The organism is Cryobacterium sp. MDB1-18-1 (assembly GCF_004402735.1).
GTDB classification, from domain to species: domain Bacteria; phylum Actinomycetota; class Actinomycetes; order Actinomycetales; family Microbacteriaceae; genus Cryobacterium; species Cryobacterium glucosi.
The window spans coordinates 57,672-157,580 of sequence record NZ_SOFR01000020.1; the positions used below are offsets into that span (position 1 = coordinate 57,672).

Below are 99,909 nucleotides of genomic sequence, written 5' to 3' on the forward strand. Positions count from 1 at the left end.
GCTCAAGACCGTTGCGGACGTCGCCTTCGTCGGCTATCCCTCCGCAGGCAAGTCCAGCCTGATCGCGGCCATGTCCGCCGCGAGGCCCAAGATCGCCGACTACCCCTTCACGACCCTGTTCCCGAACCTGGGCGTCGTCGACGCCGGCGAGGTGCGCTACACGGTGGCAGACGTTCCCGGCCTGATCGAGGGCGCGAGCGAGGGCAAGGGCCTCGGCCTCGAATTCCTGCGCCACGTCGAACGCTGCACAGCTCTCCTGCACATCCTCGACTGCGCGACCCTCGACCCCGACCGCGACCCGCTCAGCGACCTCGACGTGATCCTCGGAGAACTCGGCGCCTACCCGGTTCCCGAAGGCCAGAAACCCCTCCTCGACCGTCCCCAGCTGGTCGCGCTCAACAAGATCGACGTTCCAGAGGCCCGCGAACTCGCGGACTTCGTCAAGGCAGACCTCGAAGCCCGCGGCTACCGCGTCTTCGAGATCTCCACCGTCAGCCACGAGGGCCTCCGCCAGCTGAACTATGCCCTCGCCGAACTCGTCGAAGCAGGCCGCATCGAGTCCGCCGCCGCACTCGCGGCCAAGCCGCGCATCATCATCCGTCCCAAGGCCGTCGACGACAGCGGTTTCGTCGTCAAGGTCGAGGGCGGCTCGTTCGGCAACATCTACCGCATCATCGGCACCAAGCCCGAGCGCTGGGTGCAGCAGACCGACTTCACCAACGACGAGGCCGTCGGCTTCCTCGCCGACCGCCTGGCCAAGCTCGGCATCGAGAACGAACTCTTCAAGGCGGGAGCCGTCGCCGGCTCGACCGTGATCATCGGCGCAGGCAACGGTGTCGTCTTCGACTGGGAGCCCACTCTCACGTCGACGGCGGAGCTCATCACGGCCCCCCGCGGCACCGACACCCGCCTCGACGACTCGAAGCGTCGCACGAGCAGCGAGCGCCGGGAAGAGTACTTCGGCCGGATGGACGCCAAGGCGGCCGCCCGTGCCGAGCTCATCCGCGAGCGCGACGCCGGAATGTGGACCTCTGGCGAGGTCGAGTACAACGGCGAGAGCGCCCCAGCAGGCTCGGAAAGCAGCCAGGAAGACTCCGAGTGAGCGTCCTCGGGCGGGACGACATCAAGACGGCGGCACGCATCGTCGTGAAGGTCGGGTCATCCTCGATCAGCGGAGCGAACGTGTCGCAGATCTCCCCGCTCGTCGACGCCCTCGCCGAGGCGCACGCCCGCGGCGCCGAGATCGTCCTGGTCTCCTCCGGTGCGATCGCGACCGGGATGCCGTACCTCAACCTCGAGGAACGGCCCACCGACCTCGCAACCCAGCAGGCCGCGGCCTCCGTCGGCCAGAACCTCCTGATCTTCCGCTACCAGGACAGTCTCCGTCGCTACTCGATCATCGCCGGGCAGGTGCTGCTCACCGCCGGCGACCTCGAGAACCCGTCACACCGGTCCAATGCGCGCCGCGCGATGAACCGGCTGCTCGGGCTGCGGATCCTCCCGATCGTGAACGAGAACGACACCGTCGCCACCCACGAGATCCGCTTCGGCGACAACGACAGGCTCGCGGCCCTCGTCGCGACCCTGATCGGAGCCGACCTCCTCGTGCTGCTGAGCGACGTCGACGCCCTCTACACCCGCCCGCCGCATCTCCCAGGGGCGGAACGCATCCCGCACATCGCGGCAGGCGACCGGCTTCCCGGCGTGGAATTCGGCGCGAGCTCCTCCGGTGTCGGCACCGGGGGGGCCGGTACGAAGGTGTCAGCGGCCCGGATTGCAGCGGAAGCAGGAACGGCCGTGCTGGTCACCTCGACAGGGCTCGTCGCCCAGGCCCTGCGCGGCGACTACGTCGGCACCTGGTTCGAACCGACTCCCCGGCTGTAACCTGTCCGGTCCTGGCCCCGCGGGGGTGGGAAACGTGCCGTAAACTACCGGCATGCTGCAGTCACCCGTCGACTCCCTCCGGCTCACCCTGACCCTCGATGCGGCGCGCAGGGCCTCGATCGTCCTCGCGTCCACTCCGACCTCGCAGAAGAACAGGGCGCTCACCGCGATCGCGGACTCCCTGCGCAGGAACACGGCAGACATCCTCGTGGCGAACCGTGACGACCTCGCCGCCGGCGCCGCAAACGGACTCAGTACCGGTCTCCTCGACCGGCTCACCCTCGATGAGGCCCGCGTGGCCGGCCTCGCGGACGCTGTGCTCCAGATCGCGCTCCTGACAGACCCCGTCGGCGAGGTCGTCCGAGGCAGCAGCCTGCCCAACGGTGTGAAGATCAGCCAGGTGCGGGTGCCCTTCGGCGTCGTCGGCGTCATCTACGAGGCGCGGCCCAACGTGACCGTCGATATCGCGGCGCTCGCGCTCAAGAGCGGCAACGCCGTCGTCCTCCGCGGCGGATCCGCCGCCGAGAACACCAACCGGGTCCTGGTCGCCCTCCTCCAGTCGGCCATCGACTCCGTCGGCCTGCCGGGGGACGTGGTGCAGACCATCGATCCCTTCGGGCGCGAGGGCGCGACCGAACTCATGCAGGCCCGCGGCCAGGTCGACGTGCTCATTCCGCGCGGAAGCGCCGGCCTGATCAATGCCGTCGTCACCCAGTCGAAGGTCCCGGTCATCGAGACCGGTGCCGGCGTCGTGCACATTTTCCTCGACGAGAGCGCCAACCGGGATTGGGCCGTCGAGATCGTGCACAACTCGAAGGTGCAGCGCCCGAGCGTCTGCAACGCCGTCGAGACCCTCCTCATCCACGAGGGCGCCGCTGACCGTCTCCTGCCTGCCGTCCTCGGTCGTCTCGCCGCCTCCGGGGTCACCATCCACGGCGACGCCCGCGTCCAGGCGCTCTTCCCGGACGCCGTCCCCGCGACCGAATTCGACTGGGAGACGGAATACATGAGCCTCGACCTCGCGGTCGCGGTCGTTCCCGGCCTCGATGGGGCGCTCGCGCACATCCGCCGGTATTCGACGGGCCACACCGAGTCGATCATCACGAACGACATCGTCAACTCCGAACGGTTCCTGAACGAAGTGGATTCCGCGGCCGTCATGGTCAACGCATCGACCCGGTTCACCGACGGCGGCGAATTCGGCTTCGGTGCCGAGGTGGGCATCTCCACCCAGAAACTGCACGCCCGAGGCCCGATGGGACTCCAGGAACTCACGAGCACGAAGTGGATCGTGCGCGGCAGCGGACAGGTGCGGGCCTAGTCCGAACGGCCCCACTAGAATGGTGCGGTACTGCACGTCACGCGTGCCGTCCCGCAGAAAAGGAGTGTATATGCCGACGTTCGTCTACGGCCTGATTGCCCTGGTCACCTTCGGCGCCCTCGGCGGGGTCGTCTGGTCCTACCGCGATGTCGCCAACCGCCACGCCGAAAAGGCGCGCGCATACGCCGCAGCGCACGGCCGCGTCGACGAGCACTAGGGACACCGTCTCCGTGACTGAGCGCCGCCCCCGCATCGGCGTCATGGGCGGCACCTTCGATCCCATCCACCACGGCCACCTCGTCGCCGCGAGTGAGGTGGCGCAGAGCTTCCACCTCGACGAGGTCGTCTTCGTGCCGACCGGGCAGCCGTGGCAGAAGAGCGACGTGACCGAAACCGAACACCGCTACCTGATGACCGTGATCGCGACGGCGTCGAACCCCCGTTTCACCGTGAGCCGCGTCGACATCGACAGGGTCGGCCCGACGTACACGATCGACACCCTGCGCGACCTGCACGCCCAGCGCCCTGATGCCGAACTGTTCTTCATCACCGGTGCCGACGCCATCCGCCAGATCCTGAGCTGGAAAGACGTGCAGGAACTCTGGGACCTCGCCCATTTCGTCGCTGTGAGTCGACCGGGACATGAGCTCACCATTTCGGGATTGCCGAACCAGGACGTAAGCTTGCTGGAAGTTCCGGCATTGTCGATATCGTCCACCGACTGCCGTGCACGCGTGAACCGGGGTTTCCCGGTCTGGTATCTGGTTCCCGACGGGGTCGTCCAGTACATCTCAAAGCATCATCTGTATCGGAGTGTGGCATGACGTTGGGTATCAACCCACCGCCACTGACGCGTCGTCAAGCGCGCGAGTTGGCAAACGGGCACCAGCCCGACGCGCCCTCCGCTGCGCAGAAACACTCCCCGCACCACACGCAGCCCGCGCAACCGGTCACCCCGGCGGCCCCGTCAGCGGATGCCCCCACTGTCGAGCCCGAGTCTCTTCTGGTCCTGCCGTCGACCGGTGGACCCGCGGCCGAATCCGGACCCGTCATCCTCGCTGAGCTCGTTCCCGAAGCCGAAGCTGAAGCCGAAGCTGAAACCCCGGCGGCGCCGGAATCCGGCGCAACGACCGACGCCGTCGAGACTCCCGGTGAAACCAGCGCCGGGACTGCCGCGGACGTTCCGGTCCGCGAGCACACCCTGACCCGGCGCGAACTCCGCGCCTTGCAAGCCGCCGAAGCGCCTCCGGCCGAGGATTCCCTGCTCGCGGCCGTCGCGACGCTCACCGCATCCCGACCCCTCACTACGCCAGCTTCCCCCGCCGAGGAGCAGGACAATGTCCGCCCGCAGGGTCGCCCGGTCGAGCCGGAACCCATCGCCTTCATGGTCGACGTCGCGCCGAGCCCCCTCGGCGAGACCCGTCCCGGCTCCCTGCACCCTCCTGTCGGGCACTGGTCGCTCGACCGCGGCGAAGAGAACGACCTGCTGCCCGGGTTCGAGACGCTCGCCCCGTTCGACCAGCTGGTGAACCAGGGCGTGAGCGCCGGCGGCATCCCGACCACGACGAACGCGCTGATCCTTCCCTCGATCCCGCACCAGGGCAACTCCTCTGGTCCGCTGACGAGTACCGGTGAAATCATGATCACGGGCTCGATCGACCTGCCACGCAGCCTCGGCGAAACCGGGGTGCACCCCAACGTCTACGACTCCTCCGAGATGGACCGCATGCTCGACCAGCTCGACGAGGGCGGCCACCGCAACGGGATCGTCCCGGTGAGCGCCAGTCGCGCCGTCAGCACCCACGCGTCGACCCGAGGCGTCATGGCCCCGCCGAAACAGCGCGGACTCACGCTTCCCACCGTTCTCACCGTCACCGTCGGCGTGCTCGCCGTCGGCGTGCTGGCCCTGTTCGCGGTCGGCTACTTCCTCCACATCTTCTAATGCCATTTCACTCGCTTTCACTAACACAGGGATTCATTCGATGACCGCTTCTGCCCACGCTCTCGAGCTCCTCAAGCTGGCCGCCGCCGCCGCAGACTCGAAAGCGGGGGAGGACCTCGTCGCGATCGACGTTTCCAGCCCTCTCCCACTGACCGACATCTTCCTCATCGTCACCGGCCGCTCCGAGCGCAACGTCGTCGCCATCGCCGGCGAGATCGAAGACCAGCTCACCGCAGCCGGTCACAAGCCGCTGCGCCGCGAAGGCCGCGCTGAGGGTCGCTGGGTTCTCGTCGACTTCGGCGACCTCGTCGTGCACGTCTTCCACGAGGAGGAGCGCGTGTACTATTCCCTCGAGCGACTCTGGAAGGACTGCCCCGTCATCCCGATCGAACTGCCCGTCCACAAGGTCCAGGACTGACAGTGGTCACAACAGGCTTCCGCATGTAGTAGCCTAGAGAAGTTGTTTCGGGGGAAAACCTGAAACACAATCTGGGTCCGTGGCGCAGCTGGTAGCGCACCTGCATGGCATGCAGGGGGTCAGGGGTTCGAATCCCCTCGGATCCACCAAGACAGGAAAAGCCCCGACTTCGGTCGGGGCTTTTCCTGTATCAGAGCTGCTTCCAGCACGATGTCAGCTCGGAATATTCAGTCCCGGATATCCAGCACGGAGTGCGCTGCGGCGTCGGTGTCGATCGGGGCGAACCGGGGAACCGCCTGTCCGTCGATGTTGACGGACTCCAGGAACATCACCAGGGGACGCACCCACAGGCCACGATCGCCGTAAAGCGCCGTGTAGACGACGAGCTCCTCCTCGGTCTCCGAGTGCCGGGCGACGCCGATCACGTCGTACAGATTGCCCTTGTAGTGCCGGTACCGCCCTGGCGTTATTCCTGTCATTTTCGCTCCCGCTTTCCGAACCCAGTATCCGGCATAGGCGCAGCGAGCGAGCGGGCGAACCCACCCGGCCGGGAGCGGGAGTAGGTAAGCCTGCCCTAACTTCAGCTAGGCTGAGGGTGAGCGCTCCGCAGTCGGCGGGGAGACCCGACGACGCCGAGGAGAACGTGAAGTGAGAGTGTCCAGCCGGGTAGACGGATCGCCTGCGGCCACCACACCTCCGCTGTCGAACCCCTGCGGCCTGGAGGCGCTGCCGATCGGAGTGCCTGCCCGCATCATCGATGTGGGAGACCACGGTACGGCCCCGTACGCCGGTCGCCTCGGTGACCTCGGCTTCGTCGCCGGCGCCAGGATCGAGCTCCTCCGCCGGGCGCCGCTCGGAGACCCTGCCGTGTACCGGGTCCGCGGCTACGACATCTGCCTCCGACTCGCGCAGGCCCGCGGCATCCGCGTGACAACGACTCTGTGACGGACGCATCGAGCGGGCCGGACTGCCACGGCGGACCGACCGGCGGCACCGTCGTCACCGGCGCCCCGCGCACGGCGCTCGTCGGCAGCCCGAACGCCGGCAAGACGAGCATCTTCAACGCCCTCACAGGACTCCGGGCGAAGACCGGCAACTATCCCGGCGTCACCGTCGGCCGGTCCGTCGGCGTCTTCCGCTCGGGCGGCCAGGATTTCGTCGTCGAGGACCTGCCAGGCACCTATGGCCTCGAGCCGGTGAGTCCGGACGAGCAGATCGTCACCGACCTGCTCCAGGGCCGGCTCACCGGGGTCGAATCGCCCGACGCCCTGGTCGTCGTGATCGACGCGACGACGCTCTGGCGGTCACTGCGGCTCGTGTCGCAGGTCCTGCGCCTGCACCGGCCGGTGTGCATCGCCGTGACCCTCACCGACGAACTCATCACCCGCGGCGGGCGCCTCGACATCGCCGGGCTCGAACGGGCCCTCGGCGTGCCGGTGGTCCGGGTGATCGGCAACCGGCGCATCGGCATCCCCGAACTCCGCACGAAGATCGCCGGCTGGCGGAACTGGTCGGTGCCCGTGCTCGATCCACCGACAGACCCGGCCGAGCTCGAGGCCTGGACCGAATCCATCCTTTTGGCGAGCGAGTACCGCCCGGCGCAGCCCGACAAGACCACCCAGCGGATCGACGCGGTGCTGCTGCACCCGGTGTGGGGCACCGCGATCTTCATCGCGGTCATGGTCACCTTCTTCCAGATCATCTTCTCCTTCGCAGCACCCCTGCAGGGACTCGTGGAGACGTTCTTCGGCTGGCTCGCCGGACTGGTCGACGTCTTCGTGCCGGTGCCCTGGCTCGCGGGCCTGCTCGGTGACGCGATCATCGGAGGGGTGGGCGCCGTCGTCGTCTTCATCCCGCAGATCATGCTGATGTTCCTGCTGATCTCCCTGCTCGAGGGCGTCGGCTACATGTGCCGGGCCGCGTTCCTGATGGACCGCATCATGTCGCGGGCGGGGCTCGAGGGCCGGGCGTTCGTCGCGCTGATGAGTTCCTTCGCGTGCGCGGTCCCCGGGATCATGGCGACCCGCACGCTGCCGTCGGCCAAGGACCGCATCGCGACGATGATGGGCGCGCCCCTGATGACCTGCTCGGCACGGCTGCCGGTCTACATCCTCCTGATCGGGATGCTCGTCAGCCCGGAGTCCCGCATCGGCCCGCTGCAGACCCAGGGCGTCATCATGTTCTGCCTCTACTTTCTCGGGGCGGTGTCTGCCATGCTCGCGGCCTGGATCGTGAAGACCGTGCAGGACCGGAACGGCCTCCTGATGCCGTTCTACATGGAGATGCCGCCGTATCGCGTCCCGACGCTGCGGTCCATCTGCCTCACGATGTGGGATTCGTCCCGGGCCTTCCTGCGCAAGTGCGGAACGATCGTCATGCTCACGACGATCGTGCTGTGGCTCCTCCTGAACTTCCCGTTGCACTCGACCGCAGAACTGACGGCATCCGGTGTCGACGTCACGGATGAGGGCGCGGTGACGTCCTTCGTGATGGACCACAGTGCGGCGGCCTCGATCGGCCGTGCCGTCGAACCGGTCTTCGCGCCGCTCGGCTTCGACTGGCGCGTCAACATCGGCGTCGTCGCCTCCCTCTCCGCGCGGGAGACCTTCGTGGCAACGCTCGGCCAGATCGCCGCAGCCGACGACCCGGACAACCCGTCCGCTGCCCTCTCCGCCATGACGTACACCGACGGCGCCCATGCCGGCGACCGGGTCTTCACGGCCCCGACGATCGCCGCGCTTCTGGTCTTCTTCGTGTATGCGCTGCAGTGCATGTCCACGGTGAGCGTGATGAAGCGGGAAACCGGCACCTGGAAGTGGCCGGCCATCGCGTTCGGGTACATGTTCGTGCTGGCCTGGAGCTCGGCGTGGATCGTCCACGGCATCGTCGCACTCGCGACCGGGACGGCCTGAGATGATCCCGCTGCACCCGGAAGCCGTGCACGACCGCCCAGAGGCGCTCCGCTGGGTGATGCCGCCCGGTTCGCTCGGATTCACCGGTGCCGTCCGATCGGCACCGGGCGACCTCGGTCGCCTGCTCGACACCGGCGTGCTCACCGGGCTCACGGTCGGTGCCGGCTCCGTCACGACGTGCCTTTCCGCGACCTGCAGCTGGTCCTCGGAGGGCGCGGCGGTGCGGAGCGCGCTGCACGCCGCCCTCGAGAATCCCGCGGAGTGGGTTCCTGCCGTTGCGGGGACTCCCGGCACGCGCGACGCCGACCTCGCCGTGGCGGCCCGCACCGTGCTGTCCGGGCGCGTCGGCGACTTCATCCGCTCCCACGGCGGCGTCGTCGAGCTCGTCTCTGCACACGACGAGGTCGTCACGGTGCGCCTGACCGGCTCCTGCAGCGGATGTCCCGCCGTCGGGTTCACCCTGCACGCCCGCGTCGAGCGCGCCCTGCGCGACCTCCACCCCGGACTTCGCTCGCTCGTGGCGGTCTGAATCGCTCGTCCACCCGGTCGCCGGTGAGACTTTCGGCGATCCGCCACCCCTCCGGGATTCATTCCGACCGCGGAATGAATCGGCTTTCGGCCGTGCCCGTCTCGAACACGCCCTATTGCGATTCGCCGCACCGGACCATGATGGTGAACGATTCTGCAGTCCAGAGGAGGTGGGGGCGATGGTCCTGTTCAGTGACCGGGTGGATGCCGGCCGGCAGCTTGCCGAGCGGCTCGAGTACCTGCGGGGTACCGACACGATCGTGCTCGGCCTGCCCAGGGGAGGGGTGCCCGTCGCTGCGGAGGTCGCGAGGGTTCTCGCCGCGCCGCTCGACGTGATCGTGGTCCGAAAACTCGGCGTTCCCTTCCAGCCGGAACTCGCGATGGGAGCGATCGGCGAGGACGGCGTCAGGGAACTCAACCCGGACATCCTCTCGATGGCCAGCATCAGCGCGGACGAGCTCGCGACGGTCGAACGCCACGAACGGGCCATTCTCGACGCCCGCGTCGCGGAGCTGCGCAAGGGCAGGGAACGGGTCGACGTGCGCGGTCACACCGTCGTCATCGTCGACGACGGGATCGCGACGGGTGCGACGGCGCGCGCCGCCGGGGACGTCGCCCGGCTGCACGGCGCAACGCGGGTGATCCTGGCCGTCCCGGTGGCTTCGGCGGAAGCGCTGCTCGACCTCACGAGCTTCGACGAACTGGTCTGCGTGAACGTGCCGCGCCGCCTGGTGGCCGTCGGCAACCATTACATCGACTTCGCGGCCACAACCGACGACGAAGTGACCGCGCTGCTGGACGCCGCCGCCAGGCGGATCCGTTCCGGACGCCATGCCGGCGGATCCGGGCTCGACCGTGACGTGGAGATCCCGGTCGGCACGGTCGTCCTCGAGGGGCACCTGTACCTTCCCGAGAACGCCCCCGCGGTCGTCGTGTTCGCCCATGGCAGCGGGAGCAGCCGCCACAGCCCGCGCAACCAGTTCGTCGCCGACGTCCTGCACCGCGCCGGCCTCGGCACCCTGCTCCTCGACCTGCTCACGCCGGGGGAAGAATCAGACCGGGCCAACGTCTTCGACGTCGGGCTCCTCGCCGGGCGCCTGGCCGCGGCGACCGAGTGGCTCCTCGGCCGGCCGGACACCCGGTCCTGCCGGATCGGCTACTTCGGTGCGAGCACAGGTGCCGGCGCCGCGCTCTGGGCCGCTGCCGACGCCGACGAACGGCTCGCGGCCATCGTCAGCCGCGGCGGCCGTCCCGACCTCGCGGGGGACCAGCTCCCCGAGGTCACGGCCCCGACGCTCCTGATCGTCGGCGGCGCAGACCCGGGCGTGCTCGACCTCAATCGCCGGGCCAGGACCCGGATGCGCTGTCGCAACCGGCTCGCGGTCGTCGAGGGTGCGACCCACCTCTTCGAGGAACCCGGAGCCCTCGCCACCGCGGCGAACCTCGCGTGCGACTGGTTCGTGTCCTACCTGTTGGCCGGGGCCGAGACCGGAGAATCCGGCGAGGCTGCCGGGCTGGTCGGCGTTGCGGAGGGTGACGACGCCACCGAGGTGCGCGCCCAACCGGAGTCGGACGTCCAGTACTGATCTCCTCGCCCCTGATCCCGTTGCCCGGAATTCGCCCCGGTCTTCCGGCGGCGGCGATAATGGTGCTGTGCCGAACCCCCGTGACCCCCGCGCCGATCCGCACGCGCAACGCCCGGAACACTGCCCGTGCCTGAGCGGCGAGCGCTATTCGGCGTGCTGCGGCCCGCTGCACGCCGGGGTCAGTTCCGCACCGACGGCTGAGCGCCTGATGCGATCGCGCTACTCCGCCTTCGCCGTCGGCGACGTGGACTACCTGCTCGACTCGTGGCATCCGAGCACCCGACCCGCGCACTTCGAACTCGACGACACCCTCCACTGGACACGTCTCGATATCGAACGCACCGAAAAGGGCGGACCATTCGACTCGACCGGTGTGGTCGAATTCACCGCATACTGCCGCCAGGGTGGTGTGCGGAGCGCCCAACACGAGGTGAGCCGCTTCACCCGCGTCGCCCAGCGCTGGTACTACGTCGACGCCGAGGTCTGACCCGACCCGTGCCCCGACCGGGCGCGGGAGGGCCCGGTCACGAGTCGCGCGGAGGGAGCTCCTGGAGCGTCCAGGCGTTTCCGTCCGGATCGGCGAAGGTCACGAAGCGACCCCAGGGCTGCTCATCGACGGGCGTGGCTTCGACACCGTGGTCTCGCAAATGCCGCCAGGCCTCGTCCGCGTCCGGCACGACGACCTGCACCCCACGCTGGGAGCCCGGTGCCATATCGGTGATCCCGGTGCCGAATGCGATCGAGCACGCGGAACCGGGCGGGGTCAGCTGCACGAAACGAAGCGTGTCGCTGACCTGGGAATCGAAGTCGGCATGGAAGCCGACCTGATCGACGTAGAAGGATTTCGCCCGGTCGACGTCGGTCACGGGAACGAAGATGAGCTCGATCTTCCAGTCCATGCTTTCTCCATTCGTGGGGGGCGTGCGACGCGACGTGGCGATGAAAGACGGATGCTGACACGATAATGCGATCCGGGCGGAATACCAGCGTGGTGCCGGAGGTTCGGGTAGTGGATGCATTTGCATAGACATGTGCAGGGATGCGCGGCAGGACCAGACCCGGCAACACCACGACCGGCAACAGAGGAGCATGGCATGGCACAGGAGCTTGAACTCGGACTCGACACCTTCGGAGACGTGACCTGGGATGCCGACGGCGCGCCCCTGCACCAGGCGCAGGTGCTCCGCAACGTCGTGGCTGAAGGGGTCCTCGCCGAGCAGGTCGGCCTCGACTTCTTCGGCATCGGGGAGCACCACCGCACGGACTTCGCGGTCTCGGCGCCCGAGGTCGTGCTCGCGGCGATCGCAGGGCGGACCGAACGCATCCGGCTCGGATCTGCCGTGACGGTGCTGAGTTCCGACGACCCGGTCCGGGTGTTCGAGCGCTTCGCGACCCTGGACGGCGTATCGAACGGCCGCGCGGAGGTCATCCTCGGCCGCGGCTCCTTCACCGAATCCTTCCCGCTCTTCGGTCTCGACCTCGGTGACTACGAACGGCTCTTCGAAGAGAAACTCAACCTCTTCGCCGAACTCCTCAAGGAAGAACCGGTGACCTGGACGGGAACGACCCGCGCGGGGCTCACCGACCAGAGCGTGTACCCGCCGACGGAGTCCGGGTCCATGCGCACCTGGGTCGGCGTCGGCGGCAGCCCGCAGTCCGTTGTCCGCGCCGCCCACTACGGGCTCCCGCTCATGCTCGCGATCATCGGCGGCTCACCCCTCGCCTTCGCACCCCTCGTCGAGCTCTACCACCGCGCCCTCGGCGAATTCAAGCGTCCGACCCAGCCGATCGGTGAACACTCCCCGGGGTACGTCGCCGAAACGGATGCGCAGGCGCGCGAGGAGATGTGGCCGCACTATGCCGCGATGCAGGAGCGCATCGGGCGGGAGCGGGGTTGGGGTCCCGTGAGCCGCGCCCAGTTCGAACACGATGCCGGACCGGAGGGCGCCCTGTTCGTGGGCTCGCCGGAGACCGTGGCGGCCAAGATCGTCACGACGGCGCAGGGCCTCGGCCTGTCGCGTTTCGACCTGAAGTACAGCCTCGGCACCCTCAGCCACGAGAAACTCATGTCGAGCATCGAGCTGTACGGCACCCGGGTGGCTCCGCTGGTGCGGGACGCGCTGGGTTGATCTTCCAGCTGGGGAGGTTCGTGACGCGGTAGCGTACAAGGGGTGCCGCCTGCCCGCTCGGGTGAGCGCATCCACCGGAAATCAGCATAAGGAGTCCCTTGGAAACCTGGCCAGGCACCGCGTACCCCCTCGGAGCGACGTTCGACGGAACCGGAACGAACTTCGCCATCTTCAGCGAGGCGGCGGAACGCGTCGAACTGTGTCTCTTCGACGATGACGGCACCGAGACCCGGGTGGAGGTCATCGAGTCGAGTGCGTTCATCTGGCACTGTTACCTGCCGCTCGTGCAGCCGGGGCAGCGGTACGGCTACCGGGTGCACGGCGACTACAACCCAGCAACGGGACACCGCCTGAACGAGAACAAGCTCCTGCTCGACCCGTACGCCAAGGCCACCTCCGGGACGATCGACTGGGATCCGTCGCTCTTCTCCTACAACTTCGGCGACCCGGATTCCCGGAACGACGACGACTCTGCGTCGCACATGATGCTCGGTGTCGTGGTGAACCCGTTCTTCGACTGGCTCGGCGACCGCCCGCCGCGCACGCCGTACAGCGAATCGTTCATCTACGAGGCCCACGTGAAGGGCCTGACCGAGCTCATGGAGCTCGTCCCTGAGTCGCAGCGCGGCACATACGCGGGGGTCGCGCATCCCGCGGTCATCGACCACCTGCAGAAACTCGGAGTCACGGCCATCGAACTGATGCCGGTGCATCAGTTCGTCAACGACGGGACGCTCGAGGAGAAGGGGCTCCGCAACTACTGGGGCTACAACACGATCGGCTTCTTCGCCCCGCACAACGCGTACTCCTCAACGGGGGATCGCGGCCAGCAGGTGCAGGAGTTCAAAGGAATGGTGCGCAGCCTGCACGATGCCGGCATCGAGGTCATCCTCGACGTCGTGTACAACCACACCGCAGAGGGCAACCACCTCGGCCCGACCATCTCGTTCAAGGGCATCGACAACGAGGCGTACTACCGTCTGATGGACGACGACAAGCGGTACTACATGGACTACACGGGCACGGGAAACACGCTCAACGTGCGCCACCCCCATGTCCTCCAGCTCATCATGGATTCCCTGCGGTACTGGGCGATCGAGATGCACGTCGACGGCTTCCGGTTCGACCTGGCCTCCGCCCTGGCCAGGGACCTCTACGACGTCGACAAGCTCTCCACCTTCTTCGAACTCGTCCAGCAGGATCCGATCGTTTCCCAGGTGAAGCTCATCGCCGAGCCGTGGGACGTCGGCCCCGGCGGTTACCAGGTCGGCAACTTCCCGGCCCAGTGGACGGAATGGAACGGGAAGTACCGGGACACCGTCCGCGACTTCTGGCGGGGTGAGCCGTCGACCCTCGGAGAGTTCGCCTCGCGGATCACGGGCTCCGCGGATCTCTACGAGCACTCCGGGCGGCGTCCGGTGGCCTCGATCAACTTCGTCACGGCGCACGACGGCTTCACCCTCTCCGACCTCGTCTCCTACAACGAGAAGCACAACGACGCCAACGGCGAGGGCAACAACGACGGTGAGTCGCACAACCGGTCCTGGAATTCCGGTGCGGAGGGCCCGACGGACGACGCGGAAGTCCTCGCCCTGCGCGCCAGGCAGCACCGCAACTTCCTGACCACCCTCCTTCTGTCCCAGGGCGTGCCGATGCTCCTGCACGGCGACGAGCTCGGCCGCACCCAGCAGGGCAACAACAACACCTACGCTCAGGACTCCGAGCTCAGCTGGATCCACTGGGACACGGCAGACCAGCCGCTCATCGAATTCACCGCCGCGATCTCCCGGCTGCGCAAGGACCACCCCACCTTCCGCCGCAGCCGCTTCTTCGACGGACATCCCAACGTCCGCGCCGCCGACGGCGACACCCTGAGCGACATCGTCTGGCTGAACAGCGACGGCGAGGAGATGCGCACGGAGGACTGGGACGAGGGCAGGGCAGGCACGGTCGCCATGTACCTCAACGGCGACGGCATCCGGGAACGTGACTATCGCGGCCAGCCCGTCGTCGACGTCAACTTCCTCGTGTGCTTCAACACGGACGCCGAGGACGTCGAATTCCGGCTGCCCCCTGCGATCTACGCCCCGCAGTGGGAGATCGTGGTCGACACGGCCGGCGAAGGCGCCGACGCGATCCCGCGCCCGGCCGGCGCGATCCAGACCGTCAAGTCCCGGTCCGTCGTCGTGCTGCGTGCCTACCAGGCGCCCGAGGTCGCGCCTGACCATTCCGTGGCAGCCTCCCTCGCCGGCCTCGCCGGAACGCCGACGGCGCTCGCGCTCAACCCGGACCACCCGGTCGAACCATGAGGATCCCGCACTCGACCTACCGGTTGCAGATCACCGCGGCCTTCGACCTCGCCGCCGCTGAGAGGGTCCTCGACTACATCGTCGGCCTCGGCGCGGACTGGATCTACCTCTCGCCGCTCCTCACCTCCGCCGACGGCTCCGACCACGGTTACGACGTCGTCGACCACGCGGCCATCGACCCCGCCAGGGGCGGGCCTGAGGGGCTCCGCCTGCTCGCTGCAGCGGTGGCGGATGCCGGGCGCGGCATCCTCGTGGACATCGTGCCCAATCACATGGGCGTCGACGACCCGCACCGCAACGCCTGGTGGTGGGACCTGCTCCGATTCGGGCAGGACTCCCGTTATTCGGAGGCGTTCGACGTCGACTGGGCGGCGGGCGATGGAAAGATCCTGCTTCCGGCCCTCGGCGACGCGGGAGAGGGCAGCGAACTCGACCGGCTCGAGATCGTCGGCGACGAGCTGCACTACTACGACCACCGGTTCCCGATCCTCCCGGGCACGGCCGACGACGGCGCCGATCCCCGGACCGTGCACTCGAGGCAGCACTACACGCTGGTCAACTGGCGCCGTGCCGACCGGGACCTCAACTACCGGCGCTTCTTCGCCGTGAACAGCCTTGCGGGCATCCGCGTCGAGGTTCCCTGGGTCTTCGACGAGTCGCATCGCGAGATCGTTCGCTGGGTGCGGGACGGCCTCGTTCAGGGCATCAGGGTCGACCACCCCGACGGCCTCGCCGACCCGGGCGGTTACCTCGACCGGCTGCGCCTGGCGACCGACGGAACGTACGTGCTCGTCGAGAAGATCCTCGAGGGCGACGAGACCCTGCCGACGAGCTGGTCCACCAGAGGCACGACGGGCTACGACGCCCTCGCCGACGTCGACCGGATCCTCGTCGACCCGGCGGGACGGCCGGCCCTCGACGCGCTCGAGAAACGCCTGCAGGACGATTCCCCGGAACCGGGGGAGAACGGCCGCCCGCAGACCTGGGCCGAGCTCGTCTCCGAGCGGAAACGAGGCATCGCCGACGGCATCCTGGGCTCAGAGGTGCGCAGGATCGCACGCCTCATCCCCGGGATCCCCGGGCCGGAGGCGGTCGACGCCCTCGCAGAGCTGCTCACCGCCATGCCGGTGTACCGCTCCTACCTCCCGCTCGGCTTCGAGCTGCTCGACGAGGCCGCACGGCGCGCGTCCGACCGCAGGCCGGACCTCGCCGGAACGATCGGCCGGCTCCTGGCCGTGCTGGCCGACCCGCGGACCCCCGCTGCCGTCCGGTTCCAGCAGACCTCCGGCATGGTGATGGCCAAAGGCGTCGAGGACACCGCGTACTACCGCTACAGCCGGCTCACCTCGCTCAACGAGGTCGGAGCAGACCCCTCGGAATTCTCCATCGATGCGGATACCTTCCACGCGCGCCAGCAGGCCAGGGCGGCGACCTTCCCTGACTCGATGACGACGCTCTCCACCCACGACACGAAACGGGGAGAGGACGTCCGCGCCCGCATCACCGTCATCGCCGAGATCCCCGCGGAGTGGGAGGCGACCCTGGACACGCTTCGCACGAATGTGCCGCTCGGCGACGGCCCGCTCGAGAACCTGCTCTGGCAGGCGGTCGTCGGGTCCTGGCCGGCCAGCCGCGAACGCCTGGGCGCATACGCGCTCAAGGCCGCCCGCGAATCCGGAACGTCGACGACCTGGAACGCCCCGGACGCCGCCTTCGAGGAGAAGCTCGAGACCCTGGTAGCCGCGGCCTTCGACGACCCCGCCGTCACGGCCGCCCTCACGGACTTCGTGGAACGGGTGCGGCAGGCGGGCTGGAGCAACTCCCTCTCGGCCAAGCTCGTGCAGCTCACCATGCCGGGAGCACCGGACGTCTACCAGGGCAGCGAACTCTGGGAGACCTCCCTCGTCGACCCGGACAACCGGCGCCCCGTCGACTACACCGTCCGCCGCGGCATCCTCGCCCGTATCGACGACGGATGGCTGCCGCCCATCGACGAGACCGGCGCCGCGAAGCTGCTCGTCACGAGCCGCGCGCTGCGCCAGCGCCGCGACGCCCCCGAACGGTTCTTCCGCCACGCGGCCGTTCCGGCATACGGCGCCGCCGTGGCACACCTGCTCGCCTTCGACCGCGGCGACGCCGTCACGGTCGCCACCCGGCTTCCGCTCGGCCTCGCAGCACAGGGAGGCTGGCGGGACACCACGATCGTGCTCGCCGGCATCCCGGTGACCGACGTCCTCACCGGCGAACGGTTCGCCGGCGGCACCCTCCTCGTGCGCGACCTGCTGCGCCGCTACCCGGTCGCCCTCCTCGTGCCGGATCAGGGCACGGGCCAGGGGATCGAATCACCGATCGTCACGGGGGAGGCCGGCAGATGAGCAGAGCAGAGCCCACCAACGAGGCCTGGGATGTCGAGGTCTGGGCGCCGCACGCCCAGGCGGTCGACCTGTTCCTGCGCGACACCGCCCCCGGCTCTGCCGGGGAACCGGTCACCCGGTCCCTGGCCAGGGCGGAGGGCGGCTGGTGGCGCCTGCGGATGTCCGACGGCCGGGCAGAGCCTCGTGACTACGGATTCGTGATCGACGGCGCAGGGCCGTTCCCCGACCCGCGTTCCCGCCGCCAGCCCGACGGCGTGCATGCCCTGTCCCGCACCTTCGACCCCGGCGCGCACGCCTGGCAGGACTCGCGGTGGACCGGCCGCCAGCTCGCGGGCGCCACGATCTATGAGCTGCATCTCGGTACCTTCACCCCGGAGGGCACCCTCGACGCCGCGGCAGCACGCCTCGGCCACCTGGTCTCACTCGGGATCGACTTCGTCGAGCTCCTGCCGGTCAACGCCTTCAACGGAACCCACAACTGGGGCTACGACGGCGTGCTCTGGTACGCCGTCCACGAGGGCTACGGGGGACCCGCCGCCTACCAGCGCTTCGTCGACGCCTGCCACCAGGCCGGCATCGGAGTGATCCAGGACGTCGTCTACAACCATCTCGGGCCGAGTGGGAACTACCTGCCGGAATTCGGGCCGTACCTCAGCGAGGCGGCCGGGAACACCTGGGGTTCCTCGCTGAACCTCGACGGACCGGACTCCGATCCGGTCAGGCGGCACATCATCGACAACGCCCTGATGTGGCTCGACGAATATCACGTCGACGGGCTGCGCCTCGACGCCGTGCACGCCCTCCGCGACGATCGGGCAACCCACCTGCTCGAGGAAATGGCCGGGGAGGTCGCCGCGCTCAGTGCCTTCGCCGGTCGCCCGCTGACCCTGATCGCCGAGTCCGACCTCAACGATCCACGCCTGATCACCCCGGCGGAGGCCGGAGGCTACGGCCTCGACGCACAGTGGAGCGACGACTTCCACCATGCCGTGCACGTCGCACTGACCGGGGAGACCACCGGCTACTACGCCGACTTCGCCCCGCTCAGTGCCCTCGCCAAGGTCCTCACCGACGGCTACTTCCACGACGGAACGTTCTCGAGCTTCCGCGGCCGCAGGCACGGCCGTCCGATCGACAGGCAACGGATGCCGGCCTGGCGTCTCGTCGTCGGCAGCCAGAACCATGACCAGATCGGAAACCGTGCCACCGGCGATCGCCTGACCGGCACGCTCGACGCAGGCCAGCTCGCCATCGCCGCGACCCTGACCCTTCTCGGCCCCTTCACCCCGATGCTCTTCATGGGGGAGGAATGGGGTGCGACCACGCCGTGGCAGTTCTTCACCTCGCACCCGGAGCCGGAACTCGGCGCGGCGACCGCGACCGGGCGGATCAGCGAATTCGCGCGGATGGGCTGGGATCCCGCACTCGTGCCCGACCCGCAGGATCCGGCGACGTTCACGAGGTCCCGGCTCGACTGGGACGAATCCGAGCGTCCAGGACCCGCACGGCTGCTCGGCCTCTACCGACGGCTCGCAGAACTGCGCCGCGAGGTGCCGTCCTTCACGGAACCGCGCCTTGACCGGGTCGGTGTCGAGTACGACGCCGAGGGGTCCTGGCTGCGCCTGGTCCGTGGTTCCGCGGAGATCCTGGTGAACCTCGCAGCGGATGCCCGGCGCATGCCTGCCGGGTCCGGCGCCGTGCTGCTCGACTTCGGGACGGACGGGCCCGCGCTGCTCTCCCGCGCGGACGACGGGTCCGTCGTGCTGGCACCGCACTCCGTGCTCGTCCTCGCCCAGGCGGCCTCGTGAGCGGTCAGCGCGGCTTCCTGTCCGCGGAGACCGGAACGGCCCTTGCCGCACTCGCGGCCCTCGATTCCGCAGCGGACCCGCTCGACCGCGTACGCGGCATCCGCCGGCTGCTGCTCGCCCTCGACGCCGACCCGGCGACCCTCACCGCGGTGCGGGACGCCCTCGCCGCCGGTACCGGCTGGGAGGCCATCGCGGCGGCGGCCGGGCTGAAACCACCGGCGGCCAGGTGGCGGTGGAGCGGTTCGGATTCCGAGATCGCCGCCCGTCTCGAGGCAGGCCGGAAGCGATCGGCCCGTCCGAGTTCCGTGCCGACCGAACTGCCCGGATACTCGGTCGCGGAGGCGGCGACGAGGCTCGGTATCACCGTCCAGGCGGTCTATCTCCGGGTGAGCCGGGGTAAACTGGCCAGCCAGACCATCGAGCTGCCGGACGGCCGCTCGTATAAACGGGTCTTCCTCGACGCAGCGGACGACGTGCCGAGCCCGCCGGACGCGTCCGGCCGGGCCGGCCGGACCACGTGAACCGGATCGGGCGGATGCCCGCAGCTTCAGACCCACACACACGTGCCGAAACCACATACGTGCCGAAACCACAGGGATGACGGAGTACCACCATGACTGATTTTCCGACAGAGAACTTCAACCGCACCACCCCGTACAACACGGGTGACAACACGGCCGTGACCCCGGTCGTTGGAACGGAGACCGGGTCCCGGGCGATCTCGGCCCCGCCGGAGAAGCAGCCTCGGCCGGCATCCGCCGTTTCGGCCAGCGGGAGCGGCGCGTCGCGCACTGCGCTCGTCGTGCTCGCCGCCATCGGGATGCTCGGACTGGCGTTCGTCGTGATGATCCTCGTCGGCGTCTCGAGCGAGAGCATCAACGCCCTCGCCGTCTTCGCGACTCCGATCGCGTCGATGGTCGCGGCGTACTACGGAATCACCCTGAGCATCCAGCAGGTCAAGAACGAGCGCGCCGAGAAGGAGATCGCGATCAAGCGGGCCGACGTCGCGGACGCGTCGAGCCGGGAGACCGAGGTCTGGGCTGCCCAGATGGAATCGGGACTCCGCGTGGCGATGGCCAAGCTCACCGCAGCCCACATCGGCACCGATGAGGTCACCAAGGCGGCGGGCACGCCGGACGGTTTCTTCTAGGCGACGGTTTCCACTAAGCGCTGACGAGGCGCCCTGACCTGGTCGCGGCGACGAAACCGGCGTAGTCCGCCGTGGCCTGCTCCGCGTATGCGACCGCGAAGTCGGCGAACGCCCTGTCGGCCTTGCCGCTCAGGCCCAGGTAGGCGGCGATCGGCACCGGGTCTCCGGAGCGGGCGTGGGCGCGCGCGAGTGTCGTGCCGGTCAGCCGGGCATAGGCGAGCAGCCCTGCCGCGGTGAACGTCGCAGGATCGGGCGACCACTTCATGTCGCGCAGCTGACGCCCGTAGTACTGCCCGCCGAGCGGGGTCGTCGCCCAACCGAGGAACACGTCTCCCGAGGCCTGCATCAGGCGCTGGCCCTCGACGACGCGCTGGCCGGCATGGGCGGGCCCCGCGTGCGACCCCGTCGCCGTGTCACTCCGGTCGATCACCGATCGCTGTGCCTCCTTGAGCTGGAGCACGAGCACGTCTTCCGGTCCGATCCCTTCGAGCAGGACGACCCAGGAGTACAGGCCAACGCTGCCGACCCCGACGACCTTGTGGGCGAAGTCGATGATGTGGAACCGGTCGAGCAGGCGCCTGCGGCTTTCGTTGAGCGATGCGCGATAGGCGGCGAAGGTCGCCTCGACGATTTCGGCCGTCGAGCCGGCGAGCGGGATCCTGGTCAGCAGCGGCGGCTGGTCGAGGAACCGCCGGTGCCCGTCCACCACCCGGGTGAGCTTGCGCACGACGGACCAGGTGTCGCGGGTCTCCGCCTTGGCGACGCTGTCCCTGACCGCGCGGCGACCGGTCTTGCCCGTCGACGCGGAGATGATGGCTTCGACGTGGCTCGATTCCATCCGGTCGTACCAGACGCGCATGATGGGCATACTCGAATAGTCCGCGATCGTGCTGCGATAGCTGTGCGCGGCCTCGAGGGCAGCAGCCCTGCCGATCTCGGCAGGCAGGCCGGCGTCGGCAGCGGCGAGGACGAACGAGGTCGCCAGACGCTTCACGTCCCACTCGAAGGGTCCGCGCCAGGTCTCGTCGAAATCGTTGACGTCGAAGACGACGCGGCGGTCCTCGCTCGCGAACAGGCCGAAATTGGACAGGTGCGCGTCACCGCAGAGCTGGGTGCCGAGCCCCGTGTCCGGAAGCGCGGCGAGGTCCCGCGCCATCACGAGCGCCGTTCCACGGAAGAACGTGAACGGTGACACGCCCATCCGGGCATGCCGCAGCGGGATCAGGGACGGGTCTCTCGTGCTCGCCTGGCCCAGGAGCAGGTCCACCGGATCGGAGCGATTCGCCGGGGCCTCCCAGGCGGCGAGCGACGATCGCGGCAGCCGCATCCGCGCTGCACGGCCCAGCTCTTCATGCTGCGTCGTCGTGGGGCGAACGGTGTCCGTCGTGCTGTCCATGGCGAGAGTGTATCGCCCCGGCAAACGCGGCGTTCCACGGATCAGCGAAACGGATCAGCGAACACGAATCCGTGCGGCTGACGGAGCGGGGGAGCCGAGGTAGTGGTCGCGCGGCCAGTGCCGCACGCGCCTCGGGAGCAGCGGGTAGACGCGGATCGTGAGGCGCAGCATCCGGTCGAAGCGGCGTTGCCGACGAGGAGACCAGCTCAGGTCGAACAGGTCGCGCACGGAGGGTGGCAGCAGTCCGACGGTGACCAGGCGAGCGAGGGGCATGGCCAGGCGCAACAGCAGCGGCCCGCTGCGGGGGTACAGGAGCCGTCTGGCGACCTCCCGGGTGGTGTCATCCGTCCGGAGCCCATCGAGCCTCTCCTGCCAGTAGGTCGCGAAGGCCGCCCGATCGCGCGGCCACAGCGCTTCGGGCACCTGCAGGGCCGTGCCGAGCACCGCGTATTCCCGGTACAGGGACTCGGCGGTGCCTTCGTCGAACGCTCCGAACACCCGTTCGTACATGCCGACGGCCGAGTCGTAGAGCGTCGCGGCCACCCAGAGCTGCAGCTCGGGCGTGAAGGCGTTGTACGCTGGCGCCCCGCCGGCTGCCGCGCCGACGACGGGAACGTGGGCCCGGTTCACCCGCCGGACCGCAGCCCTGGCCTGATCGGGAGTGCCGCAGGTCACGGCGTATGCGTAGCTCAGGGTGCCGGCCAGCCGGTCGAGCGGCCGGTTCTCGAAATCGCTGTGGTGGGCGACCCCGTGCCCGATCGCCGGATCCGCGAGCTGGAGCAGGATGGAGCGACCGCCCGCGAGCAGCATGACGGCTTCGCCCGCGATGTCCCGAAGCTGCAGCATGACCGGCCTCCCCTGTGATGGCCGAGTGTAGTCCGGCAAAAGTATTTCGGGAGTTTCTCCCCGATCCGGAATAAACCCGCTCTCTATGCGCTTGCATGTATCCGAGGGCGGCGATCCATCCGTCACGCAGACTTGAGGAGCATCATGACCGAAACCACCGCGACGACCATCCCGGGCTACAAGGCCGGAACCTGGACCATCGACCCGACCCACTCCGAGGTCGGCTTCAGCATCCGCCATATCATGATCAGCAAGGTCAAGGGCACGTTCGACACCTTCGCAGCGACCTTCGTCACCGGCGAGAACCCCCTCGACTCCGTCGTCACCGCCTCGGCAGACGTCGCTTCGATCAACACCAACGAAGCCAACCGCGACGGCCACCTCCGCACCGGCGACTTCTTCGAGGCCGAGACCTACCCGACGATCGACTTCGTCTCCACCGGTGTCCGTGAAGTCAAGGGCGAGTTCCTCGTCGACGGCAACCTCACGATCAAGGGCGTCACCAAGCCCGTCACCTTCGACTTCGAGTTCGGCGGCTTCGGCACCGACCCGTACGGCAACTACAAGGCCGGTGCAACGGCCAAGACCGAGATCACCCGCGCCGACTTCGGCCTCAACTACAACGCAGCGCTTGAGACCGGCGGCTTCCTCCTCGGTGAAAAGGTCACCATCACGATCGAGCTGCAGGCCGTCCTCAACCAGGCGTAGTCTTCCCGGTTCGTGAAAAGGGGTCCCACTTAGGTGGGGCCCCTTTTTTTGGGCTACTACTCGCCCTTGATCTCTTCGCGGACCCTCCGCAGGTCCTCCATGAGCGATCCGATCAGGATCCAGTGCTGCGGATGCGGCGTCATGATCAGGAGCGGTTCGGTCAGGGCGGGCGGTTCCACCGCGACGGGCAGGTGATCCCGATCGGGATAGTCCGCCTCCGCAGCGAGGAGCCGGAGGTCGTGCGCGGAGCGGCTCAGCTCGACGGTGATCGCGAGCACCGTCGGCTCGAGATGCAGGGAATGGTCGTAGTGGTCCCTGAGCGACCTCGTCATGCCGATCGCACGGGTCACGAGAGAGGTCAGCCGGTTGTAGAACTCCTCGTCGACGTCGAGCAGGCGTCGGTTCGTGGTGTGGCGCGGGTTCAGGGTCAGGCTCTCCTCCGCTGATTTGAGGGCCTTCTCCGCCTTGTTCAGCATCGGCCTGAGCAGCCGCGCCTTGATCATCATCTCCTCGATCTGCGTCTGCGTCTGCGGGAAGCGCAGCGCGTCGACGATGCGGTCCAGGGTGTCCGCGACCTCGCGAGCGAGGCGGATGACCGTCTCGTGCGCGGGCGCGAGCAGCACCGGCGGCACGATGAGCGCATTGACGAGCAGTGCGGCCGCGGCGCCGATCATCGTCTCGATGATGCGATCCCTGGCGTATTCCGGCGTCGTGGCTCCGATGGAGAGCACCATCATGGCGCTGATCGGGATCTGGCTCGCCGAGCTCGGGGCCAGGCGGAGCGCCCAGGCGAGCAGGATGCAGAATACGATCGCGAGCAGCACGATCCAGCTCGACTTGCCGAATGCTACGCCGACGCCGTAGGCGACGAGCACCCCGCCGACGACGCCGAGGCTGCGCTCGATCGCCCGGCCGAGGGTCTGGTTGATGTTCGGCTGCACGACGAGAAGCGCCGCGATCGCGGCGAAGATCGGGAGCTCAGTGTGCAGGAGTCCCTGCGACAGCACCCAGCCGAGCATGACGGCGAGGGAGGTCTTCACAGCCTGGAGCAACGGAATCCGGCTCGAGGATCGAACGCGGGCCGATATTCTCACCCGTTCAGGATATCGTGCCCGCTCGAGCGGAAGGGGCAGTCGGGGGAGTGATCGTCGTGGGAAGTCCGGTGAAGGCGGAATAGTCACGGATCGCCCTGGCGAAGCCGGTGGTTCGCCGTGCGGTGAGGGTGCCGAACGGCGCAGCCTCGACCGCGACGGTCGGTCCGGCCGCCCTGGTGCGCGTGGTTTCTTTCCGCCAGGTGCCGATCACGCGCCCGTCCGCGACGATGAGCGGCAGGAAGATCCCGTTGAGACCGGGAACGACCCGCGGGAAATCGGCGTCGTCCACGACGTACGACCGGTCGCGGTAGCCAAGCAGGTACTCGTCGAAGCCGGGCAGCGCGAGCACGGGCGTGCGCTGTGCCGGTCGCAAGCCGAGGGTGCCGCGTTCCGTGGCCGCGGGGAGGAGCAGGGTCTCGCCGTCCACCTCGAGCTCCTCCAGCCGGTCGCCGGCTTCCGCGAGAGCGACCCGGGCGTCAGCGACCGTGAGCTGGGTCCACGCCGCGAAGTCGCGCAGGGTCGCGGGGCCGTGGCCATCCAGGTAGCGGACGAGGAACTCGGCGAGTCCCTCACTTCGGTCGAGGCGGCGCTGCGCGGGCGCCCACTCGCCGAGCAGGGCGAGCGCAGGCTGGCCGTCCTGGTTGGGACCCCAGACCACGAGCCCCGCGAGCGCGAGCGCGGCGATCAGGTGATAGCCGCGCTGGCCGTCGGGGTTGATCCCCGCGGACCGCAGCCCGGCGAGGAACGGGGTGCGGCTGAGGCGCCTGCCGCCGGAGAGGAGGCCGGTGGCCGCCTCAGCGGCCGCGGCGATGATGGTGTCGTCGAGCCCGAGTTGTCTCTGCCTGGTCGCCATCGATGCGAGCACCCTCGTGGCGGTGAGGTCCAGCATCCACCGGACGTCGGTCGCGGGGACCAGGTGCAGCGTTCCGCGCATCGGATACGAGCGCACGATCGACCCGGCGTCGAGCGCGGACAGGACGTCGGCGGCGACGGTGCCTGGGGAGCGCACCCCGAGCGCCCAGCTCGCCGCGGGAAGGTCCTGGGCCTGCACCGCGAGCATCCGCTCGACCACGGCGAGCGGGCCGTCCGGCCCGCCGGCCTCTCCTGCGGGCCCGGAAAGCCCGTGGCTCACCAGTCGGAGGCGCAGGACATCGGAGCGGGAGGCACGCGTGGGCATGCGGCCAGTATGACGCCGGGCGGGGACACTGTGGAACCGGCCGGGTCAGTCGAAGGTCCGCAGCAGCAACCAGTCGTCGTCTTCCGTCGCATGGCGCACGTCGAAGACGTGCGTTTCGCCGTCCTCCGCCGTCGCCTGGAACCGCCAGCCGGCGATGCACAGCGGCGGATGCCCGACACCGAAGGTGTTCGGTGCGAAGGGGCGCCACCAGTCCGCCGTGCCGACGAGGGCGGTCGGCGTGTCCGTCACCCGGAATCGCCGCGAGCGCCAGAAGATCCGGCGGGGTTCTCCCCGGCTGTTCGTCTGGACCGTGACGGGTTCAGGGTGTTGCCCGTCGATCGGGACCACTGATCACCTCGCCTGTCGTATCGAACGTATGTTCGATAAAACTATAACAACGAGGCTCGCCGAATACCAGCCACGGCGACGAAGTCGGATCGTGGCCGGGCCGGGTCCCCGCCCGCGGAGAACGGAAGCGGGGGGAGGAGGAGGGGGTGAGCGCTCAGGCGAGGTCGTCGTCGGTGCGGGCGCCGAAGACGATTTCGTCCCAGCTCGGCATCGAGGCGCGTCCACGCTTTCCGAGGTTGCCGGTGTTGCGCGGCTGCCCGGTGGCAGCCTGGGAGGCCCAGGCGTTGCGGGTCGGGTCCGTACGCGGGGCCTCGACCGGGGTGTCGGCGACGGAGGCCTGGGCCGGGTCGTCGATGAGTCGCGGTCCGCCCGGTGCCGGCGCTTCGCCCCGGGAGTCCGGGACGGGGGCGCCTGAGCCGAGGACGGCGGCTTCACGCTCGCCGCGGCGGCGGCGCAGGGACTCGAGCAGGTCCGCGGTCTCGCTCAGGCTCTTGGGCGGTTCTGCGGCACGCTTGATAGCCGCCTTGGACACGGCTTCCGTCGTTCCGGCCGAGCGGGAATAGGGGATCGGATCCAACTGGGGCGCCGTGTCGTTCATGAGCTCGTCCGGCAGCGACTCCTTGAACGTGAATGCGCCGCTGTCGAAGCGGGACACGTCGGCGGGGCTCGTCTCCGCGCCGACCGCGCGGAGGCGGGGGATGAGCGCGCCCTTGAGCTCGCCCTGCTGGGAGAGTGCGATGGCCTCGTTGCCGAGGGGGGAGAGCGCGTTCTTCTTCGGTTCGAAGGACCAGCGGGCATCGTGGTCGATGTCGTCCGCGGTGAAGGCAAGCTTGACGATCCAGCCGGCGCCGGGTTCCTTCCAGCTGGCCCAGCGTTCGTCCGTTGCCCCGAGGGAGGCGAGGCGCTCGCGGATGACGCCGCCGAACGTCGCGGATCCCTCTCCGGGATCGGGCTCGATCGCGGTATGGACGGGCACGCCGAGGGCGCACGAGACGATGTACTCGCGTTCGGCGACAACCGGACCCTCGAAGCGACGGACGAAGTCGATCGGGGCTCCCGTCACGGCGGCGACGTCCTCAGCCGACATGCCGGAACGGATGTGCGCTTGCACGTCCCGCGGGGACAGCTTTGTTTTCGGGGTGTGTTCTATCTGGGTTTGGCGAAGCCGGGACTGGAGAACCTCGTCGATGGGGATCCGAAAACGGTCACCATCCTCGCTCGCTGCAAGCAGCGCGCCGTTCTCTACTCCGATTACCTTCAAATCCTGCATGGCGAAAGCCCTCTCGCGATCACTGATTCGCCAACACTGTCATGAAACGCCCCTCATTCCGGGGAATACGCCGGGCGTGCCGTAAGTTGACCACTCAGCCGAAGTTATCAGCGGCGAGAGTTTGCTATTCCTTCGGGATTGTTGCAAACTGTGCCCGCTGATTTCGTTAATCGGCATTAAATGAATGAATGGATGGGCATGGCAACCGATTACGACGCACCCCGAAAGTCCGAAGACGACTCTGAGTCGATTGAGGCCCTCAAGGAGCGCGTACCGGACAAGATGTCTGGCGTCGTGGATGTAGACGACTCAGACAACCCCGGTGGGTTCGATTTACCCGGTGCCGATCTGTCCGACCTCGACCTCGATGTCGTCGTCCTGCCCCCGCAGGCCGATGAATTCACCTGCGTAGAGTGCTTCCTCGTGAAGCACCGCTCGCAGATGTCGCACGAGACCAAGCTCGGCCCGGTCTGCCTGGAGTGCGACTCCTAAAAGCGCGTTTTAGTTACTTGATGCCGGCCGTCGTGATCCATTGATCGCGGCGGCCAACGTCGTTGGGTGGCGTGTCGAGACGAGCCAGTACGGTGCCGGATCCTGGGGATCCTCGATCGGGACCCGTACGACGGGACCGATCCAGCCCCTGATCAACAGCCAGGCCCGCGCGTCGAGCCTGCGTCCGCGCTCGAGCGTCGCTTCTGCGGCCTCGAAGGGCACGGCCTCCCCGATCAGCTCCGTTCCTATTCGCGCGCGACCCGCCGTGAAGACACCGTCCGCGACGGAGACGACCGGAGCAGTCAGCAGCAGGGTGAGGATCGCGGCACCGTAGAGCACGATGGCGATGATGATTCCCCAGAGCATCGAGATCGGTGCGAAAACGAGGATGCTCGCCGGCATCAGCAGTGCGGTCGCGAGGAATGGGGCTGGTGAGGCCCAGAGTTTTTCACGATATTCAGGCATGGCTCTATTCGATCAGACTTCTGCACTACCCTCGACACGTGGCAGAAAGCGTCGAAGTGTTGATAACCGCATCCATCGTTCCGCGGTACGCGCATCCGGGCGACGCCGGAGCAGATCTGCACTCGGCTGAAGAGCGTGTTCTTGCCCCCGGCGAGCGTGCCCTGGTCGGGACCGGCGTGTCGATCGCCCTCCCGGACGGTTATGCGGCGTTCATCGTGCCCCGCAGCGGCCTCGCGGCCAAGCACGGCATCACGATCGTGAACTCGCCGGGTACCGTCGATGCCGGCTACCGGGGCGAAATCAAGGTCTCGCTGCTCAACACCGACCAGACCGAATCTTTTGCGATCGCCGTGGGCGATCGCATTGCCCAGATCATCATCACGCCCGTCTCCCGGGCCGCTTTCATTCCCGTCGACCGGCTGCCAGACAGCCAGCGCGGCGCGGGCGGCTTCGGATCAACGGGTGTGAGTGAATCGGGAAACGGCCGGCAGACCGCCGGCTCACCAATGTCAGGAGACACCCCGTGACCGACGTCGCGAATGCGGACCAATTCCCGGAACCACTGCCCAAGTCGGCGCCGGAGGACCGTGAGACAGAGGGGCCCCTCGACGAGAGCGAGGCGAACCCGGTGCGACCGTACGTCGACCTCGGCGGCGTCAAGGTCCTGCCGCGCGAGGGCCTGCACCTGCGCCTCGAGATCGAAGAGGGCAGCAAGCGTGTCGTGGCCATCGGGCTGGACTACGCCGGTTCGACCCTGCAGGTCCAGCCGTTCGCCGCACCGCGGTCGAGTGGGCTGTGGCACGAGATCCGCGACCAGATCGCGGACCAGATCGGCAAGCAGGGCGGCACGACGACGCTGCGAGAAGGACCGTTCGGTCCGGAGCTCGTCGCGGAGATCCCCGTAGCCACCGGCCAGGACGCCTCCGAAACCAGCAGGCTGGCCCGTTTCATCGGCGTCGACGGCCCCCGCTGGTTCCTCCGCGGAGTGATCGCGGGCGAAGGCGCCATCAACCCGGACGCCGCCGCGCAGATCGAGGACCTCTTCCGCAGCATCGTCGTCGTGCGGGGGTCCGCACCGATGCCGCCGCGCGACCTGATCCCGCTGCGCATGCCGGTCACGCCCGCCGGCCCCGCAGAACCGTCCGACGCCTGACTCCACCCGTTCCCGCCAGGAAGATCGCCCCGACATGACGGACACCCCAGCATCCCGCGACGAGCCGGAGACCCCCCACCCGGCGGAGCCGGCCCCGAAGGCCGTGTTCGCCGACGGCATGGCCGCTGCGGCGCGACGTGCCGGCTTCTCGCCCGCGGCAGAGGGGGAGCCGATCAGCGGCCACGCCCTGCTCGCAGCGATGGGCGGCATCCGCGGCCTGGTCGAGGCCGTGGTGCCCGGGCTCGTCTTCCTCGTCACATACACCCTGACCCGGGCCCTGGTTCCCTCCCTCGTCGCCCCGATCGTGATCGGTGTCGTGATGGCGGGCCTGCGTGTCGCGGCGAGGCAGACCGTGACGCAGGCTGTCGGCGGACTCGTCGGCATCGGCATCAGCGCGGTGCTCGCCTTGCTCTCCGGAAAGGCAGAGGACTTCTACCTCTCCGGGTTCTGGATCAACGGCGTGTACGGGGGAGCCCTCGTGATCTCGATCATCGTGGGGTGGCCGCTCATCGGCCTCGCCGTCGGCTTCCTGGTCGGCGACGGCGTGAACTGGCGGTCCGACCCGTCCAAGCGCCGGGTGCTCACCCTGCTGACCGCCCTCTGGGCAGGGCTGTTCCTCCTGCGCCTCGCCGTGGAACTCCCGCTGTACTACGCAGGCAACGTCGCCTGGCTCGGCGCGACCAAGCTCCTGATGGGCATCCCGCTGTATGCGCCGCTCCTCATCGTGTCGTGGCTGATGGTGCGGTCCGTCTACCGTCCGAGCCCGCCCGCCGACGGTGAATCCGGGAACTGATCCATGACCACGGCAGCGTCGTGACCGGCGCAGCTTCATGACCGGCGCGGGGGTTCACGATGGGCTGAGCGACGCCGAGGTCGCCGAGCGGCTCGCGGACGGTCGAGGCAACGACGTCCGGCAATCGACGTCGCGCACGGTGGCGGACATCCTGCGGGAGAACGTCTTCACCCTGTTCAACGCGATCCTGACCGTGTGCTTCGTCGCCGTCGCCGTGCTCGGCGACTACCGGGACGGCCTCTTCTACCTCGTCGTCGTCGCGAACGCGCTGATCGGGATCGTGCAGGAGGTCCGTGCGAAGCTCGTGCTCGACCGCCTCGCGCTCCTCGCGGTTCCCGAAGTCGCGGTCAAGCGCGATGGGTTCGCGCACATCGTCCCGCTCGGCTTGGTCGTGCAGGACGACGTGCTCATCCTCCGGCCGGGCGACCAGGTGCCCGCTGACGCCGTCGTTCTCGACGGAGACGATCTCGTCGCGGACGAGTCCCTCCTCACCGGGGAGTCCGATCCGGTCGTCAAGGTCGTCGGCGACGAACTCCTGTCCGGCTCGTACATCTCGGGCGGCTCCGGCTACGCGCGGCTCACGTTCGTGGGTGCTGACTCGTATGCGAACCGGCTCACCGCCGAGATCAAACGGCACTCCCTCGTCCACTCCGAGCTCCGGGCGGCGACCAACCGCATCCTCGTGCTGCTGTCGTGGCTGCTCGGCCCGGTGATCCTCCTCACCCTGATCGGGCGCATCGCGGCATACGGCGGGCTCGACGCGCTCTTCACCGGGCCGGATGCTCCGTGGCGAAGCGCACTCCGCGACTCGGTGGCCGGCGTCGTCGGCATGATCCCCGAGGGCCTCGTCCTCCTGATCAGCCTCGCCTTCGGCCTCGCCGCCATCCAGCTGGCCAGGCACAAGGTCCTCATCGAGGAACTCGCCGCTGTCGAGGTGCTCGCGCGGGTGGACGTGCTCTGCCTCGACAAGACCGGCACCCTCACGAGCGGCACGCTCGACTTCGACAGGCTCGTCGTGCAGTCGGCGGCGCACGAAGCGGATGCCCGGCTCGTGCTCGGCCTGATCGGCACGGACGATGCGGCGAACCTCACCGCGCGGGTGCTCGGGCTGCACTTCGAACCGGGGGCGGCCGTCGTGGGCGCCCGGCTCCCGTTCAGCTCCGCCCGCAAGTTCAGCGGCATCACCCTCGACCTTCCCGGGCGCGGCAGTTCGTCGTGGCTCTTCGGGGCCCCCGAGCGGCTGCTCGCGGCGCACCCCGAATCGCTGGCCGCGGCATCCGCTATCGCCGCCGAGGGACACCGCACCCTTGCGCTCGTGCGCCTGGACGGGACGACACCCCTCGACACGGCGATCGACCCGGAGCACTCCAGCCTCGAACCGGTGTGCCTCGTGGTGTTCCGCGAATCGGTGCGCCCGCACGCGGCAGAGACCCTGCGGTACTTCGCGACGCAGGGGGTGCGCGTGATCGTCATGTCCGGGGACAGCCCCGTGACGGTCGCCGCGATCGCGCGCCGCCTCGGCGTGGCCGGCGAGACGGTCAACGCTGCAGAACTCGACGATGACGAAGCACTGGCGGCCGCGCTCGAAACAACGAGCCTGTTCGGACGGGTCAGCCCCGAGCAGAAGCGGACGGCCGTCGCCCTGCTGCAGGGACAGGGGCGGACGGTCGCGATGACGGGGGACGGCGTCAACGACGCGATGGCGATCAAGGACGCCGACCTCGGCATCGCGATGGGGTCTGCGACCCCTGCCACGAAGGCGGCGTCGCGCCTCGTCCTGCTCGACAACCGCTTCGACCGCCTCCCCGAGGTGCTCGGCCTCGGTCGCAGGGTCATCGCCAACGTCGAACGCGTCGCCAACCTGTTCCTGTCCAAGACGGTCTACGGCATCCTGATCGCCCTGACGACCTCCCTGCTCGCCTTGCCGTTCCCGTTCCTGCCCCGGCAGCTCACGCTGGTCTCCGGCCTCGCGATCGGCATCCCCTCGTTCGTGCTCGCGCTTGCGCCCAACCGGCGGATCTACACCCCGGGGGTCCTGCGCCGCATCCTCCGCTACGCCGTGCCGACAGGCGCCATCGCCGCGGCGACGGCCCTCGTGACGTTCCTCTTCCTCTACGGCAGGATTCCGCTCCACGAGGCGCGGAGCGTCACGACCATCGCGCTTTTCGTTGTCTCGCTCTGGATTCTCTGCGTGCTCGCCCGGCCGCTCACGGGTCCCCGTCTCGCCCTCGTCACGGGAATGGCCGCTGCGATGGTGCTCGCGTGCACGATCCCGTTCACCCGGGCGTTCTTCGTCATCGACGTGCGCCTCGACCTCCCGTTGCTTTTCGGGATCGGCATCGGGGCGCTCGGAGCGGCGGGCATCGAGCTCATGTACCGGCATGCGCGGCGCACCGGTCTCGTTTTCGACCGCGAATAGGGCGCGCCAGGGGAAGACCGGGCAGCCGCTCCCTGCTAGAGTTATCTCTACGTCAAGATAGTTTGACGGTGATATCGTTCGGTGACGCCGCCGGTTAGGTTACCCTTGCTGGCCTTGCGCTGGTCCGTTCGTCAGGATTGGGGACTGCGGACGGATTCCCGTCAGTTTCCACAAAGGAGAGGGCATCGTGTCTGCGTTAAACAGTTTTGGAGCCAAGGACACCCTCCGCGTCGGAGCGACAGACTATGAGGTCTTTCGCCTGGACTCGGTGCAGGGTTACGAATTGCTGCCGTTCAGTCTCAAGGTGCTGCTGGAGAACCTCCTCCGCACCGAAGACGGCGCCAACATCACGGCCGATCACATCCGCGCCCTCGGCGCCTGGGTTCCCACGAGCGAACCGGACACCGAGATCCAGTTCACGCCCGCCCGCGTGATCATGCAGGACTTCACGGGCGTGCCCTGCATCGTCGACCTCGCCACGATGCGCGAGGCCGTCGCAGAGCTCGGTGGCGACCCGAACAAGATCAACCCGCTCGCACCCGCCGAACTGGTCATCGACCACTCGGTCATCGCCGACCTCTTCGGCAGCGAGAACGCCCTCGAGCGCAACGTCGAGATCGAATACGAGCGCAACGGCGAGCGCTACCAGTTCCTGCGCTGGGGCCAGACCGCCTTCGACGACTTCAAGGTCGTCCCGCCGGGAACCGGCATCGTCCACCAGGTCAACATCGAATACCTCGCCCGCGTCACGATGACCCGCGTCGTCAACGGCGTGCTGCAGGCCTACCCGGACACCTGCGTCGGTACAGACTCGCACACGACCATGGTCAACGGTCTCGGCGTTCTCGGCTGGGGCGTCGGCGGCATCGAGGCAGAGGCGGCCATGCTCGGCCAGCCCGTCTCCATGCTCATCCCCAAGGTCGTCGGCTTCAAGCTCACCGGCTCCATCCCGACCGGCGTCACCGCGACGGATGTCGTCCTCACCATCACGCAGATGCTCCGCAAGCACGGCGTTGTCGGCAAGTTCGTCGAATTCTACGGAGAAGGCGTCGCGGAGGTTCCCCTCGCCAACCGCGCGACCATCGGCAACATGAGCCCCGAGTTCGGCTCGACCGCCGCCATGTTCCCGATCGACGATGTCACCCTCGGCTACCTGCGCCTCACCGGCCGCAGCGAGGAACAGGTCGCCCTCGTCGAGGCATACGCGAAGCTGCAGGGCCTCTGGCACGACCCGGCCCGTGAGCCCGTCTTCAGCGAGTACCTCGAGATCGACCTCGGTACCGTCGTCCCCTCGATCGCCGGTCCCAAGCGTCCGCAGGACCGGGTCGAGCTCAGCCGCGCCAAGGACCAGTTCGAGACCGACCTGCAGAGCTACGCGACCCAGGACCTGTCCCAGGTCGATGCCGCCGTCGAGGCGACCTTCCCCGCCTCCGACCCGATCGGGTTCACCGCCCAGGACGAGAGCAGCGCCCACGCGATCTCGCACACCCACGTGAGCCACCCGCCGCGGACCATCTCCAGCCCGGTCGCGATCGAGACCGCCGCGGGGGCGAGCTACACCCTCGACCACGGGGCCGTCGCCGTCGCCGCGATCACCTCCTGCACGAACACGTCCAACCCGAGCGTCATGCTCGCGGCCGGGCTCCTCGCCCGCAACGCCGTCAGGAAGGGCCTCACGAGCAAGCCGTGGGTCAAGACGACCCTCGCACCGGGCTCCAAGGTCGTCACGGACTACTACGAGAAGGCCGGCCTCACCGGTGACCTCGAAGCCCTCGGCTTCTACACCGTTGGCTACGGCTGCACCGTGTGCATCGGCAACACCGGTCCGCTCATCGACGAGGTGTCCGCCGCGATCAACGAGAACGACCTCGCCGTCACGGCCGTTCTCTCGGGCAACCGCAACTTCGAGGGCCGGATCAGCCCGGACGTCAAGATGAACTACCTGGCGAGCCCGCCGCTCGTGATCGCATACGCCCTCGCCGGTTCGATGAACTTCGACTTCGAGACGGATGCCCTCGGCGACGACACCGAGGGCAACCCGGTGTTCCTCAGGGACATCTGGCCGGATTCCGCCGAGGTGCAGTCGACGATCGACAGTTCGATCGACACCGAGATGTTCACGAAGGAGTACGGCGCCGTCTTCGAGGGCGACGAGCGCTGGCGCTCCCTGCCGACGCCAGACAGCGAAGTCTTCGAGTGGGACAGCGAGTCCACCTACGTGCGGAAGCCCCCGTACTTCGACGGCATGACGCTCGAGACCACCCCGGTGAGCGACATCGTCGGCGCCCGGGTGCTCGCGAAGCTCGGCGACTCTGTCACGACCGACCACATCAGCCCGGCAGGCAACATCAAGGCCGACAGCCCCGCCGGAGCGTACCTCGTCCAGCACGGGGTCGCCCGCGGCGACTTCAACTCCTACGGATCGCGCCGCGGCAACCACGAGGTCATGATCCGCGGCACCTTCGCCAACATCCGGCTGCGCAACCAGCTCCTCGACGACGTCGAGGGCGGCTACACCCGCGACTTCACCGTCGCGGGCGCGCCGCAGTCGTTCATCTACGACGCGAGCCAGAACTACCAGGCCGCCGGCATCCCGCTCGTGATCTTCGGCGGCAAGGAGTACGGCTCCGGTTCCTCACGGGACTGGGCGGCCAAGGGAACCAGCCTCCTCGGAGTCAAGGCCGTCATCACCGAGAGCTTCGAGCGGATCCACCGCTCGAACCTGATCGGCATGGGCGTCGTCCCGCTGCAGTTCCCGGCCGGCGAGAGCTGGGCGTCCCTGGGACTGGACGGCACCGAGATCGTCTCGATCGCGGGCCTGACGGAACTCAACGCCGGCGTCACCCCGAAGACGGTCCACGTGACCGCGACCCCGAGCGAGAACTCGGCAGCGGGCAAGGCGACCGTCGAATTCGACGCCGTGGTCCGCATCGACACGCCCGGTGAGGCCGACTACTACCGGAACGGCGGCATCCTGCAGTACGTTCTTCGTTCACTGGTCGCGTAACCGGCACGATTACCGGGTAACCGTTCGGGACCGACGCGTAGACTCAACTCCTGTTGAAGCTACGCGCCGGTTCCTTTCTGCCCGCGACGTCGTACTCGAAAGGTGTTGCCGATGAGCCTGCTGGAGACCATAACGGGGCCGCGTGACCTCGACCGCCTCTCGCTCGAAGAATTGGTCCAGCTCGCGGCGGAAGTACGCGGCTTCCTGGTCAGCGAGGTCTCCAAGACCGGCGGGCACCTCGGGCCGAACCTCGGCGTGGTCGAGATGACCATCGCCATCCACCGCGTCTTCGAGTCGCCGCGCGACGCGATCGTCTTCGACACCGGGCACCAGTCCTATGTGCACAAGCTCCTGACCGGCCGCCAGGACTTCAGCGGCCTCCGCCAGCAGGACGGCCTCGCGGGGTACCCGCAGCGCTCGGAGTCCGTGCACGACATCGTCGAGAGCTCCCACGCTTCGAGCTCGCTGTCCTGGGCTGACGGCATCTCCCGCGCCTTCGAGATGACCGGGCAGAGCGACCGGCACGTGATCGCCGTCGTCGGAGACGGTGCGCTCACCGGGGGGATGACCTGGGAAGCGCTCAACAACATCAGCGACGACAACACCCGCCGCCTGATCATCGTCGTGAACGACAACGGCCGCTCCTATGCCCCGACGATCGGCGGCATGGCCCGGTTCCTCAACACCGTGCGCACCCGCAGCAGCTATCACGCGGCCTACCTGAGCAGCCGCCGCGCCTTCGACAACATGGGCGCACCGGCCCGTGCGTTCTTCCGCGGTGTCCGCGGCGGGCTGCACGGCTTCCTCGCCCGATTCTCCAACAACGAGGCGCTGTACTCGAACCTCGACATCAAGTACATCGGCCCGGTCGACGGGCACGACATGGAAGCGATGCTCGAGGCGCTCCAGCAGGCCAGGAACTACGGTGCGCCGGTGATCGTGCACACGATCACCCAGAAGGGCAAGGGCTACAACCCTGCCATGCAGGACACCGCAGACCAGTTCCACGCGGTCGGCCAGATCGACCCGGAGACGGGGGAGTCGACCGAGACCCCCGGCGCGCCGTCCTGGACCTCGGTCTTCGCCGACGAACTCCTGAACCTCGCGACCGAGAACCAGCGGATCGTCGGGATCACGGCGGCCATGCTGCGTCCGACCGGGCTGCACCGGATGGCGGAACGGTTCCCGAACCGGGTGCACGACGTCGGCATCGCCGAGCAGCACGCCGTGACGAGCGCCGCCGGCCTAGCCTTCGGCGGGTTGCACCCCGTCGTCGCCCTGTACGCGACCTTCATCAACCGCGCCTTCGACCAGGTCCTGATGGACGTCGCCCTGCACAAGGCCGGGGTGACCTTCGTCCTCGACCGCGCGGGCGTGACCGGCCCGGACGGGCCGAGCCACCACGGCATCTGGGACCTTGCCATCCTTCAGGTCGTCCCCGGCATCCGTCTCGCTGCGCCGCGCGACTCGACCAGGCTCCGCGAGGAGCTCGGAGAGGCCGTCGCCGTCGAGGACGGACCGACCGTGCTGCGTTTCCCGAAGGGCAGCACCGGGGTCGAGTTCGACGCTGTGGCCCGCCTCGACGACGGCGTCGACGTTCTCCTCGAATCGACGCAGAAAGACGTGCTCATCGTCACGGTCGGACCGATGGCGGCCATGGGCCTCGACGTCGCCAGGCGCCTGTCAGCGCAGGGGATCGGCGCGACCGTCATCGACCCGCGCTGGGTCGTCCCTGTGCCCAGGAGCCTGGTCGGGCTCGCCGCTGAGCACCGCCTCGTCGTGAGCATCGAAGACGGGATCCGGGTCGGGGGAATCGGCACGCGCATCCGCCAGGACCTGCGCGAGGCCGGCGTCGACACGGCCGTCACCGAACTCGGACTGCCCGACGAATTCCTCGCCCACGGCACCCGCGCCGAGATCCTCGAACGGGTCGGCCTCACGCCACAGCACATCGCGCGCGACGTCGTGGCGATGGTGCTCGGCAGCAAGCTCCCGCACGCGCGGCCGCTCCCCGCCGATCGAACGGACACGGGATCGATCACGATGCGCGGCGGCCGCGCGGAGTGACCGGGCGACCCTGGGCCGGCTCGCCCGCACCGCGTATGCGCGACGGGGCATGCCGATGACGGTCATGATCGCGGGCTGCGGCGATCTCGGAACCGAGGTCGGGCTGCGGCTCGCGGCACTCGGACACCGCGTCGTCGGGCTGCGCAGGTCGCCGGGCGTTCTTCCCTTCGCGATCGAGGGCCAGGCCGTCGACCTCACCCGTGAGCGGCCCGTGGTCCCCGCCGATACCGACATCGTGATCGTCGCGATCGCCGCGGCCGGCCCGACCGCGGATGCCTACCGCACCTCCTACGTGGACGGCCTGCGCAACCTCCTCGACGCCCTCGATGCGGCGGGCGTCGAACCGAGCCGCTTCCTGCTCGTGTCCTCGACCGCCGTGTACGGCGTGAACGACGGGAGCTGGATCGACGAGGGAACTCCCGCTGTGCCCTCGTCCGGGACCGGTGCCGTGCTCCTCGAAGCCGAGGACCTGCTGCGCGGCCGCCTGCCCGGCGCCACCGTGCTGAGGCTCGCCGGGATCTACGGGCCCGGCAGGGAACGCCTGATCGGCCAGGTCCGCGACGGGACGACCGCTGCGGAGGGCCTGTCGAGCCACACCAACCGCATCCATCGGGACGACGCGGCAGCGGCCATCGTGCACCTCGTGACCGGCGACGCGGAGCCCGCGCCGCTCTACCTCGGCGCGGACAGCCTTCCCGCGCGGCGCGGTGACGTCCTCGCCTTCCTCGCCGCAGAACTCGGCGTTCCCGATCCGGTCGGTCTCGCGAGCCGCGCATCGACAGTGGTGGGGGAGTCGGCCGACAGTCCCGCGAGTCCCGTCGGGTCAGCGTGCCGGGCGTCGCCCGGACCTCGCGGCGGCGACAAGCGTTGTCGCAACGCCCTCCTGCTCGCGAGCGGGTTCCGCTTCGCCTACCCGAGTTATCGGGAGGGGTACCGTTCCCTCCTCGCCGGCGTCGGCATCCGTCATCCCTGAACCGCCCTCGAGGTTTTAGGGTTGCAGCATGCCCACCCCGCCCAGCACGGTCTCGATCCCCGAGGTCGGCGACGACCTCCCTCCACTCAGAATCGGAAAGGCTCTCTCCAGCATGAAGAACATCACTCTCGGAAGCACCGGCCTCATCGTCTCCCGGCTCGGACTCGGCTGCATGGGCATGTCCGCGTTCTACTCCGGTGCCGGAACGGATGAAGCGGAGTCCATTCGCACCATCCACCGCGCGATCGACCTCGGCGTCACGCTCTTCGACACCGCGGAGATCTACGGACCGTACCTCAACGAAGAACTCCTCGGAAAAGCACTTGCCGACGCGACGAGGTCGTCGTCGCGACCAAGTTCGGCACCATCCTGCACCGCGGCGACGGAAGCAGGGGCCTCGACGGCAGCCCCGAGAACGTGCGCCTCTCGGTGCATGGCTCCCTGTCCCGACTCGGAACCGACCACATCGACCTGTACTACCAGCACCGGATGGACCCGGGCGTCCCGGTCGAGGAGACCGTCGGCGCCCTCGCCGAACTCATCGAGGAGGGCGTCATCGGCCACTACGGGCTCTCGGAGGCCGCACCGGACACGATTCGCCGCGCGCACGCCGTACACCCCGTGACGGCGCTGCAGACCGAATACTCGCTGTGGAGCCGTGACCCGGAGAAGGAGCTTCTCCCACTCCTGCGCGAGCTCGGCATCGGCTTCGTGCCATACTCGCCGCTCGGTCGCGGCTTCCTGACCGGGACCATCCGCTCGCTCGACCAGCTTGACGCGAGCGATTTCCGCCGCTCGAACCCTCGGTTCGAGGGCGAGAACCTGGCCGCCAACATCCGCATCGTCGAACAGGTGGATGCCGTCGCTGCGGAACTCGACGCGACCCCTGCCCAGGTGGCGCTCGCCTGGCTGCTGGCCCAGGGCGACGACATCGCCCCGATCCCCGGGACCAAGCGGGTCGCCAGGGTCGAAAAGAACGTCGCCGCCGGTGACCTCATCCTCACGGAAGCGCAGCTCGCCACCCTCGGCGCGCTCGACGCCCCCGCGGGCGACCGCTACGCCGACATGTCAGGGGTCAACAGGTAACCAGGGTGCCTCCCCGCCTGAGCCACACAAAAAACACCCTCGCCGACTCGACGAGGGTGTTTTTTGCGCAACTCAGGCGGGCAGCGGACGCTAGAGGGCTACGGGAACCTCCGACGAGACTCCGCGGATCATCGGCGTGTGGAACGTGCCGCCGAAGACGCGCTCGCTCGCGCCGACCCTGTCGAGGTACGGGGTGGCCCCGCCCATCTGGAACGGCCAGCCAGCCCCGAGGATCACGCACAGGTCGATGTCCTCCGCCGCGTGCACGACGTCGTCGTCGAGCATCCGCTTGATCTCGTCGGCGAGTCCGTCCTCGATGCGTCGCAGGATCTCCTCGCCCGTCATCGGCGTCGTGCCGCCGGCGACGATCTTCTTCGCGGTCTTGTCGAAGCCCGTGACCTTTCCCTTGGCATCGCGCTCGAGGATCTTGCCGTGATCGGCGAGCCGGTGCAGGTTGTCGCTCTCGAAGAACCGGTCGGGGAACGCGGCATGGTGCGTGTCGAGGACGTGCGCTCCGACCTTGAGCCCGACGAGTTCGAGGAGCTCGAACGGCGTCATCGGGAGTCCGAACGGCGCGATCGCGCCGTCGACGACCTCGAACGGGGTGCCGGTGTCGACAGCGTGCATGGCCTCACCGAGGAGCTTCGCGAGGATGCGGTTGACCACGAAGCCGGGGGTGTCACGCGTGATCACGGCGTTCTTCCTCAGCTTGCCCGCGATCACCATCGCGGTCGAGAGGGTCGTCTCGTTCGTCTGCGGGGTGTTCACGACCTCGATGAGCGGCATCACAGCGACCGGATTGAAGAAGTGGAAGCCGACCAGGCGCTCCGGGTGGGCGAGCTTCGCACCGATCTGCTCGACGGAGAGAGACGAGGTGTTCGTCGCGAGGATCGCCTCCGGCGACACGTACTTCTCGATCTCGGCGAAGACATCCTGCTTGACGCCGAGTTCCTCGAACACGGCCTCGATCACCCAGTCGGCGTCGGAGAAGCTCGCCTTGTCCGTCGTGCCCGTCACGAGAGCCCTGAGCCGGTTGCCCTCGTCCGCGGTGATGCGGCCCTTGGACTGCAGCGTCGCGATCTCGCCGTGGATGTACGCGACGCCCTTGTCGACGCGGGCCTGGTCGAGGTCCGTGATGACGACGGGCACCTGCAGGCGGCGAACGAACAACAGGGCGAACTGGCTCGCCATCAGGCCGGCACCGATGACGCCGACCTTCGTGATCGGGCGCGCGAGCTTCTTATCCGGAGAACCGGCCGGGCGCTTGGCGCGCTTCTGCACGAGGTTGAACGCATAGATGCTGGCCTGGAGCTGGTCGCCGGCGATGAGCGCGGCGAGGGAATCGTCCTCGCGCTCGAAGCCCTCCTCGCGTGTGCCGCTCTTGGCGGCCTTGAGCAGGTCGAGTGCGATATACGGGGAGAGCGCGACAGTCCCGATCCTGCTTTCGAGCATCCGCCTGGCGATTCCGATCGCGGCGTCCCACTTCACGAGGCGCTCGATCTTTCCCGGCTTGTTCGGCCGGGTGACCGTCGTCGTGCCGGCGATCACGCCGTCCGCCCAGGCGATGGAATGCTCGAGGAATGCCGCGGACCCGAAGAGCACATCGGCGATGCCGAGCTCGACGGTGTCGGTGGCCTTGAGGACCCGGTTCTTGAGCGGGTTCGAGATGATCACGGTGAGGGCGTTCTCGATGCCGATCAGGTTCGGCAGCAGGTAGGAGCCGCCCCAGCCGGGAATCAACCCGAGGGACACTTCGGGGAGGGCGACGGCGGCGACGGATGCGTCGACCGTGCGGTAGTCGGCGTTGAGGGCGATCTCGAGACCGCCCCCGAGTGCGAGCCCGTTGATGAAGACGAACGAGGGCACACCGAGCGTGGAGAGCTTCCCGAGGGCGTGGTGGCCGAGCTGGCCGAGCAGCTTGCCCGTCGCGAGCGAGGGAATCTCGCTGACCTTGCCGAGGTCGGCGCCTGCGGCGAGGATGAACGGCTTGCCTGTGACGGCGACGCCGTGGATCTCACCGCGTGCCGCCCGCTCGGCGAGGGCGTCGAGGGTGGCGGCGAACTCGAGAAGGGTGACCGGACCGAGGGTGTTCGGACGGGTGTGGTCCCTGCCGTTGTCCAGGGTGACCAGGGCGAGCGTGCGCGCCCCGGACAGGGGAATGTCGCGCACGAAGGAATGCGTGACGACCTCGTCACCGGAGAGGGCGACGAGTTCGGAGAAATCGAGTGCGGTGTAGTCGGTCATCGCTTACTTTGCCTTCCGATTGAAGTGCGGGTTTTCCCAGATGACGGTGCCGCCCTGCCCGAGGCCGATGCACATGGCGGTCAGGCCGTAACGGACCTCGGGGTGTTCGGCGAACTGGTGCGCGAGCTGGTTCATCAGGCGCACGCCAGAGGAGGCGAGCGGGTGGCCGATCGCGATCGCACCGCCGTACTCGTTGACGCGGGGGTCGTCGTCGTCGATGCCGAAGTGATCGAGGAAGGAGATGACCTGGACCGCGAAGGCCTCGTTGAGCTCGAAGAGTCCGATGTCGGTGATGCCGAGGCCGGCCTTGCGGAGGGCCTTCTCGGTGGACGGTACCGGGCCGAGGCCCATGACCTCAGGCTCGACACCCGCGAAGGCGAAGCTCACGAGCTTCATCTTGACGCTGAGGCCGAGTTCCTTGGCGGCGGCGCCGCTCGCGAGCAGGCAGGCGCTCGCGCCGTCGTTGAGCCCGGACGCGTTGCCTGCCGTGATCCGGCCGAAGGGCCGGAACGGGGTCTTCAGCGTGGCGAGGCCTTCGAGGGTCGTCTCGGGGCGCGGCGCTTCGTCGCGGGTCGCGAGCCCCCAGCCCTGTTCGCTGCGAATGGCGACGGAGACCAGGTCCGGCTGGATCTTGCCTGCCGCGTACGCCGCTGCGACCTTCTGCTGGCTGCGCAGCGCGTACCGGTCCGACCGGTCCTTGGTGTACTCGGGAAAGCGGTCGTGGATGCGCTCTGCGGTCGAGCCCATGTTCAGGGCGTCTTCGCTGACGAGCCGCTCGGAGAGGAACCGCGGGTTCGGGTCGACGCCGGAGCCCATCGGGTGCCGGCCCATGTGCTCGACGCCGCCGGCGATGGCGAGGTCGTATGCCCCGAAGCCGATCGCGGCGCCGACCGTGGTCACGGCGGTCATCGCACCGGCGCACATCCGGTCGATCGCGTATCCGGGCACCGATTTCGGCAGCCCGGCCAGCAGCGCCGCGGTGCGACCGAGGGTGAGTCCCTGGTCTCCCGACTGCGTCGTCGCGGCGATCGCAACCTCGTCGATACGTTCCCCCGGAACCTTCGGGTTCCGTTCCAGCAGGCCGATCATGGCCTTCACCACGAGATCATCCGCCCGGGTGTTCCAGTACATGCCCTTTTCGCCGGCGCGTCCGAACGGGGTACGAACCCCATCCACAAACACGACTTCTGCTCTTTCGGCCACGGTGCCTCCATCAATCAGATCAGGTGTCGGTTGATCCTAGGGTGGCACGATTGACGGGTCGAATCCTTGGACGGATCCTACGAATCGACCTCGACGGTTACGGCGATGTTTTGGTTGGCTTCGACAAAGGCAGCCGTGATCTGTTGTGCAGTGAGTTCAATTTGCCAGTCGCGGGCACCGAGGGCGGCGAGCGCCTCGCTGATGGATTCCACTTCGATCGGCTCCGGTGGCGTCCAGGCGATCCGGCGCACGAAGTCCGGAGTGACGAGGTTCTCGATCGGGATCGCGAAGGACTCGGAGATCTGGCCGAGAGCAAGCCGCGCTGCCTTGTACCGCAGGTCGGCCTCTGGATTCCGGTCAGACCACGCCCGCGGCGGGGGAAGGGCGTCACCGGTTCCGCGCAGGGAGGGGAGGTCCGTCGCGCGGATGCCGTCCTGGATCGCAGTCCACCACCTGTCGAGTTCGCTGCGGCTCGCGCGGCCGCTGAACTCGCGGAGATCGGCGAGCGCCTGCCTGCTGGCCGGCAACACCCGTGCAGCGGCGACGAGCGACGCGTCGGGGACGAGGCGCCCCGGCGACACGTCGAGGTGCCTGGCGAGGTCGTCGCGGGCAAGCCAGAGGGATCTCGCGACGGCGAGGTTGCGCTGGGAACGAATCGAATGCACCCCGGACAGCCTGCGCCAGGGCTCTGCGCTGATCGGCTTGGGCTCGTGGTCGAGCGTCGCCTGGAATTCCTGGGCGGCGATCTGGGTCTTCTCGTCGGCGGCGAGCATCTCGACCATACGGTCGCGCAGGTCGGGGAGGAGCTCGACGTCGAGGGCGCCGTAGACGAGCCAGCTCTCCGGGAGCGGCCTGGTCGACCAGTTCGCCGCGGAATGCTCCTTGGCGAGATGGATGCCGAGGAGTTCCTCGACGACCGTGCCGAGGCCGACCCGCGGTAAGCCGAGAAGGCGTGCGGCCAGTTCGGTGTCGAAGATGATGTGCGGGTCGAGGCCGACCTCCCTCAGGCACGCGAGGTCCTGACTGGCGGCGTGGAAGATCCATTCGTCTCCCGCGATCGCCGCGTTGAGCTCGGAGAAGTCCCCGATCGCCGGCGGATCGAACAGGAAGGTGCCCGCGCCGCGCCGGTACATCTGGATCAGGTACGCGCGCTGGGAGTATGTGAAACCGGATGCCCGTTCGGCGTCGATGCCGATCGGTCCCGTTCCCTCGCTGAGGGCAGCGGTGGCCGCCAGATAGGCGTCCCGCGTATCGATCACGCGGTGATCAACCACGACCAGTTCGGCGTGCGGACAACATGCTGACTCCTTCGCCAATCGGGGGAAGACCTGCGAGCATGCAGATCAATTCGCCCCAGCCTTCGACGTGAGCGGTGAGATTGTGGTCCACAGGTGTCCACGAAGCACGCAGCTCTATCTGCGCACCGTCGCCTTGCTTCGCAAGTTCGCCGAAGCCCGACGAAATAATCTTAGTCGCGGTTCCGGATGCCGCGGTATAGCGGGCTCCGTGGGAGTCGAGGGCATCGATCAGCCAGGCCCAGGCCACTTCGGCGAGGAAAGGGTCGACACCGATCTCCGTCTCGAGGGGAGCCTGCGCGAAGCAGACCACCCGGAATGCTCCGCCCCAGGCCTCCGGCTCCTCAGGGTCATAGAGGAGGATGAAACGGCCGGTCCCGAGATCGGAGTTGCCTCCGTGGCGTGACGGGGCGACATCCGCGGAGAGGGCAACGGCGTGCGGGGCGAGCTTCCCGGGGGCCGGGATTTCGCTGAGCACCAGGTCGGTGCGGGTGTGCGCTCTGCGGATGGCCGCGAGCGCAGCGGCGAACTCCGGGGGGAGTGGTTCTTGTGTTTCGGGCACGTCTGCAGACTAGAGTTTTTTCCGGGCGGGTCGGTGAGGCACGCCGGGCAGCCGGAGGTACGCGTGCGGGAAAAATCGAGGTCAGGGACGCCGGGCGGACTGGTCGTCGCGGTCACGGCTCTCGTAGTTGCCGGCGCGGCCACGGTCGTGGTGGCGGGAGTGAGCGTGCTGGCCGCCGTGATGGCGCGTCGTATCGTGACGCCGTCCGACGCACGCGCCGACGACACCGACGTTCTCGGCGTCGATCTCGAGGCCGCGACGATCACGCTCGCGGTGACGCCGGATTCCGTGTTGCCCGGTGACTACAGCTTCTGGTTCGAGCGTGAGTCCGGGCACGCCCAGCTCGGCGAGGTCCTCCGCGTGACGAAGACGGCGGTCATCCGCCGGATAGCCCGAATCGACTACGGGGACCTGAGCGAGGCCCGCAGAGGCCGCCTCGGCGGGTATTCCTATCTGGGTCCCTGGGATCTCGGCCTCCCGTTCGAGCAGGTGCAGGTGCAGACGGAGGTCGGCGAGGCCCCGGCCTGGCTGGTCCCCGCCGAGCGGCCGGACGGTCGCTGGGTGATCCAGGTGCACGGGCGGGGTGTGCGACGGCAGGAGACCCTGCGGGCCGTCCCTGTGTTCCACGACAGGGGCTACAGCTGCCTCCTGGTCTCGTATCGCAACGACGGCGACGCGCCGGGAAGCGACGACGGCCGGTACGGACTCGGGGATACCGAATGGCGCGATATCGATGCGGCGATCGGTTTCGCGGCGGCTCGCGGCGCGACGAGCATCGTGCTGATGGGGTGGTCGATGGGCGGCGCGATCGTGCTGCAAACCGCGACGCGTACGGGCTACCCGCACCTGCTCTCCGGCATCGTGCTCGATTCGCCTGTGATCGACTGGGCAGACGTCGTCGCGTTCCAGGGCAGCACGCTTCGCCTGCCCGGCCTCGTTGCCACGGGGGCCATGCAGGTCCTCGGCCGGCGGTGGGGCGGCCGCCTCACCGGCCAGGCGAGTCCGATCGACTTCCGCAGGCTCGACTTCGTGACCCGCGCCGACGACCTCGAGCTCCCCGTGCTCCTGATGCACAGCGATGACGACGGCTACGTGCCCTCGAGCCCGTCGCGCGCCCTCGCGGTTCGCCGGCCCGACATCGTGACCTTTCTACCGTTCACCGTCGCGCGGCACACCAAACTCTGGAACTATGACAGGGAAGGATGGAACGCGGCGATCGGGACCTGGCTCGGCGAACTCGAATCCCCGGCGGAACCGACCGGGCCTGATGATCCGCTCCACCCGGCCGGATAGCGGTCTCAGGGGCGCTCGCGCAGCTTGCGCTTGGTGCGGGCGAGCATCGCGGACATGCCACGGATGCGGAGCGGCGAGACCGCCTGCGTGAGTCCGATGGTCTGCGGGTAGTCGTCCGGCACGGCGAGCACCTCGGCGACGGACAGGCCGTCGAGGCCCTGCGCGAGGATGGACGCGAATCCCCGGGTCGTCGGGGACTCCCTGGGCGCCGTCGCGTGCAGGTGCACCGCGTCCCGGTCGTCGACATCGACGAAGATGAACACGGGTGACTGGCACTCGACGACGCGTTCGAGCAGGTCGGGATGCTCCTGGTACCGGCTCGGAAGCTCGGGGAGTTCATCGGCGAACTCGAGCAGAAGGAGTAAGCGGTCCTTCTGTTCCAGCTCGAGGAAGTCTTCCTGGATCTCGGCCAGTTTCGCGGGCAGTTCGGTGGTGGTCATCAATCAGATCCTGTCCTGGTTCAGCGGGGTTCGGGGGCCGTACCGGCGGCCGCTCCCGTGACGATCGGGACCCGCACGGCGTTGCCCCATTCCGTCCAGGAACCGTCGTAATTGCGCACGTCCTCGAATCCGAGCAGGTGGGTGAGCACGAACCAGGTGTGGCTCGACCGCTCGCCGATCCGGCAGTACGCGATCACGGCATCGTTCTCGCGGAGCCCCGCCTCGCCGCGGTAGATCGCCTCGAGTTCCGCGCGGGACTTGAAGGTCGCATCCGGTGCCGCGGCGCGCGCCCACGGCACGGAGGCCGCAGAGGGGATGTGGCCGCCGCGCAGGGCGCCTTCCTCCGGGTATGCGGGCATCGTGGTGCGCTCCCCGGTGTACTCCTCGGGGGAGCGGACGTCGATGAGCGGGCGGCCGAAGTGTGCGAGCACGTCGTCCTTGAAGGCGCGGATCGGCGCGTCGTTGCGGGGGACGAGGGGGTACTCCGCGGCAGCCACCTCCGTGGCCTCGCGGGTCAGGGCTCCGCCCTCGGCGATCCACTTGTCCCTGCCGCCGTCGAGCAGGCGCACGTCGGGGTGGCCGAAGAGGCTGAACACCCAGAGCGCGTACGCGGCCCACCAGTTGTTCTTGTCGCCGTAGATCACGACGGTGGAATCGCGCGCGATGCCCTTCGAACCCAGGACGGCCGCGAAGGCAGCGCTATCGACGAAGTCCCGCTGGACCGCGTCGTTGAGCTCGGTGTGCCAGTCGATCTTGACGGCGCCGGGGATGTGGCCGCTCTCATAGAGGAGCACGTCCTCGTCGGACTCGAGGACAGTGAGTCCGGCATCACCCTGGTGTTCGCGCAGCCAGGCCGTGCTGACGAGCCGTTCGGGATGAGCGTACGCGGCGAACTTGGCATCCGGATCGAGATCGACGGGCATGGGAACCTCCAGTGGGGCCGGGCGGTGCCCCGGGATCATTTGAACGCGGTTTAGGCTGGTCTTCCGGCCCGCGCTTCGAATGTACGCGGTCCGGCCTGGTCGCGCATTCGTGGTGAAATACTTCAACACGAATGTCCGAAAAGCAGCCCATATGGCCAACCGAGACAGAAACACGGGTATTCCACGATGGTTCCAGAGGCGCCCCGGGCTCCCAGTCGGCTGCATCGGCTCGCGGAACGCTCTCCCGAGATCACGGGGGCCGAAATCGTCGCCGAACTCGTGCCGCCTCCCCAGTTCGAGCACGCCTCATTCGAGTCCTACCGGCCCGATGTGAACTTCCCTTCCCAGCTCGAGGCCGTCGACCGGCTCACGGCCTTCGCCGAGGCCTGGCGACCGCAGCGCCCCGGCGGATTCTTCTCACGTACCCGGAAGGCTCCAGCGCAACTCCCGGGGATCTACCTCGACGGTGGGTTCGGCGTCGGGAAGACCCACTTGCTCGCCGCGCTGTGGCACTCCGCGCCGGGCCCCAAGTACTTCGGCACCTTCATCGAATACACCGCCCTCGTCGGGGCGCTCGGTTATGCTGCGGCGGTCCGGCAGCTCTCCGGGGCGAAGCTCATCTGCATCGACGAGTTCGAACTCGACGACCCGGGCGACACCATGTTGATGACGCGGTTGCTCGGCGAGCTCGTGGCCTCGGGCACCCGGGTCGCCGCGACCTCCAATACGCCGCCGAATTCACTCGGTGAGGGCCGGTTCGCGGCCATCGACTTCCTTCGCGAGATCCGCGCCATGTCCGCGAACTTCGAAATCCTCCGCATCGACGGGCTCGACTACCGCAGGCGCGACATCGAAGGCCACTCCGTCGCCGTCGAGGGACCCGAACTCGACCGGCTCGTCGCGGCGCTCGTGGCCAGGGGAGCGAACGTGACGGAAGACGACTTCGGTTCCCTGATCCGGCATCTCAGCACCGTGCATCCGTCGAAGTACATCAAACTGATCGCCGGGGTCGAGGTCATCGCCCTGACCGACAGCTACCTGTTGACCGACCAGACGGATGCCCTGCGGCTGGTCGCCTTCATCGATCGCGTCTACGACGCCGAAATACCGATCGTCGCGAGCGGGTTGCCCCTCGCGGAGGTCTTCGACGATGAGATGCTCGCGGGCGGCTACCGGAAGAAGTACCAGCGCTCCCAGTCGCGGATGGTGGCACTGACAACGGGCGAGCTCCCTCCGCACGACTGAAACCGGGATCCGTCGCGGCCGAATGCGGCTCTGACGTGCCTGTTTGCCGGAACGGCCCTGTCGAATCGGCGGCTGAGTCAAGCCGGGAAACGCGGAGTCGGGAGATACCGGGCGTCAGGAAACACGATGTTAACACGGTCAACAATCGCGTAACGCGGTCGAAACATCCCTGAGCGTGTGCGGAAACGTGTGCACTCCACACTGTCTCTGTACCTGCCGATACACGCTTCACGCTCACCCTGTGCACGTCGGCGGTCATCCCTGTTAGTTAGAGAGAGGTAACCATATCCATGGTTGAACTGTCGGTCCTGCTGGACGATACGACTGATGCACTTACCACAAACATCAATTCCCTGTGGCTCCTCGTCGCGGCAGCCCTCGTCCTCCTGATGACTCCGGGCGTGGCCTTCTTCTACGGCGGCATGGTCAAGGCGAAGAGCGTCATCTCCATGATGATGATGAGCTTCGGCGCCATGGGCCTGATCGGCGTGCTGTGGGTCCTCTACGGTTACGGCCTGTCCTTCGGACCGCCGCTCATCGGCGGCTGGCTCGGAAACCCGTCCGAGCTGATCGGCCTCAACGCACTCCTGACGAGCGGCAAGGACGGCGGACCCGACCTGGGCGCCCTCGCGTTCGCCGGCTTCCAGGCCACCTTCGCGATCATCACCGTCGCCCTCATCTCCGGAGCGATCGCCGACCGGGCCAAGTTCGGCGCGTGGATGATCTTCGCCGGCGTCTGGGCCACCCTGGTCTACTTCCCGGTCGCGTACTGGGTGTTCAACCTCACGGACGGCTGGGCTCCCTTCCTCCTCAAGGTCAACGACTTCGCCGGCGGCACCGCGGTGCACATCAACGCCGGTGCGGCCGGCCTCGCCCTCGCCCTGGTCCTCGGCAAGCGCGTCGGCTTCAAGAAGGGCATCTCCAAGCCGCACAACGTGCCGCTGACCCTCCTCGGCGCCGCACTGCTCTGGTTCGGCTGGTTCGGCTTCAACGCCGGCTCCGAAGCCGCCGTCGACGGTATCGCCGCCCTCGCCTGGATCAACACCCTCGCAGCACCCGCCGCCGGTATCATCGGCTGGCTGATCGTTGAGAAGATCAAGGACGGCAAGCCGACCATGATCGGTGCAGCATCGGGCGCCGTCGCAGGCCTCGTCGCGATCACCCCCGCGTGTAACATCCTGACCCCGATGTGGGGCATCCTCCTCGGGCTCATCGTGGGCGCCGTCTGTGCCGTCGCGATCGACCTGAAGTTCAAGCTCGGCTTCGACGACTCCCTGGACGTCGTGGGCATCCACCTCGTCGGCGGCATCATCGGAACGCTCTACGTCGGTCTCGTCGGCAACAACGTCGGCCTCCTCCAGACGGGCAGCTTCAACCAGCTCGGCGTGCAGGCCCTCGCGGCATTCGGCATCGGCATCTACTCCTTCGTGATGGCATACGCCATCGGCTGGATCATCCAGAAGACGATCGGCTTCCGCATCACGAACGAAGACGAAGTAGCCGGCGTCGACACCATCGTGCACGGCGAAGAGGGCTACGCGCTCGACGCCGTCTAACCGGCACTTTCTCTGCGCGGGCAGCTGAAACCAGAGCCAGCCGAAACAAGAAGGGGCGCATCCGCGGCACGCGGATGCGCCCCTTCTTGCGTCCGATCCGGTGCCTGTGCACGAGCGGATGCTGACCGTCGACCCAGCAGTCGCCCGTCAGCGCCTGACGGATCGGGTGCGATACAGTGTGGCTGTGTCAGCCATCCGCGGTTTCTTCAGTGCCCTGCGGCGACTCTTCGCGCCGACGAGGCCTCGCAGTGACCGGTCGACGGTTCCGAGCCCTGGTCGAACCGGAGCGGGCGCGACCGTCGAAGTCGACCCGCGGAGTCTTCGTGATGTACAGCTCGCCTACCGGCCGACCCGGAATGCGAGTCCGGACCCTGGAGAAATCGTCTGGACCTGGGTTCCCTTCGAGGAACGTGACGGGCGCGGCAAGGACCGCCCGGTCGTGATCGTGGCCGAGGCGGGCAAAGGGGCCGTCCTGGCCGTCCAGTTGACGAGCAAGGACCGAACCGGGCACCCCGACTATGTGGCGCTCGGCGTCGGCGACTGGGACAGGAGCGGCCGTCCCAGCTGGGTCAACGTGGACCGGGTCTTCATCGTGAACCCGGGCGGCATGCGTCGTGAGGCCGCCAGGGTCGATGCCGCGCGCTACGGGCGCATCGCGACGGTCCTGCGCGGCCGTTACGGCTGGAACTAGGACCATGCCGAGCAGCCACCCGGCCTCGTCGATTGCGCCGCCCCTCGCCGGCCGGGCTGTTGCGAGCCAGCGCTGGTCGCACCTCTGCTTCGTGCATTGGCGCGTGCCGGCCGCCGAGGTCGCACCGCTCCTGCCCGCGGGCCTGGTTCCCGACGAATTCGACGGCACCAGCTGGGTGGGCCTCATCCCGTTCGTCCTGGATCGGGCCACGATCTGGGGCAGCCCACCCATTCCGTACTTCGGGAATTTCGTGGAGGTGAATGTCCGGCTCTACGCCGTCGACGCCGAGGGGCGACGCGGAGTCGTCTTCGTCTCCCTCGAGGCGTCGCGGCTCGCGGCGGTGCTCGCTGCCCGTGCCGCGTTCGCACTTCCGTACATGTGGTCGCGGACGCGGCTGGCCGTCGTGGCGGGCGAGTACCGCTATTCCTCCCTGCGGCACTTCGCAGGCCGGGCCAGGACCGATATCGTCGTCCGGCCGGGGATGGAACCGGTGACCGGTGAACCGCTCGCGGACTTCCTCACGGCGCGCTGGGCGCTTTTCACCCGTGCCAGGGGGCGCACGGTCTACCTCCGTAACCACCACGAGCCCTGGGAGCTCGTCCAGGCCGAGCTCGTGCACCTGGACGACACTCTGCTGGCCGAGGCCGGCTTCCCGGCGCTCAGCGGGCGCGTACCGGATTCGGTGCTGTATTCGCCGGGCGTCACGACCCGTTTCGGAACGGGCTGACCCGTATCACTGGCGGTCCGGCGGCCGAGCGGGGAGCCCATTGACAACAGGACCCCCTCGCCGGTAACGGTCGAGGGGGCCCTGTCGGGCGTTCGGGAAGCCGGGGGACTATGCCCCGCAGGTGACGGTGACTCCGTTGTTGTCGAAGACGCCTGCGCCGTGCTCCGTGCAGAATGCCGCAAGGTTGACGCCCGCGCTGACTGCGACCGCGATCACGATCCCGACGACGATGATGCCGACGACACTGATGATGATTCCGGCGAGGGCGAAGCCGTTGCCGAGTCCTGCCTTCTTCGACTTGACGAAGCCGACGATGCTGACAATGAGCCCGAAGGGCTGCAGCGAGACGAGGGAGAGGATGAGACCGACAATACCGAGGGTCTTGCCGGGGTTGACTGCGGAGGCTACGGGAGTCGTCATGGTGACGGCCTTTCTGTGGGCGCCGGAACCCGGACGGGCAGGCGGCAGATGGGTATGGGGAACCCAGACAGCTGAAGGAACCGGAGGTCGGTCGGGTGATCGTCCGGGTGGCGGCTGCTCGGGTGACGTGCGGCAGCAGAAAGCACGAACGGCAGCAGGGGGCGTCGTGTGCGCTGCGCCGAGAGATCGATGCTGGACAAGAAGGTGCCCTCTGTCGCACTGATGCGCCGGAGGGTTCGCTGGGTCAGTCGTCGGGAACTGTAGTTCTTGTCTGGCTTGGGTCGAGCATGGCACAGCGGACACTCAGAGTGCAAGGAGGATTCTCCACGCTCGCGGCGGCCTCCGGTCGACCCCCGTCGCGACGGGGATCTCGGCTCAGCCGCCCGATCCGAGGAGGCCGGCGCCGAGCACAGCACACGCGATCGCGATGATCAGGAAGACACCCACCCAGAGCAGGCCGGGGATGTGCGTGAGGCGGGCGAGCTGGTCGGCATCCGAGGCTGTGCCGCGGCGGCGGGAGCGTGATCCCTGAAGCTCGAGCACCGTGCGTACGGCGCCGAGAAGAAGGAATGCCGTCACGAGCAGGGCGAAGACGCTCTGCACGAACGCGGAACCGAACCAGGTGACCGCGAAGATCACCGTGGCCGTCGCGAGCACGGACCAGAGTCCGAACCAGTTGCGCACCTGGATGAGAAGCAGGGCGAGGGCCGCGAGCAGGAGCCAGAGCAGTCCGACCGAATACCCCAGGCTCAGGAGCCAGGCCGCACCGAGTCCGAGCAGGGCGGGCGAGGAATAGCCGGCGAGCAGGGTCAGCACCATCCCGAGTCCGCGGGGTTTGCCCCTGCTGACGGTGAGCCCCGACGTGTCAGAGTGCAGCCGGATGCCGTCGAGCTGTCGGCCGCCGAGGGTCGCGACGAGCGCGTGGCCGCCCTCATGCGCGATGGTGACCACATTCCTGCAGGCCCGCCACAACGCCGGGACGAGCACGATGGCGGCCGCGGCCGCGATGGTGAGCCAGGCGGGGATGAGGGGGAGTACATCGTTCCTGGCCGTGACACGTTCCCAGAAGCCGAGCAGGAGATCCATGTTCACAGACTAGGTGGGCGAGGCCATCCGGACGTTGCCAGGGTCAGAGCGCCGGACATGGAAAACGTCCCGCTCCCCTGAAGGCCGGGGCCTGAGGGGGAGCGGGACGCGCTGAACCGGGTGCTTAGGCGCTGGGCGTCGGGTTGGCGGCTGCCACAGAGAAGATGACGACAAGGATGACCACGAAGAGCACGAGGAAGATCGCGCTCAGGATGATGCCGGCCTTGGCGAGGCCGTTGGGGGCGCCGGCCTTCTTGGCCTGGTTGAAGCCGATGATGCTCACGATGAGGCCGGGCAGCTGGAGGTAGGGAATGAAGGCGAGGATGAACCCGACGATGCCGAGGATCTTGCCGGGGGTGGCCGTTGTGGTTTCGACGGAAGTCATGAGAGGAGCCTTTCTGGCTGTTGTACTACTGCTGGGGGGATTACCGGGTGGTGTCTGGAACGGCCGACGACGGACGCACGAGGTCTGCCGCGAGGCGTGCATGCGGCAGGTCGAACGCAGCCGTCGTCGTGCGGCGTTCACGAGTCCCGGGAAGCGAACGATGCGACTCGGTTCACTTCACGGAACAGGACGGGAGTACAGCGCTCTTTCGTGATGAAGACGAAGGAGGGTTCGCTCGGCCGGGGATCCAATGGGATGGTCCTTCGGCTTGAAGAAGAGCTTGGCACAGGACGCACTCAGGTTGGCGGGATTGGACCCCCCAGTACGAGGGTACAAAAAAACCCCGCTCCGGCGGGGTTTTCTCCTGTGTAGGAGTGGGCGATACCGGACTCGAACCGATGACCTCTTCCGTGTGAAGGAAGCGCGCTACCAACTGCGCCAATCGCCCGCGGCGAGCGAATTTTGTTCGACCGCGACTCTCGATACTAGCCCAGACCGGGCGTCTGTCGTGCACCGACGCGCCACCGCACGCTCAAGTTCCGCTCGGTTTGTATATCCGGAAAAGTACCGGTACAGTCTTCAAAGCACGCAGAAATGCGCGCAGTTGCGGATGTGGCGCAGTGGTAGCGCATCACCTTGCCAAGGTGAGGGTCGCGAGTTCGAATCTCGTCATCCGCTCGAATTGAATCGGCCGAAAGGCCGATTCTCTTTGGTATGAACCCGAATACGGTGGATTGGCCGAGAGGCGAGGCAGCGGCCTGCAAAGCCGTATACACGGGTTCGAATCCCGTATCCACCTCCAGTCTTGGAGAACGAAGTTCTTGAAGCACTAGATTTGGGCGATTGGCGCAGCGGTAGCGCGCTTCCCTGACACGGAAGAGGTCACTGGTTCGATCCCAGTATCGCCCACAGAGAAACCCCCGATGACGGGGGTTTTTTCTTGTCCAAATGCGCCCCGTGCAACATACGTGCAATACCGCAACTGCGTATTTTCCAAAGACGAAGACAACGCCCCGTTCGGAGAATTGCCGATCGGGGCGTTGTCTTTTCGCTGGGTTAGGTGGCGGGGATCGGATTCCAGACCGGCACGACCGGCAGTCTTGTACCGAAGTCCACAGCTCTAACAAAATCGTAGTCAGGCATCAACTCGTTCTGAACGGGACTGCGGAGCTTCCATGTAGCCGCCAAATCCTGGCCTGCGGAGTCAGTTAGGCGCAGGTCGAGAACATCAAGCCTCTCCGGACCGACCTTCACGCTCATAGTCATGCTCTCTGTAGAGTTCTGCCAGAGCCGAGCCTTGTATTCCATAGTTGCGTTCATGGGCCAGAGCCTAAACCCACGCAAACACTCACCCGGACTCTCAAGCCGATGGAGCCCGTTTTGGGGGCGTGGTGGTGCTCTGAATGCCGCGAGACAGTGCGCAGCGAGGAATAGCCTGAGCCTCACAAGTCAATCGAGGGGGCATCATGGGGTTCTTTTTCCGTAAGCAGATCAAGCTGGGTAAGACTGCGCATGTGAACGTGTCTAAGTCGGGCATGTCTGTAACCAAGAAGCTGGGCCCGGTGACGCTCAATAGTCGCGGAGGTGGGCGCATACGGCTTGCCAAGGGTGTTTACTTCCGCTTCGGCAAACGCCGCTGAACGACGAAAAGGCACGCCGACCAGGGGGACCGATCGGCGTGCCTTGTAAAGCGTAAGCTTCGAAGTTGTGACTTACCCGACGTTCTGCACTGTGATGCTGGGCGAGCCGACCTCGGATGCTGTGCTGCTGAGCCCGTAAAACTCGGCTTGCACGGTGATGGGGACGCCCACGGTGAGGCCGGACAGGTACCACTCGCGGGATGCACCGCTGGCACCGCCTGCGATGAACAGGTTGGTGTAGTACTTGCCACCTAGGATCTGGCTGTCGCGGGTGACGATGCCGGCGATCGAGTACGTGCCGAGTGCTTCCTGGATGAACGCGCCGAGCACGATGCGGACGCGGCCTGTGGTCGGGGTGATCGTGACTGAGGGTCGGATGATCGGGTCGTCGGTCCAGAGCGTGGCGATCGTCCTCACCACGGCAGAGGTCGCCGTGCTGACGGGGACGAGAGCCGTGAGCGCTGCTACCTGCGCGGTGATCTGTGCCTGCTGTGCGGTCAGCGTGGCCTGTTGGGAGGCGAGCGTGACCTGCTGTGCGGCCTGTGTCGCCTGCGTGTCCTGAATGGACTTGATAACTGGGTTGAACGAGATAGCGATCGACGGCCCAAGTTCGCGCACGTCACGCTCAAGGTTCGCAACTCGTCGCAGTTGCGTGTCTTCGGAGGCGGGCATCTGGTAGCCGATATGTCCTGGATAAGCCATGTTGTGTCCTTCGTTTCAAAGTTGGGTGAGAGTGTGAGGAAGGCCCGCGCCGCGTGTGCAGTGCGGGCCTTCACTAGTTCGGGCAGGCGGGGCTTGTCGGTGATCTAGTCCGAGTAGCCCCGCCTTCGATTCCGTGATCCGGGTAGGAAAGGTAAAAAACCCCAGCGGCGACGTTAACCCTTGCGCCGGCTAGAAGCCGGTCAGAACGATCAGCGCCGTGGGCCGGGAGACTCCGAGAGTCAGGCGCTCGGTGGCCTTGATCTTGACCTTGCCGCTGATGAAGTCGGTTCCGTCCGAGTTGGTCATGTTCAGCGTGACTCCTTCGCGGACGAAGAGCTGAGTGGCGAGCTCGAGGTTGCCCATGACAATGACCCCGGGCAGAATTTGCGTGGTCTGAAGCACGGGGGTGCCCCACACATCGGAGACGGTCGACTGGCCGGGATCGCCGAGGACGTAGTTGCCCAGGGTGTTCTTGGTGCGGCGGATCGCGCTCCAGGTGCTCGGGTTGATGATGATCAAGTCCGGCTCGCAGAAGCTCGGCCCGTTACGCAGGTCGGTGATGCCCTGTTCGATGATGTCGAGCGCCGTGTCAGCGGCACCCTTCGCGCGGGACAGGGTGCCGGGGGTGTTGAGCAGGCCGAGGAGGTTGTCTCCGAGGCCATCCCCGTTGAGTACCTGGTAGTTCTCGCAGTCAGTGATGAGGCGTTGCAACTCGACCTCGGTGTAGGAAGAGAACGTCGCGAAGTCGGCCAGCAGTTCATCGACAACTGTCGTGAAAATGCCGATCTTTCGCGCTGCGAGAATCGTCGGCACAGTCGTCAGCGACACCTCGGGCATCTGTGCGCCAGCGTGCACAGTGGTTGCACCGGCTGTGCGGTCCACGGTCGGGATGCTGGCGTTCGTGCCCGCTGCGCCCAGGTCGGTGTAGGTGACGGTCGCGCCGCCTGCGATGACGGCCACGAGGACGTTCTCAGCGCCTGCAGCGGTGCCACGGTAGAGGCGGTATCCGTTGGCTCCAGTGATCGCGGTCCAGTTGATCGTTTGCTTCTGTGCGGCGGTGAGGGTCGTGGTCAGTTCGTTGGACGCGAGAGTCTCGCCGCTCGTGTTCACAGCAGAGAGCTTCCAGAAGTAGGTGCCGGCCGCGAACGTACCGCCCGCTGCTGCCACACCGAGGCTGATGACAGGGGTACCAATCCCGGCCGCGTTGCTGACGTGGGTCAGAAAGTCGACTGACGGCCCGGTCATCGGGGTCGAGGGGATGTGTTCCAGGAGCCGCGTAGGTTCATGCAGACGGGTCACTGTACCGACGTAGGCCGCGGGGAGCTGCGTCCGAGTTGCGTCCGACGACGCTGCATCCTTGAGTTCAATGCGGAGATTCTGGCCGCTCTTCGCGGCCATGTAGAGGCCCTGCTGCATCTCGGGGGAGAGCTTGATGTTCGGCGTGGCGAGGCCCTTGACGGCGCGTCCGCTGGCCGCTGCGGACTGGAACGAGCTGTTCATGGACTCGCCGCCGCCCATGAGGCGGTTGGCATTGGCGTGGATCTCAAGCGCATCCGTGTGGCGCTTCATCTCGAGGGAGAGGGCGTCGAGTCGGTTCATCTTCTCGGCGTTGGTGAGGGTGGCGTTCGCATCAATAGCTTTGGCCTTGGTACGAATGTCTTCGAGTGCGCGTTTGGCTTCGATCGGGCTGGACATGGAAGTTCTCCAAAAGTGGGGTGAAGTTGGGGGCACGGGCGCGGATCGCGGCGATGCCTGCGAAACATGCGCGGTCTGTCAGATAGACGGCGCGGCTTGTTAGAGACGGTGGCGATTCGGCGGGAGTTCAACCGGGGAGCTGGGAGGTTCTGACACCTGCGAGCTGCGCGGCCTTACGGCGGCGGAACGGGCACTAACTCGAACATTGTGATTGTAGCATGGAATTACGATAGTGATGGACCGGACACGCGATTGTTTTAGAATGCGTGTCCGGTCCTGTACGGGCCGCTAACGCGACGGGCTGGCTACTCGGGCGCGCGATCCGGGCAGTGATCGCCGTGCGTCCAGCCGGTCACAGAGGGGAAGCCATAGGCATCCTTGCGCTCGATGACCGGGACCGCGTAGCAGTGGATGCACGGGGCCATGATGATCTTGGATCGCAACATGGCCTGGTGCTTGGCGGTTGCCAGCTCGAGGGCAATGTCGAGGTCGTCGTCGCTCATCGTTTCGCCACGTAGCTCGACTGGATCGCGCGGCAGTGTCCGCACTTCTCACCCTCGACGGGCCGCTCGCAGCGGATGCACAAGCGCGTCACGACGGGGGCCGGCGTCTCGGGGGTGTCGTAGTCGATGCCTGCCTCCATGCGGGCATCGATCGACTTGAACAGGGCCGTGAGGTCCGGGCGAGGAATGCCCATCGACTCGTTGGCACACTTGATTTCAAACGCGGTTGGTGTGGGCATTAGCGGTTTCCTTCGGTTGGGGTTGAGTTGTGCGAGGGGGTACTGCAGGAGTTGAGCCAGATTTTCAAGAGGGGGTGCACAGGTTGAGACGGAACACGCGAGACTCCACCATGGTTCGCATTTGGGCCGCGGGTAGCGATTTTCGAGGCCCCGCCCCGTGAGATAAAAACAGGGTAAAAACTCACGCACGCACGCGTCACTGACTCACGGTACGGAGTGAGACGAGCCCTAGGGATGAAGTGGCGGGGGGACCCCCCTACGTCGTAGTGACAGACGCGAGACAGCACTCCCTCACGGTGCCGGTGGATGAATCTGTTTGCGATTGCGGCCGGCCTGGGTGCGTCATGACTCTCCGCGCTTCGGGTTGCCGAATCCACCGTCACGCGAGGCCGTCTTACGGCTGTGGTGTGACGCGGACATGGCGCACATATTCGCGTAGTCGAAGCCAAGCGGCCCCTTTGGTCCCCGGCCGTCTCGATGGTCGACCTGCGTGGCATCGGGACGCTTCCACGAGGGCAGTGCTGCACACTCGTCGCACTCACACTGTGGGTGGTAGTGCAGGTACTTCTTGGCATGCTCTGCCCAGCGCGTGTCGTATCCTCGGCTGGTCCGTGAGCCTCGACGCACCTCGGTTTCTTTGTGCGTCTCTGCTGCGCACTCCGGGCATTTGCCGCCCCCGTAGACGAGAGATCCGCAACGGTTCGTGCACAGGCTCGGGGGTGAGATGGGGCTCATGATGTGGTTTCCTTCTTCTGGTTGCGTCGGTATCGCTTGCCCGCCCAGATACCAGCCGGGGGCCTGTCGAATTCCCCATAGGCCGCGCAGAGGTCATACACGGGGCATGAGCGGCAGATGCTGGCGAGGGTGTGCGGCGGCGTGTCGTCGAGGATGAACCTGTCGTCTGCCTGACACGCGGGGTCGGTGTCCTGCATGGCGATCGACAGGGCCTCGAATGCGTCCGTTGCGCGGCTCATGCTGCTACCCCTGACAGGTCTAGGGGGGTGTCAGGTGTGTCAGTTGTGTCAGGTTGAACAGTTGAAGAGAGAGACTGACTCGACAAACTGACACTTCTGACACTTCTGACGGGGGTGTAGAACCCGCGGCGGGGACGTTCGAGGCGTCCGGCCTCGACTGCACGGCCCAGGTACTTGTCGAGTTGTGCCGATGGAATGTCCGGCATGAGGCCCTTTAGGTCATTGTTGGTGAGGCCTTCGGGATTACGCCCAACTACCTCGATCACCTCTGCCATGCGATCGCCCACACCTGCCGTGCGCTTGCTTGTCTCAGCGGCTTGTGCTGCTGCTGCGAGGTCGTGCCCGTCGAGTTCCCACACTCCGGATTCGCTCACGGTCAGGGCGTATTCACCCTCGGCGGCATCTCTCGATGTCACCTGCAGGGTGGCGCGCTTGTCGAGCCTGTCGCGCTTGAGGAGCATTACCGTGTCAGCGGCTCCCGCGATGCCCTGAGTGCCGCTCACAGCGTCGAGGAAGTCACCTCCGTCCGCTTTGCGCGTGTGGTGCACAATGACGAGGCTTGACCCTGGCACGGCGTCACACGTCGCTTTGAGGGCTGAGAGCATCTTGTAGTCGTGACCGTATGCGCTCTCGTTGCCAGAGGCTGCGGGCATGACCTTGCCGAGCGTGTCGAGGATGACGACAGGATCGAGGCCGGCGTGCTTGGCTACGTAGTTGCGGATCGTCTCGATGACGCTTGACCCGTCCATGCTGGTGATGAATTCGAGGCGGTGCGAGATCTCGGACGGGTTCAACTTGGTCAGACGGTCCTGAAGTCGACGCTGACCGTCCTCAAGGGCGAGGTAGAGCACAGGGCGAGGCGCACCGACTGGCAGCACGCCGAACGCGTTACCGCCGCTGCTGAGCTCGACGCCCAGACCCAACACCATCCACGACTTGCCGATCTTGGGCGCGGCCACGAGTAGGGTCATGCCCTCGGGGATAATCCCGGGAACCACGTACTTGGTCGGCGGGAATACCTGCTGCATGAGCCATGCTGCGTTGAATGACGAGGGCGCGTTCATCGTGTACCTCCTGCGTAGATCTCGGCGCGGATGATCTCGCGTTCGGCGTAGCTCGGGCCGATCTTGATGGGCAGGCGAGGGTTGAAAACCGCCTGGTAGTAGCGATCGCGGTCGGCTTCGACCTGCTGTAGGCGGTAGACCATCTGCGCCATGCCGTCTGCGTGCCCGATCGTGTAGAACGCGGCTAGGGCGGGAGTCAGGTCCTCGAGTCCCAGCTCGCCACTCTTGAGCCGCCAGAGGGTCGCGTCGAGCGCCTTCTCGACGGTCGCGCCGATCAGCGTGGCGGGTTTTGCCGGGTTGGACTGACCGGGCTTTAGGCTGGTGGTGGTTGCGGTAAGCGTGAGATCCTGGGCCGCCACATTTACCGTGTGGCGGCTTTCTCGTTCCTTGGTCACTCGGATGCGCCCCCGAAGTTGAGCGAGCGCCCGAAGGTGTCGAGGCTCGTCGTGCTCACCCGAATCAGCTTCGGACCGAACCTCTTCGCAACGATGCGCCCCTGAGTGATCCACCGCCGGACCGTCTTCGTGCTGCACTGGAACTGTTCGGCGGCATCCTGGATGGTGATCCATCCTGTAGTCGTTTCGGCGGGCATTGTGGCGCTCCTTAAATGCAAAAAAGGCGCAGGTCTGACCTATTGGTCGAAACTGCGCCTTAACTGAAAAAAGCGCCCCCGGGTGGGAGCGCTCCTTAAATGGAAATAGCTCCCCGAAGGGAGCTATTTATGTGTTGAGTTGTGGGGGGTTTTACCCGTTAAATGACGAACGCCTCAGGATCCGGGCAGAGTCCTAAGGCGTGAGGCCAACACTACGCTCGAATATACATTCGCGTCAAGTGCTGTCCAGAAATGGGCACAAAAAAAGCCCGGAATGAAATCCGGGCGCGGAAGAATGCCGCACGCCGAGTATGCGGGTATCCGGGTGCGCGTGTCAAGTCGCGTCCCAAAGAGGGCATAAAAAAAGCCCAGACGCTAGTCCGGGCATACTTCTCGAGCACGTGGTGATTTTCCGCCATGGCTGGGCGTCTTGTCAAATCGTGTCCGGTAGCGGGCACAAAAAAAGCTCCGACCTGGAAATTTCGACAGGTGCAGGAACTTGAGTCGAGTCTGTCGTTTGCCCTCCGCCTTGTCAAATCTTGTCCGCATGCGGGCAAGAAAAAACCCCCATCCGCAGACGAGGGCGTTGATAGACCGGTGGTTACTGTGGTGCCAGTATTGCATTCTTGTGGGCAGAATGTCCAATCCTGCCCACAAACGGGTGCCCCGGCATACTCTCGCAGGCCGGGGCGTTGTCAAGCTTGGGTTAGGCGGCGGTTGGGAGATCAGCGACCCACTGCGAAGCGTCCATCTTGAGCGCCTTACCAACCAACATCATGTTGCTAACCCTGAAATCGCGGTCGCCCTTAAGCATGCTGTCGAGGGTATCGCGGCGAATTCCGGTGTCCTTGGCGAGAGCGGCAACGGTGACTCCGGCTGCCGCTCTTGCCGTTTCCATTCTGCGGGCGACTGTTGCCGTGAAGGCAGAAGTAGTCTCCGGCGTCACGAAATCGGCCCGCCAGTTGGGCATGCCCTCAAGCCAGGCGCGGAGGTCGCTCTCGAGGATGACGAGGGTCTTGCGGCCGACCCTGCGAGCCACCAACTTGCAGGCGTTGATAGCGACCTCGATGTCAATGCGGGTGACTCCGGCTGCGGCTGCGGCATCGGCAATGCTGAAACCAATTGCTGCCTTGGTGCTGAATTCTAGTGTTGCGTTAGAGTTAGAAATGGTCTTGCCTTTCGTTGTGAGGTGGGATCAGCCCCTGGACTTTTACCCGGTCCAGGGGCGCTTCTGTAACCGCCGAGTGGCGGCTAAGCCTGTGCGAGGTCGCTCATACGCTGTGCGAGTTCAGCGTCACGACCTGCTGTGTGTTGGTAGCGCATGGCAGCGGCCACGGTCGAGTGCCCTAGCCGCTCTTGCAGCTCCTTGAGGGTCGCGCCCGCAAGTGCCGCTCTCGTCGCCCCGTAGTGGCGCAGAGCGTGCCACGGCATGTCCTGACGGCCTGCAGCCTTGCGGGCCGGATACCAATGCTTCGCGAACGTACTTTGCGCTAAGTGCGAGATCCCGTCGGATGCGGGATAGAGGAGGGCATCGGGGGAGCGGTTCACGTTGTCGCGCAGATGGTCGACGACGATCTGCTGCACGTGCGGCGGCAGGACGATCGAGCGCACGCCGGCCTCGCTCTTGGTCTTACCCACGGTGAAGCCTTCGCCCGTGGTCGAGGTCACTGCTCGGGACACCTTCACGACGACGTGATCGACTCTCGGGCCGTCCATCGTGACCACAATGTCACGACGGCGTAACTCGGTCAGTTCGCCGTAACGGCATCCGCCCCATGCCGCGATGATGACCGCTGCACGATAGCGGGGCGTGATGGTGTCGAGGATCTTCTGCAACTCGCTCGGGGTGGGTGGCTCGACTGTGCGCCCGGTGACGGCGTTCTGTGCTCCCCGGATCATGCAGGGGTTGATGTTGATCTTCCCGTCCTCAACGGCTGTCGCCAGGACGGCCTTGAGGAACCCATAGGCGCGTGCTGCCTGCGTCCTGGTGCCGCTCTCGGCTTGGAGCGCGTACCAAGTGCGGATCATCTCGGGGGTGAGCGCGCTCAGTCGCTCGCCAGCTAGAGAAACGAGGGCGGTGTCGAGTAGCCGCTGATACTCGGAACGGGTGCGGGGCCTGAGCGGCTCGCCGTGGCGATTCATGCGGGTCGAGAGCCACTGTGCCGAGTAAGTGGCGAGAGTCTCGGCCCGTGCGCTCTTGGCGGCATCCGCTCGGCCCGTGTCCATAGGGCTCCATTGCCCCGTGTGCAGCTTGGCCTGCTGGATCGAGAGCCAGCCTCGAGCGTCAGTCTTGTTGTCGAACGTCTGCGGGGCGTTGTGACGCTCACCGTCCGGCCCCACATAGGACGCCTGGATTCGTCCAGACGGAAGGGTGCGAACCGCGCCGAATGACTCTCGCCGTTTGCGCTTGGGAGGCGAAACTGTTTTCACCATGGGGCTCCAATCGGGTTCATTCGTGCAATATCGTGCAATATCTCGTGTCCACTTGTATCCTTCAGCGGGTAACAGTGACACTACGGTATTGCATGGTCAAACTGCATCATTGCGGGGCAAAATGGGCTAAAACACCCGTGTTCTGGGGGGTGTGAGTCAGTAGCGCTAATACTGGTTCGATCCCAGTATCGCCCACAGATAAACCCCCGGTTACCCCGGGGGTTTTTTCGTTTAACGTCCACCGGAATGGGGATACCGGTCCGGAGCCTGGTGCAGCACTCTCAAGGGGGAGGTTCGCCATGAATTCGCACACGGTGCCGCACGGCATCCGGTTCGGCCGCCGGGCGACCGATTTCCCGGCCGTCGTCGGCGCTGACGTCACCGACCGCCCGGGCGCCAGCAGGGCCCCCCGTCGCGGGGTGCCGGCAAGCAGGTACCTGCCGCCGCAGGACTGGGACCGCCTGCTCATCGCCGATGCGCAAGGACTGCCCACCCTGTACCTCGCCGCCGACGCCGGTGAATTGTGGCTGACGGAGCCCAGCACCGGCCGGGTCGTCGCGCTCGGCAACAGCCACCTGCGCGGCCTCGGCATCTGGAGCTTCTGGCTGCACAATGTCGACCAGCGCACGATCGTCGCACGGGAGGGACTCCTCCAGCCCGGTTCGGTCGTCGCGCTCGTCCGCGAGCAGGCGCACGGGTCCGGCCCCCGTGGGATCGCCGTCCACGCTGCGACCGGGCGCCCGGTCGGCCACGTCAGCCCGCGGATCGCCGCCGGGCTCTCCCCGCTCCTCGACGGCGGAGCGGGGCTCCTGGCGGTCACCCTCGCATCCGATCCGACTCTCGCCCGTGACCGGCCAGGGCTCGTCAAGGTGATCGCCTGTTCACCGGACGTCATCGGGCATCTCTTCCGCCGGCTGCCGCAGGGGGCACCCGTGCCGTTGCGTGCGCACGACACCGTCCTCGTGGCCTGAGCCTGGCAGCCGCCCGAGCCGCACGGGAATCCCGGTCGCGACCGCGCCGCTAAAGTTGGAGGGGTTCGCACAATACTGAGGAGTACTACACGTGGCTGACGGCTTTGAGCTTTTCACCGACCGGTCTGTTGTCGCAATGCGCGTCAACGGTGAGCTCAAGGATCTCGCCGCAACGCTGACCCAGACGGATGTCGTGGAACCCGTGACGATTTCGTCGCCGGATGGCCTGAACATCCTCCGCCACTCGGCAGCGCACGTGCTCGCCCAGGCGGTGCAGAACGTCAACCCGGCGGCGCGCCTGGGGATCGGTCCGCCCGTGACGGACGGCTTCTACTACGACTTCGATGTCGAGGTGCCGTTCACGCCAGAAGACATCAAGGCGCTCGAGAAGGCCATGGACCGCATCATCCGCCAGGGCCAGCGTTTCGTGCGGCGCGTCGTGACCGATGACGACGCCAGGGCCGAATTCGCCGCGGAACCGTACAAGCTCGAGCTGATCGGGCTGAAGGGCGGCGCCGTCGCGGCCACCGCGGACAACGAATCGGTCGAGGTCGGCGGCGCCGAGCTCACCATCTACGACAACGTCGACCCGAAGACGGGCGAGACGGTCTGGAAAGACCTCTGCCGTGGCCCGCACCTGCCGAACACCCGCATGATCGGCAACGGATACTCGCTGACCAGACTCGCCGCCGCATACTGGCGCGGCTCGGAGAAGAACCCGCAGCTGCAGCGCATCTACGGGACCGCCTGGCCGACCAAGGACGAGCTGCGCGCCTTCCAGGCTCGCCAGGAGGAAGCCGCCAAGCGCGACCACCGCAAGCTCGGCCAGGAACTCGACCTGTTCTCCTTCCCGGAGGAAATCGGTTCCGGACTGGCGGTCTTCCACCCCAAGGGCGGGATCATCCGCGCGGAGATCGAGAACTACATGCGCGAGCAGCTGCTCGCGAACGGCTACGACCTCGTCAACACCCCGCACATCACCAAGGCGCACCTGTTCGAGACCAGCGGGCACCTGCAGTGGTACAAGGACGGCATGTTCCCGCCGATGCACCTCGATGAAGAGGTCGACGCGGAGGGGAACATCACCCGGCAGGGCCAGGACTACTACCTCAAACCGATGAACTGCCCGATGCACAACCTCATCTTCAAGGCGCGGGGCCGCAGCTACCGCGAACTTCCGCTGCGTCTGGCCGAATTCGGAACCGTCTACCGGTACGAGAAGAGCGGAACGCTGTCCGGCCTCACCCGGGTGCGCGGGCTCACCCAGGACGATGCCCACATCTACGTCACCGCGAGCCAGGTGAAGGCGGAAGTCGCCAGCCAGCTCGAGTTCGTCTTCGAGACGCTGCGGGGATACGGGCTCACCGATTTCTACCTCGAACTCTCCACCAAGGACCCGGTGAAGTTCGTCGGCACCGACGAGCAGTGGGACGAGGCAACCGAGACCCTCAGGCAGGTCGCCGTCGAGTCCGGGCTCGAACTGGTCAGCGACCCGGGCGGAGCGGCGTTCTACGGCCCGAAGATCTCCGTGCAGGCCAGAGACGCGATCGGCAGGACCTGGCAGCTCTCCACGGTCCAGCTCGACTTCAACCAGCCGGAACTCTTCGACCTGGAGTACACCGCCTCCGACGGGACCCGCCAGCAGCCGGTGATGATCCACCGTGCCCTGCTCGGCTCCATCGAGCGCTTCTTCGCTATCCTCCTCGAGCACTATGCCGGCGCCTTCCCGGTCTGGCTGTCCCCGGTCCAGGTCGTCGGCATCCCCGTCGCCGAAGCGTACGAGGACTATCTCGGTGATGTCATCCGGCAGCTGAAGGCACTCGGGGTGCGCGCCGAACTCGACACCTCGAGCGACCGGATGCCCAAGAAGATCCGCACCCACACCAAGGCGAAGGTGCCGTTCCAGCTGATCGCAGGCGAAGACGACCGGGCGGCCGGATCGGTGAGCTTCCGCTTCAGGGACGGTACCCAGGAGAACGGCATCCCCGTCGTGGATGCGATCGCCCGTATCGTCGACGCGATCGCAACGAAGGCGCAGGTCTGAGATGGACGCCGGAGACGAGACGATCGAATCGTCCAGCGACTTCGCGGCCGTACCGGATGCCTTCCAACGGTTGTGGACGCCGCACCGGATGGTCTACATCCAGGACGGCACGCAGCCGCACGCCGACGCCTGCCCGTTCTGCCTCGCCCCGGCGATGACCGACGAGAAGGCGCTCATCGTCGCCCGCGGCACGCACGCGTACGTGCTCCTCAACCTGTTCCCCTACAACAGCGGCCACCTGCTCGTCTGCCCGTACCGCCACATTGCGACCTATGACGAAGCAACGCCAGAGGAAGTCGCCGAGATCGGTAGTCTGACCCAGGTGGCGATGCGCGTGCTCGCCGTGACCTCCAACTGCGACGGCTTCAACATCGGGATGAACCAGGGCAGGGTCGCCGGAGCGGGCATCGCCGAACACCTGCACCAGCACATCGTTCCGCGCTGGGCCACAGACTCGAACTTCTTCCCGATCATCGCGAAGACCAAGGCCATTCCGCAGCTGCTCGGCGACGTCCGCCGGATGGTCGCGGACGGCTGGCCGCGCGACGAGGACTAGCTCCACCCATCCCTACCATTCCCGCTCCCGCAGCCGCTGCTCGCGGAGTTCCCACCAGACGCAAGGAATAGAATTCACGTTATGACTGAAACAACATCCATCGAGCAGTTTGGTTCGAGCCGCGTCAAGCGCGGACTCGCCGACATGATGAAGGGCGGCGTCATCATGGACGTCGTCACTGCAGCCCAGGCCCGCATTGCCGAAGATGCCGGAGCCGTCGCCGTCATGGCGCTCGAGCGCGTTCCCGCGGACATCCGCTCCCAGGGCGGCGTCGCGCGGATGAGTGACCCGGACCTGATCGACAGCATCATCGCCGAGGTCTCCATCCCCGTGATGGCGAAGGCCCGCATCGGTCACTTCGTCGAGGCGCAGGTCCTGCAGGCGCTCGGCGTCGATTACATCGACGAGTCCGAGGTCCTCAGCCCGGCCGACTATGTGAACCACATCGACAAGTGGAAGTTCGACGTGCCGTTCGTGTGCGGCGCGACCAACCTCGGTGAGGCGCTCCGCCGCATCAACGAGGGTGCCGCGATGATCCGGTCGAAGGGCGAGGCCGGCACCGGCGACGTCTCGGAGGCGACCAAGCACATCCGCACCATCAACGCCGAGATCAAGCGCCTCGCTTCGCTCAGCAAGGACGAGCTCTACGTGGCGGCCAAGGACCTGCAGGCGCCGTACGAGCTCGTCGTCGAGATCGCCGCGACCGGCAAGCTCCCCGTCGTGCTCTTCACCGCGGGCGGCGTGGCCACCCCTGCAGACGCCGCGATGATGATGCAGCTCGGCGCGGACGGCGTCTTCGTCGGCTCCGGAATCTTCAAGTCCGGCAACCCGGAGCAGCGCGCCAACGCGATCGTCAAGGCCGTCACCTTCTTCGACGACGCCAAGATCGTCGCCGAAGTTTCTCGCGGCCTCGGCGAAGCCATGGTCGGCATCAACGTGTCCGACCTCGCGGCACCGCACCGCCTCTCCGAGCGCGGCTGGTAGCTCGAACAGGTGACGGTAGGAGTACTCGCCCTCCAGGGCGACTTCCGCGAGCATGCGCAGGTGTTGCGCACCCTCGGAGCGGACGTCGTCCTGGTGCGCCGACCAGAAGAACTCGCCCGCGTCGACGGGCTCGTGATTCCGGGCGGCGAATCCAGCGTGATGGACAAGCTCGCGCGGGCCTTCGGCCTCGCCGATCCCTTGCGCGCCGCCGTCAGGGCCGGCCTCCCGGTCTACGGGACCTGCGCGGGACTGATCATGCTCGCGGACACCGTCGTCGACGGCATTCGCGGCCAGGAGAGCATCGGCGGCCTCGACATCAGCGTCCGGCGCAATGCCTTCGGCTCCCAGACGCAGTCCTTCGAGACCGATCTGGAGGTACCGGTGCTCGGCGATGCGCCGGTGCACGCGGTGTTCATCCGCGCCCCGGTCGTCGATACCGTCGGTCCGAAGGCAAGGGCCCTCGCGCGGCTCGCCGACGGCCGCTGCGTCGCGGTCGAGCAGGGGCGCCTGCTCGGCACCTCGTTCCACCCGGAGATCACGGGGGAGCACCGCTTCCACGAGTACTTCCTCGGAACGGTCGCGGCCGCCCGCTTCCTCGGCTGATCCGGCCGGGGTTTCCCGCCTGCCGGCTGCGGGACTAGGGTTCTGGCATGAGTCAACGATGATGAGATATGTAGCCCTGCTCAGGGGAATCAATGTCAACGGCATAACCGTGGCCATGAATGATCTCGTGAAGACCTTCGAGGGCCTCGGCTACTCGGACGTCAAGACGGTGGTCGCGAGCGGCAACGTCGTCTTCACAGTCGACGAGGCGGCCGAGGCTTCACCGGACGCGATCAAGAGCCGGATCGAGGCGGCGTTGTCGGAGCGCTTCGATTACGAGGCCTGGATTGTGCTGATCGACGAGGCAGAACTCGCCCGCGAGGTGCGGTCCTACCCGTTCCCGGAACGGGAGGGCTGGCACGCCTACGTCATGTTCGGTTCTGACCCCTCCCACCTCGCGGAGCTCGCCGGCCATGCCAGGGAGCTCGACCAGGCGGACGAGCGGATCGAACTCGGCCACGGCGTCCTCTACTGGGAGGTCCGGCGTGCCGTCGGAATCAAGAGCGCCTTCAGCAAAAAGAGCGCCAAGGTGAAATACCGCGCCACGACGACGACCCGCAACCTGAACACCCTGCAGAAAATCATCACGCTCTGATCCTCCCTGCTTCGTCAGGGCGTCCGCCACGCCTGCCGGACGGCTCCGGCGGGGCGGATCGGGCACCTCGGGTTAGACTGGCCAACAGCGCATTGGTGCGACGAATTCGCTTTTCTGCCACTGGCGGCAGACGGCCGGCACCACAATCAGACAGCCAAGCACGACAACGGGAGATTCATGTCCGGACATTCCAAGTGGGCGACTACCAAGCACCAGAAGGCGGTCACCGACTCACGGAGGGCCAAGGCCTTCGCCAAGCTGATCAAGAACATCGAGGTCGCCGCTCGGATGGGCGGCGCCGACCTGTCGGGTAACCCGACGCTTGTGGATGCGATCCAGAAGGCCAAGAAGACTTCGGTCCCCAACGAGAACATCGACCGTGCGGTCAAGCGCGGAGCCGGCCTCGCCGGCGTCGTCGTCGATTACACCACGATCATGTACGAGGGCTACGCCGCAAACGGCGTCGCCATCATGATCGAGTGTCTCACCGACAACAAGAACCGCGCTGCGGCTGAAGTCCGCACGACGGTCAGCCGCAACGGCGGCAACATGGCCGACCCGGGCAGTGTTGCCTACAACTTCCACCGCAAGGGAATCGTCGTCGTCTCCAAGGCGAACGGCGTGACCGAAGACGACGTTCTCGGCGCGGTCCTCGACGCGGGTGCCGAAGAAGTCGTCGACGAGGGGGAGACCTTCGAGGTCTTCAGCGAGGTCCAGGACCTCGTGGCAACCCGTACGGCACTGCAGGCCGCCGGAATCGACTACAACTCGGCCGATATCGCCTTCGTCCCGCAGCTCACGATCGACGTCGACGCGGAGACCGCTCGCAAGGTGTTCAAGCTCATCGACGCACTCGAGGAACTCGACGACGTGCAGAACATCTACAGCAACTACGCCGTGTCTGCCGCAGTCTCCGCTGAGCTCGAAGCCGAGAACGAGTAGTCAACGGTGGCCGTGCGGGTGCTCGGAATCGACCCCGGGCTCACCCGTTGCGGCGTCGGTGTCGTCGACGTCGCGCCGAACCGCACGGCTACCCTCGTCGACGTCACCGTGTTGCGCAGTTCGCCCGACCTGCCACTCGAGCAGCGCCTGCTGCTGCTGAGCCGAGGACTCGAGGAGATGATGGACCGGCATAAGCCGGCCTTCGTCGCGATCGAGCGCGTCTTCGCCCAGCACAACGTGCGCACGGTGATGGGCACCGCCCAGATCAGCGGGGTCGCCCTCCTGCTCGCCGCCCAGCGCGGCCTCACGGTCACCCTGCATACCCCGAGCGAGGTCAAGGCGGCGATCACCGGCTACGGCTCGGCCGACAAGGCCCAGGTCGGCGCCATGGTCGCCCGCGTGCTCGGCCTCAGCGAGGTCCCGAAACCGGCGGATGCCGCGGACGCACTCGCACTGGCCATCTGCCACGCCTGGCGAACCGGAGCATCAGGAGGCACCCTTCCGACGACGGACGGACTCGCGGGCGGCGCACTCACGCCGGCACAGGCTGCGTGGCGCGCCGCGGAGCGCGGAGCGGCAGCGTCGGCGGTGCCCCGTAGGCTTAAGCGATGATCTCTTCCGTACGTGGACTCGTCCTCACCGCCGTTGGCTCGACGGCGGTGCTCGAGGTCGGGGGAGTCGGGCTCGCCGTGCAGGTGACGCCGACGACCGCCCTCGGCCTCCGGCACGGCAGCGAGGCGCGCCTGCTGACAACCCTGCTGGTCAGGGAGGACTCGCTCACCCTCTACGGTTTCGCGACCGCCGACGAGCTGTCCGTCTTCGAACTTCTCATCGGCGTGACAGGGGTCGGCCCGAAGTCCGCGCTCGGCGTACTCGCCGTGCTCACCCCGAACCAGGTGGCCCAGGCCGTCGCAGGTGAAGACGACGCCGTCTTCCGCAAGGTCAGCGGCATCGGGCCGAAGACCGCGAAGCTCATCATCCTGTCCCTGGCCGGCAAGGTCGTGGTTTCGGCCGTCGACGGCGCACCCCGCACCAGGCGTCCTGCCGTGGCAAGCCCCGCAGCGAGCGTCCAGGCCGCCCTGATCGGCCTCGGCTGGTCCGAGCGCGTCGCGGAGGAAGCCGTCAGGGAGACCCTCGCCGAGGCCGCCGAACCCGACCTGATCGGTGTCGCCGCCCTGCTGAGGCTCGTCCTCGCCCGGCTCGGACCGGCGCACCAGGCTTCGGAGGACCGGCAGTGACATCGGACCAGTTCGCGGCGACGCCGGACCCCGGGGTCGAGCTCACGAGCCCACTGCTCGAGGGTGAGGCCGAGCTGGCATTCGAGGGCGCGCTCCGCCCGCGGAGCCTCGCGGAATTCGTCGGCCAGCAGAAGGTGCGCGGCCAGTTGCAGCTCATGCTCACCGCCGCAACGATGCAGAATCGCACACCAGACCACATCCTGCTCGCCGGCCCTCCCGGCCTCGGCAAGACAACGCTCGCCATGATCATCGCCTACGAGGGCAACCGCCCGCTGCGCATGTCGAGCGGTCCGGCCATCCAGCACGCCGGCGACCTGGCAGCGGTGCTGTCCTCCCTCGTGCCAGGCGAAGTGCTCTTCATCGACGAGATCCACCGGATGGCGAGGTCCGCAGAGGAGATGCTCTACCTCGCAATGGAGGACTTCCGCATCGACATCATGGTGGGCAAGGGCGCAGGCGCCACGTCCGTGCCGCTCGACCTCGCCCCATTCACCCTCGTCGGCGCGACGACACGGTCCGGGATGCTCCCGAACCCGCTTCGCGACCGGTTCGGGTTCACGGCGCACCTCGAGTTCTATGCCAGCCAGGAGCTGGAACAGGTCCTCGCCCGCGCGGCGACCATGCTCGACCTCGACATCGACAGGGAGGCCATCGCGGAGATCGCCGGTCGCTGCAGGGGAACGCCGCGTATCGCGAACCGGCTCTTGCGCAGGGTGCGCGACTACGCCCTCGTCCATGGCGGTGCCGCCGACCTGGCGGCCGTCCACGCGGCCCTCGAGCTCTACGACGTCGACCCGATCGGCCTCGACAGGCTCGACCGCGAGGTCATGAACATCATCCTTACCCGTTTTGGGGGTGGGCCGGTCGGACTGAACACCCTCGCCGTCTCGGTGGGGGAAGAAGCCGAGACCGTCGAGTCGGTCGTTGAGCCGTTCCTGGTACGGATAGGCTTCCTCACGCGCACCCCGCGTGGCCGCGTGGCGACGGCAGCCGCCTGGCGGCACTTCGGGCTCGCCGATCCGAACGACGTCGGCCGCCAACCCGCCCTTCCGCTTGATGACCTATAATTCGATGTGGTTCGCTCCGAGCCGCATGTACGCACACGCTTCGGCCACCGCGCCGCAACTGAAAGGCTTTGCTGCACTATGGATCCGTTGACTCTCGTCATGCTCGCCGTACTGGCGCTGCTGGTGTTCTTTATGTTCCGCAACGGCCGCAAGCGCCAGAAGGAACAGGCGTCGCTGCAGTCGCAGATGGTCGCGGGCGCGAACGTCATGACCAACTTCGGTATGTACGGAACCATTCTGTCGATCGACGAGGAAGCAAACAAGGTCGAGCTCGAGATTGCTCCCGGAACCGTCGTCCAGATGCACCGCCAGGCGATCTCCCGCGTCGTCGAGCCCGCCGTCACCGACGAGTCCGCCGACGAAGCCGATGCCGAACTCGAGTCGTCGACCGACGACGCGCGCGCGGCCCGGCTCAATGAAGACGACGCGATCCTCCTGGGCGAACCAGAGTTCGGTGAGCGCATTGCCGACGAGGCCCCCTCAACCGATTCGACCAAGAGCGACCCCACCAAGGGCGACGCGTAACCAACCCTCGCCCGGCTCGCGTCCTTGTGGCGCCCGCACGCGTATAGAAAGCTGAGTTCCAAGGTGGCAAAGTCGACTCCGGCCAAGAAGGCCTGGCGTTCCCTGACGTGGCTGGGGGTGATCGTCATCGGCCTGGTCGCAGTCAACCTCTTCGGTGTCCTCACCGCCGGAGGGTCCTGGGCGCCCAAGCTGGCCCTGGACCTCGAGGGTGGCACGCAGATCATCCTCGCGCCGAAGCTCGAGTCCGGTCAGTCCGTCTCCCAGGAGCAGCTGAACCAGGCGGTGTCGATCATCCGGCAGCGCATCGACTCCTCCGGTGTCTCCGAGGCGGAGATCAACACGAGCGGCCAGAACATCGTCGTGTCGATCCCGGGAATCCCGGACGACGCAACCATCAACCGGATCGAATCGTCCGCGAAGCTCGAGTTCCGCCCGGTCCTGGTCGCCGCCGCCCCGTCGACGGCAGCTGTCGGCGCCGACGGCACCGCAACGCCGACTCCGGTAGCCACGGTCGACCCGAGCCTGTCGAGCACGCCGACGGCCGTACCGACGAACGGCAGCGATCTCAGCTGGGTGACCCCGGCGCTCCAGGCGCAGTACGACGCCTTCGACTGCTCGACCATCGACACCTCCAACGTCGCACCGGCCGACCAGCCGCTCGTGACCTGTGAGACAGACGGTTCGGTCAAGTACATCCTCGGGCCGGTGGAGGTCAGCGGCGAGAACGTCTCCGACGCCACCAACGGCCAGAAGACGACCCAGTCCGGTGCCACCACCGGCGAGTGGGTCGTCAACATCAAGTTCGACGATCAGGGCACCAAGGACTTCGCGACGGTCAGCACCCGGCTGAGCGGCCTCACCGGCGTGCAGAACCAGTTCGCGATCGTGCTCGACGGCAAGGTCATCTCCGCGCCACGCACCCTCGCCGTGATCACGGACGGCAACGCCCAGATCAGCGGCAGTTTCGACCAGGCATCGTCGAAGGTTCTCGCGGACCAGCTGAAGTTCGGAGCCCTGCCGCTGAGCTTCACCGTGCAGAGCCAGGACACGATCTCGGCGACCCTCGGTTCGACCCAGCTCGTGAGCGGCCTCATCGCCGGCCTGATCGGACTCATCCTGGTCGTCCTGTACTCGCTACTGCAGTACCGACTGCTCGGTTTCGTCACGGTTGCGTCGCTCGTCGTCGCCGCCGTCATCACCTACCTGCTGATCACGATCCTGTCCTGGCGTGAGGGCTACCGGCTCTCCCTCGCCGGTGTCGCGGGGTTGATCGTCGCCATCGGAATCACGGCGGACTCGTTCATCGTGTACTTCGAACGAGTGCGCGACGAGTTGCGCGACGGCCGCGGGCTGGAATCGGCCGTGGAAGCGGGCTGGAAGCGCGCCATCCGCACGGTCCTCGCCTCCGACGCGGTCAACTTCCTCGCCGCGGGCGTGCTCTTCATCGTCGCCGTCGGAAACGTGAAGGGCTTCGCCCTGACGCTCGGGCTCACGACGATCGTCGACGTCGTCGTCGTTGCGCTCTTCACCCACCCGGTCCTGCAGCTGCTCGCCCAGACCCGCTTCTTCAACGAGGGCCACCGGTTCAGCGGCCTGGACCCGAGGGCTCTCGGAGCCACCTACCGGGGGAGGGCGAAGTTCCGACCCTCAGACGAGGTCGCCTCCGCCAAGTTGTCGTCCGCGAGCCGTGAGGCCGCGAAGCGCCAGACGATCGCCGAGCGGAAAGCATCAGAACTCGTCGGATCCTCCTCGGATCGGTCGACCGACGGGAAGGATTCCTAATGGCGAGCTTTTCCCAGTTCGGCAACGACCTGCACACCGGCAAGCGCTCCTTCAACATCATCGGGCGTCGCAAGGTCTGGTATTCCCTGGCCGGTATCGCCATCCTGATCGCGCTCGTGGTGCCCCAGCTTCGCGGCGGCTTCGTCTTCGGTATCGAATTCACCGGCGGCTCCGAATTCGTCGTGAGCGACGTCGCGACCCAGGACCAGTCGCTCGCGGTCAAGGCCGTGACGAGCATCGAGCCCTCCGCGGTCCCGAAGGTGTCGAACGTCAGCACCACCGGCATCCGCATTCAGACGGACCAGCTGTCGAGCGACGCGACCCGGCAGATGCGCACAGCACTCGCCGACGCGTACGGCGTGCCCGCCGAGCAGGTCACGGCATCGTTCATCGGCCCGTCGTGGGGTGCTGACATCACCGGTCAGGCACTCAGGGGCCTCGGGATCTTCCTCGTCCTCGCCGCGATCGGCATGGCCCTGTACTTCAGGACCTGGAAGATGTCCCTCGCCGCGATGGTCGCGCTGCTGCACGACCTCATCATCACGGCCGGGTTCTACGGGATCACCGGGTTCGAGATCACCCCGGCCGCGGTGATCGGGTTCCTGACGATTCTCGGTTACTCGCTCTACGACACCGTCGTGGTGTTCGACAAGATCCGAGAGAACACCCGCGAAGACGGACCGGAATCGCGCAGGACCTTCGCAGACTCTGTCAACCTCGCGGTGAACCAGACGCTCGTGCGTTCCATCAACACCTCCGTCGTCGCGATCCTCCCGGTCGGCTCGATCCTCTTCATCGGCGCGTTCGTGCTCGGGGCGGGAACGCTGCGCGACATCTCGCTCGCGCTCCTGATCGGTATCATCGCCGGCGCGTACTCGACCATCTTCATCGCATCTCCGCTGTACGCCCAGCTCCGCACGATGGAACCCGGAGTGCGCAAGCGTGACAAGAAGGCGCTCGCCCTGCGCGCCAAGGCGTCCTCCGCGCCGAAGACGGACGTGCGCGTCACCGTCTAGCCGCACCGGATCACCGCCAATAGCGCCGCTCCCCGGCTAATTCGAGGGGAGCGGCACGGAGCGGTCGAAAAAGGCGCGATAATTGCTGGATGCCCGGGAATGGCCGGGCGCTCGCGAACGAGGTGTGAGATGACGGAAACGACGACACCGCCACCGAACGCGCCGCTGCCCGCCGCTTCCCTCCGACGCCTCGTTCCGCGGATCTTCTCCCGCGCCCAGCCGGTCGGCGCCGTGGACACCCTGCTGCGGACCGTGCGGATGCACCACCCGAAGGTCGACCTGTCGATCATCGAGCGCGCGTATACCGCGGCGGAACGCGCCCACGAGGGTCAGGTGCGCCGCAGCGGAGAACCGTACATCACCCATCCGGTCGCCGTCGCCCAGATTCTCGCAGACCTCGGCATCGGCCCGAAGACCGTTGCCGCCGCCCTGCTGCACGACACCGTCGAAGACACCGAGTACACCCTCGACCAGTTGCGCGCCGACTTCGGCGACGAGATCGCGATGCTCGTCGACGGCGTGACGAAGCTCGACAAGGTCAAGTACGGCGACAGCACCCAGGCCGAGACCGTTCGCAAGATGATCGTCGCGATGTCCAAGGACATCCGGGTACTGATCATCAAGCTCGCAGACCGGCTCCACAACGCGCGCACCTGGGGATTCGTTCCCGCAGAGTCCGCGGTGCGCAAGGCGACGGAGACGCTCGAGATCTACGCCCCGCTCGCGCACCGCCTCGGGATCCAGACCATCAAGTGGGAGCTCGAAGACCTGTCCTTCGCGGTCCTGTATCCGAAGCTCTACGCCGAGATCGAAAGCCTCGTCAAGCAGCGCACCCCACAGCGCGAGGAGTTCGTGCAGCACGTCATCGACGCGATCGTCGAAGACCTCAAGGCCGCGCGCATCCGCGGCAAGGTCGCCGGCCGGCCCAAGCAGTACTACTCGATCTACCAGAAGATGGTCGTGCGGGGACGCGAATTCGACGAGATCTACGACCTCGTCGGCATCCGTGTCCTCGTGAACTCGGTTCGGGACTGCTACGCCGTGCTCGGTGCGATCCACGCCCGCTGGACGCCGCTGCCCGGCCGGTTCAAGGACTACATCGCCACACCCAAATTCAACCTCTACCAGTCCCTGCACACGACGGTGCTCGGCCCGAGCGGTCGCGCCGTCGAGATCCAGATCCGCACCCAGGAGATGCACCAGCGTGCCGAGTTCGGCGTCGCATCGCACTGGAAGTACAAGGAACAGACCACGGGCAAGAGCTCGGGGCCCGGCCCGCAGAGCGACACCGACATGGCCTGGCTCGCGCACATCTCCGACTGGCAGGCCGAGACCGCGGACCCCGGCGAGTTCCTGGACTCGCTGCGCTACGAAATCGGCGCCAAAGAGGTTTACGTCTTCACCCCGAAGGGCCGGGTGATCGGCCTGCCGACGGGAGCGACCCCCGTCGACTTCGCTTACGCCGTGCACACAGAGGTCGGCCACCGCACCATGGGTGCCAAGGTCAACGGGCGGCTGGTGCCCCTCGAGAGCCCATTGGTCACCGGTGACGTCGTCGAGGTCTTCACCTCGAAGAACCCGGACTCGGGGCCGAGCAAGGACTGGCTCAACTTCGTCAAGAGCCCGAGGGCCCGCAACAAGATCCGGCAGTGGTTCACCAAGGAACGCCGCGACGAGGCCATCGAACAGGGCAGGGACGCCATCGCCCGCGCGATGCGCAAGCAGAACCTTCCCCTGCAGAAGCTGATGAACCAGGACTCCTTCGCCGAGGTCGCAGCGGTGATGAAATATGAGGACGTCTCCGCGCTCTACGCCGCCGTCGGCGAGGGGCACATCAGCACGCAGTCGGTGCTCGAGAAGGTCGTCGCGACCCTGCAGAGCGTCGAGGAGAGCGATGCGACCGATCTGCCGTTCGCGCCGAACGGACGCACCCAGACGCTGCGCAACAGCGACTCCGGGATCCTCGTCCGCGGCGCCCCGGACATCCTGGTCAAACTCGCCCGTTGCTGTACCCCGGTTCCGGGAGACAAGGTCGTCGGCTTCATCACTCGCGGCGCCGGAGTCTCCGTGCACCAGGCATCCTGTCGCAATGTGCAGTCGCTGCTCAAGGAGCCGGAGCGGATGATCGAGGTCGACTGGGCCCCCACGTCGAAGAGCCTGTTCCTGGTCCAGATCCAGATCGAGGCCCTCGACCGCTCAGGACTCCTGTCGGACGTGACCAGGGTGCTCTCCGAGCATCACGTCAACATCCTCTCCGCGACCGTGCACACCTCGAGCGATCGGCTGGCGATCAGCCGTTTCGTCTTCGAGATGGGCGACACGACCCACCTGGACCGGGTACTCAACGCCGTGCGTCGCATCGACGCCGTCTACGACGTCTACCGCGTCAACGACGGGTAGGCGCTCCGAGCGCCTTCATGGCCGTTTCCGCGGCATCGAGCTGAACGAGCGCCCTGTGGGTGTACGGGAGGCGGTCGATGGCGCAGGCGCGCCTCGCCGCCGAGGTGTCCGGGTGGCCGGCCAGGCGGAGCAGTGCACCGATCAGGGCTGACGGGGCGGGAGACTCCGGGGGAGGCCAGCGCGCGAGGTCGAGTGCGGTGCGCAGCGGCCGGGTGACGAGAAGGCCGCCCGGCAGGATACCGTCCCTGCGCACGGTGCGGGCGCCGACGCGGATCGTGTTCTCGAGGTCACAGGCGACCTCGCGGACGCCGAAACGCGGTGACGGCGGGAAGTACGCCCGCGCCGTGATGGGCACGCAGAACTGGTGGCGCCCCGGCTCGGGAGCGAGGCCGTAGATCCACGCGGCGGTCAGCCGTTCCGCGATCGCCTTGGCCGGCACCAGGAGGGCGAGGGACCGCGCCCGTTGGTCCCGGTCTTCCGCGAGGTCCACCGGGCTCCAGAAGTCGCCGACGCGGAACAGCTCTCCGTCCAGGCACAGGCTCGAGAGCTCTGCGAGGGGGAGATCGCGCGGGGAAAGGACGTCGGGGAGTCGGATGGGCACCTGGACAGGGTGCGCCCCGGGAGTACACGAAAGCGACGGGGCTCCGGCATCTGTGGACAGCTGCCGGAGCCCCGTCGCTTGTGGACGGACTCCGCGGGTTGCGGCCTACTGGCCGATGGCCTTCAGCCACGCCTTGCGGGCCTCGAGCGCCTCGCGGGCTTCCGTGATCGCGCGGGCATCGGTTCCTGCCTCTGCGGTCGCGAGTTCGGCCTCGAGCTTGGCGATCGCGTCGTGCAGCTGGCCGGCGAGGCCCTCCGTACGCGCTTTGGTCTCCGGGTTGTTCCGCACCCAGTGATCGTCATCGAGCTTGCGGACGGCCGCTTCGACCTTGCGCATGCGATCTTCGACGACCTTGACGGAGTCGCGGGGAACCTTGCCGATCGCGTCCCAGCGGCGCTGCACGGAGCTGAGTGCGGTGCGGGCCTTGGTGCGGTCGGTTTCGGTGAGGAGCGCTTCGGCCTCGGTGAGGAGCGCGAGCTTCTCGACGAGGTTCCCAGCGAATTCCTCGTCGTCCTGGGCGTCGATCTCAGACTTGACGGAGTACAGCACGTCGCCGGCGGCCTTGAACTTCGCCCACATGGCGTCGTCCTGCTTCTTGCCGCTGCGGCCGGCGAGCTTCCACTCGTCGAGCAGCGTGCGATAGGCGGGGATCCCGTCTGCGCCCTTCGGCGCGAGGGCCTCCGCCTGCTCGATGAGCTGCTGCTTGCGGTTGCGGACGTCCTTGTGCGCCGTGTCGAGCTCGGCGAAGAACGCCTTACGGTTCTGCTCGATGGTCGTGCGTGCAGCGCGGAAACGCTTCCAGAGCTCGTTGGCCTCACCCTTGGGGATGCGAGGGGCATCGTGCTGGTGCGCCTGCCACTTGGCGAACAGTGCGTCGAGGGCTGCGCTTGTCTGCTTCCACTGCGTCTTGGCCGGGTCTTCTGCTGCGAGCGCCTCGGCCTCCTCGACGATCGCGGCGCGTTCGGCGACGGCGGCCACTGCGGCGGCCTTCGATTCGGCACCCTGCTGCTCCGTGAGTTCGCTGACGGCGCCGCCGAGGGCGCCGAGGCGCTCCACGAGGGCCGCGAGGTTGCCGACGGCGTTGGCGGTCGCAACGGTCTTCGCGAGGTGCGAGACCGATTTTGCGATGTCCGCAGCCGGTGCGCCGCCCTTGGCGCGCTGTTCCAGAAGGGTGACCTGTCCGTTGAGTTCGACGTACTTGCGCTCGAAGTAGGCCAGGGCCTCCTCCGGCGTCGCGTCAGGATACTGGCCAACCGCGCGTTCGCCCGACGCTTCGCGCACGAAAACCGTGCCGGATTCGTCTACGCGACCCCATGGTTGCTGATCTGTCGTAGTCAAGAGTCTCACCTTAGATGTCGATGTGTGTGTGCCCACACTGGGCCAATACCCGGTCAAGCCTATTGCAAGGCCCGGACGGCTGGAACTACTGGACGCTGAAGGCGCTGATTAACGTGGTGACCTTGGGGGCGCCGTCCGTCGAACCGTCTGCGACTCCGGCGTCCGTGATCTGCGCCTTCACCTGGTCGAGCCCGCTCGTGACATGGCCGATCACCGTGTAGCCGCCTGCGGCATCCGCCGGGATGGTCGAGTCTTCGTAGAGGATGAAGAACTGGCTGCCCTGACTGTACCCATTGGCGCTCTGGCGTGCCATCGCGATCGATCCCGCCGGGTAGACGTTGTCTGCCGGCGCGTTCTCGACGGGCCCATAGCTGTATCCGGGGCCGCCTGAGCCGTCGCCTGCCGGGTCGCCGCACTGGAGCACGTAGATGCCCGAGGTCGTCAGGCGGTGGCAGGTCAGGTCGGAGTAGAAGTCGGACTGGACGAGGCTGATCGTGGACGAGACCGCCTGCGGGGCCGCCGCGCCGTCGAGTTCGATCCCGAGGTTGATGCCGTTGAGGCCGAGGGTGCCCGTCCAGGTGCGGCCCTCGGCGAGCGTGCTCGGAGGGACGGTTCCGGTGTTCGCGCCGGCCGCAGCGGTCGGGGTCGCCGACGGTGTGGCCGTGGGTGCTGCCGTTGCGGAGGAGCTCGGCGCCGGGGTGCCGGGACCGCCGTTGAAGAAGTAGACCTGGGCGACGACGGCGAGCACGGCGACGACGAGGACGGCGATGCCTGCCACGATGTTGTCCCTGCGGCGGCGGGACTGCTGGTGGTCGTGAACAGCCCGGCGTGCCTGGTATGCGCGAACCCGGATGCGGGCCTCGCGCTCGTCGCGATCCTGCTTCTTGTTCGCTGCCACGGCTGTCCTCCGGGAATCCGCGCGGACTCGTTCCGCAACCAGCTTGAACTCTACAACGAGAGGACCGCAGCTCGGACGCCGGTGTCAGCGGTGCGAACTACGCTTGAGGCATGGTCGATGGACAACCCGGACTGCGCAGCGGCGCAACACCCCTCGCGGTACGGATGCGCCCGACGACCCTCGCTGAAGTCGCCGGCCAACGGCACCTTCTCACCCCAGGTTCGCCCCTGGTCAGCCTGGCCAGTGACAAGTCGGGGGAGCGCGGCGCGGTTTCGGTGATTCTCTGGGGTCCGCCGGGCACCGGGAAGACGACCCTCGCCCAGGCGATCGCGCACAGCTCCGGCCGTCGTTTCGTCGAACTCTCCGCCGTGTCCGCCGGCGTGCGCGACGTCCGGCAGGTGATGGAGGAGGCGCGCACGAGCCGCGACCTCTACGGACAGTCGACCGTGCTCTTCCTCGACGAGATCCACCGGTTCAGCAAGGCCCAGCAGGACGCACTGCTGCCCGGGGTCGAAAACGGGGTCATCATCCTCGTCGCCGCGACGACCGAGAATCCCTCTTTCTCCGTGATCGCGCCCTTGCTGTCCCGGTCCCTCCTGCTCACCCTCGAAACGCTCAGCGACGAGGACCTCGGGGTCGTCATCGACAGGGCCGTGACGGATGCCCGGGGTCTCGCCGATCGCTTCGTGCTGGAACCGGACGCCCGTGCCACGATCATCAGGCTTGCCTCCGGCGACGCCCGCCGTGCGCTCACGGCGCTCGAGGCGGCATCCGTCTCTGCATTGTCAGGGACGTCAGCATCGGGCACCGTGAACGATGACGATGACGATGACGGTGTCGATCCCGAAGCGCCGGAGCCGGACCTTCGCCCGGTCATCACGAGCGACACAGTCGCCCTCGCCGTCGACAGGGCGCTGCTGCGCTACGACCGCAACGGCGACGAACACTACGACGTGATCAGTGCCTTCATCAAGTCGGTACGCGGATCGGATGTCGACGCATCCCTGCACTACCTCGCGAGGATGATCGAGGCGGGGGAAGACCCGCGGTTCATCGCGCGCCGCATCATCGTCCTCGCCTCGGAGGACATCGGCATGGCGGACCCCCAGTCCCTCGTGATCGCGGTCGCCGCAGCCGACGCCGTGCAGCTGATCGGGATGCCGGAAGGGCGGATCCCGCTCGCCCAGGCCGTCGTGCACCTCGCGACCGCACCCAAGTCCAACGCCGCGTACATGGCGCTCGACGCGGCGATCGCTGACGTCCGCGCCGGCAAAACCGGCCGGGTGCCGAAGCACCTGCGCGATGCCCACTATGCCGGCGCCAAACGACTCGGGCACGGCAAGGGCTATCGCTACCCGCACGACGACACCGTCGGAGTCGTGCAGCAGCAGTATCCGCCGGACGAACTCAAGGCGGTCCGCTACTACCAACCCACCGAACACGGCAACGAACGCGAAGTCTCGGCACGCCTCGGCAAGCTGCGCCGGATCATCCGCGGCGACTGACGGCGGGCGCGCGCGACAGGGCCGAATGCACTCCCGCGCCCCGTCCCGCACCGGCACGGCCGCCGGGGTCCGGTGTGGTATTCTTTTGAGGCCTACAACTGGCATCGGTATGCGGCTGCGTCCGATTCCAGGTTGGAGAGGGAGCCCTGTAGCCGGGCACCCCGTGGCACACCCCTCTGATCTCCCATGACGCCTGCTCACGTGCGGGCGCCCTGGATTCCACCTTTTCTGTTGCTCGTTCCATTGAAAGGACACCGTGTCTACCAAGTCACGTACCCGCAGTAAGACCCGCCTGTCGCGGGCCCTGGGCATCGCCCTGACCCCGAAGGCCGCCCGCTACCTCGAGAAGCGTCCGTACGCTCCGGGCGAGCACGGTCGCACCAAGCGCAAGACCGATTCCGACTATGCCGTGCGTCTCCGCGAAAAGCAGCGCTTAAGGGCCCAGTACGGCATCCGCGAAGCCCAGCTCAAGATCGCCTTCGAAGAAGCTCGTCGCGCCCAGGGCCTGACCGGTGAAAACCTGGTCGAGATCCTCGAGACCCGCCTCGACGCACTCCTCGTTCGCGCGGCAATCGCCCGCACGACAGCTCAGGCCCGCCAGATGGTCGTGCACCGTCACATCCTCGTCGACGGCCAGCTCGTCGACCGCCCCTCCTTCCGCGTGAAGCCGGGCCAGCTCATCCACGTCAAGGCTCGCAGCGAGGGCATGGAACCGTTCCAGGTCGCCGCTGCCGGCGGACACGTCGACGTGCTCCCGAAGCTCCCGCCGTACCTCGAGGTTGAGATCGACAAGCTGCAGGCCCGCCTCGTGCGTCGCCCGAAGCGCATCGAAATCCCCGTGACGTGTGAAGTCCAGCTCGTCGTCGAGTACTACGCAGCCCGCTAGGTTCCCCTGCCCGTCGTCAGACGGCATCTGAACTACGCTGGAGAGCGGATCACCCCCACGGGGTGGTCCGCTTCGTGCGTTAACCGGTGCAGCACGCCGGGTGCCAATGCATGCCCCTCTCGGAATGGATGGAGTCACCAGTGTCAGGTGGAGATATCGCGGGCCTCGCCGCCGCCGTCGTGTTTGCCGTTCTCGTCGGGCTCCTCGCGGTCCCGCTGCTGAAGCTCGGCCGGGTGTTCGATGAGACGACCCTGGCCATCCATGAGCTGAGCCAGAACGTCACGCCGCTCCTCTCCGAAACCACGACGACCCTGCAGGAAACCAACAAACAGCTGGCCAGGGTCGACACGATCACCGGAAACGTCGCGGACGTGACGGGCAATGTCTCGGCACTCGTCGCACTGTTCGCCGCGACCGTCGGCGGACCGCTCATCAAACTCGCAGGCTTCTCCGCCGCCGTCAGGGCGGGTTTCCGCGCCGCATCCCCGACGCGCGCAGGCCGTCGGCGCGGGTAGTCGGCTACGCTGGAAAGAGGCTGGTCGAGTCCGGGATACGCCGGCCGCACCACACGCGCGGCCATCGCGCATTTCTTATCAGGGTCTCCACACCGTTCAGGGAGCATTTGTCATGAAGAATTTCATCTGGTTGGTCATCGGGGTCGGCATCGGATTCTTGATCGCGCATGAAGCCAACAACACCCGTCAGGGCAAGCTGTTCTTCAGTGACCTCGACACCAAGGCCCGCGAGTTCGGCGAGGCCATCTCCGATGGCTACCGCAAGCGCGAAGCCGAGCTGCGCGACGCGCTCGGCGACGTCGCCGACGCCGGAACGGATGCGCTCGGCGGAACGACCCGCCCCTGAGCCCGCTCAGCCCTCGCTACTTTTTCGCCTATTCATTTTCAACGAACTACGGAACCCATGCAGACTGCTGAAATTCGCGGGCGCTGGCTCGACTTCTTTGCCGACCGCGGACACACCGTCGTACCGTCGGCGTCACTCGTCAGCGACGACCCCACCCTCCTGTTCACCGTCGCCGGGATGGTGCCCTTTGTGCCCTATCTGACCGGCCTCGTCCCCGCGCCGTATCCCCGTGCGACGAGTGTGCAGAAGTGCATCAGGACCAACGACATCGAAGAGGTGGGCAAGACACCCCGCCACGGCACGTTCTTCCAGATGAACGGCAACTTCTCCTTCGGTGACTACTTCAAGGAACAGGCCATCGGCTACGCCTGGGAGCTCCTGACGACGTCTGAGGCCGACGGCGGCTACGGATTCGAGGAGAAGGACCTCTGGGTCACCGTCTACCAGGACGACGACGAGGCGTTCCGCTACTGGCGCGCCCTCGGCCTGCCGGAGGACCGCATCCAGCGCCTCGGAATGGACAGCAACTACTGGTCTACCGGCCAACCGGGCCCAGCGGGCCCCTGCTCCGAGATCTTCTTCGACCGCGGCCCCGCGTACGGTGCCGACGGCGGCCCGGCGACGGACGACGACCGGTACGTCGAAATCTGGAACCTCGTCTTCATGCAGTACCTCAGGGGCGAGGGGACCGGCAAGAACGACTTCGTCATCCTCGGCGACCTCCCGAAGAAGAACATCGACACCGGCATGGGTCTCGAACGTGTCGCCTTCCTCAAGCAGGGCGTCGAGAACATGTACGAGATCGACCAGGTCCGTCCGGTCCTCGACCTCGCTGCCGCCCTCTCCGGACGCCGCTACGGCGCCGTGCACGACGACGACGTACGCATGCGCATCGTCGCAGACCACGTGCGGTCCTCGCTCATGCTGATGAGCGACGGCGTCACGCCGTCCAACGAGGGTCGCGGCTACATCCTCCGGCGGCTGATGCGCCGCACGGTACGCGCCATGCGCCTGCTCGGCGTGGACGTCGCGACCTTCCCCGAACTGTTCCCCGCCGCGCGGGACGCCATGATGAGCGCGTATCCCGAGGTCCACGGCGACTACGCCAGGATCAGCCAGGGCGCATACGCCGAGGAGGAGACCTTCCTCCGCACCCTCGCGAGCGGCAGCACGGTCCTCGACGTCGCGGTCGCGAAGACGATCAAGGCGAAGAAGACCGAACTGCCAGGGGACACCGCGTTCCTGCTGCACGACACCTACGGGTTCCCGATCGAGATCACCCTCGAGATGGCGGAAGAAGCCGGGCTGAGCGTCAACCGGTCGGCATTCGACGCCCTGATGGCCAAGCAACGCTCGATGGCGAAGGCGGACGCGAAGGCCAAGAAGACCCACCTCGCCGACCTCTCCGTCTACAGCGCCTTCCGCGCGTCAGGCGAGACGGTGTTCACCGGATACGAGGAACTGCAGACCGAGTCCAGCGTGCTCGGGATCATCGTGGACGGCGCATCCGTCACGAAGGCGGTCGCGGGCGAAATCGCCGAAGTGATCCTCGCCGAGACCGCGCTCTACGCCGAGTCCGGCGGTCAGGAGGCCGACGCCGGCCTCATCGTCGGCCGCGGCTACGAGCTCGAGGTCCTCGACGTTCAGAAGCCCGTCAAGGGCCTGATCAGCCACAAGGTGCACGTCACAAACGGTGAGGTCGGCGTCGGAGACCCTGCGACGAGCGTCGTCGATCCCGACTGGCGACGCGGCGCCCGGCAGGCGCACTCCGGAACCCACGTGCTGCACGCGGCACTTCGCCAGGTCCTCGGCCCGAACGCGCACCAGTCCGGCTCGTACAACAAGGCCGGATTCTTCCGTCTCGACTTCTCCTGGAACCAGGCGCTCTCTGCCGCGACCCGCAGCGAGATCGAGGAGATCTCCAACAACGCGATCCGCGACAACCTGCCCGTCGTCACCCGTGAGCTTCCCCTCGCCGAGGCGAAGGCACTCGGGGCCATGGCGCTCTTCAGCGAGAAGTACGGCGACCGGGTTCGCGTCGTCGACATCGGCGGACCCTGGTCACGGGAACTCTGCGCGGGAACCCACGTGGGTTCGAGCGCCGAGATCGGAATGATCAACCTCGTCAGCGAGGCCTCGGTCGGGTCCACGAACCGCCGCGTCGAGTCCCTCGTCGGCCTCGAGGCCTTCCGGGACCTCGCTGCTGAGCGGGCGATCGTCTCCCAGCTGACCGCGAACCTCAAGACTCCCAAGGAACAACTGCCCGAACGCATCGGCGAGCTGCTCACGAGCCTCAAGGCCGCGGAGAAGAAGATCGCGGCTTTCGAGGCGAAAGCGCTGACCGAGCGCGTCCCCGCACTCGTCGCGACCGCCCAGCGCGCAGGGGCAGTACGCCTTGTCGCCGAGAACCTCGGCACCCTGCACTCTCCCGATGAGGTGCGGATGCTGGTCACGGCAACCCGGGCGCAGCTCGGCTCCGACCCTGCGGTGGTCGCGCTTGCGGCCGTCGTCGACGACAAGCCAGTCATCATCGTGGCCACCAACGCTGCAGCGCGGGAGACGGGCCAGCGCGCCGGAGCCCTCGCGAAGCTCGTCGCCGGCATCCTCGGCGGCGGCGGCGGCGGCAAGGACGACCTCGCCCAGGGCGGTGGAACCGACGTCGACAAGATCGCGAGCGCCCTCGTCGCCGTCCGCACCACGATCGCGGGCTGAAGAATGCGGCATGGCGTGCGGGTCGGAGTCGATGTCGGCAAGGCCAGGATCGGTCTCGCGATGAGTGACCCGCACGGCATGCTCGCGACCCCGGTCGAAACCGTTCCCCGGGACGGGAACGGCGTCACCGATGTCGCCCGCATCATCGCCGTCGTCCAGAATCTCGGCGCAATGGAGGTCATCGTCGGCCTCCCGCTCGCCCTGTCCGGAAACCACACCGCGTCGACACAGGACGCCGTCGGCTTTGCGGAGGTGCTCGCCCTGGCCGTTCCCGTTCCCGTGCGCCTCGTCGACGAACGGCTCTCGACCGTCGCCGCCCAGGGAGTCCTCCGCACGGCAGGCCGGAAGGCGAAGACACAGCGCCCGGTCATTGACCAGGTAGCGGCCACCATCATCCTCCAGCATGCTCTCGACACCGAACGCGGTCTCGGGCATCCGCCAGGTTCTGCCGTTGTGCCGGCCGTTCCCGCCACGCCACCGTCGCCAGCCGCCCCGATCGAAGGGTCCTGATCGTGTCCCACCCACCGCTCGACCCCCGGGACGACCCGGCAGGCCGGAACTCAGCGGCGCCCCACGCGCACGGTACTCCTCCGACTCCTGCTCCCGGCGAGGAAACCCCGGTCAATCCCTGGGCATCTTTGCTGGCTCCGCACGCCGGGACGACGGCGTCCGGCGAGCCGGGCCACGCAGGGGCCTCCGACGGCGGTGACTTCCCCACCCGCCGGTCGCTCCGCACGACCGCCCAGGCTCCGTCGACCTCACGATCGAGCCGTCGCTCCCAACTCGGCTCCGAGCCACCGCGACCGCCCAAGCGGCGTCGCAAGGGCGCGTGGGGCTGTCTGATCGCCCTCGTCGTGCTGGTGGCGCTCGTGGCGGGGGCCTTCTTCGCCCTGCAGGGCCCGATCTCCCAGCTCCAGGCGACCCTCGCCGGTCCCGCCGACTACTCCGGGTCTGGCGAGACGAAGGTCGTGGTCATGATCCATGACGGTGAGACCGGATCGGACGTGGCGAACACGCTGGTGGCCCAGGACGTCGTCAAGAGCTACGACGCCTTCTACAAGCTGCTGCTGAAGGTCACCCCCGCTCCGGTCTTCCAGCCAGGCGCGTACCAGCTCATGACGAAGATGAGCGCGAGCGCCGCGCTCACCGCACTTCAGGACCCTGCAAGCAAGCTCGAACAGACCGTCGTGATCCCGGAAGGAACGGCGGAGGCGGACATCCTCCAACTGGTCAGCGAGGGGACGAACCTCCCGCTCGCCGACCTCCAGGCGGCGTCCACCGATGTCGCGGCCTTCGGCCTTCCGGCAGAGGCCACGACCCTCGAGGGCTTCCTGTTCCCCGCGACGTACACCTTCGCTCCGGGCATCACCGCGAAGGACGCGCTCAAGACCCTCGTTGACCGCCAGTTCCAGGCCCTCGACTCCGCAGGGGTCGCGCCCGCCGACCGGTGGAAGACCATCGTGCTCGCCGCACTCATCCAGCGGGAGGCCGGCCTCGCCGCCGACTACCCCAAGGTCGCCCGGGTGTTCCTCAACCGGCTCGACCCGGCTCAGTGGGAGAGCGGGCTGCTGCAGTCCGACGCGACGGTGGCATACGGCACCGGCCACACGAACGTCGTCACGACGACGGATGCCGAACGCGCCGACGCGGGCAACGCATACAACACCTATGTCCACCCCGGACTCCCGGTCGGCCCGATCTCGAACCCGGGGGACCTCGCGATCAACGCAGCCCTGCACCCCGCAGACGGGACCTGGCTGTATTTCGTGACCTGGAACCTCGACACCGGCGAGACCATCTTCTCGACGACCGCAGCCGAACACGAAGCCGGTGTCGCCCAATGGCAGGCCTGGATGAAGGACCACCCCGAATATGGTTGAGCGCACGACACCCCCGCTTCCTGAGCGCGAGAACCACGGAAAGCCTGTGGAAGGATAGTGGGCATGCTTCGTTGGCTCACCGCAGGAGAGTCCCACGGCCCCGAACTCATCGCCATTGTCGAGGGTTTGCCCGCAGGGATCCCGGTCACACTCGATTCGATCCGCCTCGATCTCGCGCGCCGCAAACTCGGCTACGGCCGGGGCGCCCGGATGACGTTCGAGCAGGACGATCTCACCATTTCCGGCGGTGTCCGGCACGGGTTCACCCTCGGCGGGCCCGTCGCGCTGCGGATCGGCAACACCGAGTGGCCGAAGTGGTCAGAGGTCATGAGCGCTGACCCCGTCGAGACGGCGCCGGGCGAAGCCCAGAGCACCCGCGGCCGCGGCGCCCCGCTCACCCGGCCCAGGCCGGGTCACGCCGACCTCGTCGGCATGCAGAAGTACGGCTTCGACGAAGCCAGGCCCGTCCTCGAACGGGCCAGTGCTCGCGAGACCGCCGCACGGGTGGCCCTCGGTGCCGTCGCACGGTCGTTCCTCGCCGAGCTCGGCATCCGCCTGGTCAGCCATACCCTGTCGATCGGGCCCGTGCGCGTGCCCGAAGACGCTCCGCTGCCCCACCCGGACGACGTCGGGATGCTCGACGCCGACCCGCTGCGCTGCTTCGACGCGGCGACCAGCGCGCTGATGGTGGCCGAGGTCGACCAGGCTCACAAGGACGGAGACACCCTCGGCGGTGTCGTCGAGGTGCTGGCATACGACCTGCCGCCCGGTCTCGGTTCGTTCGTGCACTGGGACCGGCGACTGGACTCCCAGCTCGCGGCGGCCCTGATGGGCATCCAGGCGATCAAGGGCGTCGAGGTCGGGGACGGCTTCCTCACCACGACCCGCCGCGGTTCGCACGCGCACGATGAGCTCGTGCAGTCCGACGGCCGCATCCAGCGGGTCAGCGACCGCGCAGGCGGTACGGAGGGCGGCATGAGCACGGGAACCGTGCTGCGGGTGCGGGCAGGCATGAAGCCGATCGCGACGATCCCCCGGGCACTGCGCACCGTCGACGTCACGACGAGCGAGGCGGCCCCCGCCCACCACCAGCGGTCGGATGTCTGCGCCGTTCCTGCCGCAGGCGTCGTCGCCGAGGCCATGGTCGCGCTCGTTCTCGCCAACTCGGTGCTGGAGAAGTTCGGCGGAGACTCGATCGACGAGACCAGGCGGAACCTGGAGTCCTACCTCGCACACATCCCCGGCAACCTCAAGACGGGCGCGTCGAGCGACGCCTCGCTGTGATCCCGGCGGCACTGTGACAGCGGACCTGCCCGCCGTGCCGGAACCGGCAGGGGACGGTGACCTCCCGGACTTCCCGCTCGTGCTGATCGGGCCGATGGCCGCCGGAAAGACCAGGGTCGGCAAGCGGGTGGCGCGGGTGCTCGGCGTTCCGTTCGTGGACACCGACGCGCTCGTGGTCTCCGGACACGGGTCCATCGCGAACCTCTTCAGCCGGTACGGCGAAGGACACTTCCGCGCGCTGGAACGGATCGCCGTCGGCCAGGCCCTCGCCACCAGGGCCGTCGTCTCCCTCGGTGGGGGAGCGGTGCTCGATCCGGGTACCCGCGCCGACCTCGCCCGGTGCCGGGTCGTCTACCTGAGCGTGACGGAGCAGGCCGTCGCCGGCCGGATCAAGGGCGGCAAACGACCGCTGCTTGCTGGCGGGCTCTCCGACTGGATCCGCATCTACGAACTTCGCCGCCCGCTCTACGAAGAGCTTGCCGGTCTCCACATCGACACCTCGAATCGCCAGATGGACTCCATCGCCGACGATGTCGTGGCCTGGACCCAGAGAGGGCAGAACACGCATGACTGACGTTCACAACACCACCGAGACCACCGAGACCACCGGGACGACCGGGACGACCGTCATCACGGTGTCCGGAACCGACAGCTACCCGGTCATCATCGGCAGGGGACTGCTCTCCGAGGTCGCGGAACAGCTCGGCCCGAAGGTCGGCAAGGTGCTCATCGTGCACACCTCCACGCTCGGCGCTCGCGCCGTCGCCCTCCGCGAGGGCCTGCTCGCGCACTACGAGGTGCTCATCGCCGAGGTCCCGGATGCCGAGGCCGCCAAGCGGGTCGAGGTCGCCGCGTTCTGCTGGCAGGTGATGGGCCAGGCCGACTTCAGCCGGACGGACGCCGTGATCGGCTTCGGCGGCGGAGCCGCGACCGACCTCGCCGGTTTCGTCGCGGCGACCTGGCTGCGCGGCGTTCGCCTCGTCCAGCTCCCGACGAGCGTGCTCGGCATGGTCGACGCCGCCGTCGGCGGCAAGAACGGCATCAACACTGCCGAAGGCAAGAACCTGGTCGGCACCTTCTACGCACCCGCCGCCGTGATCTGCGACCTCGACACCCTCGACGACCTGCCCCGCAACGAGATCCTCGCCGGTTTCGCCGAGATCGTGAAGGCAGGCTTCATCCAGGTGCCCGAGATCCTCGACATCGTCGAAGCGGATGTCGCGGCCGTGACCGACCCGAAGACGCCGCAGTTCCGCCGCGTGCTCGAACTCGCGATCGAGATGAAGGCCCGCGTCGTCGGCGCTGACTTCAAGGAATCCGGCCTGCGCGAGATCCTCAACTACGGGCACACCCTCGGCCACGCCGTCGAGCACGCCGAACGGTACGGCTGGCGGCACGGCGCCGCGGTCTCTGTGGGCATGATGTTCGCCGCGGAGCTCGCCCGGCTGAGCGGACGGCTGTCCGACGAGGCGGCCGACCGGCACCGCAGCATCCTCGAATCGCTCACCCTGCCGACCAGCTACCCGGTCGGCCGCTGGAACACCCTGCTTGCGACGATGCAACGCGACAAGAAGACCCGCAGCGGAATGCTGCGTTTCATCGTTCTCGACGACATCGGCAAGCCGACGGTGCTCGAGGGCCCCGACACGTCGCTGCTCTTCGCCGCGTACCAGGAAATCGGCTCCTAGCGTCGTCGTCGAGGAATGGGTCCTAGAATGATGCCCTGAGCGGGCAGCGACCCGGTCGCCGACCAGAGTCGATCGGAGGACAGACAGTGAACCAGTGGACCGTGGGGTCGACAGGCGAACCCGTTCGGGATGTCGTGCTGAAACTGGCCAGGGCGCACGAGTCCGCATTCGGCTCGGCATTCGGTGCCGGAGCAGGTGCGGGGCCGGCCCGCCTCTTTCCGCGCTTCGGCGCGGAAGCCCACGCCGATTCGACCAGTCACGCGGATGCCCGCGGCGGAGTCCGCAGGCTCGTCCAGGAATCCTGGGAACGGTCCCTGTCACTGCAGATCGATCCCGCCCGCCCGGCACCCGAGCCGGAACTGTCGTCCGACGCGCTCAGGGAGCTGCGCGACCGGCATCCGCTCTCCGCGGTGCTTCCTGTCGTCCAGAACCTCCTGATCCGGCATTCGCTCGAGTCCGGTCTCATCGTCGCCATCGGAGACGAGTCGGGCAGGCTGCTCTGGATCGACGGCGACCGCACCGTGCGGCGCCAGGCGGAAGGCATGCTGTTCGTCGAGGGAGCCGACTGGTCGGAACGCCGGGTCGGGACGAGTGCCCCTGGGACGGCGCTCGCGCTCGATCACGGAATCCAGATCCAGCGGGCGGAGCACTTCAACCGGCTGGCGCACTCGTGGAGCTGCACGGCCGTGCCCATCCACGACCCCGATTCCGGCGTCATCCTGGGCGTCATCGACGTCACGGGAGGGGACGACGCCGTAGGTCCGCAGACCCTTCCGCTCGTCGAGGCCGCGGCCTGGGCGATGGAGGCCGAACTGCGCATCCAGCGGCTCCGCGATCGAAACGACAACGGACCAGGGCACGGAGGCCCGCGCGATCGCGCGATCGTGCGTGTCGCCGGATTCACGCAGGCGCCGCCGCCCACGACCCAGAGACGCCCGACGAATGCGCGGGTGTCCGTGCTCGGGCGCGACACCGGGTTCCTCGAGAACGGCCTCGGGTCCTTCGAACTGAGTCCGCGGCACGCCGAGATCCTGACCCTGCTCGCCTGGTACCGGGACGGCCTCACCGCCGACCGGCTGTCCCAGCTGCTGAGCGACCAGTCGAACTCCGTCGACAACCTGCGCGCGGAGATGGTTCGCTTGCGGAAGGTCCTCGACGGGACGGCCCCGCCCATCTCGATCGCCTCCCGGCCGTACCGTCTCGGTTCGCCGGTCGAGCTGGATGCGCAACGCGTGCTCGCCCTACTCGAACGTGGCGCCCACCGGGTGGCGCTCGGCACCTACCGCGGGCCGCTGCTGCCCGCCTCCGTCGCCCCCGGCATCGTCGAGATCCGCTCGGAGATCAGTTCCCGGCTGCGGCAGGCGCTGCTGAGCGACGCGAGCCCCGACCTGCTCCTCGAGTACGCCCGCAGCGACGAGGCGGCCTGGGACGAGGAGGTCTGGCGCGCGTGCCTGGAACTGCTGCCGCCCCGGTCGCCGAAACGGGCATCCGTCGTCGCTCGCCTCGCGAAGATCGAGGCGGACCTCGCCGAAACCGGCGCCCCGGGTGGCGGGCGCAACCTCCCGCAACCCTGACGCAACGGTCCCTCCGCGTACGCTCGGGCCAGGTCCGCAGCAGGCGGACCCCACCGACAACGTCGTCGACGAGGAGAGAAATGACCGTCTATGCCAACCCCGGGACCCCGGGCGCCAAAGTCACCTTCAAGCCCCGCTATGAGAACTGGATCAACGGGGGCTGGGTCAAGCCCGTCAAGGGCCAGTACTTCGAAGACATCTCTCCGGTGAACGGGAAGCCGTTCGCCGAGGTCGCCCGCGGAACGGCGGAGGACATCGAACTCGCGCTCGACGCCGCCCACCGGGCCGCGCCGGCCTGGGGCAAGACGACGGCGACGGAACGCGCCGCCGTGCTCAACAAGATCGCCGACGTCATCGACGCGAACAAGGAACTGCTCGCCGTCGCAGAGACCTGGGACAACGGCAAGCCGATCCGCGAACCGCTGAACGCCGACCTGCCGCTCGCGAGCGACCACTTCCGCTACTTCGCTGCTGCGATCCGCTCGCAGGACGGCGACCACGCCGAACTCGACAACGACACCGTCTCGTACCAGTTCCACGAGCCGCTCGGCGTCGTCGGCCAGATCATCCCGTGGAACTTCCCCATCCTGATGGCCGTCTGGAAGCTCGCCCCCGCCCTCGCGGCAGGGAACGCGATCGTGATGAAGCCGGCGGAGCAGACCCCGGTGTCGATCATGGTGCTGATCGAACTGATCGGCGACATCCTGCCGCCCGGCGTGCTCAACATCGTCAACGGGTTCGGCCTCGAGGCGGGCAAGCCGCTTGCGTCCTCCCCGCGGATCCGCAAGATCGCGTTCACGGGCGAGACCACGACGGGCCGCCTCATCCTGCAGTACGCGAGCGCCAACATCATCCCTGCCACGGTCGAACTCGGCGGCAAGAGCGCGAACATCTTCTTCAGCGACGTCGCCCAGGAGCAGGACAGCTTCTACGACAAGGCCCAGGAAGGTTTTGTGCTCTTCGCCTTCAACCAGGGCGAGGTCTGCACGGCACCGAGCAGGGCGCTCCTGCAGAAGCCGATCTACGAGAGCTTCCTCGGCAGCGCCATTGAGCGCACCCGCAAGGCGATCCAGGGCAACCCGCTCGACACCGACACCCAGGTCGGGGCCCAGGCGAGCAACGACCAGCTCGAGAAGATCCTGTCCTACATCGACATCGGCAAGCAGGAGGGCGCCCGTCTCGCCCTCGGCGGTGAGCGTGTCGACCTCGGCGGTGACCTGAGCGGCGGCTATTACGTGCAGCCGACCATCTTCGAGGGCAACAACAAGATGCGCATCTTCCAGGAGGAGATCTTCGGGCCGGTCCTCGCGGTCACGAGCTTCTCCGACTACGAGGACGCCATTTCGATCGCCAACGACAACCTCTACGGGCTCGGCGCGGGCGTCTGGTCCCGGAACGGCAACGTGGCATACCGGGCCGGGCGCGACATCCACGCCGGCCGGGTGTGGGTGAACAACTACCACCACTACCCTGCCGGCGCCGCGTTCGGCGGGTACAAGAGCTCTGGCATCGGCCGCGAGAACAACAAGCTCGCCCTCGGGCACTACCAGCAGACCAAGAACCTGCTCGTGTCCTACTCGGAGAAGCCCCTCGGCTTCTTCTAAACGGCATCGTGCCGAAGGGGGCCGCCGGTATCGACCGGTGGCCCCTTTCGGCCGTCCCGCAGCTCGACTACCGTTGGTGCACATCCCGCCCGATGACCATCGAGCGTGAATCGAACGATGAAAGGCCAGGCAATGTCGCCAGCAGCGCCCTCAACAACCACGGTCATCGCCTCCGTCACGGTTCCGGGGGAGACCACGCCGCGCGTCGAGTTCACGCCGGCCGCCGTCGACACCCTGCGCGAGCTCTGGGCCGAGTTCGGACCGCTGATGTTCCACCAGTCGGGCGGATGCTGCGACGGCAGTTCGCCGATGTGTTTCCCGGCCGGGGAGTTCATCACCTCGGACCGCGACGTGCTGCTGGGCCGGCTCGACATCGCGCCGGCCGGTGAAACGGCCCAGGCCGTCGACTTCTGGATGTCGGCGGAACAGTTCGAATACTGGAGCCACACGTTCCTGACGGTCGACCTCGTCCCCGGCCGGGGCAGCGGCTTCTCCCTCGAGGCTCCGCGCGGCGTGCGTTTCCTGATCCGGTCCCGCCTGATGGAAAGCTTCGGCTGAGGGCTCGTTCGGGAAGGTCGTGCCCATCCCCGGTCGTTCGTGACTCGCGACAGGGGGTGGCCGAACCTGCGGAGTGCCCGTTGGCCCGCCTTTGGCTCTCAGCCTCCGGGCAACTACACTCGTTTGAGGCCGATTCGGCCGCGCACCTTCCTAACTGAACTGAATGAACGGAAACGCTTTCCATGGCATCAACCGCCGATATCCGAAATGGCGTCGTCCTCAACATGGACGGCCAGCTTTGGGCCGTCACCGACTTCCAGCACGTCAAGCCGGGCAAGGGCGGCGCTTTCGTTCGCACCAAACTGAAGAACGTCGTCACGGGCAAGACCGTCGACCGCACCTTCAACGCCGGAGCCAAGATCGAGACCGAGAACGTCGACCGCCAGGACTTCCAGTACCTGTACGCGGACGGCGACTCCTACGTCTTCATGGACGTCTCCGACTTCGACCAGCTCACCGTCTCCAACGTCGTCGTCGGCGAGGCCTCGAACTTCCTCCTTGAGAACCAGAACGTCACCATCGCCCTCCACAACGGCAACCCGCTGTATGTCGAGCTGCCGGCATCCGTCGTGCTCGAAATCACGTACACGGAGCCTGGCCTGCAGGGCGACCGCTCCACCGGCGGCACCAAGCCCGCCACCGTGGAGACCGGGTTCCAGATCCAGGTCCCGCTGTTCCTCGAACAGGGCACCAAAGTCAAGGTCGACACCCGCACCGGTGACTACCTCGGCCGCGTCAACTAGTGAGCGCACGAACGAAGGCGCGTAAGCGCGCGCTCGACATCCTGTACGCCGCCGACGTGCGGCAGACGACGATTCCCGAATCGCTCGCCGCCGAGGCGCAGCGGGCCGCGAGCGAACCCGCGCGGATGGCCTCCTGGCTGTACGCGCGCGAGATCGTGGACGGCGTCGTCGATCACCGCGAGGAGATCGACGAACTCATCGAGACCTACTCGCAGGGCTGGACGCTCAAGCGGATGCCGGTCGTCGACCGTGCCATCCTGCGGATCGGGATCTGGGAGATCCTGTTCAACGATGCCGTTCCTCACGCCGTCGCGATCGATGAGGCCGTCGAGGCCGCGAAGATCCTGTCGACGGATGATTCGGCCGGGTTCGTCAACGGATTGCTCGGCAGGATCGCGCAGACGGCCCCGCCGGCGTCGGCTGCTCCCGCAGCACCCTAGGCTCGTCCGCACCGTCCCGTACCGTTCGTCCAGGGGAAGATCATGAGCAACGACAATCCAGAGCCGTTCCCGTCCTACCCGGACCAGTCCGGTCTGCCGGCGTCCCCCGAGCAGGGAACGCCGCATCAGGATTCGCTCCAGCCGTACCCGCAGCAGGACTACCGGCAGCAGGAGTACCCCCAGGTGCCCCGCACGAACACGCTCGCGATCGTCTCTCTCGTGTCCGCGTTCGTCGTGTCCCTCGTCGCCGTGATCACGGGGCACATCGCGCTCGGCCAGATCGCACGCCGCGGTGAACGGGGGCGCGGCCTCGCCATCGCGGGTCTTGTGATCGGCTACGTGGGACTGGCGTCCACGGCCGTCCTCATTGTCCTCTCGATCCTGTTCGCTGCGGCCTTCGGTCGGGTCTTCCTGAACATGGCCCAGCACGGCGGCTTCGGCGGGCCGGTCACCTCGGCGACGAGCGAACCGGACGCCTCGCAGGGCCTCCTGCCGAGTGGCACGCTCGGCGCGGCCCACTTCGACGATGGTTACGTGTCCGTCGGCACCGGCAGCCAGATCGTCGACGAGTACATCGACCCGATGTGCCCGTACTGCGCCCAGTTCGAGGCGACCAACGGAGCGCTGCTCGCGAGCCGCGTCGATGACGGCTCGATCACACTGCGCCTGCACGCGCTGACCTTCCTCGACCAGGCCTCCCAGGGCACGTACTACTCGAGCAGGGCATCCTCCGCGCTCACCTGCGTCGCAACACTCGCTCCGGACTCGACCCTCGACTACCTCGCGGCCCTGTTCGCGAACCAGCCGCAGGAGAACACCCAGGGCCTCACTGACGCTGAACTCGCTGCGCTTTCGCCGGCCGGTACGGACATCTCCGGCTGCATCGCGCAGGGCGACTACCAGATGTGGTCGGAGGCCAACACCGATGCCGCCCTCAACGGGCCCATCCCTGGAGCGGAGATCGATTCGATCCAGGGCACGCCGACCGTGCTCGTCGACGGGGCGCAGTACCCGGGCGGACTGACCGACAGCCGTGAGTTCGAGGCATTCCTCGACTCTGGCTCAGGATCCGGCCAGTCGACGACCGAGGGGTCGTCGGGCGCCTGAGCGCAATCCGGCCTGGCTACAGGACGGCGTAGAGGCCTTCGAGGGCGCTCGCGATCGAGTCGAAGCTGCCGATCCGCTGCCCGTCTTCGTTGACCAGCAGGAACCCGCGCGGCGTTCGCTCGAGGATGCCCGCGAGTTCATCGGTCACATCGTGACGGACCTCCCAGCGCGCCGGGCCGGCGTCCACGACGGAAAACAACTGAACGAGGTCCGTCCGGTCCATTCAAATCCTTCATCTGTACGTGCTTTCGCCAGCGGATGCCTGCCGCGGGACAATCCTGACGTGTGCCGGGCCCGACCGCAACTTCTGTTCGGTGAACACCCGGTGACGGTGTCGGCGTGGTCCAGGCGGAGCAGGTCAGGCGGGCAGGTCAGAGTGCGATGGCCAGGGCCAGGATCCGTGAGCGCGGCTGATCGGCCCAGGTACCGGAGAGGTGCTCCGGGACGCCGCCGGTGGGCGTCCGGGCCGCGAGAACGCTCGTCTCCGCAGTAGGGCTGCCGGGCACCCTGAGTACGACGAGGCGCAGGGAGCCGGCCTCGACCACGGTCGAACCGAGCTCGTCCCTGGTCGAGAGAGCTGTCGTCGACGACAGTGCCGGGGTGGACGCATCCGTGGTCCCGCTGCCTGCGACCGTCGCCGTGGACTCCCGGAAGACGAGTTCCCCGTCGACGTCGACGAACTCGTCGGCCTGGGTGCCGCCGCGGTGGATGGTCGTTGCGAGCGCGGCGATGTAGGTGGGATCCCCGGTGGCGTCGTATGTCCAGCGACGACCCAGGACCGAGTGTTCCATCGTGCCGATCAACCAGGCGTCGCCGCCTTCGAGGGGCGCATCGCGATACGTCAGCGGCACCTGGAGCACCGGACCGTCGCCGGCACGCACGAGCAGCGTTTCGATGCCGACCTCACCCGCCGGATCGTCAAAACGGTATGCCGCGACGGCCGTCAGGGGGGCGGAGGGATCGCCGGCGAACCAGGACTGCATCCGCAGCCAGGGTTCGACGAGTTCAAGCTTGGACGGCCGAAGCTGGGCCCGGTGGATGAGTGCCATGACCTCGATGGTAGGGCACGTCCGCCTGGCAGAAAGGGCTGTCAGGCCGGAGACGTCTAGAACAGCCGGGAAGTCCGTATCCGTCCGCACGTCGCCGACTGGTCGGCGGCGTTGAGGTCACTCCGCCACTGTCGGCGTGAGCCGTCGGCTGGCAGACTGGGGGGCGTGAATCCAGAGCCGATCCCGTCGTCCGCTGCACCAGACGGTCTGCACGCGTCGTCGCCCACGTCGCGGGTCGACCACTATGCCACTGGTGAGACCAAGGCGAGCGGGAGCACCCTCGATGGCGAACTCCACGGCGAGTGGGAGTGGTTCCGCACAGACGGCACGCTGATGCGTACGGGAGAATTCGACCGCGGCCGCCAGATCGGCGTCTGGCGCACCTGGGCCAGGGACGGCAGCCTCGTCAAGGAGACCCGCTTCCGCTGAGTCGCTCACTGACTCGATTCCGCGCCCTCCCGCAGCCGGCCGACAGGATCCCGGACCTCTGCTGCGCGATGTTCCGCACGTCGGTGAGCGTCCCGAACTCAGGAGTTCCGTGCGGCCGGGTGGGATCGGCTGCACTTGTCCGCGGACCCGAGTTACCCGCCCGGGCGGATCTCCTGAATTCGGAACCATGGGCAGGAGAATCAACCGTCTTCAGGTATGAAACTCGGAATGAGAAGCCCCCAATTATGTGAGCAAGTCTCGCATTCGTGTTCGATTCGGGGTAGAATCGGGGTATGGCAGGAGCTTGGGATCCCTAGTCACACACCCCGCAGGCCCACGATTCAGTGGCCGCGGGCGATCAACCCACCGTTGGTGTCGAGTCGGCCTATCCGGTCGCGGTTGCCGAGGGGTTCGAGGGCGCTGAGGGGTTGGCCGGCTCGGTGCCGTCGGTGCATGCGGAT

General features: G+C 67.3%; 98 protein-coding genes, 5 tRNA genes and 1 pseudogene (1 of these 104 cut by a window edge). 69 read left to right on the forward strand and 35 right to left on the reverse strand.

The window, feature by feature from the left end; translation table 11 throughout:
• The 8 genes from obgE to E3O50_RS05750 form a co-directional block, all read left to right on the forward strand.
• Nucleotides 1-1,102: the 3' portion of a GTPase ObgE gene (obgE, locus tag E3O50_RS05715; protein WP_134447930.1), read on the forward strand. It extends 464 nt beyond the left edge of the window; only the last 1,102 of its 1,566 coding nucleotides appear in the window; its start codon lies off the left edge, out of view; the stop codon is at nt 1,100-1,102.
• Nucleotides 1,099-1,884: a glutamate 5-kinase gene (gene proB / locus E3O50_RS05720; protein ID WP_134447932.1), complete on the forward strand. Its 786-nt coding sequence runs from the start codon at nt 1,099-1,101 to the stop codon at nt 1,882-1,884. Before obgE ends, proB begins: the two co-directional genes overlap by 4 nt.
• A 52-nt stretch (nt 1,885-1,936) precedes the next feature.
• A complete protein-coding gene (locus E3O50_RS05725; protein ID WP_134559795.1) occupies nt 1,937-3,205 on the forward strand; it encodes a glutamate-5-semialdehyde dehydrogenase in 1,269 nt (422 codons plus the stop codon).
• Between the two features lie 70 nt (nt 3,206-3,275).
• Nucleotides 3,276-3,422: a hypothetical protein gene (locus E3O50_RS05730; protein ID WP_241975425.1), complete on the forward strand. Its 147-nt coding sequence runs from the start codon at nt 3,276-3,278 to the stop codon at nt 3,420-3,422.
• Nucleotides 3,423-3,435: 13 nt separating this feature from the next.
• Entirely contained in the window at nt 3,436-4,029 is a 594-nt protein-coding gene (gene nadD, locus E3O50_RS05735) for a nicotinate-nucleotide adenylyltransferase (RefSeq protein WP_255454114.1), read from the forward strand.
• 47 nt (nt 4,030-4,076) lie between these two features.
• Nucleotides 4,077-5,147 (forward strand): hypothetical protein, encoded by a 1,071-nt coding sequence (locus E3O50_RS05740; RefSeq protein ID WP_134559796.1) that lies wholly within the window; start codon nt 4,077-4,079, stop codon nt 5,145-5,147.
• A 40-nt stretch (nt 5,148-5,187) separates the two neighbouring features.
• Nucleotides 5,188-5,565, forward strand: coding sequence for a ribosome silencing factor (gene rsfS, locus E3O50_RS05745; RefSeq protein ID WP_134447942.1), 378 nt, complete (start codon nt 5,188-5,190; stop codon nt 5,563-5,565).
• Nucleotides 5,566-5,638: 73 nt separating this feature from the next.
• Nucleotides 5,639-5,714, forward strand: a tRNA-Ala gene (locus tag E3O50_RS05750).
• Between the two features lie 78 nt (nt 5,715-5,792).
• On the opposite strand, the gene E3O50_RS05755 is transcribed toward E3O50_RS05750, so the two are convergent.
• On the reverse strand, nt 5,793-6,044 hold the full coding sequence (locus E3O50_RS05755; protein ID WP_134559798.1) for a DUF1653 domain-containing protein: 252 nt from the start codon (nt 6,042-6,044) through the stop codon (nt 5,793-5,795).
• Nucleotides 6,045-6,213: 169 nt separating this feature from the next.
• On the opposite strand from E3O50_RS05755, the gene E3O50_RS05760 reads away from it, so the two are divergent.
• The 5 genes from E3O50_RS05760 to E3O50_RS05780 all read left to right on the forward strand — a co-directional run bounded on the left by E3O50_RS05760 (nt 6,214) and on the right by E3O50_RS05780 (nt 11,078).
• Nucleotides 6,214-6,510, forward strand: a complete 297-nt coding sequence (locus E3O50_RS05760) for a FeoA family protein (protein ID WP_241975426.1) — start codon at nt 6,214-6,216, stop codon at nt 6,508-6,510.
• Nucleotides 6,507-8,477: a ferrous iron transporter B gene (locus E3O50_RS05765; RefSeq protein ID WP_134559800.1), complete on the forward strand. Its 1,971-nt coding sequence runs from the start codon at nt 6,507-6,509 to the stop codon at nt 8,475-8,477. Before E3O50_RS05760 ends, E3O50_RS05765 begins: the two co-directional genes overlap by 4 nt.
• Before the next feature lies 1 nt (nt 8,478).
• Entirely contained in the window at nt 8,479-9,006 is a 528-nt protein-coding gene (locus E3O50_RS05770) for a NifU family protein (RefSeq protein ID WP_134559802.1), read from the forward strand.
• Between the two features lie 178 nt (nt 9,007-9,184).
• A complete protein-coding gene (locus E3O50_RS05775) occupies nt 9,185-10,591 on the forward strand; it encodes a phosphoribosyltransferase family protein (RefSeq protein WP_134559804.1) in 1,407 nt (468 codons plus the stop codon).
• Between the two features lie 67 nt (nt 10,592-10,658).
• On the forward strand, nt 10,659-11,078 hold the full coding sequence (locus E3O50_RS05780) for a YchJ family protein (RefSeq protein WP_134447952.1): 420 nt from the start codon (nt 10,659-10,661) through the stop codon (nt 11,076-11,078).
• A 37-nt stretch (nt 11,079-11,115) separates the two neighbouring features.
• Here the strand turns inward: E3O50_RS05780 and E3O50_RS05785 are convergent, their stop codons facing one another.
• Nucleotides 11,116-11,490, reverse strand: a complete 375-nt coding sequence (locus E3O50_RS05785; protein WP_134559806.1) for a glyoxalase superfamily protein — start codon at nt 11,488-11,490, stop codon at nt 11,116-11,118.
• Between the two features lie 195 nt (nt 11,491-11,685).
• Here E3O50_RS05785 and E3O50_RS05790 point away from each other — a divergent pair, with 195 nt between their 5' ends.
• The 6 genes from E3O50_RS05790 (at nt 11,686) to E3O50_RS05815 (ending at nt 20,362) form a co-directional block, all read left to right on the forward strand.
• Nucleotides 11,686-12,720, forward strand: coding sequence for an LLM class flavin-dependent oxidoreductase (locus tag E3O50_RS05790; protein WP_134447956.1), 1,035 nt, complete (start codon nt 11,686-11,688; stop codon nt 12,718-12,720).
• A gap of 98 nt (nt 12,721-12,818) precedes the next feature.
• A complete protein-coding gene (glgX, locus tag E3O50_RS05795; RefSeq protein WP_134447958.1) occupies nt 12,819-15,029 on the forward strand; it encodes a glycogen debranching protein GlgX in 2,211 nt (736 codons plus the stop codon).
• Nucleotides 15,026-17,404 (forward strand): malto-oligosyltrehalose synthase, encoded by a 2,379-nt coding sequence (treY, locus tag E3O50_RS05800; protein WP_134559808.1) that lies wholly within the window; start codon nt 15,026-15,028, stop codon nt 17,402-17,404. Before glgX ends, treY begins: the two co-directional genes overlap by 4 nt.
• Nucleotides 17,401-19,212 (forward strand): malto-oligosyltrehalose trehalohydrolase, encoded by a 1,812-nt coding sequence (treZ, locus tag E3O50_RS05805; protein ID WP_134559810.1) that lies wholly within the window; start codon nt 17,401-17,403, stop codon nt 19,210-19,212. Before treY ends, treZ begins: the two co-directional genes overlap by 4 nt.
• Complete coding sequence (locus E3O50_RS05810; protein WP_134559812.1) at nt 19,209-19,733, forward strand: hypothetical protein; 525 nt, start codon at nt 19,209-19,211, stop codon at nt 19,731-19,733. Before treZ ends, E3O50_RS05810 begins: the two co-directional genes overlap by 4 nt.
• A 92-nt stretch (nt 19,734-19,825) precedes the next feature.
• Nucleotides 19,826-20,362: a hypothetical protein gene (locus E3O50_RS05815; RefSeq protein ID WP_134559814.1), complete on the forward strand. Its 537-nt coding sequence runs from the start codon at nt 19,826-19,828 to the stop codon at nt 20,360-20,362.
• Between the two features lie 13 nt (nt 20,363-20,375).
• On the opposite strand, the gene E3O50_RS05820 is transcribed toward E3O50_RS05815, so the two are convergent.
• Together E3O50_RS05820 and E3O50_RS05825 are read right to left on the reverse strand one after the other, a co-directional pair.
• Nucleotides 20,376-21,758, reverse strand: coding sequence for a DUF2252 domain-containing protein (locus E3O50_RS05820; protein ID WP_134559816.1), 1,383 nt, complete (start codon nt 21,756-21,758; stop codon nt 20,376-20,378).
• Between the two features lie 54 nt (nt 21,759-21,812).
• Nucleotides 21,813-22,604 carry an oxygenase MpaB family protein gene (locus E3O50_RS05825; RefSeq protein ID WP_174774629.1) on the reverse strand — a complete coding sequence of 264 codons (792 nt, stop codon included), beginning with the start codon at nt 22,602-22,604 and terminating at the stop codon, nt 21,813-21,815.
• 144 nt (nt 22,605-22,748) lie between these two features.
• Here E3O50_RS05825 and E3O50_RS05830 point away from each other — a divergent pair, with 144 nt between their 5' ends.
• Nucleotides 22,749-23,312, forward strand: coding sequence for a YceI family protein (locus E3O50_RS05830; protein ID WP_134559820.1), 564 nt, complete (start codon nt 22,749-22,751; stop codon nt 23,310-23,312).
• A gap of 56 nt (nt 23,313-23,368) precedes the next feature.
• On the opposite strand, the gene E3O50_RS05835 is transcribed toward E3O50_RS05830, so the two are convergent.
• From E3O50_RS05835 to sepH, 4 genes are all read right to left on the reverse strand, one after another.
• A complete protein-coding gene (locus E3O50_RS05835; RefSeq protein ID WP_241980937.1) occupies nt 23,369-24,364 on the reverse strand; it encodes an FUSC family protein in 996 nt (331 codons plus the stop codon).
• Nucleotides 24,365-24,410: 46 nt separating this feature from the next.
• Nucleotides 24,411-25,583: a winged helix DNA-binding domain-containing protein gene (locus tag E3O50_RS05840; RefSeq protein WP_134559823.1), complete on the reverse strand. Its 1,173-nt coding sequence runs from the start codon at nt 25,581-25,583 to the stop codon at nt 24,411-24,413.
• A 45-nt stretch (nt 25,584-25,628) separates the two neighbouring features.
• Complete coding sequence (locus E3O50_RS05845; protein ID WP_241975428.1) at nt 25,629-25,931, reverse strand: hypothetical protein; 303 nt, start codon at nt 25,929-25,931, stop codon at nt 25,629-25,631.
• A gap of 154 nt (nt 25,932-26,085) precedes the next feature.
• The gene (gene sepH, locus E3O50_RS05850) at nt 26,086-27,201 is read right to left on the reverse strand and encodes a septation protein SepH (protein WP_134559825.1); all 1,116 of its coding nucleotides are present in this window, start codon (nt 27,199-27,201) and stop codon (nt 26,086-26,088) included.
• Nucleotides 27,202-27,399: 198 nt separating this feature from the next.
• Between sepH and E3O50_RS05855 the strand changes: the two genes are divergently transcribed.
• Entirely contained in the window at nt 27,400-27,693 is a 294-nt protein-coding gene (locus E3O50_RS05855) for a DUF4193 domain-containing protein (RefSeq protein ID WP_134447980.1), read from the forward strand.
• 9 nt (nt 27,694-27,702) lie between these two features.
• Here the strand turns inward: E3O50_RS05855 and E3O50_RS05860 are convergent, their stop codons facing one another.
• Complete coding sequence (locus E3O50_RS05860; RefSeq protein WP_134447982.1) at nt 27,703-28,158, reverse strand: DUF3093 domain-containing protein; 456 nt, start codon at nt 28,156-28,158, stop codon at nt 27,703-27,705.
• A 38-nt stretch (nt 28,159-28,196) separates the two neighbouring features.
• Here E3O50_RS05860 and dut point away from each other — a divergent pair, with 38 nt between their 5' ends.
• The 8 genes and pseudogenes from dut (at nt 28,197) to E3O50_RS05900 (ending at nt 39,656) form a co-directional block, all read left to right on the forward strand.
• Nucleotides 28,197-28,685 (forward strand): dUTP diphosphatase, encoded by a 489-nt coding sequence (gene dut, locus E3O50_RS05865; RefSeq protein WP_241975429.1) that lies wholly within the window; start codon nt 28,197-28,199, stop codon nt 28,683-28,685.
• Nucleotides 28,682-29,311: a DUF3710 domain-containing protein gene (locus tag E3O50_RS05870; protein ID WP_134447986.1), complete on the forward strand. Its 630-nt coding sequence runs from the start codon at nt 28,682-28,684 to the stop codon at nt 29,309-29,311. The genes dut and E3O50_RS05870 overlap by 4 nt, the downstream gene beginning before the upstream one ends.
• Before the next feature lie 34 nt (nt 29,312-29,345).
• Nucleotides 29,346-30,104, forward strand: coding sequence for a DUF3159 domain-containing protein (locus E3O50_RS05875; RefSeq protein ID WP_134559827.1), 759 nt, complete (start codon nt 29,346-29,348; stop codon nt 30,102-30,104).
• Between the two features lie 37 nt (nt 30,105-30,141).
• Nucleotides 30,142-32,523 (forward strand): HAD-IC family P-type ATPase, encoded by a 2,382-nt coding sequence (locus E3O50_RS05880; RefSeq protein ID WP_134559829.1) that lies wholly within the window; start codon nt 30,142-30,144, stop codon nt 32,521-32,523.
• A gap of 187 nt (nt 32,524-32,710) precedes the next feature.
• Nucleotides 32,711-35,530 (forward strand): aconitate hydratase AcnA, encoded by a 2,820-nt coding sequence (gene acnA / locus E3O50_RS05885; RefSeq protein WP_134559831.1) that lies wholly within the window; start codon nt 32,711-32,713, stop codon nt 35,528-35,530.
• A 111-nt stretch (nt 35,531-35,641) separates the two neighbouring features.
• On the forward strand, nt 35,642-37,597 hold the full coding sequence (gene dxs, locus E3O50_RS05890; RefSeq protein ID WP_134447994.1) for a 1-deoxy-D-xylulose-5-phosphate synthase: 1,956 nt from the start codon (nt 35,642-35,644) through the stop codon (nt 37,595-37,597).
• Nucleotides 37,598-37,652: 55 nt separating this feature from the next.
• On the forward strand, nt 37,653-38,570 hold the full coding sequence (locus E3O50_RS05895) for an NAD-dependent epimerase/dehydratase family protein (RefSeq protein ID WP_134559833.1): 918 nt from the start codon (nt 37,653-37,655) through the stop codon (nt 38,568-38,570).
• A gap of 112 nt (nt 38,571-38,682) precedes the next feature.
• Nucleotides 38,683-39,656: pseudogene (locus E3O50_RS05900) on the forward strand (aldo/keto reductase).
• Between the two features lie 90 nt (nt 39,657-39,746).
• On the opposite strand, the gene E3O50_RS05905 reads toward E3O50_RS05900, so the two are convergent.
• The 4 genes from E3O50_RS05905 to E3O50_RS05920 all read right to left on the reverse strand — a co-directional run bounded on the left by E3O50_RS05905 (nt 39,747) and on the right by E3O50_RS05920 (nt 44,960).
• Nucleotides 39,747-41,900 carry a 3-hydroxyacyl-CoA dehydrogenase NAD-binding domain-containing protein gene (locus tag E3O50_RS05905; RefSeq protein WP_134559834.1) on the reverse strand — a complete coding sequence of 718 codons (2,154 nt, stop codon included), beginning with the start codon at nt 41,898-41,900 and terminating at the stop codon, nt 39,747-39,749.
• Nucleotides 41,901-41,903: 3 nt separating this feature from the next.
• Nucleotides 41,904-43,103 (reverse strand): thiolase family protein, encoded by a 1,200-nt coding sequence (locus E3O50_RS05910; protein WP_134448000.1) that lies wholly within the window; start codon nt 43,101-43,103, stop codon nt 41,904-41,906.
• 77 nt (nt 43,104-43,180) lie between these two features.
• Nucleotides 43,181-44,377: an HRDC domain-containing protein gene (locus tag E3O50_RS05915; RefSeq protein WP_134448002.1), complete on the reverse strand. Its 1,197-nt coding sequence runs from the start codon at nt 44,375-44,377 to the stop codon at nt 43,181-43,183.
• Entirely contained in the window at nt 44,370-44,960 is a 591-nt protein-coding gene (locus E3O50_RS05920; RefSeq protein ID WP_134559836.1) for a DUF3000 domain-containing protein, read from the reverse strand. The genes E3O50_RS05915 and E3O50_RS05920 overlap by 8 nt, the downstream gene beginning before the upstream one ends.
• A 63-nt stretch (nt 44,961-45,023) precedes the next feature.
• Here E3O50_RS05920 and E3O50_RS05925 point away from each other — a divergent pair, with 63 nt between their 5' ends.
• Nucleotides 45,024-46,253, forward strand: a complete 1,230-nt coding sequence (locus tag E3O50_RS05925; RefSeq protein ID WP_134448006.1) for an alpha/beta fold hydrolase — start codon at nt 45,024-45,026, stop codon at nt 46,251-46,253.
• A 5-nt stretch (nt 46,254-46,258) separates the two neighbouring features.
• Here E3O50_RS05925 and E3O50_RS05930 read toward each other — a convergent pair whose 3' ends face one another.
• Nucleotides 46,259-46,693, reverse strand: a complete 435-nt coding sequence (locus E3O50_RS05930; RefSeq protein ID WP_134448008.1) for a SufE family protein — start codon at nt 46,691-46,693, stop codon at nt 46,259-46,261.
• A gap of 20 nt (nt 46,694-46,713) precedes the next feature.
• A complete protein-coding gene (locus E3O50_RS05935) occupies nt 46,714-47,616 on the reverse strand; it encodes a sulfurtransferase (protein ID WP_134448010.1) in 903 nt (300 codons plus the stop codon).
• 186 nt (nt 47,617-47,802) lie between these two features.
• Between E3O50_RS05935 and zapE the strand changes: the two genes are divergently transcribed.
• The 4 genes from zapE to E3O50_RS05955 all read left to right on the forward strand — a co-directional run bounded on the left by zapE (nt 47,803) and on the right by E3O50_RS05955 (nt 51,835).
• Nucleotides 47,803-48,861, forward strand: a complete 1,059-nt coding sequence (gene zapE, locus E3O50_RS05940; RefSeq protein WP_134448012.1) for a cell division protein ZapE — start codon at nt 47,803-47,805, stop codon at nt 48,859-48,861.
• A gap of 290 nt (nt 48,862-49,151) precedes the next feature.
• Nucleotides 49,152-50,417 (forward strand): ammonium transporter, encoded by a 1,266-nt coding sequence (locus tag E3O50_RS05945; protein WP_134448014.1) that lies wholly within the window; start codon nt 49,152-49,154, stop codon nt 50,415-50,417.
• Nucleotides 50,418-50,601: 184 nt separating this feature from the next.
• The gene (locus E3O50_RS05950; RefSeq protein ID WP_241975430.1) at nt 50,602-51,108 is read left to right on the forward strand and encodes a type II toxin-antitoxin system PemK/MazF family toxin; all 507 of its coding nucleotides are present in this window, start codon (nt 50,602-50,604) and stop codon (nt 51,106-51,108) included.
• A 4-nt stretch (nt 51,109-51,112) separates the two neighbouring features.
• Entirely contained in the window at nt 51,113-51,835 is a 723-nt protein-coding gene (locus tag E3O50_RS05955; protein ID WP_134448016.1) for a DUF2071 domain-containing protein, read from the forward strand.
• 108 nt (nt 51,836-51,943) lie between these two features.
• Here E3O50_RS05955 and E3O50_RS05960 read toward each other — a convergent pair whose 3' ends face one another.
• The 4 genes from E3O50_RS05960 to E3O50_RS05975 all read right to left on the reverse strand — a co-directional run bounded on the left by E3O50_RS05960 (nt 51,944) and on the right by E3O50_RS05975 (nt 54,174).
• Entirely contained in the window at nt 51,944-52,255 is a 312-nt protein-coding gene (locus tag E3O50_RS05960) for a hypothetical protein (protein WP_134448018.1), read from the reverse strand.
• 375 nt (nt 52,256-52,630) lie between these two features.
• The gene (locus tag E3O50_RS05965) at nt 52,631-53,341 is read right to left on the reverse strand and encodes a M50 family metallopeptidase (RefSeq protein ID WP_134559838.1); all 711 of its coding nucleotides are present in this window, start codon (nt 53,339-53,341) and stop codon (nt 52,631-52,633) included.
• Between the two features lie 124 nt (nt 53,342-53,465).
• Entirely contained in the window at nt 53,466-53,726 is a 261-nt protein-coding gene (locus E3O50_RS05970; RefSeq protein WP_134448022.1) for a hypothetical protein, read from the reverse strand.
• A 375-nt stretch (nt 53,727-54,101) separates the two neighbouring features.
• Nucleotides 54,102-54,174 (reverse strand) — tRNA-Val (locus E3O50_RS05975).
• 158 nt (nt 54,175-54,332) lie between these two features.
• On the opposite strand from E3O50_RS05975, the gene E3O50_RS05980 reads away from it, so the two are divergent.
• The 3 genes from E3O50_RS05980 to E3O50_RS05990 all read left to right on the forward strand — a co-directional run bounded on the left by E3O50_RS05980 (nt 54,333) and on the right by E3O50_RS05990 (nt 54,635).
• Nucleotides 54,333-54,404: transfer RNA gene (locus E3O50_RS05980), tRNA-Gly, on the forward strand.
• A 50-nt stretch (nt 54,405-54,454) separates the two neighbouring features.
• Nucleotides 54,455-54,528 (forward strand) — tRNA-Cys (locus tag E3O50_RS05985).
• Between the two features lie 35 nt (nt 54,529-54,563).
• Nucleotides 54,564-54,635, forward strand: a tRNA-Val gene (locus E3O50_RS05990).
• Nucleotides 54,636-54,782: 147 nt separating this feature from the next.
• Here E3O50_RS05990 and E3O50_RS05995 read toward each other — a convergent pair.
• The gene (locus tag E3O50_RS05995; RefSeq protein WP_134559840.1) at nt 54,783-55,046 is read right to left on the reverse strand and encodes a hypothetical protein; all 264 of its coding nucleotides are present in this window, start codon (nt 55,044-55,046) and stop codon (nt 54,783-54,785) included.
• Between the two features lie 146 nt (nt 55,047-55,192).
• Here E3O50_RS05995 and E3O50_RS06000 point away from each other — a divergent pair, with 146 nt between their 5' ends.
• Entirely contained in the window at nt 55,193-55,366 is a 174-nt protein-coding gene (locus E3O50_RS06000) for a DUF4236 domain-containing protein (RefSeq protein WP_134559842.1), read from the forward strand.
• Between the two features lie 72 nt (nt 55,367-55,438).
• Here E3O50_RS06000 and E3O50_RS06005 read toward each other — a convergent pair whose 3' ends face one another.
• From E3O50_RS06005 to E3O50_RS06050, 10 genes are all read right to left on the reverse strand, one after another.
• Complete coding sequence (locus E3O50_RS06005; protein ID WP_134559844.1) at nt 55,439-56,068, reverse strand: hypothetical protein; 630 nt, start codon at nt 56,066-56,068, stop codon at nt 55,439-55,441.
• A 189-nt stretch (nt 56,069-56,257) separates the two neighbouring features.
• The gene (locus E3O50_RS06010; protein ID WP_134559846.1) at nt 56,258-57,763 is read right to left on the reverse strand and encodes a phage major capsid protein; all 1,506 of its coding nucleotides are present in this window, start codon (nt 57,761-57,763) and stop codon (nt 56,258-56,260) included.
• 305 nt (nt 57,764-58,068) lie between these two features.
• On the reverse strand, nt 58,069-58,266 hold the full coding sequence (locus E3O50_RS06015; protein WP_134559848.1) for a hypothetical protein: 198 nt from the start codon (nt 58,264-58,266) through the stop codon (nt 58,069-58,071).
• Nucleotides 58,263-58,505: a hypothetical protein gene (locus tag E3O50_RS06020; RefSeq protein WP_134559850.1), complete on the reverse strand. Its 243-nt coding sequence runs from the start codon at nt 58,503-58,505 to the stop codon at nt 58,263-58,265. Before E3O50_RS06020 ends, E3O50_RS06015 begins: the two co-directional genes overlap by 4 nt.
• Nucleotides 58,506-59,236: 731 nt before the next feature.
• Complete coding sequence (locus E3O50_RS06025) at nt 59,237-59,479, reverse strand: WhiB family transcriptional regulator (RefSeq protein ID WP_134559851.1); 243 nt, start codon at nt 59,477-59,479, stop codon at nt 59,237-59,239.
• On the reverse strand, nt 59,476-60,543 hold the full coding sequence (locus tag E3O50_RS06030; protein ID WP_134559853.1) for an AAA family ATPase: 1,068 nt from the start codon (nt 60,541-60,543) through the stop codon (nt 59,476-59,478). The genes E3O50_RS06025 and E3O50_RS06030 overlap by 4 nt, the downstream gene beginning before the upstream one ends.
• On the reverse strand, nt 60,540-60,938 hold the full coding sequence (locus E3O50_RS06035; RefSeq protein ID WP_134559855.1) for a hypothetical protein: 399 nt from the start codon (nt 60,936-60,938) through the stop codon (nt 60,540-60,542). The genes E3O50_RS06030 and E3O50_RS06035 overlap by 4 nt, the downstream gene beginning before the upstream one ends.
• A complete protein-coding gene (locus tag E3O50_RS06040) occupies nt 60,935-61,135 on the reverse strand; it encodes a helix-turn-helix domain-containing protein (RefSeq protein WP_134559857.1) in 201 nt (66 codons plus the stop codon). Before E3O50_RS06040 ends, E3O50_RS06035 begins: the two co-directional genes overlap by 4 nt.
• Nucleotides 61,136-61,841: 706 nt before the next feature.
• Nucleotides 61,842-62,174 carry a helix-turn-helix transcriptional regulator gene (locus tag E3O50_RS06045; protein WP_134559859.1) on the reverse strand — a complete coding sequence of 111 codons (333 nt, stop codon included), beginning with the start codon at nt 62,172-62,174 and terminating at the stop codon, nt 61,842-61,844.
• Nucleotides 62,175-62,386: 212 nt separating this feature from the next.
• Complete coding sequence (locus E3O50_RS06050; RefSeq protein ID WP_134559861.1) at nt 62,387-63,568, reverse strand: site-specific integrase; 1,182 nt, start codon at nt 63,566-63,568, stop codon at nt 62,387-62,389.
• Nucleotides 63,569-63,867: 299 nt separating this feature from the next.
• On the opposite strand from E3O50_RS06050, the gene E3O50_RS06055 reads away from it, so the two are divergent.
• The 14 genes from E3O50_RS06055 (at nt 63,868) to E3O50_RS06120 (ending at nt 78,291) form a co-directional block, all read left to right on the forward strand.
• Nucleotides 63,868-64,539: a hypothetical protein gene (locus E3O50_RS06055; RefSeq protein ID WP_134449439.1), complete on the forward strand. Its 672-nt coding sequence runs from the start codon at nt 63,868-63,870 to the stop codon at nt 64,537-64,539.
• Between the two features lie 136 nt (nt 64,540-64,675).
• Complete coding sequence (gene thrS / locus E3O50_RS06060) at nt 64,676-66,583, forward strand: threonine--tRNA ligase (RefSeq protein ID WP_241975434.1); 1,908 nt, start codon at nt 64,676-64,678, stop codon at nt 66,581-66,583.
• A 1-nt stretch (nt 66,584) separates the two neighbouring features.
• Nucleotides 66,585-67,139, forward strand: coding sequence for an HIT domain-containing protein (locus E3O50_RS06065; protein ID WP_174774630.1), 555 nt, complete (start codon nt 66,585-66,587; stop codon nt 67,137-67,139).
• Between the two features lie 81 nt (nt 67,140-67,220).
• Nucleotides 67,221-68,123 (forward strand): pyridoxal 5'-phosphate synthase lyase subunit PdxS, encoded by a 903-nt coding sequence (gene pdxS, locus E3O50_RS06070; protein ID WP_134449442.1) that lies wholly within the window; start codon nt 67,221-67,223, stop codon nt 68,121-68,123.
• A 9-nt stretch (nt 68,124-68,132) separates the two neighbouring features.
• Nucleotides 68,133-68,726 carry a pyridoxal 5'-phosphate synthase glutaminase subunit PdxT gene (gene pdxT / locus E3O50_RS06075; protein ID WP_134449443.1) on the forward strand — a complete coding sequence of 198 codons (594 nt, stop codon included), beginning with the start codon at nt 68,133-68,135 and terminating at the stop codon, nt 68,724-68,726.
• Between the two features lie 61 nt (nt 68,727-68,787).
• Nucleotides 68,788-69,321, forward strand: a complete 534-nt coding sequence (locus E3O50_RS06080; RefSeq protein WP_277870858.1) for a DUF1697 domain-containing protein — start codon at nt 68,788-68,790, stop codon at nt 69,319-69,321.
• 177 nt (nt 69,322-69,498) lie between these two features.
• Nucleotides 69,499-70,263 (forward strand): YebC/PmpR family DNA-binding transcriptional regulator, encoded by a 765-nt coding sequence (locus E3O50_RS06085; protein WP_134449445.1) that lies wholly within the window; start codon nt 69,499-69,501, stop codon nt 70,261-70,263.
• A 12-nt stretch (nt 70,264-70,275) separates the two neighbouring features.
• Complete coding sequence (gene ruvC / locus E3O50_RS06090; protein ID WP_174774634.1) at nt 70,276-70,875, forward strand: crossover junction endodeoxyribonuclease RuvC; 600 nt, start codon at nt 70,276-70,278, stop codon at nt 70,873-70,875.
• On the forward strand, nt 70,872-71,501 hold the full coding sequence (gene ruvA / locus E3O50_RS06095) for a Holliday junction branch migration protein RuvA (protein WP_134449447.1): 630 nt from the start codon (nt 70,872-70,874) through the stop codon (nt 71,499-71,501). The genes ruvC and ruvA overlap by 4 nt, the downstream gene beginning before the upstream one ends.
• A 53-nt stretch (nt 71,502-71,554) precedes the next feature.
• Nucleotides 71,555-72,568, forward strand: coding sequence for a Holliday junction branch migration DNA helicase RuvB (gene ruvB / locus E3O50_RS06100; RefSeq protein ID WP_174774635.1), 1,014 nt, complete (start codon nt 71,555-71,557; stop codon nt 72,566-72,568).
• Between the two features lie 78 nt (nt 72,569-72,646).
• Nucleotides 72,647-73,093 carry a preprotein translocase subunit YajC gene (yajC, locus tag E3O50_RS06105; RefSeq protein ID WP_134449449.1) on the forward strand — a complete coding sequence of 149 codons (447 nt, stop codon included), beginning with the start codon at nt 72,647-72,649 and terminating at the stop codon, nt 73,091-73,093.
• 63 nt (nt 73,094-73,156) lie between these two features.
• Complete coding sequence (gene secD, locus E3O50_RS06110) at nt 73,157-74,875, forward strand: protein translocase subunit SecD (RefSeq protein WP_134449450.1); 1,719 nt, start codon at nt 73,157-73,159, stop codon at nt 74,873-74,875.
• A complete protein-coding gene (secF, locus tag E3O50_RS06115; protein ID WP_134449451.1) occupies nt 74,875-75,891 on the forward strand; it encodes a protein translocase subunit SecF in 1,017 nt (338 codons plus the stop codon). Before secD ends, secF begins: the two co-directional genes overlap by 1 nt.
• A 129-nt stretch (nt 75,892-76,020) precedes the next feature.
• Nucleotides 76,021-78,291, forward strand: a complete 2,271-nt coding sequence (locus E3O50_RS06120) for a bifunctional (p)ppGpp synthetase/guanosine-3',5'-bis(diphosphate) 3'-pyrophosphohydrolase (protein ID WP_134449452.1) — start codon at nt 76,021-76,023, stop codon at nt 78,289-78,291.
• On the opposite strand, the gene E3O50_RS06125 is transcribed toward E3O50_RS06120, so the two are convergent.
• The 3 genes from E3O50_RS06125 to E3O50_RS06135 all read right to left on the reverse strand — a co-directional run bounded on the left by E3O50_RS06125 (nt 78,278) and on the right by E3O50_RS06135 (nt 81,128).
• A complete protein-coding gene (locus E3O50_RS06125; RefSeq protein WP_134559865.1) occupies nt 78,278-78,892 on the reverse strand; it encodes a hypothetical protein in 615 nt (204 codons plus the stop codon). The two genes, E3O50_RS06120 and E3O50_RS06125, sit on opposite strands and share 14 nt — an antisense overlap.
• Nucleotides 78,893-78,997: 105 nt before the next feature.
• Nucleotides 78,998-80,230 (reverse strand): DUF349 domain-containing protein, encoded by a 1,233-nt coding sequence (locus E3O50_RS06130; protein ID WP_134559867.1) that lies wholly within the window; start codon nt 80,228-80,230, stop codon nt 78,998-79,000.
• Nucleotides 80,231-80,315: 85 nt separating this feature from the next.
• Complete coding sequence (locus E3O50_RS06135) at nt 80,316-81,128, reverse strand: peptidylprolyl isomerase (RefSeq protein ID WP_134559868.1); 813 nt, start codon at nt 81,126-81,128, stop codon at nt 80,316-80,318.
• 110 nt (nt 81,129-81,238) lie between these two features.
• Between E3O50_RS06135 and E3O50_RS06140 the strand changes: the two genes are divergently transcribed.
• The 16 genes from E3O50_RS06140 (at nt 81,239) to E3O50_RS06215 (ending at nt 97,970) form a co-directional block, all read left to right on the forward strand.
• Nucleotides 81,239-82,633, forward strand: coding sequence for a replication-associated recombination protein A (locus tag E3O50_RS06140; RefSeq protein WP_134559870.1), 1,395 nt, complete (start codon nt 81,239-81,241; stop codon nt 82,631-82,633).
• A 256-nt stretch (nt 82,634-82,889) separates the two neighbouring features.
• Nucleotides 82,890-83,519: a 30S ribosomal protein S4 gene (rpsD, locus tag E3O50_RS06145; protein ID WP_134449457.1), complete on the forward strand. Its 630-nt coding sequence runs from the start codon at nt 82,890-82,892 to the stop codon at nt 83,517-83,519.
• Nucleotides 83,520-83,659: 140 nt separating this feature from the next.
• Nucleotides 83,660-84,034 carry a DUF948 domain-containing protein gene (locus E3O50_RS06150; protein WP_134449458.1) on the forward strand — a complete coding sequence of 125 codons (375 nt, stop codon included), beginning with the start codon at nt 83,660-83,662 and terminating at the stop codon, nt 84,032-84,034.
• A gap of 112 nt (nt 84,035-84,146) precedes the next feature.
• Nucleotides 84,147-84,380: a hypothetical protein gene (locus tag E3O50_RS06155; RefSeq protein ID WP_134449459.1), complete on the forward strand. Its 234-nt coding sequence runs from the start codon at nt 84,147-84,149 to the stop codon at nt 84,378-84,380.
• 57 nt (nt 84,381-84,437) lie between these two features.
• Nucleotides 84,438-87,092, forward strand: a complete 2,655-nt coding sequence (gene alaS / locus E3O50_RS06160) for an alanine--tRNA ligase (RefSeq protein ID WP_134559872.1) — start codon at nt 84,438-84,440, stop codon at nt 87,090-87,092.
• Nucleotides 87,093-87,095: 3 nt separating this feature from the next.
• Nucleotides 87,096-87,602: a Holliday junction resolvase RuvX gene (ruvX, locus tag E3O50_RS06165; RefSeq protein WP_174774631.1), complete on the forward strand. Its 507-nt coding sequence runs from the start codon at nt 87,096-87,098 to the stop codon at nt 87,600-87,602.
• Nucleotides 87,603-87,604: 2 nt separating this feature from the next.
• Nucleotides 87,605-88,972: an endolytic transglycosylase MltG gene (gene mltG / locus E3O50_RS06170; protein WP_241975432.1), complete on the forward strand. Its 1,368-nt coding sequence runs from the start codon at nt 87,605-87,607 to the stop codon at nt 88,970-88,972.
• A gap of 63 nt (nt 88,973-89,035) precedes the next feature.
• The gene (gene aroC / locus E3O50_RS06175) at nt 89,036-90,256 is read left to right on the forward strand and encodes a chorismate synthase (protein ID WP_134449463.1); all 1,221 of its coding nucleotides are present in this window, start codon (nt 89,036-89,038) and stop codon (nt 90,254-90,256) included.
• A 13-nt stretch (nt 90,257-90,269) separates the two neighbouring features.
• Complete coding sequence (locus tag E3O50_RS06180; RefSeq protein ID WP_322135774.1) at nt 90,270-90,830, forward strand: shikimate kinase; 561 nt, start codon at nt 90,270-90,272, stop codon at nt 90,828-90,830.
• Nucleotides 90,823-91,944: a 3-dehydroquinate synthase gene (aroB, locus tag E3O50_RS06185; RefSeq protein ID WP_134449464.1), complete on the forward strand. Its 1,122-nt coding sequence runs from the start codon at nt 90,823-90,825 to the stop codon at nt 91,942-91,944. The genes E3O50_RS06180 and aroB overlap by 8 nt, the downstream gene beginning before the upstream one ends.
• 86 nt (nt 91,945-92,030) lie before the next feature.
• The gene (locus E3O50_RS06190; protein ID WP_174774632.1) at nt 92,031-93,518 is read left to right on the forward strand and encodes a GAF domain-containing protein; all 1,488 of its coding nucleotides are present in this window, start codon (nt 92,031-92,033) and stop codon (nt 93,516-93,518) included.
• A gap of 80 nt (nt 93,519-93,598) precedes the next feature.
• The gene (locus tag E3O50_RS06195; RefSeq protein ID WP_134449465.1) at nt 93,599-95,122 is read left to right on the forward strand and encodes an aldehyde dehydrogenase family protein; all 1,524 of its coding nucleotides are present in this window, start codon (nt 93,599-93,601) and stop codon (nt 95,120-95,122) included.
• 132 nt (nt 95,123-95,254) lie between these two features.
• Nucleotides 95,255-95,680, forward strand: a complete 426-nt coding sequence (locus E3O50_RS06200) for a DUF779 domain-containing protein (RefSeq protein ID WP_134449466.1) — start codon at nt 95,255-95,257, stop codon at nt 95,678-95,680.
• A 182-nt stretch (nt 95,681-95,862) separates the two neighbouring features.
• Nucleotides 95,863-96,423: an elongation factor P gene (efp, locus tag E3O50_RS06205; RefSeq protein ID WP_134449467.1), complete on the forward strand. Its 561-nt coding sequence runs from the start codon at nt 95,863-95,865 to the stop codon at nt 96,421-96,423.
• Nucleotides 96,423-96,863 (forward strand): transcription antitermination factor NusB, encoded by a 441-nt coding sequence (gene nusB / locus E3O50_RS06210; protein ID WP_134559877.1) that lies wholly within the window; start codon nt 96,423-96,425, stop codon nt 96,861-96,863. The genes efp and nusB overlap by 1 nt, the downstream gene beginning before the upstream one ends.
• Nucleotides 96,864-96,905: 42 nt before the next feature.
• Nucleotides 96,906-97,970, forward strand: a complete 1,065-nt coding sequence (locus E3O50_RS06215; protein WP_134559879.1) for a thioredoxin domain-containing protein — start codon at nt 96,906-96,908, stop codon at nt 97,968-97,970.
• 16 nt (nt 97,971-97,986) lie between these two features.
• On the opposite strand, the gene E3O50_RS06220 is transcribed toward E3O50_RS06215, so the two are convergent.
• Nucleotides 97,987-98,193, reverse strand: coding sequence for a hypothetical protein (locus E3O50_RS06220; protein WP_134449470.1), 207 nt, complete (start codon nt 98,191-98,193; stop codon nt 97,987-97,989).
• Between the two features lie 148 nt (nt 98,194-98,341).
• A complete protein-coding gene (locus E3O50_RS06225) occupies nt 98,342-99,019 on the reverse strand; it encodes a hypothetical protein (RefSeq protein ID WP_134449471.1) in 678 nt (225 codons plus the stop codon).
• A gap of 165 nt (nt 99,020-99,184) precedes the next feature.
• Here E3O50_RS06225 and E3O50_RS06230 point away from each other — a divergent pair, with 165 nt between their 5' ends.
• Nucleotides 99,185-99,448: a hypothetical protein gene (locus E3O50_RS06230; protein WP_198413362.1), complete on the forward strand. Its 264-nt coding sequence runs from the start codon at nt 99,185-99,187 to the stop codon at nt 99,446-99,448.
• Nucleotides 99,449-99,909: the final 461 nt, after the last annotated feature.

Bases quoted from the DNA above. Each gene is read 5' to 3' on its own strand.
- thrS (WP_241975434.1), top strand. From the start codon at position 64,676: ATGCGCGTCAACGGTGAGCTCAAGGATCTCGCCGCAACGCTGACCCAG.
- E3O50_RS05775 (WP_134559804.1), top strand. From the start codon at position 9,185: ATGGTCCTGTTCAGTGACCGGGTGGATGCCGGCCGGCAGCTTGCCGAG.
- E3O50_RS06055 (WP_134449439.1), top strand. From the start codon at position 63,868: ATGAATTCGCACACGGTGCCGCACGGCATCCGGTTCGGCCGCCGGGCG.
- E3O50_RS05855 (WP_134447980.1), top strand. From the start codon at position 27,400: ATGGCAACCGATTACGACGCACCCCGAAAGTCCGAAGACGACTCTGAG.
- efp (WP_134449467.1), top strand. From the start codon at position 95,863: ATGGCATCAACCGCCGATATCCGAAATGGCGTCGTCCTCAACATGGAC.
- E3O50_RS06200 (WP_134449466.1), top strand. From the start codon at position 95,255: ATGTCGCCAGCAGCGCCCTCAACAACCACGGTCATCGCCTCCGTCACG.
- E3O50_RS05755 (WP_134559798.1), bottom strand. From the start codon at position 6,044: ATGACAGGAATAACGCCAGGGCGGTACCGGCACTACAAGGGCAATCTG.
- E3O50_RS05935 (WP_134448010.1), bottom strand. From the start codon at position 47,616: ATGCCCGTCGATCTCGATCCGGATGCCAAGTTCGCCGCGTACGCTCAT.
- dxs (WP_134447994.1), top strand. From the start codon at position 35,642: ATGAGCCTGCTGGAGACCATAACGGGGCCGCGTGACCTCGACCGCCTC.
- E3O50_RS06030 (WP_134559853.1), bottom strand. From the start codon at position 60,543: ATGAACGCGCCCTCGTCATTCAACGCAGCATGGCTCATGCAGCAGGTA.
- pdxS (WP_134449442.1), top strand. From the start codon at position 67,221: ATGACTGAAACAACATCCATCGAGCAGTTTGGTTCGAGCCGCGTCAAG.
- aroB (WP_134449464.1), top strand. From the start codon at position 90,823: ATGACTGACGTTCACAACACCACCGAGACCACCGAGACCACCGGGACG.
- E3O50_RS06020 (WP_134559850.1), bottom strand. From the start codon at position 58,505: ATGCCCACACCAACCGCGTTTGAAATCAAGTGTGCCAACGAGTCGATG.
- E3O50_RS06195 (WP_134449465.1), top strand. From the start codon at position 93,599: ATGACCGTCTATGCCAACCCCGGGACCCCGGGCGCCAAAGTCACCTTC.
- E3O50_RS05995 (WP_134559840.1), bottom strand. From the start codon at position 55,046: ATGAACGCAACTATGGAATACAAGGCTCGGCTCTGGCAGAACTCTACA.
- E3O50_RS06225 (WP_134449471.1), bottom strand. From the start codon at position 99,019: ATGGCACTCATCCACCGGGCCCAGCTTCGGCCGTCCAAGCTTGAACTC.
- E3O50_RS05960 (WP_134448018.1), bottom strand. From the start codon at position 52,255: ATGACGACTCCCGTAGCCTCCGCAGTCAACCCCGGCAAGACCCTCGGT.
- E3O50_RS06220 (WP_134449470.1), bottom strand. From the start codon at position 98,193: ATGGACCGGACGGACCTCGTTCAGTTGTTTTCCGTCGTGGACGCCGGC.
- sepH (WP_134559825.1), bottom strand. From the start codon at position 27,201: ATGCAGGATTTGAAGGTAATCGGAGTAGAGAACGGCGCGCTGCTTGCA.
- E3O50_RS06040 (WP_134559857.1), bottom strand. From the start codon at position 61,135: ATGCCCGCCGAAACGACTACAGGATGGATCACCATCCAGGATGCCGCC.
- E3O50_RS06000 (WP_134559842.1), top strand. From the start codon at position 55,193: ATGGGGTTCTTTTTCCGTAAGCAGATCAAGCTGGGTAAGACTGCGCAT.
- E3O50_RS05730 (WP_241975425.1), top strand. From the start codon at position 3,276: ATGCCGACGTTCGTCTACGGCCTGATTGCCCTGGTCACCTTCGGCGCC.
- treY (WP_134559808.1), top strand. From the start codon at position 15,026: ATGAGGATCCCGCACTCGACCTACCGGTTGCAGATCACCGCGGCCTTC.
- secF (WP_134449451.1), top strand. From the start codon at position 74,875: ATGGCGAGCTTTTCCCAGTTCGGCAACGACCTGCACACCGGCAAGCGC.
- yajC (WP_134449449.1), top strand. From the start codon at position 72,647: ATGGATCCGTTGACTCTCGTCATGCTCGCCGTACTGGCGCTGCTGGTG.
- E3O50_RS05905 (WP_134559834.1), bottom strand. From the start codon at position 41,900: ATGACCGACTACACCGCACTCGATTTCTCCGAACTCGTCGCCCTCTCC.
- aroC (WP_134449463.1), top strand. From the start codon at position 89,036: ATGCTTCGTTGGCTCACCGCAGGAGAGTCCCACGGCCCCGAACTCATC.
- E3O50_RS05875 (WP_134559827.1), top strand. From the start codon at position 29,346: ATGACGGACACCCCAGCATCCCGCGACGAGCCGGAGACCCCCCACCCG.
- E3O50_RS06065 (WP_174774630.1), top strand. From the start codon at position 66,585: ATGGACGCCGGAGACGAGACGATCGAATCGTCCAGCGACTTCGCGGCC.
- E3O50_RS06080 (WP_277870858.1), top strand. From the start codon at position 68,788: ATGAGATATGTAGCCCTGCTCAGGGGAATCAATGTCAACGGCATAACC.
- ruvX (WP_174774631.1), top strand. From the start codon at position 87,096: ATGCGGCATGGCGTGCGGGTCGGAGTCGATGTCGGCAAGGCCAGGATC.
- E3O50_RS06140 (WP_134559870.1), top strand. From the start codon at position 81,239: ATGGTCGATGGACAACCCGGACTGCGCAGCGGCGCAACACCCCTCGCG.
- E3O50_RS06050 (WP_134559861.1), bottom strand. From the start codon at position 63,568: ATGGTGAAAACAGTTTCGCCTCCCAAGCGCAAACGGCGAGAGTCATTC.
- E3O50_RS05895 (WP_134559833.1), top strand. From the start codon at position 37,653: ATGACGGTCATGATCGCGGGCTGCGGCGATCTCGGAACCGAGGTCGGG.
- E3O50_RS06085 (WP_134449445.1), top strand. From the start codon at position 69,499: ATGTCCGGACATTCCAAGTGGGCGACTACCAAGCACCAGAAGGCGGTC.
- E3O50_RS06010 (WP_134559846.1), bottom strand. From the start codon at position 57,763: ATGTCCAGCCCGATCGAAGCCAAACGCGCACTCGAAGACATTCGTACC.
- E3O50_RS05825 (WP_174774629.1), bottom strand. From the start codon at position 22,604: ATGCTGCAGCTTCGGGACATCGCGGGCGAAGCCGTCATGCTGCTCGCG.
- ruvA (WP_134449447.1), top strand. From the start codon at position 70,872: ATGATCTCTTCCGTACGTGGACTCGTCCTCACCGCCGTTGGCTCGACG.
- E3O50_RS05725 (WP_134559795.1), top strand. From the start codon at position 1,937: ATGCTGCAGTCACCCGTCGACTCCCTCCGGCTCACCCTGACCCTCGAT.
- E3O50_RS06005 (WP_134559844.1), bottom strand. From the start codon at position 56,068: ATGGCTTATCCAGGACATATCGGCTACCAGATGCCCGCCTCCGAAGAC.
- E3O50_RS06015 (WP_134559848.1), bottom strand. From the start codon at position 58,266: ATGAGCGACGACGACCTCGACATTGCCCTCGAGCTGGCAACCGCCAAG.
- E3O50_RS05860 (WP_134447982.1), bottom strand. From the start codon at position 28,158: ATGCCTGAATATCGTGAAAAACTCTGGGCCTCACCAGCCCCATTCCTC.
- E3O50_RS05820 (WP_134559816.1), bottom strand. From the start codon at position 21,758: ATGGACAGCACGACGGACACCGTTCGCCCCACGACGACGCAGCATGAA.
- E3O50_RS06215 (WP_134559879.1), top strand. From the start codon at position 96,906: ATGAGCAACGACAATCCAGAGCCGTTCCCGTCCTACCCGGACCAGTCC.
- E3O50_RS05790 (WP_134447956.1), top strand. From the start codon at position 11,686: ATGGCACAGGAGCTTGAACTCGGACTCGACACCTTCGGAGACGTGACC.
- E3O50_RS06155 (WP_134449459.1), top strand. From the start codon at position 84,147: ATGAAGAATTTCATCTGGTTGGTCATCGGGGTCGGCATCGGATTCTTG.
- E3O50_RS05880 (WP_134559829.1), top strand. From the start codon at position 30,142: ATGACCGGCGCGGGGGTTCACGATGGGCTGAGCGACGCCGAGGTCGCC.
- E3O50_RS05970 (WP_134448022.1), bottom strand. From the start codon at position 53,726: ATGACTTCCGTCGAAACCACAACGGCCACCCCCGGCAAGATCCTCGGC.
- E3O50_RS05815 (WP_134559814.1), top strand. From the start codon at position 19,826: ATGACTGATTTTCCGACAGAGAACTTCAACCGCACCACCCCGTACAAC.
- E3O50_RS05770 (WP_134559802.1), top strand. From the start codon at position 8,479: ATGATCCCGCTGCACCCGGAAGCCGTGCACGACCGCCCAGAGGCGCTC.
- rsfS (WP_134447942.1), top strand. From the start codon at position 5,188: ATGACCGCTTCTGCCCACGCTCTCGAGCTCCTCAAGCTGGCCGCCGCC.
- E3O50_RS05830 (WP_134559820.1), top strand. From the start codon at position 22,749: ATGACCGAAACCACCGCGACGACCATCCCGGGCTACAAGGCCGGAACC.
- E3O50_RS05930 (WP_134448008.1), bottom strand. From the start codon at position 46,693: ATGACCACCACCGAACTGCCCGCGAAACTGGCCGAGATCCAGGAAGAC.
- alaS (WP_134559872.1), top strand. From the start codon at position 84,438: ATGCAGACTGCTGAAATTCGCGGGCGCTGGCTCGACTTCTTTGCCGAC.
- zapE (WP_134448012.1), top strand. From the start codon at position 47,803: ATGGTTCCAGAGGCGCCCCGGGCTCCCAGTCGGCTGCATCGGCTCGCG.
- E3O50_RS05785 (WP_134559806.1), bottom strand. From the start codon at position 11,490: ATGGACTGGAAGATCGAGCTCATCTTCGTTCCCGTGACCGACGTCGAC.
- E3O50_RS05945 (WP_134448014.1), top strand. From the start codon at position 49,152: ATGGTTGAACTGTCGGTCCTGCTGGACGATACGACTGATGCACTTACC.
- E3O50_RS06120 (WP_134449452.1), top strand. From the start codon at position 76,021: ATGACGGAAACGACGACACCGCCACCGAACGCGCCGCTGCCCGCCGCT.
- E3O50_RS05965 (WP_134559838.1), bottom strand. From the start codon at position 53,341: ATGGATCTCCTGCTCGGCTTCTGGGAACGTGTCACGGCCAGGAACGAT.
- treZ (WP_134559810.1), top strand. From the start codon at position 17,401: ATGAGCAGAGCAGAGCCCACCAACGAGGCCTGGGATGTCGAGGTCTGG.
- E3O50_RS05840 (WP_134559823.1), bottom strand. From the start codon at position 25,583: ATGCCCACGCGTGCCTCCCGCTCCGATGTCCTGCGCCTCCGACTGGTG.
- E3O50_RS05955 (WP_134448016.1), top strand. From the start codon at position 51,113: ATGCCGAGCAGCCACCCGGCCTCGTCGATTGCGCCGCCCCTCGCCGGC.
- E3O50_RS06025 (WP_134559851.1), bottom strand. From the start codon at position 59,479: ATGAGCCGCGCAACGGACGCATTCGAGGCCCTGTCGATCGCCATGCAG.